The organism is Isoalcanivorax pacificus W11-5, from assembly GCF_000299335.2.
In the GTDB taxonomy this organism is placed as follows: Bacteria; Pseudomonadota; Gammaproteobacteria; order Pseudomonadales; family Alcanivoracaceae; genus Isoalcanivorax; species Isoalcanivorax pacificus.
The window spans coordinates 457,850-573,192 of sequence record NZ_CP004387.1 but is presented as its reverse complement, the minus strand read 5'-3'; the positions used below and the strand labels follow the sequence as shown (position 1 = coordinate 573,192).

At 60.4% G+C, this 115,343-nt stretch carries 100 protein-coding genes, 2 tRNA genes and 2 rRNA genes (2 of these 104 running past the window's edge); 62 read left to right on the top strand and 42 right to left on the bottom strand.

Going from position 1 to position 115,343, the window contains the following annotated elements; translation table 11 throughout:
* The 5 genes from S7S_RS02680 to tyrS all read right to left on the bottom strand — a co-directional run.
* Window positions 1–2,162 (bottom strand): 23S ribosomal RNA (locus tag S7S_RS02680) (it extends 731 nt beyond the left edge of the window).
* A 300-nt stretch (window positions 2,163–2,462) separates the two neighbouring features.
* Window positions 2,463–2,538, bottom strand: a tRNA-Ala gene (locus tag S7S_RS02675).
* Between the two features lie 64 nt (window positions 2,539–2,602).
* A tRNA-Ile gene (locus tag S7S_RS02670) sits at window positions 2,603–2,679 on the bottom strand.
* A 76-nt stretch (window positions 2,680–2,755) separates the two neighbouring features.
* Window positions 2,756–4,298, bottom strand: a 16S ribosomal RNA gene (locus S7S_RS02665).
* Together the 16S and 23S rRNA genes with 2 tRNA genes alongside form the textbook arrangement of a ribosomal RNA operon.
* Window positions 4,299–4,589: 291 nt before the next feature.
* Window positions 4,590–5,792: a tyrosine--tRNA ligase gene (tyrS, locus tag S7S_RS02660; protein ID WP_008739727.1), complete on the bottom strand. Its 1,203-nt coding sequence runs from the start codon at window positions 5,790–5,792 to the stop codon at window positions 4,590–4,592.
* Between the two features lie 360 nt (window positions 5,793–6,152).
* Here tyrS and S7S_RS02655 point away from each other — a divergent pair, with 360 nt between their 5' ends.
* From S7S_RS02655 to S7S_RS02645, 3 genes are read left to right on the top strand one after another with little or no spacing between them, the layout of a single operon-like run.
* Complete coding sequence (locus S7S_RS02655) at window positions 6,153–7,475, top strand: peptidoglycan DD-metalloendopeptidase family protein (RefSeq protein ID WP_008739724.1); 1,323 nt, start codon at window positions 6,153–6,155, stop codon at window positions 7,473–7,475.
* The gene (locus tag S7S_RS02650) at window positions 7,456–8,556 is read left to right on the top strand and encodes an anhydro-N-acetylmuramic acid kinase (protein WP_238582928.1); all 1,101 of its coding nucleotides are present in this window, start codon (window positions 7,456–7,458) and stop codon (window positions 8,554–8,556) included. The genes S7S_RS02655 and S7S_RS02650 overlap by 20 nt, the downstream gene beginning before the upstream one ends.
* Before the next feature lie 8 nt (window positions 8,557–8,564).
* Window positions 8,565–8,810, top strand: coding sequence for a DUF3820 family protein (locus S7S_RS02645; RefSeq protein ID WP_008739717.1), 246 nt, complete (start codon window positions 8,565–8,567; stop codon window positions 8,808–8,810).
* Window positions 8,811–8,815: 5 nt separating this feature from the next.
* Here the strand turns inward: S7S_RS02645 and S7S_RS02640 are convergent, their stop codons facing one another.
* The 5 genes from S7S_RS02640 to argC form a co-directional block, all read right to left on the bottom strand.
* Window positions 8,816–9,787 (bottom strand): NADPH:quinone oxidoreductase family protein, encoded by a 972-nt coding sequence (locus S7S_RS02640; protein WP_008739714.1) that lies wholly within the window; start codon window positions 9,785–9,787, stop codon window positions 8,816–8,818.
* Window positions 9,788–9,869: 82 nt separating this feature from the next.
* Window positions 9,870–10,190, bottom strand: a complete 321-nt coding sequence (gene erpA / locus S7S_RS02635) for an iron-sulfur cluster insertion protein ErpA (protein WP_442858551.1) — start codon at window positions 10,188–10,190, stop codon at window positions 9,870–9,872.
* 75 nt (window positions 10,191–10,265) lie between these two features.
* Entirely contained in the window at window positions 10,266–10,700 is a 435-nt protein-coding gene (locus S7S_RS02630) for a bactofilin family protein (protein ID WP_008739709.1), read from the bottom strand.
* A 13-nt stretch (window positions 10,701–10,713) separates the two neighbouring features.
* Window positions 10,714–11,433, bottom strand: a complete 720-nt coding sequence (locus tag S7S_RS02625; protein WP_035205796.1) for a DUF6776 family protein — start codon at window positions 11,431–11,433, stop codon at window positions 10,714–10,716.
* Between the two features lie 2 nt (window positions 11,434–11,435).
* Window positions 11,436–12,494, bottom strand: coding sequence for an N-acetyl-gamma-glutamyl-phosphate reductase (gene argC / locus S7S_RS02620; protein WP_008739707.1), 1,059 nt, complete (start codon window positions 12,492–12,494; stop codon window positions 11,436–11,438).
* A gap of 119 nt (window positions 12,495–12,613) precedes the next feature.
* Here argC and hemJ point away from each other — a divergent pair, with 119 nt between their 5' ends.
* The 22 genes from hemJ (at window position 12,614) to S7S_RS02510 (ending at window position 43,114) form a co-directional block, all read left to right on the top strand.
* A complete protein-coding gene (gene hemJ / locus S7S_RS02615) occupies window positions 12,614–13,033 on the top strand; it encodes a protoporphyrinogen oxidase HemJ (protein WP_008739706.1) in 420 nt (139 codons plus the stop codon).
* 205 nt (window positions 13,034–13,238) lie between these two features.
* Window positions 13,239–14,000: a bifunctional hydroxymethylpyrimidine kinase/phosphomethylpyrimidine kinase gene (thiD, locus tag S7S_RS02610; protein WP_008739705.1), complete on the top strand. Its 762-nt coding sequence runs from the start codon at window positions 13,239–13,241 to the stop codon at window positions 13,998–14,000.
* Window positions 13,997–14,614, top strand: coding sequence for a thiamine phosphate synthase (gene thiE / locus S7S_RS02605; protein ID WP_008739694.1), 618 nt, complete (start codon window positions 13,997–13,999; stop codon window positions 14,612–14,614). Before thiD ends, thiE begins: the two co-directional genes overlap by 4 nt.
* A 67-nt stretch (window positions 14,615–14,681) precedes the next feature.
* Window positions 14,682–15,968, top strand: a complete 1,287-nt coding sequence (hemL, locus tag S7S_RS02600; RefSeq protein WP_008739689.1) for a glutamate-1-semialdehyde 2,1-aminomutase — start codon at window positions 14,682–14,684, stop codon at window positions 15,966–15,968.
* A gap of 201 nt (window positions 15,969–16,169) precedes the next feature.
* On the top strand, window positions 16,170–16,406 hold the full coding sequence (gene vapB / locus S7S_RS02595) for a type II toxin-antitoxin system VapB family antitoxin (RefSeq protein ID WP_008739688.1): 237 nt from the start codon (window positions 16,170–16,172) through the stop codon (window positions 16,404–16,406).
* An 8-nt stretch (window positions 16,407–16,414) separates the two neighbouring features.
* Window positions 16,415–16,801 (top strand): type II toxin-antitoxin system tRNA(fMet)-specific endonuclease VapC, encoded by a 387-nt coding sequence (gene vapC / locus S7S_RS02590; protein ID WP_274544713.1) that lies wholly within the window; start codon window positions 16,415–16,417, stop codon window positions 16,799–16,801.
* A 399-nt stretch (window positions 16,802–17,200) separates the two neighbouring features.
* Window positions 17,201–18,214: a helix-turn-helix transcriptional regulator gene (locus tag S7S_RS02585; RefSeq protein ID WP_008739686.1), complete on the top strand. Its 1,014-nt coding sequence runs from the start codon at window positions 17,201–17,203 to the stop codon at window positions 18,212–18,214.
* Between the two features lie 219 nt (window positions 18,215–18,433).
* Window positions 18,434–19,144, top strand: coding sequence for a vWA domain-containing protein (locus S7S_RS02580; protein ID WP_041025922.1), 711 nt, complete (start codon window positions 18,434–18,436; stop codon window positions 19,142–19,144).
* Between the two features lie 21 nt (window positions 19,145–19,165).
* Complete coding sequence (locus S7S_RS02575) at window positions 19,166–19,435, top strand: WXG100 family type VII secretion target (RefSeq protein ID WP_008739684.1); 270 nt, start codon at window positions 19,166–19,168, stop codon at window positions 19,433–19,435.
* Window positions 19,436–19,443: 8 nt separating this feature from the next.
* Window positions 19,444–20,772 (top strand): hypothetical protein, encoded by a 1,329-nt coding sequence (locus S7S_RS02570; RefSeq protein ID WP_008739683.1) that lies wholly within the window; start codon window positions 19,444–19,446, stop codon window positions 20,770–20,772.
* Window positions 20,762–21,139 (top strand): hypothetical protein, encoded by a 378-nt coding sequence (locus S7S_RS02565; protein ID WP_008739682.1) that lies wholly within the window; start codon window positions 20,762–20,764, stop codon window positions 21,137–21,139. The genes S7S_RS02570 and S7S_RS02565 overlap by 11 nt, the downstream gene beginning before the upstream one ends.
* A complete protein-coding gene (locus tag S7S_RS02560) occupies window positions 21,132–21,353 on the top strand; it encodes a hypothetical protein (RefSeq protein ID WP_008739681.1) in 222 nt (73 codons plus the stop codon). Before S7S_RS02565 ends, S7S_RS02560 begins: the two co-directional genes overlap by 8 nt.
* Window positions 21,354–21,375: 22 nt before the next feature.
* On the top strand, window positions 21,376–24,048 hold the full coding sequence (locus S7S_RS02555) for an FtsK/SpoIIIE domain-containing protein (protein ID WP_082027611.1): 2,673 nt from the start codon (window positions 21,376–21,378) through the stop codon (window positions 24,046–24,048).
* Window positions 24,045–25,805, top strand: coding sequence for a Card1-like endonuclease domain-containing protein (locus S7S_RS02550; protein ID WP_041025920.1), 1,761 nt, complete (start codon window positions 24,045–24,047; stop codon window positions 25,803–25,805). The genes S7S_RS02555 and S7S_RS02550 overlap by 4 nt, the downstream gene beginning before the upstream one ends.
* Entirely contained in the window at window positions 25,802–26,389 is a 588-nt protein-coding gene (locus S7S_RS02545) for a vWA domain-containing protein (protein WP_008739678.1), read from the top strand. The genes S7S_RS02550 and S7S_RS02545 overlap by 4 nt, the downstream gene beginning before the upstream one ends.
* Window positions 26,382–27,110 carry a PP2C family serine/threonine-protein phosphatase gene (locus S7S_RS02540; RefSeq protein WP_008739677.1) on the top strand — a complete coding sequence of 243 codons (729 nt, stop codon included), beginning with the start codon at window positions 26,382–26,384 and terminating at the stop codon, window positions 27,108–27,110. Before S7S_RS02545 ends, S7S_RS02540 begins: the two co-directional genes overlap by 8 nt.
* The gene (locus tag S7S_RS02535; protein ID WP_008739676.1) at window positions 27,107–28,603 is read left to right on the top strand and encodes a protein kinase family protein; all 1,497 of its coding nucleotides are present in this window, start codon (window positions 27,107–27,109) and stop codon (window positions 28,601–28,603) included. Before S7S_RS02540 ends, S7S_RS02535 begins: the two co-directional genes overlap by 4 nt.
* Window positions 28,600–31,992, top strand: coding sequence for a DEAD/DEAH box helicase (locus tag S7S_RS02530; RefSeq protein ID WP_008739675.1), 3,393 nt, complete (start codon window positions 28,600–28,602; stop codon window positions 31,990–31,992). Before S7S_RS02535 ends, S7S_RS02530 begins: the two co-directional genes overlap by 4 nt.
* Window positions 31,989–34,133 carry a hypothetical protein gene (locus S7S_RS02525; protein ID WP_035205790.1) on the top strand — a complete coding sequence of 715 codons (2,145 nt, stop codon included), beginning with the start codon at window positions 31,989–31,991 and terminating at the stop codon, window positions 34,131–34,133. The genes S7S_RS02530 and S7S_RS02525 overlap by 4 nt, the downstream gene beginning before the upstream one ends.
* A complete protein-coding gene (locus S7S_RS02520; RefSeq protein ID WP_008739672.1) occupies window positions 34,133–36,628 on the top strand; it encodes an ATPase in 2,496 nt (831 codons plus the stop codon). The genes S7S_RS02525 and S7S_RS02520 overlap by 1 nt, the downstream gene beginning before the upstream one ends.
* A gap of 3 nt (window positions 36,629–36,631) precedes the next feature.
* Complete coding sequence (locus tag S7S_RS02515; RefSeq protein WP_202966519.1) at window positions 36,632–40,771, top strand: DUF2357 domain-containing protein; 4,140 nt, start codon at window positions 36,632–36,634, stop codon at window positions 40,769–40,771.
* A 408-nt stretch (window positions 40,772–41,179) separates the two neighbouring features.
* Window positions 41,180–43,114, top strand: coding sequence for a PKD domain-containing protein (locus tag S7S_RS02510; protein WP_008739669.1), 1,935 nt, complete (start codon window positions 41,180–41,182; stop codon window positions 43,112–43,114).
* Between the two features lie 149 nt (window positions 43,115–43,263).
* On the opposite strand, the gene S7S_RS02505 is transcribed toward S7S_RS02510, so the two are convergent.
* Window positions 43,264–43,929, bottom strand: coding sequence for a HEPN domain-containing protein (locus tag S7S_RS02505; protein ID WP_008739668.1), 666 nt, complete (start codon window positions 43,927–43,929; stop codon window positions 43,264–43,266).
* A gap of 192 nt (window positions 43,930–44,121) precedes the next feature.
* Between S7S_RS02505 and S7S_RS20090 the strand changes: the two genes are divergently transcribed.
* Window positions 44,122–44,250, top strand: a complete 129-nt coding sequence (locus S7S_RS20090; RefSeq protein WP_274544712.1) for a hypothetical protein — start codon at window positions 44,122–44,124, stop codon at window positions 44,248–44,250.
* A gap of 368 nt (window positions 44,251–44,618) precedes the next feature.
* Here S7S_RS20090 and S7S_RS02500 read toward each other — a convergent pair whose 3' ends face one another.
* The 6 genes from S7S_RS02500 to mrcB form a co-directional block, all read right to left on the bottom strand.
* Entirely contained in the window at window positions 44,619–45,110 is a 492-nt protein-coding gene (locus S7S_RS02500) for a DUF4143 domain-containing protein (RefSeq protein WP_008739667.1), read from the bottom strand.
* 451 nt (window positions 45,111–45,561) lie between these two features.
* Complete coding sequence (locus S7S_RS18715; RefSeq protein WP_169745544.1) at window positions 45,562–45,924, bottom strand: glutaredoxin family protein; 363 nt, start codon at window positions 45,922–45,924, stop codon at window positions 45,562–45,564.
* Between the two features lie 117 nt (window positions 45,925–46,041).
* Window positions 46,042–46,308 carry a Txe/YoeB family addiction module toxin gene (locus tag S7S_RS02490; protein WP_008739659.1) on the bottom strand — a complete coding sequence of 89 codons (267 nt, stop codon included), beginning with the start codon at window positions 46,306–46,308 and terminating at the stop codon, window positions 46,042–46,044.
* On the bottom strand, window positions 46,301–46,555 hold the full coding sequence (locus S7S_RS02485; RefSeq protein ID WP_008739657.1) for a type II toxin-antitoxin system Phd/YefM family antitoxin: 255 nt from the start codon (window positions 46,553–46,555) through the stop codon (window positions 46,301–46,303). Before S7S_RS02485 ends, S7S_RS02490 begins: the two co-directional genes overlap by 8 nt.
* A gap of 143 nt (window positions 46,556–46,698) precedes the next feature.
* On the bottom strand, window positions 46,699–47,160 hold the full coding sequence (locus S7S_RS02480) for a tetratricopeptide repeat protein (RefSeq protein ID WP_035205787.1): 462 nt from the start codon (window positions 47,158–47,160) through the stop codon (window positions 46,699–46,701).
* Window positions 47,136–49,466 carry a penicillin-binding protein 1B gene (gene mrcB, locus S7S_RS02475; protein WP_238582927.1) on the bottom strand — a complete coding sequence of 777 codons (2,331 nt, stop codon included), beginning with the start codon at window positions 49,464–49,466 and terminating at the stop codon, window positions 47,136–47,138. Before mrcB ends, S7S_RS02480 begins: the two co-directional genes overlap by 25 nt.
* A 44-nt stretch (window positions 49,467–49,510) precedes the next feature.
* On the opposite strand from mrcB, the gene S7S_RS02470 reads away from it, so the two are divergent.
* The 17 genes from S7S_RS02470 (at window position 49,511) to S7S_RS02390 (ending at window position 63,916) form a co-directional block, all read left to right on the top strand.
* Complete coding sequence (locus tag S7S_RS02470) at window positions 49,511–50,515, top strand: adenosine kinase (RefSeq protein WP_008739651.1); 1,005 nt, start codon at window positions 49,511–49,513, stop codon at window positions 50,513–50,515.
* A 2-nt stretch (window positions 50,516–50,517) separates the two neighbouring features.
* Window positions 50,518–50,859 carry a Rieske (2Fe-2S) protein gene (locus S7S_RS02465; protein ID WP_008739649.1) on the top strand — a complete coding sequence of 114 codons (342 nt, stop codon included), beginning with the start codon at window positions 50,518–50,520 and terminating at the stop codon, window positions 50,857–50,859.
* Window positions 50,860–50,926: 67 nt separating this feature from the next.
* The gene (locus tag S7S_RS02460) at window positions 50,927–51,154 is read left to right on the top strand and encodes a type II toxin-antitoxin system Y4mF family antitoxin (protein WP_008739647.1); all 228 of its coding nucleotides are present in this window, start codon (window positions 50,927–50,929) and stop codon (window positions 51,152–51,154) included.
* On the top strand, window positions 51,151–52,200 hold the full coding sequence (locus S7S_RS02455) for a HipA domain-containing protein (RefSeq protein WP_008739644.1): 1,050 nt from the start codon (window positions 51,151–51,153) through the stop codon (window positions 52,198–52,200). The genes S7S_RS02460 and S7S_RS02455 overlap by 4 nt, the downstream gene beginning before the upstream one ends.
* A 93-nt stretch (window positions 52,201–52,293) precedes the next feature.
* Complete coding sequence (ccoN, locus tag S7S_RS02450) at window positions 52,294–53,724, top strand: cytochrome-c oxidase, cbb3-type subunit I (protein WP_008739641.1); 1,431 nt, start codon at window positions 52,294–52,296, stop codon at window positions 53,722–53,724.
* Between the two features lie 4 nt (window positions 53,725–53,728).
* Window positions 53,729–54,376, top strand: coding sequence for a cytochrome-c oxidase, cbb3-type subunit II (ccoO, locus tag S7S_RS02445; protein ID WP_008739639.1), 648 nt, complete (start codon window positions 53,729–53,731; stop codon window positions 54,374–54,376).
* Entirely contained in the window at window positions 54,373–54,522 is a 150-nt protein-coding gene (locus S7S_RS02440; RefSeq protein WP_008739637.1) for a cbb3-type cytochrome oxidase subunit 3, read from the top strand. Before ccoO ends, S7S_RS02440 begins: the two co-directional genes overlap by 4 nt.
* Window positions 54,519–55,436 carry a cytochrome-c oxidase, cbb3-type subunit III gene (gene ccoP / locus S7S_RS02435; protein ID WP_008739635.1) on the top strand — a complete coding sequence of 306 codons (918 nt, stop codon included), beginning with the start codon at window positions 54,519–54,521 and terminating at the stop codon, window positions 55,434–55,436. The genes S7S_RS02440 and ccoP overlap by 4 nt, the downstream gene beginning before the upstream one ends.
* 3 nt (window positions 55,437–55,439) lie before the next feature.
* Window positions 55,440–56,843 (top strand): cytochrome c oxidase accessory protein CcoG, encoded by a 1,404-nt coding sequence (gene ccoG, locus S7S_RS02430; RefSeq protein WP_008739633.1) that lies wholly within the window; start codon window positions 55,440–55,442, stop codon window positions 56,841–56,843.
* Entirely contained in the window at window positions 56,815–57,360 is a 546-nt protein-coding gene (locus tag S7S_RS02425) for a FixH family protein (RefSeq protein WP_008739631.1), read from the top strand. Before ccoG ends, S7S_RS02425 begins: the two co-directional genes overlap by 29 nt.
* Window positions 57,357–59,744: a heavy metal translocating P-type ATPase gene (locus tag S7S_RS02420; protein ID WP_008739627.1), complete on the top strand. Its 2,388-nt coding sequence runs from the start codon at window positions 57,357–57,359 to the stop codon at window positions 59,742–59,744. Before S7S_RS02425 ends, S7S_RS02420 begins: the two co-directional genes overlap by 4 nt.
* Window positions 59,723–59,896, top strand: coding sequence for a cbb3-type cytochrome oxidase assembly protein CcoS (gene ccoS / locus S7S_RS02415; protein WP_008739616.1), 174 nt, complete (start codon window positions 59,723–59,725; stop codon window positions 59,894–59,896). Before S7S_RS02420 ends, ccoS begins: the two co-directional genes overlap by 22 nt.
* Window positions 59,893–60,627, top strand: a complete 735-nt coding sequence (locus tag S7S_RS02410; protein ID WP_008739614.1) for a sulfite exporter TauE/SafE family protein — start codon at window positions 59,893–59,895, stop codon at window positions 60,625–60,627. Before ccoS ends, S7S_RS02410 begins: the two co-directional genes overlap by 4 nt.
* A gap of 51 nt (window positions 60,628–60,678) precedes the next feature.
* Window positions 60,679–61,668 carry a serine/threonine protein kinase gene (locus tag S7S_RS02405; protein ID WP_008739611.1) on the top strand — a complete coding sequence of 330 codons (990 nt, stop codon included), beginning with the start codon at window positions 60,679–60,681 and terminating at the stop codon, window positions 61,666–61,668.
* A gap of 197 nt (window positions 61,669–61,865) precedes the next feature.
* A complete protein-coding gene (locus S7S_RS02400) occupies window positions 61,866–62,387 on the top strand; it encodes a JAB domain-containing protein (RefSeq protein ID WP_008739610.1) in 522 nt (173 codons plus the stop codon).
* 194 nt (window positions 62,388–62,581) lie between these two features.
* On the top strand, window positions 62,582–63,316 hold the full coding sequence (locus tag S7S_RS02395; protein WP_008739607.1) for an SDR family oxidoreductase: 735 nt from the start codon (window positions 62,582–62,584) through the stop codon (window positions 63,314–63,316).
* 15 nt (window positions 63,317–63,331) lie between these two features.
* Window positions 63,332–63,916, top strand: coding sequence for a 2-hydroxychromene-2-carboxylate isomerase (locus S7S_RS02390; RefSeq protein WP_008739605.1), 585 nt, complete (start codon window positions 63,332–63,334; stop codon window positions 63,914–63,916).
* A 262-nt stretch (window positions 63,917–64,178) separates the two neighbouring features.
* Here S7S_RS02390 and S7S_RS02385 read toward each other — a convergent pair whose 3' ends face one another.
* Complete coding sequence (locus S7S_RS02385) at window positions 64,179–65,114, bottom strand: alpha/beta fold hydrolase (protein ID WP_052269198.1); 936 nt, start codon at window positions 65,112–65,114, stop codon at window positions 64,179–64,181.
* Between the two features lie 134 nt (window positions 65,115–65,248).
* Here S7S_RS02385 and S7S_RS19925 point away from each other — a divergent pair, with 134 nt between their 5' ends.
* The 3 genes from S7S_RS19925 to S7S_RS02370 all read left to right on the top strand — a co-directional run bounded on the left by S7S_RS19925 (window position 65,249) and on the right by S7S_RS02370 (window position 68,174).
* Window positions 65,249–65,677: a DUF1294 domain-containing protein gene (locus S7S_RS19925; RefSeq protein ID WP_008739322.1), complete on the top strand. Its 429-nt coding sequence runs from the start codon at window positions 65,249–65,251 to the stop codon at window positions 65,675–65,677.
* Between the two features lie 8 nt (window positions 65,678–65,685).
* A complete protein-coding gene (locus S7S_RS02375) occupies window positions 65,686–66,375 on the top strand; it encodes a pseudouridine synthase (protein ID WP_008739323.1) in 690 nt (229 codons plus the stop codon).
* A gap of 524 nt (window positions 66,376–66,899) precedes the next feature.
* Entirely contained in the window at window positions 66,900–68,174 is a 1,275-nt protein-coding gene (locus S7S_RS02370; protein ID WP_035205677.1) for an OmpP1/FadL family transporter, read from the top strand.
* 63 nt (window positions 68,175–68,237) lie between these two features.
* On the opposite strand, the gene parC is transcribed toward S7S_RS02370, so the two are convergent.
* The 7 genes from parC to thiC form a co-directional block, all read right to left on the bottom strand.
* Window positions 68,238–70,472 carry a DNA topoisomerase IV subunit A gene (parC, locus tag S7S_RS02365; protein WP_035205692.1) on the bottom strand — a complete coding sequence of 745 codons (2,235 nt, stop codon included), beginning with the start codon at window positions 70,470–70,472 and terminating at the stop codon, window positions 68,238–68,240.
* Between the two features lie 89 nt (window positions 70,473–70,561).
* Window positions 70,562–72,448 carry a DNA topoisomerase IV subunit B gene (gene parE / locus S7S_RS02360; RefSeq protein WP_008739327.1) on the bottom strand — a complete coding sequence of 629 codons (1,887 nt, stop codon included), beginning with the start codon at window positions 72,446–72,448 and terminating at the stop codon, window positions 70,562–70,564.
* 49 nt (window positions 72,449–72,497) lie between these two features.
* Window positions 72,498–73,085, bottom strand: coding sequence for a YqiA/YcfP family alpha/beta fold hydrolase (locus S7S_RS02355; protein ID WP_008739328.1), 588 nt, complete (start codon window positions 73,083–73,085; stop codon window positions 72,498–72,500).
* A gap of 98 nt (window positions 73,086–73,183) precedes the next feature.
* On the bottom strand, window positions 73,184–73,996 hold the full coding sequence (gene cpdA / locus S7S_RS02350) for a 3',5'-cyclic-AMP phosphodiesterase (protein WP_008739329.1): 813 nt from the start codon (window positions 73,994–73,996) through the stop codon (window positions 73,184–73,186).
* A 254-nt stretch (window positions 73,997–74,250) separates the two neighbouring features.
* Window positions 74,251–74,757 (bottom strand): DUF1249 domain-containing protein, encoded by a 507-nt coding sequence (locus S7S_RS02345; RefSeq protein WP_008739330.1) that lies wholly within the window; start codon window positions 74,755–74,757, stop codon window positions 74,251–74,253.
* A gap of 34 nt (window positions 74,758–74,791) precedes the next feature.
* Window positions 74,792–75,415 carry an NUDIX domain-containing protein gene (locus S7S_RS02340; protein WP_008739331.1) on the bottom strand — a complete coding sequence of 208 codons (624 nt, stop codon included), beginning with the start codon at window positions 75,413–75,415 and terminating at the stop codon, window positions 74,792–74,794.
* Window positions 75,412–77,292, bottom strand: a complete 1,881-nt coding sequence (thiC, locus tag S7S_RS02335) for a phosphomethylpyrimidine synthase ThiC (protein ID WP_008739332.1) — start codon at window positions 77,290–77,292, stop codon at window positions 75,412–75,414. Before thiC ends, S7S_RS02340 begins: the two co-directional genes overlap by 4 nt.
* A gap of 333 nt (window positions 77,293–77,625) precedes the next feature.
* Here thiC and S7S_RS02330 point away from each other — a divergent pair, with 333 nt between their 5' ends.
* Window positions 77,626–79,011: a TolC family outer membrane protein gene (locus S7S_RS02330; protein ID WP_008739333.1), complete on the top strand. Its 1,386-nt coding sequence runs from the start codon at window positions 77,626–77,628 to the stop codon at window positions 79,009–79,011.
* Between the two features lie 101 nt (window positions 79,012–79,112).
* Here S7S_RS02330 and waaA read toward each other — a convergent pair whose 3' ends face one another.
* Window positions 79,113–80,381 (bottom strand): lipid IV(A) 3-deoxy-D-manno-octulosonic acid transferase, encoded by a 1,269-nt coding sequence (gene waaA / locus S7S_RS02325; RefSeq protein WP_008739334.1) that lies wholly within the window; start codon window positions 80,379–80,381, stop codon window positions 79,113–79,115.
* A 118-nt stretch (window positions 80,382–80,499) separates the two neighbouring features.
* Between waaA and S7S_RS02320 the strand changes: the two genes are divergently transcribed.
* Window positions 80,500–81,720 carry an FAD-dependent oxidoreductase gene (locus S7S_RS02320; protein WP_008739335.1) on the top strand — a complete coding sequence of 407 codons (1,221 nt, stop codon included), beginning with the start codon at window positions 80,500–80,502 and terminating at the stop codon, window positions 81,718–81,720.
* Window positions 81,717–82,508 carry an aldo/keto reductase gene (locus S7S_RS02315; protein ID WP_008739336.1) on the top strand — a complete coding sequence of 264 codons (792 nt, stop codon included), beginning with the start codon at window positions 81,717–81,719 and terminating at the stop codon, window positions 82,506–82,508. Before S7S_RS02320 ends, S7S_RS02315 begins: the two co-directional genes overlap by 4 nt.
* Window positions 82,509–82,603: 95 nt before the next feature.
* Here the strand turns inward: S7S_RS02315 and hldE are convergent, their stop codons facing one another.
* Window positions 82,604–84,037 (bottom strand): bifunctional D-glycero-beta-D-manno-heptose-7-phosphate kinase/D-glycero-beta-D-manno-heptose 1-phosphate adenylyltransferase HldE, encoded by a 1,434-nt coding sequence (hldE, locus tag S7S_RS02310; protein ID WP_008739337.1) that lies wholly within the window; start codon window positions 84,035–84,037, stop codon window positions 82,604–82,606.
* A 123-nt stretch (window positions 84,038–84,160) separates the two neighbouring features.
* Between hldE and lpxL the strand changes: the two genes are divergently transcribed.
* The 4 genes from lpxL to S7S_RS02290 all read left to right on the top strand — a co-directional run bounded on the left by lpxL (window position 84,161) and on the right by S7S_RS02290 (window position 87,880).
* Window positions 84,161–85,108 carry an LpxL/LpxP family Kdo(2)-lipid IV(A) lauroyl/palmitoleoyl acyltransferase gene (gene lpxL, locus S7S_RS02305; protein ID WP_008739338.1) on the top strand — a complete coding sequence of 316 codons (948 nt, stop codon included), beginning with the start codon at window positions 84,161–84,163 and terminating at the stop codon, window positions 85,106–85,108.
* A 17-nt stretch (window positions 85,109–85,125) separates the two neighbouring features.
* Window positions 85,126–86,343 (top strand): O-antigen ligase family protein, encoded by a 1,218-nt coding sequence (locus tag S7S_RS02300; protein ID WP_008739339.1) that lies wholly within the window; start codon window positions 85,126–85,128, stop codon window positions 86,341–86,343.
* Window positions 86,340–87,107: a glycosyltransferase family 32 protein gene (locus S7S_RS02295; RefSeq protein WP_144401569.1), complete on the top strand. Its 768-nt coding sequence runs from the start codon at window positions 86,340–86,342 to the stop codon at window positions 87,105–87,107. Before S7S_RS02300 ends, S7S_RS02295 begins: the two co-directional genes overlap by 4 nt.
* A gap of 305 nt (window positions 87,108–87,412) precedes the next feature.
* The gene (locus S7S_RS02290; protein ID WP_008739341.1) at window positions 87,413–87,880 is read left to right on the top strand and encodes an LpxL/LpxP family acyltransferase; all 468 of its coding nucleotides are present in this window, start codon (window positions 87,413–87,415) and stop codon (window positions 87,878–87,880) included.
* A gap of 69 nt (window positions 87,881–87,949) precedes the next feature.
* On the opposite strand, the gene S7S_RS19065 is transcribed toward S7S_RS02290, so the two are convergent.
* Window positions 87,950–89,065 carry a glycosyltransferase gene (locus S7S_RS19065; RefSeq protein WP_082027607.1) on the bottom strand — a complete coding sequence of 372 codons (1,116 nt, stop codon included), beginning with the start codon at window positions 89,063–89,065 and terminating at the stop codon, window positions 87,950–87,952.
* A gap of 300 nt (window positions 89,066–89,365) precedes the next feature.
* Here S7S_RS19065 and S7S_RS02280 point away from each other — a divergent pair, with 300 nt between their 5' ends.
* A complete protein-coding gene (locus S7S_RS02280; RefSeq protein ID WP_238582926.1) occupies window positions 89,366–90,121 on the top strand; it encodes a lipopolysaccharide kinase InaA family protein in 756 nt (251 codons plus the stop codon).
* On the opposite strand, the gene S7S_RS02275 is transcribed toward S7S_RS02280, so the two are convergent.
* From S7S_RS02275 to tfpB, 10 genes are all read right to left on the bottom strand, one after another.
* Window positions 90,116–90,832: a BUD32 family EKC/KEOPS complex subunit gene (locus S7S_RS02275; protein ID WP_008739344.1), complete on the bottom strand. Its 717-nt coding sequence runs from the start codon at window positions 90,830–90,832 to the stop codon at window positions 90,116–90,118. The two genes, S7S_RS02280 and S7S_RS02275, sit on opposite strands and share 6 nt — an antisense overlap.
* Window positions 90,829–91,971, bottom strand: a complete 1,143-nt coding sequence (locus S7S_RS02270) for a capsular polysaccharide export protein, LipB/KpsS family (protein ID WP_008739346.1) — start codon at window positions 91,969–91,971, stop codon at window positions 90,829–90,831. The genes S7S_RS02275 and S7S_RS02270 overlap by 4 nt, the downstream gene beginning before the upstream one ends.
* A 23-nt stretch (window positions 91,972–91,994) precedes the next feature.
* Entirely contained in the window at window positions 91,995–92,798 is an 804-nt protein-coding gene (locus S7S_RS18705; RefSeq protein ID WP_008739348.1) for a lipopolysaccharide kinase InaA family protein, read from the bottom strand.
* Complete coding sequence (rfaP, locus tag S7S_RS02260) at window positions 92,789–93,610, bottom strand: lipopolysaccharide core heptose(I) kinase RfaP (protein WP_008739376.1); 822 nt, start codon at window positions 93,608–93,610, stop codon at window positions 92,789–92,791. Before rfaP ends, S7S_RS18705 begins: the two co-directional genes overlap by 10 nt.
* A complete protein-coding gene (locus S7S_RS02255) occupies window positions 93,610–94,719 on the bottom strand; it encodes a glycosyltransferase family 4 protein (protein WP_008739382.1) in 1,110 nt (369 codons plus the stop codon). Before S7S_RS02255 ends, rfaP begins: the two co-directional genes overlap by 1 nt.
* Window positions 94,716–95,756 (bottom strand): lipopolysaccharide heptosyltransferase I, encoded by a 1,041-nt coding sequence (waaC, locus tag S7S_RS02250; RefSeq protein ID WP_008739384.1) that lies wholly within the window; start codon window positions 95,754–95,756, stop codon window positions 94,716–94,718. Before waaC ends, S7S_RS02255 begins: the two co-directional genes overlap by 4 nt.
* Window positions 95,757–95,765: 9 nt before the next feature.
* Entirely contained in the window at window positions 95,766–96,803 is a 1,038-nt protein-coding gene (gene waaF / locus S7S_RS02245; RefSeq protein WP_008739386.1) for a lipopolysaccharide heptosyltransferase II, read from the bottom strand.
* A 55-nt stretch (window positions 96,804–96,858) separates the two neighbouring features.
* Entirely contained in the window at window positions 96,859–97,782 is a 924-nt protein-coding gene (locus S7S_RS02240) for a branched-chain amino acid transaminase (RefSeq protein WP_008739389.1), read from the bottom strand.
* A 60-nt stretch (window positions 97,783–97,842) separates the two neighbouring features.
* Entirely contained in the window at window positions 97,843–100,740 is a 2,898-nt protein-coding gene (glnE, locus tag S7S_RS02235; protein WP_008739390.1) for a bifunctional [glutamate--ammonia ligase]-adenylyl-L-tyrosine phosphorylase/[glutamate--ammonia-ligase] adenylyltransferase, read from the bottom strand.
* A 72-nt stretch (window positions 100,741–100,812) separates the two neighbouring features.
* The gene (tfpB, locus tag S7S_RS02230; RefSeq protein ID WP_008739391.1) at window positions 100,813–102,615 is read right to left on the bottom strand and encodes a type IV pilus assembly ATPase TfpB; all 1,803 of its coding nucleotides are present in this window, start codon (window positions 102,613–102,615) and stop codon (window positions 100,813–100,815) included.
* 193 nt (window positions 102,616–102,808) lie between these two features.
* Here tfpB and S7S_RS02225 point away from each other — a divergent pair, with 193 nt between their 5' ends.
* The 8 genes from S7S_RS02225 to hemH all read left to right on the top strand — a co-directional run bounded on the left by S7S_RS02225 (window position 102,809) and on the right by hemH (window position 112,023).
* Complete coding sequence (locus S7S_RS02225) at window positions 102,809–103,489, top strand: TIGR00153 family protein (RefSeq protein WP_008739392.1); 681 nt, start codon at window positions 102,809–102,811, stop codon at window positions 103,487–103,489.
* A gap of 14 nt (window positions 103,490–103,503) precedes the next feature.
* Window positions 103,504–104,769, top strand: coding sequence for an inorganic phosphate transporter (locus S7S_RS02220; RefSeq protein WP_008739393.1), 1,266 nt, complete (start codon window positions 103,504–103,506; stop codon window positions 104,767–104,769).
* A 142-nt stretch (window positions 104,770–104,911) separates the two neighbouring features.
* Window positions 104,912–106,240: an amino-acid N-acetyltransferase gene (gene argA / locus S7S_RS02215; protein WP_008739394.1), complete on the top strand. Its 1,329-nt coding sequence runs from the start codon at window positions 104,912–104,914 to the stop codon at window positions 106,238–106,240.
* Window positions 106,241–106,304: 64 nt separating this feature from the next.
* The gene (ilvD, locus tag S7S_RS02210; protein ID WP_008739395.1) at window positions 106,305–108,155 is read left to right on the top strand and encodes a dihydroxy-acid dehydratase; all 1,851 of its coding nucleotides are present in this window, start codon (window positions 106,305–106,307) and stop codon (window positions 108,153–108,155) included.
* Between the two features lies 1 nt (window position 108,156).
* The gene (locus tag S7S_RS02205; RefSeq protein WP_144401566.1) at window positions 108,157–109,485 is read left to right on the top strand and encodes a DsbA family protein; all 1,329 of its coding nucleotides are present in this window, start codon (window positions 108,157–108,159) and stop codon (window positions 109,483–109,485) included.
* 20 nt (window positions 109,486–109,505) lie between these two features.
* Window positions 109,506–109,889 carry an MAPEG family protein gene (locus S7S_RS02200; protein WP_008739397.1) on the top strand — a complete coding sequence of 128 codons (384 nt, stop codon included), beginning with the start codon at window positions 109,506–109,508 and terminating at the stop codon, window positions 109,887–109,889.
* On the top strand, window positions 109,889–110,905 hold the full coding sequence (locus S7S_RS02195; protein ID WP_041025917.1) for a 2Fe-2S iron-sulfur cluster-binding protein: 1,017 nt from the start codon (window positions 109,889–109,891) through the stop codon (window positions 110,903–110,905). Before S7S_RS02200 ends, S7S_RS02195 begins: the two co-directional genes overlap by 1 nt.
* Before the next feature lie 68 nt (window positions 110,906–110,973).
* The gene (gene hemH / locus S7S_RS02190) at window positions 110,974–112,023 is read left to right on the top strand and encodes a ferrochelatase (protein ID WP_008739399.1); all 1,050 of its coding nucleotides are present in this window, start codon (window positions 110,974–110,976) and stop codon (window positions 112,021–112,023) included.
* A gap of 57 nt (window positions 112,024–112,080) precedes the next feature.
* Here the strand turns inward: hemH and S7S_RS02185 are convergent, their stop codons facing one another.
* The 4 genes in view from S7S_RS02185 to hemC are tightly spaced (at most 32 nt apart) and all read right to left on the bottom strand, a layout consistent with a single transcriptional unit that may run on beyond the window.
* Window positions 112,081–113,331 carry a heme biosynthesis HemY N-terminal domain-containing protein gene (locus S7S_RS02185; protein WP_008739401.1) on the bottom strand — a complete coding sequence of 417 codons (1,251 nt, stop codon included), beginning with the start codon at window positions 113,329–113,331 and terminating at the stop codon, window positions 112,081–112,083.
* The gene (locus S7S_RS02180; protein ID WP_008739415.1) at window positions 113,328–114,356 is read right to left on the bottom strand and encodes a uroporphyrinogen-III C-methyltransferase; all 1,029 of its coding nucleotides are present in this window, start codon (window positions 114,354–114,356) and stop codon (window positions 113,328–113,330) included. Before S7S_RS02180 ends, S7S_RS02185 begins: the two co-directional genes overlap by 4 nt.
* Before the next feature lie 32 nt (window positions 114,357–114,388).
* On the bottom strand, window positions 114,389–115,114 hold the full coding sequence (locus S7S_RS02175; protein WP_008739416.1) for a uroporphyrinogen-III synthase: 726 nt from the start codon (window positions 115,112–115,114) through the stop codon (window positions 114,389–114,391).
* Window positions 115,114–115,343 carry the final stretch of a hydroxymethylbilane synthase gene (gene hemC / locus S7S_RS02170; protein WP_008739417.1) on the bottom strand. Its footprint extends 703 nt past the window's final position, so 230 of the gene's 933 nt are visible here — the last part of the coding sequence; its start codon lies beyond the right edge, outside the window — the gene reads right to left on this strand; the stop codon is at window positions 115,114–115,116. The genes S7S_RS02175 and hemC overlap by 1 nt, the downstream gene beginning before the upstream one ends.

The following is a 115,343-nucleotide window of genomic DNA, read 5'->3' as shown; positions in this document are numbered from 1 at the left end:
TATTTCAAGGTTGACTCCACCGGAACTGGCGTCCCGGCTTCAATGTCTCCCAGCTATCCTACACAAGCAGGCTCAGAGTCCAATGCGAAGCTATAGTAAAGGTTCACGGGGTCTTTCCGTCTAGCCGCGGGTACACAGCATCTTCACTGCGATTTCGATTTCACTGAGTCTCGGGTGGAGACAGCGCCCCCATCATTACGCCATTCGTGCAGGTCGGAACTTACCCGACAAGGAATTTCGCTACCTTAGGACCGTTATAGTTACGGCCGCCGTTTACCGGGGCTTCGATCAAGAGCTTCTCCGAAGATAACCCCATCAATTAACCTTCCGGCACCGGGCAGGCGTCACACCCTATACGTCCACTTTCGTGTTTGCAGAGTGCTGTGTTTTTAATAAACAGTTGCAGGGGCCTTTTCACTGCGGCCGACAGACGCTTACGGGGCAAGCCCTTCACATCCACCGGCGTACCTTCTCCCGAAGTTACGGTACAATTTTGCCTAGTTCCTTCACCCGAGTTCTCTCAAGCGCCTTAGAATACTCATCCCAACCACCTGTGTCGGTTTAGGGTACGGTTCCTCGTAACCTGAAGCTTAGAAGTTTTTCCTGGAAGCATGGTATCAACCACTTCTCGGGCACAAAGGCCCAATAGTCTCAGCTCTCAGCCTTAGGATCCCGGATTTGCCTAAGATCCCAGCCTACTGCCTTTCCCCGGGACAACCAACGCCCGGTAGGCCTAACCTTCTCCGTCCCTCCATCGCAGTTACGAGAAGTACGGGAATATTAACCCGTTTCCCATCAGCTACGCTCTTCAGCCTCGCCTTAGGGGCCGACTCACCCTGCGCCGATTAGCGTTGCGCAGGAAACCTTGGTCTTTCGGCGTGGAGGTTTTTCACCCCCATTGTCGTTACTCACGTCAGCATTCGCACTTCTGATACCTCCAGCATGCTTCTCAACACACCTTCAACGGCTTACAGAACGCTCCCCTACCACGCACACTAAGTGTGCATCCGCAGCTTCGGTATCCAGTTTGAGCCCCGTTACATCTTCCGCGCAGGCCGACTCGACCAGTGAGCTGTTACGCTTTCTTTAAAGGGTGGCTGCTTCTAAGCCAACCTCCTGGCTGTCTAAGCCTTCCCACATCGTTTCCCACTTAACTGGATTTAGGGACCTTAGCTGGCGGTCTGGGTTGTTGCCCTCTTCACGACGAACGTTAGCACCCGCCGTGTGTCTCCCGGATAGTACTCACTGGTATTCGGAGTTTGCATCGGGTTGGTAAGCCGGGATGGCCCCCTAGCCGAAACAGTGCTCTACCCCCAGTGGTATTCGTCCGAGGCGCTACCTAAATAGCTTTCGGGGAGAACCAGCTATCTCCGAGCTTGATTAGCCTTTCACTCCGACCCACAGCTCATCCGAATCTTTTTCAACAGATCCCGGTTCGGTCCTCCAGTGCGTGTTACCGCACCTTCAACCTGGCCATGGGTAGATCGCCCGGTTTCGGGTCTAATCCCAGCAACTAGCGCCCTATTAAGACTCGGTTTCCCTACGGCTCCCCTATTCGGTTAACCTCGCTACTGAAATTAAGTCGCTGACCCATTATACAAAAGGTACGCCGTCACCCACCGAAATGGGCTCCGACTGCTTGTACGTACACGGTTTCAGGTTCTATTTCACTCCCCTCTCCGGGGTTCTTTTCGCCTTTCCCTCACGGTACTGGTTCACTATCGGTCAGCCAGGAGTATTTAGCCTTGGAGGATGGTCCCCCCATATTCAGTCAAGATAACACGTGTCCCGACCTACTCGTTTTCACTTCCCACCACCTTTCGCATACGGGGCTTTCACCCACTATGGCCGGCCTTTCCAGAACCGTTCCGCTAAATGATGAGAAGCTTAAGGGCTAGTCCCCTTTCGCTCGCCGCTACTAAGGGAATCTCGGTTGATTTCTGTTCCTACGGGTACTTAGATGTTTCAGTTCCCCGCGTTCGCCTCTAAGGACCTATGGATTCAGTCCTAAGATACCTGCCTTACAGCAGGTGGGTTGCCCCATTCGGAAATTCCCGGATCAAAGGTTGTTTGCTACCTCCCCGAGACTTATCGCAAGCTACAACGTCCTTCATCGCCTCTGGCTGCCAAGGCATCCACCGTGTACGCTTCGTCACTTGACCATATAACCCAAAACAGTCATCTCGCCCAAACTTCAAGCAGACAACCACCAGGTTACACAGCAGCAACATGTCAGTTTCGCCGAAAGACGCAAGTATCGTATTCAAGACACTCACATCTTTACTTTGACTCGACTTCTCTATCCAAATTTTTAAAGAGCTTGCACCAGACTCGTCATCATGGCGCTTTTCTTACCGGCCTAAAAAAGCCAGAAGCAAATGTCTTTGATACAGCCCAAGGCACTTGGTTCTGACTTTGCTTGCCAAACTTTTCAGTTTGCCAGTACGTAACCAGCCTGCATTTGGTGGAGCCAAGCGGGATCGAACCGCTGACCTCCTGCGTGCAAGGCAGGCGCTCTCCCAGCTGAGCTATGGCCCCATATTTGCAGCATCCAGACTCACTACTGGATCGGCTTCCGAACTGGCTGCCGCAGCAGTAAATCTGGTGGGTCTGGGTGGATTTGAACCACCGACCTCACCCTTATCAGGGGTGCGCTCTAACCAACTGAGCTACAGACCCTAAACTCTCGGCCTGCACTCTTTTTAACCAGACAGACAAACGTGTGGGTCCCTGAACTGTGTTCAGGTTTAGTCGTTAAGGAGGTGATCCAGCCGCAGGTTCCCCTACGGCTACCTTGTTACGACTTCACCCCAGTCATGAACCACACCGTGGTAAGCGCCCTCCCGAAGGTTAGGCTACCTACTTCTGGTGCAATCCACTCCCATGGTGTGACGGGCGGTGTGTACAAGGCCCGGGAACGTATTCACCGCAGCATTCTGATCTGCGATTACTAGCGATTCCGACTTCATGCAGTCGAGTTGCAGACTGCAATCCGGACTACGACCGGTTTTAAGGGATTTGCTCCGCCTCGCGACTTCGCTGCCCTCTGTACCGGCCATTGTAGCACGTGTGTAGCCCTACTCGTAAGGGCCATGATGACTTGACGTCGTCCCCACCTTCCTCCGGTTTGTCACCGGCAGTCTCCCTAGAGTTCCCGGCATAACCCGCTGGCAACTAGGGACAAGGGTTGCGCTCGTTACGGGACTTAACCCAACATCTCACGACACGAGCTGACGACAGCCATGCAGCACCTGTCACTCGGCTCCCGAAGGCACCAAGGCATCTCTGCCAAGTTCCGAGGATGTCAAGAGTAGGTAAGGTTCTTCGCGTTGCATCGAATTAAACCACATGCTCCACCGCTTGTGCGGGCCCCCGTCAATTCATTTGAGTTTTAACCTTGCGGCCGTACTCCCCAGGCGGTCTACTTATCGCGTTAGCTGCGCCACCAACAATACAAGATCGCCGACGGCTAGTAGACATCGTTTACGGCGTGGACTACCAGGGTATCTAATCCTGTTTGCTCCCCACGCTTTCGCACCTCAGCGTCAGTGTCAGTCCAGGAGGCCGCCTTCGCCACTGGTGTTCCTTCCGATCTCTACGCATTTCACCGCTACACCGGAAATTCCACCTCCCTCTACTGCACTCTAGCTAGCCAGTATCGGATGCAGTTCCAAGGTTGAGCCCTGGGCTTTCACATCCGACTTAACTAACCGCCTACGCGCGCTTTACGCCCAGTAATTCCGATTAACGCTCGCACCTTTCGTATTACCGCGGCTGCTGGCACGAAATTAGCCGGTGCTTCTTCTGTAGGTAACGTCAAGTACTCCAGGGTATTAACCCGAAGCCTTCCTCCCTACTGAAAGTGCTTTACAACCCTAGGGCCTTCTTCACACACGCGGCATGGCTGGATCAGGGTTGCCCCCATTGTCCAAGATTCCCCACTGCTGCCTCCCGTAGGAGTTCGGGCCGTGTCTCAGTCCCGATGTGACTGGTCATCCTCTCAGACCAGTTACGGATCGTCGCCTTGGTAGGCCTTTACCCTACCAACTAGCTAATCCGACGCGGGCTCATCCATCTGCGCAAGGTCCGAAGATCCCCTGCTTTCCCCCGTAGGGATTATGCGGTATTAGCTTGGGTTTCCCCAAGTTATCCCCCACAAATGGGTAGATTCCCACGCGTTACTCACCCGTCCGCCGCTCGCCGGCAAAGTAGCAAGCTACTCCCCGCTGCCGCTCGACTTGCATGTGTTAGGCCTGCCGCCAGCGTTCAATCTGAGCCATGATCAAACTCTTCAGTTAAGAAAAGCGTTTAAAGTGCCTACGCACTTAATACATGCTCAGCTAGTTCGCAAATTACACTCATTTGAGCTTGACTTGCTCTGTAGCCGAATTCTTTAAACCCGACACAGAACAGGTCCCACACGTTTGTCTGCCTGATTGTTAAAGAGCGCTTCGCTTCGAGGCAGGGCCTCGTCGAGAGAGCGGCCATTCTACTGATCGGCCGCTCCCTGTCAAACACTTTCTACAGCTTTTTTCAGGGATTTCAGGACAGGCGAAATACTGACCAGCACTGACTGGCGCAGCCCCGCCTCAGACCACCATCACACGGGCAATCTTCTTCTTACCGGCCTGGACCACATACGCCCGCCCACGCCGAAGCACCAGCCCCGGATCAGCCTGGACACCGTCCACATAGACTGCGCCGCGGGCCAGCACATCCTTGGCCGCCTTGCCGTTCTGCACCAGCCCGGCATCCCGCAGGGCATCCAGCAGCCGCAACCCCTCGTCTCCGGCACCGATCTCCATTTCCGGCAGGTTCTCCGGAATGTCGCCCAGAGCGATCTGGTTGCCGGCGGAGCGCGGCGCGGCGGCGGCGGCGGCGGCATCGTGGAAACGGGTGATCAGCTCGTCTGCCAGCATCTTCTTCGCCTCCTGCGGGGTGCCGGCTGCTTCGGCCTGCGCCTTCATTGCCGCCACCTCCTCCAGACTCCGCAGGCTGAGGAGCTCGAAGTAGCGCCAGACCAGTTGGTCCGGTACCGACAGCAATTTGCGGTACATCTCCCCAGGAGCGTCCGTCACGCCAATATAGTTACCCAGAGACTTGGACATCTTCTGCACGCCATCCAGCCCCTCCAGGATCGGCACCGTGATGCAGACCTGCGGCGCCTGGCCATAGTGCTTCTGCAGGGTACGCCCCATCAGCAGGTTGAATTTCTGGTCGGTACCACCGAATTCGACATCTGCCTCCAGCGCCACCGAGTCGTAGCCCTGGATCAGCGGGTACAGAAACTCGTGGATGGCAATGGGCTGGCCGGATTTGTAGCGCTTGTCGAAGTCATCACGCTCGAGCATCCGCGCCACGGTGTACTGCCCCGCCAGGCGGATCATGCCGGAAACCCCCAACTGGTCCATCCATTCGGAGTTGAACCGCACTTCGGTCCTGGCCGGGTCGAGGATCTTGAACACCTGCTCTTTATAGGTCTCGGCGTTGGCCTGCACCTGCTCGCGAGTCAGGGGTGGCCGGGTGGCGCTCTTGCCGCTTGGGTCGCCGATCATGCCGGTGAAGTCCCCGATCAGGAATACCACCTGATGCCCCAGATCCTGAAACTGACGCAACTTGTTGATCAGCACGGTATGGCCAAAGTGCAGGTCCGGCGCGGTGGGGTCAAAGCCGGCCTTGATCCGCAGCGGCCGCCCCGTTTCCAGCTTGCGCCGCAAATCCTCTTCAAGGATGATCTCCTCGGTGCCACGGCGAATGATCGCCAGTGTCTGTTCCAGATCCAGATCGGCCATGCCTACCTCTATACAATGCAGCCGGTTCGTTTACGCAGGCTCTTCGCCTGCCCTGCGGGCCGTCACGGCCCGCGGCACCCTTAAATGATGGAGCGACCTGCTGGTCGCAGAGCCACCCACGGACGCACCTCTGCAGACCTCCCGGAATCGGGCGGGCCGGCAGCTGGGTGTTACCGGAAATACGAGAATGTTGCCCCTAGGCCCGGCAGGGCCTGCAACATCTGGTAAAACGGGCGGCCATTGTAGCACTTGAATGCCCCGGCGAAAGGCGGTTATCTTCTGACCTGAAGATTCCCTGTTCCTCGATTTTTCCGGGGGTTACGTCAACAAGCTAATAAACCGCTGAATATGGGATCCGCTATGACCCGGTTCGTGCAGCTGGCACGTTGTTTCCCCCGGGGCCACCTGCTGGCCTGTTTTGCGCTGATCGCCCTGCTGGGAGCCGCCTCCCTGCTGCCCGAGTCAGACGCCGACACCCCGGACGTTGCCACCCGACCGCTGGCCCTGCCGGCACCAGAACCCCGCGTTGCCGAGAATGCCTCCGACACGTCGACCGTGCCCCCGGCCCCACCGGCCCGCGAGTGGCGAGAGCTGACTGTCAGCAATGGCGACACCCTGTCTGGTCTGCTGCAATCCCAGGGCGTTTCGTCCGGCGATGTGCATCGATTGGTCACCGCTGATGACCGCCTGAAAGCACTGACCCGCATTCGCCCCGGCGATGTGCTGCGCATCGCACTGGACGACCAGGGCAAGCTCGACGCACTGGAGTATAAAGTCAGCCTGATAGAGTCACTGCAGGCAGAACATACCGCTGACGGCTGGCAGGTCACCGAACAGGTGCGCGAGTATGAGCGCCAGATGCGCTATGCCGAAGCCACCATCACGGATTCGCTGTTTCTGTCTGCCCAGCGGGCAGGCATGACCGACAACCTGATCATGCAACTGGTGAATATCTACGCCTGGGATATCGATTTCGTGCTGGATATTCGTCAGGGCGACAGCTTCCGCGTGCTGTTCGAGGAACTGTATCTGGATGGCGAGAAAGTCGGCGTGGGCAATATCACCATGGCTGAATTCCGCAATCGTGATCGTGATCTGGTCGCGTTTCGCTACGAGACGGAAGAAGGAGACATCGATTTCCTCGATCTGAACGGCAATTCTCTGCGCCGCGCCTTCATCCGCACGCCGGTGGAGTTCGCTCGCATCAGTTCACGCTTCAACCCGAACCGCCGGCATCCGATCCTGAACACGCTGCGCGCCCACCGCGGCGTGGACTACGCGGCCCCCACCGGCACACCGATTCGTGCCTCCGGCGATGGGCGCGTGGAATTTGTGGGCGTCAAAGGCGGCTACGGCAATACCGTGGTGATCAAGCACGGCCAGCAGTACAGCACGCTCTACGCGCACATGAGCCGCTTCGCCAGCGGCATGCGCAACGGCACCCGGGTGCGTCAGGGGCAGACCATTGGCTATGTGGGCAAAAGCGGCCTGGCCACCGGCCCGCACCTGCACTATGAGTTTCTGGTCAACGGGGTGCACCGCGATCCGCTTACCGTGCAATTGCCCAAGGCACGGGGCGTGAAGGACGCTGAGCGCCAGCAATTCCTGGTCTACGCCAACCGCTTGCGCAACCAGATGGCCCTGCACGCCGAGGCATTCACACTTGCCCAGAACTTCCATTGACGGCCATTTTATCGGCCTGATGTCCGGCACCAGCGCGGATGCCATTGACGCCGTGCTGGTGCGGGTCGACCGCCACCACTGCCATCTCGAGGCCCGCCACAGCCTGCCTCTGGACGACGCCCTGCACGACACCATTCTGGCACTGAACGACAGCGGCGCGGATGAAATCGACCGCGCTGGCGCGCTGCATGTCCAGCTCGGCGAACGCTTCGCCGACGCCGCCCTCACGCTGCTTGAACACAGCGGCCTGCGCGCCCGCGACATTGTCGCCATTGGCAGTCACGGGCAGACTCTGCGCCACCGCCCTGCCACCGGTTTCAGCCTGCAGGTCGGCAGCGCAGACGTGATCGCCAGCCGCACCGGTATCACCACGATCAGTGATTTTCGCAATCGCGATATTGCGCTTGGCGGGCAAGGCGCTCCGCTGGTGCCCCGCTTTCATCAGGCCATGCTGGCCCAGGGCGGGGAACGGCGCGTCGTACTGAATCTCGGCGGCATGGCCAACGTAACGCTGCTGGACGGCGAGCAACTGGTCGCCGGGTTCGATACCGGGCCTGGCAATGTGCTGCTGGATGCCTGGTGCCGGCAACATACTGGCGCCCGCTTTGACCACGATGGCGCATGGAGCAGACAGGGGCAGTGTCTGCCGGCGCTACTCGAACGCCTGCTGGGCGAACCGTATCTTCAGCGGCCACACCCGAAAAGCACCGGACGCGAGCTGTTCCGGATGGACTGGCTGGCCCGTCAGTTGCAGGGCCATGAAGCTCCGGAAGATGTCCAGGCGACTCTGGCACAGTTCACCGCCCGCACCGTTGCCGATGCCATCAACCCCTTTTCACCCGCCACCGTGCTGGTATGCGGCGGGGGAGTCTTCAACACGCACCTGCTGTCTCTACTGACCCGGCTGTTGCCGGGCACGCGTATCACCAGCACCGGCGAGGCCGGCATTGATCCGATGGCCGTGGAGGCCTGCGCGTTTGCCTGGCTGGCCTGGGCGCACCTGAACCGCGTGCCGGGCAATGCACCGCAAGTCACCGGCGCTCGCCGGGACGCTGTACTCGGCGCCTGTTACCCAGCCTGAAGGCCACCATGACGGATCAACCCGATTTTCTCTCTGACAGCAGCCAGCTCCTTGAAGCCATCAACCAGATCATGCCCTACGGCAAATACACCGGCCGCCGGCTGCTGGAACTGCCCGAACCGTACCTGGTCTGGTACCACGGCGAAGGCTTCCCTAACAGCAAGCTGGGCCGGCAACTGGCACTGATCTACGAGATCAAGCTCAACGGCCTGGAGAGCATGCTCAGGCCGCTGCTGAAAGACAGCCAGATCTAGAAACGCTAGGGCGTCACCACGATCTTGCCACTGGAACGGCGCTCGAAGAGGGCAGCAAACGCCTCGCCTGCCTGCGCCATCGGATAAACATGGTCCGGTGCAGTCTTGAGCTTGCCCGCCAGCGTCCATTCCACCAACTGACTGATCACCGGGGGCACCACTGCCGGATTGCCCATCACCTCGCCGCCCCAGTTCACGCCGATGATCGCGCAACGCTTCAACAGCGGCAGGTTCAGCGGAATCCTGGCGATGCCGGTGACAAACCCCACCACCAGATAACGTCCCCCCGGGGCCAGCAGCCGCAGCGCCGGCTCGGCCAGATCACCGCCCACCGGGTCGTACACCACATCCACGCCCTGCCCGCCCGCTGCCGCCTTCGCTTCCTTGCGCCATGTTTCCTGGGTGTAGTCGATCACCACGTCCGCACCCGCCTTCAGGCATCGCTGGCGCTTTTCCTCGGTGGATGCACAGGCGATCACTCTCGCGCCCATGGCCTTGCCGAGTTCGATGGCGGTTGATCCGGTGGTCCCGGAAGCGCCCAGCACCAGCAGCGTTTCACCGGCTTTCAGGTGCCCGCATTCGCGCAGGCCGTACAAGCCGGTGGCGTAGGCGATGAAGAAATTGGCTGCATCCAGCAACGGCACTTCTTTGGGCAGCGGCACACAGGACTGCGCTGGCAGCGTCACTTTTTCGGCCATGCCACCCAGCAGTGCAAACGCGGCCACGTGATCACCCGGCGCGACGTGCGTCACGCCTTCGCCCACCTCCACCACCACGCCGGCAATGGCGCTGCCCGGGACGAAGGGCAGCGGCGGCTTGATCTGGTACTCACCCTTCACCAGCAGGCCATCGAAGTAACCGACGCCGACGCCGGCCATCTCCAGCATGACTTCGCCCTTGCCGGGTGTGCGTTCGGGAATATCAGAGACTTTCAGGGCGGAAGGGTCGGAAAAGGCTTCCACTTGCAGCGCACGCATAGCCACCTCGTTGTTGTGATGTCTGCGCTGAAGGGTAGCAGCCCGGTGGAGGGGTGCAATGACACAAAGCACCGGGCGCAGGTCAGATCGAGAAGGAGGAGCCGCAGCCGCAGGTGGAGGTCGCGTTGGGATTCTGGACAACGAAACGGGCCCCCATCAGGCCCTGGTCATAATCCACTTCGGAGCCGGTCAGGTACTGGATGCTCATGGCATCCACCAGCAACGTCACGTCACCGTTTTCGACCACGGTGTCGTCTTCCTTCATCTGTTCGTCGAAGGTAAAGCCATAGGAGAACCCCGAGCATCCGCCGCCGGTGATATACACCCGCAGCTTCAGCGCCGGGTTACCTTCCTCATCACGCAGTTCCCGCACCTTGGCGGCCGCGCGGTCAGTGAATGTCATTGCAGCAATATCGGTCATTGGGCCATTAACAGCAGTTCGTCACGGCACAAATGGTCAGATACCCGACCAATATAGTCAAGTATTGGCCTCACTGGCCCCTGCGGGCGCGGCCTCCGCCTTCTTCTCCGGCGCCGGCAGATGCTTGCGCTCGCCCTGGCGCACCAGCTTGCCGTTGACCTGGGCGCCCACCACCATCTCAATCAGGTTGTAGTAGACGTTGCCCTCGATCACGGCCTTTTCAGCCAGTTCCAGGTTACCACTGGCGTGTACATCGCCTTCCACGCGGCCGTTGATGATGATATCCGGCACACGGATTTCACCCTTCACCGTGCCGGACTCCCCGATCACCAGCTTGCCGCCGTCACCGGAGACACTGATGTTCCCTTCGACCTTGCCCTGGATATGCAAACCGCCGGAAAAGGCGATATCCCCGCGGATTTCGGCACTGGGCGCCACCAGCGTGTGGTTGCGGTAGTCTTCGCGTACTGTCTTTTTATCCCGCCCGAGCACTGTCTTTCTCCTGTCACTGCCAGCCAAATTGTTGTTCCACTCGCTGCCCGCCGCGGCCACCGGCCACGGCTTCCACCGTGATGGTGCCCGGCACGATCTCAGGCGGCAGCTCCAGGCGGCCGGAGAGCTCCTGGAAGTAGCGGAACCGGAAACTGGTGTTGTTGGCGTCCGTGCTGATGAGCTCGGCGCCCGGTATCGAAACCGGGCTGCCGGCGCGCTGACCGTCCAGGGTCAGGTTGATATCCCCCGCGATGAAATTGCGGTTATCGCCGATCTGGGTCAACACCAGACGATACTGGTAAACCCCCTCCGTCTCCGTGCGGGTGACGTCGAAGCGCTCGATGCGCAGCCCCTGTTCCCCTTCAGTGGGCGACATCACGTTCTTGTAGAACGCCACCGCTTCTTCCAGCTCGGCAATCTGGTCCCGCAGGCCACGCAATTCCTGGCGCACCTGCTCCTGAGCCTGGTAGGACACCTCACTGTTGGTGCGGTGCAGGGCCAGTTCGTCGCGCGCTTCACGCAGGCTGGCCTCCAGGCTGTTGATCTTCATCCGCTGGCGCTGCTGATCGATGCTCGCGCCCCAGCCGTCGTTGCCGGCGCTGAAGTAGCCGCCCACAAATGCCAGCATCACGGCAAGCGCGGTCACCAACACCCAGCTGATACGCTGCCGGCGTTGCCGGCGCAGGTCCACCGGCATCAGGGTCAGTTCGCTGACGGCCTTGCGTTTTTTCATGCTCACGGTAGCAGCGCCGCCCCTTCCAGCCCGGCGCGCTCCGGCAGCCCGAGCATGATGTTCATATTCTGCACCGCCTGGCCGGAAGCGCCTTTGACGAGGTTATCAATCACGGACAAAACCACGATCACATCGCGGTCGAGCGGCCGGTGCAGAGCAATCCGGCAGTAATTGGCACCCTTTGTATAGCGTGTCTGGGGATGGCTGCCAGCCGGCATCACGTCCACGAACGGCTCATCCGCGTAACGCTCTTCGAACAGCGCCTGGATATTCTTCAGCGACAACGTCGGATCACGCAGCGGGGCATACAGCGTGGCGTGGATACCCCGGATCATCGGCAGCAGGTGCGGCACAAACGTCAGCGACACCGGGTCGTTGGCGATATCCGCGAGGCCCTGCTCAATTTCCGGCAGGTGCCGGTGCCCGGAGGCGCCGTAGGCGCTGAAGTTATCACTGGCTTCCGCCATCAGCATCGGGATCTTTGCCTGCCGCCCGGCACCACTGACGCCGGAGGCGGCGTTGGCGATCAACTGGTTCGGGTCGATCAGGCTGTCTTCCAGCAGCGGCAGGAAGCCAAGCTGGATGGCGGTCGGGTAACAGCCTGGGCAGGCAACAAGCTGCGCCTGCCGGATCTGCTCCCGGTTGCGCTCCGGCAGGCCGTAAACGGCCTGTGCCAGCAGGTCCGGCGCGGTGTGGGTCTCGCCGTACCAGTGCGCCCAGACATCCGCGTCACGCAAGCGGAAATCCGCAGACAGGTCGATCACCCGCACACCCGCCGCCATCAACTCGGGCATCATGCGCATGGCCACATTGTGCGGGGTGGCGAAGAACACCACGTCGCACTCCGCCAGCCGCGCCACATCCGGCACGGTGAACTTCAGGTCAAGGTGGCCACGCAGGCTCGGGAACATGTCCGCCACGGCGGTGCCGTCCTCGCTGCGCGAGGTAATGCAGGCGATCTCCACCTCCGGATGGTTGACCAGCAGGCGCAACAACTCCGCCCCGGTGTAGCCGGTGCCGCCGACGATACCCGCCCGGAATCTCTTCGCCGTACTGCTCATAACCTGTGCTCCGATGATGGATCGTGAAACCCGGCATGATAGAAAGGCATTACCTTACCAGCAACCCGCCGCTGGCGCTGTTATGATGCGCGCCGGGTCAGCGCCAAACGGGAGTTCGCATGCTCTGGGTCAAAGCCTTCCATCTTATTGCCGTAATTACCTGGTTCGCCGGGCTGTTCTACCTGCCGCGTCTGTTCGTCTATCACGCCATGGCGGAAGACAGCGCCAGCCGGGAACGGTTCAAGATCATGGAGCGCAAGCTCTACCGGGGCATCATGACGCCGTCGATGCTTGCCACGCTGGGGCTGGGCATCTGGCTGCTGTACCTGAACCCGGCCTGGCTGAAAATGGGCTGGATGCATGCCAAGCTCACCCTGGTGGTGCTGCTGGTAGGCTACCACCACGTATGCCTGGCCTATATGAAGAAATTTGCCGCCGACGCCAATACAAAGAGCCATGTGTTCTATCGCTGGTTCAATGAAGTGCCGGTGCTGTTCCTGATCGCTATTATCATTCTGGTGGTGGTGAAGCCCTTCTGACCACCCCTTGGTTCCGTAGGGTGGGTAGAGCCAAAGGCGAAACCCACCGAGACCATGTCGCACACTGCTCGCACAAAACCAGCGGAACTACCTACCTCCGAAGCAGGGCAGTTTCGATGATTTTGCGGAAGTGATTAACAAGCATGGACATGGTGGGTTTCGCCTTTGGCTCTACCCACCCTACCGCCCAAGCCCGGAGAACGCTGTGAAACCGAACATTCTTGTGATTGCCGGGCACGACCCGTCTGGGGGCGCCGGGATCCACGCCGACATTGAGGCGATCCACAGCCTGGGCGGCTTCGCCGCCACGCTGATTACCGGGCTGACGATCCAGAACAGCCAGAACGTGCTCGGCTTCGAACTGGTGTCCGAGACGCTGCTGGCCCGCCAGGCTGACGCGCTGCTCGCCGACATGACGTTCTCTGCCGTCAAGATCGGCATGACCGGCAGCCCCGGCGTGATCCGCTTTATCGCCAGCGTGCTGGACCGCCTGCCCGGCGTCCCGGTGGTACTCGACCCGGTGCTGGCCGCCGAAGCCGGCGGCAGCCTCTCCGGCGACACCGTGCCCGAAGCCATGCTGCGCGAACTGATGCCGCGCGCGGCCCTGACCACCCCCAACCTGCCGGAGGCCCAGCGACTTGCCGGCACGGCGGATATCGATGCCTGCGGCCAGCGGCTGCTGGAGGCCGGCTGCCCGGCGGTCCTGATCACCGGCACCCACGACGATACGCCCGAGGTCCGCAACCACCTGTTCACGGCGGACGGCCGCCAGCACTGGGCCTGGCCGCGCCTGGACGGCAGCTTCCACGGCTCCGGCTGCACCCTGGCCAGCGCCTGCGCCACCCTGATAGGCCTGGGCCAGCCGCTGCCCGAGGCGCTGGAAAACGCACAACGCTATGTCCACGCGAGCCTGCGCCGTGCCTGGCAAGCCGGCAAAGGCCAACTGATCCCCGACCGCAGACCATGACCCCGCAACGCGGCCTGTACGCCATCACCGACCCGCACCTGTTGCCGGGCGACCGGCTGCTGCCGGCCTGTGCCGAGGCGCTGGCCGGTGGTGCACGCCTGCTGCAATACCGCGACAAACCCGCCGACGCCGCCACCCGGTTGACACGGGCTCGGGCGCTGCGTGCGCTGACCCGCGATCACGGCGCACTGCTGATCATCAACGACGATCCGCAACTGGCCGCCGACTGCGGCGCCGATGGTGTGCATATCGGCCAGGGTGATGGCGGCATCGCTCGCGCCCGTGCCCTGCTGGGCGCCGATGCCATTGTCGGGGTCACCTGCCACGCCAGCCTTGATATGGCCCGTCAGGCCCAGGCGGACGGAGCCGACTACGTAGCCTTTGGCCGCTTTTTCCCTTCCCGTACCAAGCCACAGGCGCCGCCGGCGGACCTTGCCGTGCTGCGCGCCGCCCGCGCAGCACTGACCCTGCCGCGGGTGGCGATCGGCGGCGTGAACGCGGATAATGCGCCGGCATTGATTGATGCCGGCGCCGATATTCTGGCGGTCATCCACGCGCTGTTCGGCACCACCGATATACGTGCTGCAGCGCGCCAGCTCGCCGAGCTGTTCTGACTGCCCGCTCTGTTTTCTCAACCATTCCAGACCCGCGCGACGCCGGCCTGCCAGCAAGAGGTTACCCATGCCCCGCAGACATTCCGAAGACCTGTTCCGCGACGCCCGTCAGTACATTCCCGGTGGCGTGAATTCCCCGGTCCGCGCCTTCAACGGCGTCGGCGGCACCCCGGTGTTCTTCCACCGTGCCGAAGGCGCCTACCTGTTCGATGAAGACGACAACCGCTACATCGATTACATCGGCTCCTGGGGCCCGATGATCCTGGGCCACGGTGACCCGGAGGTGCTGGCGAAGGTCCACGCTGCCATCGACGCCGGCATGAGCTTCGGCGCCCCGACCGCCATCGAAGTGGCGATGGCACAGAAAGTCTGCGAGCTGGTGCCGTCCATTGAACAGGTGCGCATGGTCAGTTCCGGCACCGAGGCCACCATGAGCGCCATCCGTCTGGCGCGCGGCTTCACCGGCCGCGACCTGATCGTGAAATTCGAGGGCTGCTACCACGGCCATGTCGACAGCCTGCTGGTCAAGGCCGGCTCCGGTGCCCTGACGCTGGGCGTGCCCAGTTCACCGGGCGTGCCGAAGGCCGTCACCGAACACACCCTGACACTGGACTACAACGATCTGTCCAGTGTGGAAGCCTGCTTTCAGGAACACGGCGAGCGCATCGCCTGCGTGATCGTCGAGCCGGTGGCCGGCAACATGAACTGCGTGCCGCCGGTGAACGGCTTCCTGGAAGGGTTGCGGAAATTCTGCGATGACTACGGCAGCCTGCTGATATTCGATGAAGTGATGACCGGCTTCCGTGTGGCACTGGGCGGCGCCCAGGCGCTGTATGGCGTCAAGCCGGACATGACCACCCTTGGCAAAATCATCGGCGGCGGCATGCCGGTGGGCGCCTTCGGCGGCCGCCGCGACATCATGCAGCATCTGGCGCCGGCCGGGCCGGTGTATCAGGCCGGCACACTGTCCGGTAACCCGGTGGCCATGGCCGCCGGCCTCGCCACCCTGGAGAAGATCAGCCAGCCGGATTTCCATGCCACGCTGGAAGCCCGTGCCGCACGCCTGATGGACGGCCTGTCCACCCTGGCCCGCGAACAGGGCGTGGCGATGACCACCAATCAGGTGGGCGCGATGTTCGGCTTTTTCTTTACCGAGCAGACCCGCATCACGCGCTTTGATGAAGTGATGCAGTGCGATCAGGAGCGCTTCAAACGGTTCTTCCACGGCATGCTGGAGCGGGGCGTGTATCTGGCGCCGTCAGCGTTTGAAGCCGGTTTCATTTCCAGTGCGCACGGTGAGGCGGATATCGACTTTACGCTGGCGCAGGCGCGTGAGGTGCTGGCCGCTGGTTGACCTGCAAACTGGGGCCGCCCATACGCCCCCCCCCTCTCCGTTAAGAAGCCCGGCGTATCAGACACAGCGCCTGCCCTCACAGGCCGCTTTCAGGCGGAGAGCGGGCATCAACGATGATGTATATGCTATTGACATATGGAGGACGCCACACCAACAATGTATATGCTCAAAACATATACAAGCTCTTGCAGAGGCCAAACCATGGAACGCGTGCGTATCTTCAAGAACAATCAAAGTCGGGCCATTCGATTGCCCAAGGCACTGGACTTTTCACTGGATGTCCAGGAGGTGGACATTATTCGCGTCGGCAATACGCGCATCATCGTACCGGCCGGACAGGGCTGGGCTACGTGGTTCGACCGGGATGCCCGTGTCACGGATGATTTCATGGCCGAGCGGGAACAGCCGGATGATCAGGAACGGGATGCGCTGGAATGATCCGGTATATGCTGGATACCAACATCGTGATCTACACCCTGAACAACCGTCCTCGCCACGTTCGGGGCCGCTTCATTGCTCACGATGGCCAAATGTGCGTGTCTTCCGTGACGATGATGGAACTCTATTTCGGCGCGGAAAAGTCCAATAACCCTGGCCGCAATATCGCAGAAATCGAACAGTTTGCCGCCCGCCTGGATGTTTTTGACTACGACACCGAAGCGGCCGCGCATACCGGCCAGATCCGCAACGAGCTGAGACTCTCAGGAAAAAACATAGGCCCGTACGACCAGATGATTGCTGGCCACGCCCGTTCCGCCGGGCTCATCGTCATCACCAATAACGTCAGTGAATTCAGCCGCGTATCAGGATTGCGAGTCGAAAACTGGGCCTGATGGCGTCCTTCGGCCACTGCCCGGCGGCTAACTCTCCTACAGCAAACAGGATCAGGTATTGATCGATATGATTTCATTTTGACATCACTGCTTTGGCTATCAATTCCCGCCCAAAAGCCACCGCTCTCTCACCCCGACACACTTCCATCAATGAAGCCCGGCCTCATTCGAAGAAGCTTTTCTGAAATGTTGCCTTTCTCCAGATTTATCCATGTAAGCAACGTGTGGGGCACGCCTCAGGGCGCAAACACGCCCTGCGACACAATCTGTCGCACCACACCGTTATAAATGCGGCAACGCAATGGCCCACCGTGTCATTTTGCGGCTAGAATCGTGACCGGCATCCCAAATCGGGGGAGGAGGGAGCCGGATTTCCTAAAAAAACATGGACAGTAAACGATGTCTGATCCCAAGGATCCGCTTGCCCGGTTGTTAGTGCTTTATTCATTGATCCCGCATTATCCGCAGCGCGTCGCCACCTCGACACTGCACGAGAAATTGCGCGAGCGCGGGTTCAATATCAGCGAACGCACTCTGCAACGGGACCTCGCTGGCAAGCTGTCACCCCATTTCCCGATAGGTTGCGACGACGAGACACCGCCCTACCGCTGGTATCGCATGCCAGGCAGCCCCAAAGACGACCCGCTGATCGCCGAGAACCCGCCCGGCGCGCTGGCATTGTATCTGGTGGAACAGTACCTGACCGGGTTGCTGCCGCAGACCGTATTGGATCAGATGGCGCCACGGTTTCAGGAGGCGAAGCGTTATCTTGAGTCGCTCGGCACCAACAGCCTGGCGCACTGGGCCAAGCGTGTTCGTGCATTGCCACCCGGCAAGACGCTCATTCCCGCCCCGCTGAAGCCGGGCGTCTGGGAGAATGTTTCCATCGCGTTGATGGAGCAGAAAAAGCTGGCGGTGGATTACACCAGCCGGAGCAAAGGGGAGCAGAAAACGCTGACCCTGAATCCATTGGGGTTGGTCAGCCGGCACAGTATCACCTATCTGGTTGCGACCGTAGAGGGTTATAGCGATCTGCGGCACTTTGCTTTGCACCGGATTGGTCAGTGTGATGTGTTGGATGCGTCGTGCGGGGAAACTGCGGGCTTTGATATTGATGCCTATATTGAGTCCGGTGTATTTGGTTGGCACCAGGGTAACGCTGAAACCACAGAGTTGGTGGCGGATGTTAGCCCGCAAGTGGCGTGGCTGCTGAGTGAGACGCCGCTGTCTGGCGATCAGCGACTTGAGGCACAGCCTGATACGGACTGGCAGCGACTGTGTGCGACTGTGCCGAAGGATCAGGAGACGTTGTGGTGGATATTTGGGTTGAACTGTCAGATTAAAGTGCATAAACCAAAGGAGTGGGCTGAGGATCTGAAGTCTAAATCCACAGGAATGGTGATGCTTTACTAATGCGATATACAAGACATCGCGCCTCATCTTTGAATACCAGCAAGCAACGGCCTTTACTAAGTAGGGTTAGCATTCTAAATCATAGGCACCCAGCGCGTCTCCCACAACAGTGCATCCCCTATCACCATATCATCGACAGCTTGCTTCTCTCTCTACCGAAAAAACAGTTATACCTGCACTTATCCAGAATCCAAACGAAAAATAACAGGACGATTATCCATGTTCAACCCTAAAGAATTCACCACCCCGACCGCCAAACCGCTTCCCGTTGTTCTGCTTCTGGATGTCAGCTCCAGTATGTCCGGAGATAAAATCGAGAACCTTAACAAAGCCGTCGAGGATATGCTGGATACCTTTGCGCAGGAAGAAAAGATGGAGACTGAGATTCTTGTTTCCGTCATCACTTTCGGCAACCAAGTGGAACTGCATGTTCCCTACACCAAGGCTTCTCAGGTGCAGTGGCAAGGTCTGCAGGCTAACGGCATGACCCCGATGGGAACCGCCCTCAAGATGGCCAAGGCCATGATTGAGGACAAGGAGACCACTCCGTCCCGTGCCTACCGGCCGACGATCGTTCTTGTTTCAGACGGGCAGCCTAATGACAGCTGGGAAAGGCCGCTGGAGGACTTTATTTCCGAAGGACGCTCTTCCAAATGTGACCGCATGGCAATGGCTATCGGACGTGATGCGGATGAGACGGTTCTGAAGCGTTTTATCGAGGGCACGCCCCATGACCTTTTCTATGCGGAAAACGCCGGGCAGCTGCATGAGTTTTTCCAGCGAGTGACCATGTCGGTGACCATGCGTACTCAGTCCAAGAACCCCAACGTGGTACCGGCCCCGTCGGAGATCAAACTGGACGGTGGCAGTGTCAAGTCGGCCACAGCCGGGAATACAACCGCTCCGTCCGACGATGAAGGTTACTGGTAAACAAAAATTTGGAGGTAAATCATGCCACAGGCAATTGGCGACCCTGATGAACTTGACCGTTTCGCGCAGTCTCTGACGCAGTTCATCGACACGTTGAATGGAGCGGTTAACGTTTTGAATCATAGCTTTGGTGCCCTTGGGGATACCTGGCAGGATGAAAAGCGAGCGAGTTTTGAAGAGGACTATAACGCGCTGGTGCAGCAGCTGTCTCATTTTGAGGCGAACGCATCGGAACAGGTCCCTTATCTTCACGCTCTGGCTTCACGTTTAAGAGATTATTTACAGAGTTAAGGTGGGGAATGGCGTACGTATCCGTTGGACAAGTTGAGAATCTCGAGGAGGCAATTGCCGGACTTCAGTCGGCCTATGACTCCATGGAGAGCGCCTGTCAGGCCCAGATTGCTGCGGCTGAAGCCAAGTTGGCCGAAGCACAGCAGGAGGCCGACAACAGCGCTCAACTGCTGGATGCTGCGATGGAAGCTGAAATGGAGGCCGGGCAGCAGCTGCAACAGGCTAATGAGCAGCTTGCTTCAGCCAATGAGCAGTTGAGTTCCGCTTGTTCATCTCTTTCCGCCTGCGAAGCGAGTGGCAACTATGATGAGGACGGCAACTATGAACCGCCCAACTGTTCATCTGAAGAGGCCGATGTAGCCGCCGCAGAATCTTCGGTCGCCGAAGCGGAATCTGTTGTTGCGGCTTCTGAGGAAGCTTTGGAAGCGGCAAAAGACCATCGCATGCAGATGGAGCAGCGAAATGAAATGGCCCGGCAGTGTCTTGATATGGCAACGCAGCTGGCGGAAACAGTTCAAACGGAGTGTGCAGCCCGGCTTGCCAGTGCTGCGGCTCACCTTGAAACAGGAAAAGCCCGACTGGAAAGCGCCAAGGCAGCTCTCAACGCCTACCTCGATACGCACCCGCAAGCAGCAGAATTTTATTCATGGTTGAAATGGACTCCGGACCCCAATAAACCGGTTACGCCAAAAGAGCTGCATTCACGGCTGAATCTATCCGTTGAACAGCAGCGCTACTATTTTGAATATCTCGCCGATCGTGACCCGGCATTCAGAGCCAAGATTGCCGACTACAGAAGCCAGCTCGAAGCCGCCAACGGTCCTGCTGAAAGGCATGCGGTTCAGCTTAAGATCCGCCGAAATCTGAGCGGCTATTGTGGCGAAAAAATTGTGGAACAGGCGCTGAGTCCCCTCGGACATAAAGCGGACACGCAGGCCCGGACCACATTTGAGGACGGCAGATTCACCAAAACCGACCTGATCATCGAAGATCTCAAAGTGCCGGTTATTCTCGGTCGTGGTGAAGGTATGAGTGCTCCGGCCGGAGGCTCCATCGCCATTGAAGTGAAATGCGGCCGGGCTTCGTATCTCTATTCTCAGAAAGACCACATGGTATTCCAGTCCGGTGGACATCAGGAAGCCAATGCGTCGATGACGGTATGTTCACGCGACATCAAGGATTTAACTCCAGAACAGGAAGAAGAGCTGCGTGAAGCCCTTCGGAGTGCCGGATCGCCATTAATAGGCATGCTCCCGACAAAAGACGAGATCGACAAAGCCTGCTGGGACATGGTGACCGGTTCTAATGCAAATAACGGAGTAACTCATGAAAATTAAAATTGCTCTGATACCAAGTGAACACACCAGCAAGGCCCAGGATCTTTCCTCAAAGCTCCAGAACGCGATGGAGGCAGGTGAGATGAGTTCTGTTGACCAGCTCACAGAAGAACTGATCTCGCTAACAGGTAGCGAGTATTCCCTGTCCTTGTCGGAAGAATACTGGCATAAGCTGATTGAAAAGGTCAGATGCTCTGATGACGATTTCAAGTCCGACTACATTATGGCCAAGCCGCAACTCGAAACGGTTATTGCAGCCGATGTGGCTGAATCGTTTGCGGACGTTACAGGTGTTGTTGAGCAGGCATTAAAGACTGATAGTGTCGTCCTCCAGCTACCGTTTGAAGAGGAGGATACCAATGTTTGATGATCTTTTTAATGTGACTTCACAGCAGATGGGCAAATTTTCCGATACAGTCAGAGACGAGTTTGGCCAGTCTATTGTCTCAGACGTTTTCGAGCCCATTTTGCAGGACATCTCCGGCCTTCAGCAAATGGGAGAATTGTTTCAGACCCGAGCCGCCGAGATTGATCAGCTAACAGGTGAACTGCAATCGATAGGAAGCATGGCTCATGAGTAAGAGTCGGAATAACAGGGAGTCCATGCTTAAACGTCTGTTCGATGCAGTTGGTGCATTGAATCATGCCGTTGCTCAAAGGGCTCAAAAGGTTGACCGCATTGAGAAAGACTACCCGGGCGAAAAACTCAAAACGGAAGCTTACAACACCAGAAAACAGCGGCTTGCCACTGTCAATCAGGAGTTTGAGAAGGAATGGGTTTCGGCCCTGAAACATCTTGATGAACTATGCAAAAAGGTCCGCCAGCGCCAGCCGCATCTGAATGATTTAACAGTCGAAAATATCAACACGGGCACGCGTTTCCCTGACGCCCTGGCATTCGGGCGCATGTATCTTACCTATCAGAACTGGAAAGGTTATATCCCACGGCTGATCCCTTTCCCTTTTAAGAAATCGCTCTGGCTGCCTGACCAGACTACAGGACACCGGTTAATTCACCAGCTGATGCTTCGGCTGATGCACTGCATGCCGGTCGGCAATGTTGAAATTACCGCTGCAGATCCGCTGAGACTGGGCACGTCTCTGGACCCGTTCCTTTCTCTGTTGAAAGTAAAACGGCTCTTTCCCCAGCAGCGATTGCTGACCCGGTCGGACGAACTGGAAAATGCCCTGGCCCGGTTAACGGACTATGTTGAGGATCTGCTTCAGAATAAATTCAAGGGAGAGATCAAGAGCTGGTCTGCCTACAACGAGGCAAACAGCAGCAATCCCATACCATATAAACTGTTGCTCATTTTCGGAGTGCCGGAACAGTTGACGGACAAAAGCCTCTGGTACCTTGGCCGCCTTCTGGAACATGGACCTGCCTGCGGCGTGCTTCCGGTGTTGACCATTGATGAAAGTCGGTTGGAGGACCGCAAGTTTACGGGGCTGCGCACCGCGATAGACAAATATTCCAAGAGAATGGATTCCATTGTTCCGGCAGAGATACTGACCAAGCATGTCTCTGAAATCAGTGTTGTGGAGGAACAGGAGTTCTGGCCCGGACGTTCTGAGCTGACCGACTTTCTGGCATCCATATCGGACCGATATGAACAGAGCGCGAAATTCAGCAAGAGTCTGACTGACCTCTGGTGCAATTCGGACTACTGGGGTCACGACGCTGTTCAGGGTGTACAGGTGCCGATCGGCTGGACTTCGGAAGGCGAGATCGTTCCTTTCTCTATCGGCGGGGTGAATACAGAGCACCATGTTCTTCTGGCGGGGCGTTCAGGCTCCGGAAAATCAAATTTACTCCATGTTCTGATTCATAGCCTCTGCCACACCTATTCACCCTCGGAGTTGAATATCTACCTGCTGGATTACAAGCAGGGTACGGAATTCAGTGTTTATGCTTCCCCTCCGCTTCCTCAGGCAAAACTGGTGGCAACAGAGAGTGACCCTGAATACGGGGTAACTGTTCTGGCGCATTTGACCGAGGAGCTTGAAAAACGGGCTCAGGAGTTCAAAAGCCGGTCTGTCCGCGATTTTTATGAATACAGGGAATCTTCAGCAGCCGAGCTCCCGCGTGTCCTGCTGATTATCGATGAGTTTCAGATCCTGTTTTCTGAGGGGCGGCAAGTGGCCGAACCCGCAGAGAAAATGTTGAACCAGCTGCTGAGGCAAGGACGGGCCTACGGCATACATGTGCTGCTGGCCACCCAGACACTGAAAGGAATCCAGTCTCTTTCAATGGGCCAGCTGATAAGCCAGATCGGCTGCCGGATTGCCCTTGCCTGCAGCGAGGAAGATTCCGCGATGATTCTTGGCAATAGCAACTGGGAGGCTTCCAAATTGAGCAGCCCTCCGGAGGGGATCATTAACAATTCCAACGGGGCAAAATCGGCAAATCAACGGTTTCTGATTCCATTTGCCGATCGTGGGCTGTGCAAGGATCACATTAACAAGATTACTCAGATCGCAGACCAGCGTGGTTACTGCGGCTCAACAAGAATATTCAACGGTTCGCGTCTGCCGGAAATGCCTGCTGCTGATTGGTTCAACTCAAAAAGCCATGAGGCGGTGCAACTGCACCTTGGTGAGCGTTTGAGTTTTGAAGCTGAGCCGCTCTCACTGACACTGGTTAACCGACCGTCATCGAATTTACTGATATCCGGCTATAACGATGCAATCCACGACGGTCTGCTCGCCTCCATCCTTCAAAGCTTGGATGCTCAGAATGGCATCGATGAAATCATCTACTTTAACGGGCGCTCCATTGTATCGGCTGGTGCTTCAAAATATCTCGATGGCTCCGGGAAAAGACCCGTTTCAAAACACGAGTGTGTTACCTCGCTAAACCTTACCGACATCCCCGACGAATTACACAAATCCAAAAGAATCCTGATCATAGACGGCCTGGATTCTACAAAGGAATTCCACTCCGGACCGGCGAGCTTTCGACCGGTGAAGAAAGATGAGCCGCCCTCACCACAAGAGAGCATAAAGAAAATCCTGGAGGATGGCCCCCTGCATGGGACATTTGTGATCGCCTTTGCGGATAACTGGAAGCGCTGCAATTCATCATGCAAAGACCTTCTGAGCTTCTTTGAAATGCGCATCGGATTCTGCATGAATGAAGACGATGCGGGCTCATTTGTCAGTGGAGCAATTGGAAAATTTAAAGGACTCGATACAGACAACCGCGCCGTCTTTGCCGATCGCTTGAAGAATCAGGTCAGTTGGTTCCGTCCGTACGTAAATGGTGAAAAATTATGAATAAATATTTAATGACATGGTACGGAATAACTGATTTCAGGGCCTCAATTGGACTGGAACAGACAACCGGACCCGTTCTGGGAGCTTTGCTGGCGGAAGACTACACCGATGTGGTCATCCTTGGCTTTACGCACCCGGATAAAACCGCAAACAGAAAAGATGGGTTTCAACAAAAAATAGAAAACACTGATGGTTCTGACCCTGCTGCTGCGAGAGAGATTATTGATTTGTTCTCGAACTCAGTTGAGGCACACAACCACTTTACTCAATGGCTGGAAAAGCAGCTTCGGGATGCCGGTAAAAAGGTCAATGTACATTTTCACCCCGTGGGCCTGAAGCATCTCAATGACACAGAAGGCATATATGAGGCTGCGACTCAATCTTTGAATACGGTCGCAGCATCTGAAGGTGAAAAACTGGTTACGCTCTACCTTAGCCCGGGCACTCCCGTTATGGCTTTTGTTTGGGCTTTTGCGGCCCTGAGGCATCCGACTCTCAAAAAACGCCTTATAGCATCTTCTCAACCCGGAAGACCTCCGGAAAGAATCGCACTGCCGAACGAGTGGCTAGAATGGCACGGAAGACAGGTTCGAACAACTGATGCGGAACCTGATCAGTATGATGCCATTTTTCACCTGTTCGGCGAACAACGGGTGCCGAACCTGCTTGGCGTGATCCAGTTTTCAAGCAGGAAACACATCTTTGTGAATTCCGCACAGTTCCCTGCCGATGTCATGAAACAGTTTCTTGGAGAAGCTGAGTACGGTGAAATTGCGGTGGACCCATATGACCCTGAAAATGTCCGAACCACGATTCTGGATCTGATCGCGAAAATGCCTGCCGATGCGAAGATCGGCTTCAACTTAACGGGCGGAACCAAGTTGATGTATGCGGGGGCTCTTGCCGCCTGTCGCAAGGTGAATGCGACGCCATTCTATTTTAACAGCCGGAACAATCAGGTGGTTTATCTCAATGACTTTAAGACCGTTGAGACAAAACTGATTCCATCGGTAGAGACCTTTATCCAGCTCAACGGCAATAATCTGTTTATTTCGAAGGCTGGCCATTGGGCTGATATACCCGACATTGAATCTCCTGACCGGAAAAATCTGACCAATGAGCTCTGGCAGGCGCGTTCCAAAATTTCACGGCTCTATAGAGAGCTGTCTCGTTATAACGACAGCTTTCAGCCATTTGAACTGCATAATGGCGACATCTACGCAAAGCTCTCCAAGGATAAAAGTGCGAAGATAAGTGTCGGCACCAAACACTTTGAGTTCAAAGACTGGCCGGATTTTGCTCAATATCTTTCAGGTGGATGGTTTGAAGAATACACCTTCATGAAGCTTCAACCCCTTGTTGATGTCGGCCTGATCAAGGATATGCGCATTGGCCTTGAGGTCTCATTCAAAGAAGACGTTGCCGACAAGAGTTCATCAAGCTTTAGCGCACAACTGAGCAGCCTGTTTGGGGATACTTATCAGGAGCTTGATATTACTTTCACGGATGGGCGACGTCTCTATGTCATCGAATGCAAGGCGGGCAATGTGAACAGTGAGCATGTCATGAAGCTCCAGAATATTGTCCGTTATTTTGGCGGAATTGAAGGCCGAGCCGTTCTGGCCTCATGTTTCTACCCGAAAAACAAAGTCGTAAGAAAGAAGATTGACGACTCGAAAAACCTCCAGTTGGTATCGGGTAACAATCTGTTCAGGCAGCTGGAAGAAATGATTCAACCTGGAGGGCGTCATCGATGAAAGTACCCCTCTATATCATTGTTGATGTTTCCGGCAGTATGAATGAGATGGGCAAAATCCATCTTCAGCGGAATTTGTGCCGTTATGCGGCTCAGCTGCGGCTCATAGATCAGGAAAAATACTCAGGCTCTGACATCCGCTTTTATCAATGGGCACAGAATGTTTCCGATGTCGCTTTGCAAAGCGACGGGGATATTCCTGCCTTAAATGCTGAGGGCTCCTCGAACCTGTGTGATCTCTCTGATTTCCTCTCCCAGCATCTGAATGATGCCGGAAGCGCGAGGACTCTCATCCTGTCTGACGGAAATTTCCCCAATTCAGACATCGTAAGCTTTCAGAACCAACTGGGCACATTCAGCGACCTGATCATCCGGACAGTTGCCGTCGGCGCTGATGCTGACCTGTTTAAGTTGAAGAAAATTTCCACAAATAACACTGTTTACCTTTCGGAGAACATAGCTTCAGCGATTGACAGCACAATCTTTGGTTCTGATGAGCCGTTGACCGCGCCAGTATCCACAGCCCGGATTCTGGAATCCGCACCGGCTGAAACAGAAGAACCAGAGGAGGATTGGGATGCTTGATCAACTCTGGAATAGCTGGGGTGCCTCAGTAATCGGCCCCCTACATGTTAAAGCCGGGATTCCCAATCAGGATTCTTGGATGGCTCGCCGGTATAAATGGGGAAATGTCGTTGTTGTATCGGACGGACTGGGCAGTAAGGCACATTCAGATCACGGTTCAAAAGCCGCCTGTCTGGCTGTGTTTGAGGCAGCCAAGAGCTACCAGAATACCCCTGATGCCAATATCGTTGATATTTTAAGGCTGATCCATGCCAACTGGCTCGTGAAAATAGCTCCGTACTCTTCAACAGATTGTTCGGCCACATGCCTTTTCGCCATCCAGATCGAAGGGATTATTACTCTTGGCCGCCTTGGTGACGGAATGATTGCCGCCCTTGGAGAAACTGGCGAAAACCACCTTATTCTCAGTGATAACAAACAGGCTTCCTTCTCAAACTACACAAACAGCCTTCAACAGGAGTTTAAGCCAGATCAGTGGGAAACCGCGACGATTGAAAGCACGGCATGCAATGCAGTTGTGCTATGCACGGATGGCATATCCGATGACCTGTTACCTGAAAAGCAGATGACCTTTGCACAGGAACTCTACTCCACTTATGCAGACCTGGAGTCGGAGGAAATAAAGAGGGATCTTAAACGTTGGCTCAATGAATGGCCGGTTCCGGGACACTCCGATGACAAGACGATTGCTTGTCTGTTTAAGAAAGGAGGTTCCCAATGAGTCAAAGATTCAACGAGTATGTGGATGAATATCAGAATGTATACATTCAGGACAAGGTGCTCGGTCAAGGAGGCCAAGGGGTCGTTTTCCGTACCAAGGACCCTGATCTGGCGATCAAGCTTGTTACAGATGAAAGCGGAACTCCGGTCACCGATGAGGAGTCGGTGGAACGGTATTCAAAGCGCTTTAAGCGCGTCCGGCTCCTGCCTCTGCCAGAGAACCTGAATATATCCGTACCGGCAGCTCTGCTTCAAAACAATGCCGGTTATGTGATGCAGCTTTTGAGTGAAATGGTTCCGTTCAGTCATTTCTGGCTCGATGGCAAGTCCGCAGAAAATATTGGTCCAGACGATATCCCGGCATGGCTTTCGGCAATGCCGGAGAACGAAGCTAAAAAGATTGTTCATTATTATAGAACCGGTGGGCTCAGACGCAGGCTTCATGCGCTCTACAAATGCGCATCATTGCTGGCACGCCTTCACGGTAATGGCATGGTCTATGGTGATATCTCTCCCAACAATATCTTTATTTCAGAGGGGCTTGATGATTCATCTGTCTGGCTTATTGATGCCGACAATATTCGATTTGAAATTACCGCAGGCGGAAGTGTTGTTTACACACCCAAATGCGGTGCCCCCGAGCTGGTGCAGGGCAAAGACGGTGGAAGACCTTCAAGCGATTGTCATGCGTTCGCGGTCGTGGCTTTCTACTTGCTTTCGCTGATTCACCCTTTTGTCGGAAAAAAGGTGGATGGAACGGATGAAGGCGACTGGGCTGATGAGGAAAATGATGGCGAGGATGTTGAAGATAAAGCCTATGCCGGACTGTTCCCTTGGGTTGATGACCAAGATGATGATTCCAACTCTTCCGACAGCGGTCTGCCCAGATCCCTTCTCCTGACAGAGAAACTGATTACTTTATTTGAGGGCACATTCGGCTTGGGCAGGACATCCCCTTTGCTGCGACCGACCATCTATCACTGGCCTGAGGCTCTCGCTCAGGCGGCGGATATAACCGTCACATGCCCGGGCTGCTCCATGAACTATTACTACGACTTCATTCACCCGGAAACAGAGGGTCACAATTGCCCTTACTGTAAAACACAAAGGCCGCAGGTGCTCATTCTTGAGTCTTATCGATGGAATGGGCCAGACAAACCCTTAAACTCGCCATCCTGGCAGTATGTACGTGAGATCGCTCAGGGCTCCGAACTGACGATACCGAGGCGAGTTTTTGATGAGTTTGCAATGCTTGATTCGGATACAGCAGAGGTGCTCATCTCTTCAACCGCCAAAGGAATTCTGATTAAAAAATCAGACCATTGCAAAGCCGAATTATCCGTTGCTGCTGCCAGTCACCTGCAAAGTGGTTTTCAAAAGCTTTATTCACAGATGAAAATAGACCAGGTAACGCCGGATGTTCAATTTTGGATGTTTGTACATTTGAATAGTCCTCGGTTGGTCAAATGCATGATCAGCGGAGGTGGCAAATGAGACTGAAAGATATAAATGCTGACATCACCTTTGAATTATGGATGAAACCTGAGCTGGCCGGAGAGACGCCCCAAATGGGTGTTGGATATATCGCACCCAATAATGTCAGACAGGCATACAGATTAAGAATCAATGGCCAGCAGTGGAACGTGCTGATTCGTGATCCCTCGGCCGGAAAAGATCTGAATTTTCATCTGAAAAGAGGCTGTGCGCATCTTGCCGAGGTATTGCAGGTTGCAAAGGACGGTAGTGCGCTTGTAAAAATTGTCTTTTTCAATGGCGAAATCGTTGAAATTGGCGACGTGGAGATCGGCATTGATGAGCGCATAGAATCAACGGCTAAAAGAAATGGCATTCGCTTTAATGGAGCTGAAGAGCTGGGGAGCGTATTAAACGATAAATGCAAAATCAGCGTTGGCGGTGAAGATTTCTTTCTACTTATGAGTGGTCCATCCGCCAAGGCTGACTTTGAAGCGGATAGTCCCGAGGATGAAGACTCGCCTGAGTCGGGGGGCGTTGTGCAGGAGAAATACCGGGAATTCTCTATATATGGTGAGAGGGTTCGCATCCCGGTTGAAAGGCGCAATGTCGATAAATCAAAGGACATCTATTTTGCGACTAAAGCGGTCTTTAAGGATAACCAGAAGAGTGAAGGATCATTGCGTCTGGCAAGGGGTGCTGTCCAGTTTTCTGACTACACCAAGACAGGTCGCATTCGTGCTTTAGCCGCAGGAGCGATGAGTCAGCTTACCAAGGAGACCGGGAGCTACCTGAAACAGTGGGACGAGTACGGTGCAATTGAAGGTGAAATGCTGCTGGCAAGGGCCAAAGCCGTTGGCAGAATAGACTATCATGGCACTGAACAGACAACAAAAGGTGTTAAGTTCTTTGTGTCGTCTATTCCGGACCAACTTACCGAAGGTGATGAGATAGAGATCACCTCCGAGGAGCCTTTATACCTCAAGAATCCTGATCTTACATGGGAAGCCTACAGCAAGGCTCTGGAAGAAGAATTCGCAACCAAAAAGGATCATAAAAAGAACGATGCTGAAATGCCAGCTTCTGTTTATGCCCCGATCCTTAAAATTTCAAGAACCAGCATTGAATTGGATCTGCCGTCAATTCCGTCTGGTCAGATGTTTTTGATTCTGTCCATCAATGGCGACAAGATTCAGATTGAAAGACGAATGCGGGCACGTTCAGCCATTCTGGAAGGACGCTGTGCTAATCCGCTTCTCGGTCTACTGATAGAAGAAGGAGGAACCCTTCCGGAGATACAGCGCGTCACCAAACTGAAGCCTTTAACGTCCTTCGTAAAAGAGAAGATTTTTAAGCATCCACCCACAGACAGGCAGGTGGAAGCCATCGAAGTCGCATTAAACACCCCGGACATCGCTCTTATTCATGGGCCGCCGGGTACAGGAAAAACAACTGTAGTTACAGCAATTCTTGAAAGGCTCAATGAGGAATATGACAAAACCAAGTCTATAAGAGGTCAGATACTTGTCTCCGGTTTTCAGCATGATGCCGTTGAGAATATCGTTGCCAGGCTGAGTGTTAATGCACTTCCGGCAGTTAAGTTCGGCAGAAGGTCCGGTGACTCGGAATTTACGGAAGATGCCGTCACTGAAAAAATTAACAAATGGTGCTCCAATGTCGCCGAGAATATTCGAAACAAAAATCCTCAAATTGCTCAGACTGAGGATCAGGTAAGACTCGCAGAGCTGTTTGTCGCATATTCATTGTGTCCTTCGAAGAACAACACAGTCAGTTTAATGAAACGTATTCTGGATTTGCCCAGAGACGTGATTTCTGAGGATATCACCAGTGAGGCTGAAGAAATCATCAATTCCCTGCAAACGGAACTGAAGCCGAATGATCCTTCCACCTTGCGGCTCGTTCGAGCCCTTCGTGTCAGTGAAGCAGCCTTTGAAGACGACGGTGCCGCAAGAGCTGTCGATTTGCTGGATAAGATCGAAGACGAACCTGCCAATTTAGATTTAAGCGTTCTTGAAAAAGCGGCCCGTTGGCGCAGCGGTAAGCCGCTGAGTTTTCTTCCAGAGCTTAGAGAACTGAAAGAAGCGCTGCTCTATAGATATCTGCCTTCTCCCGATTTCAGAACTGAAAAACCAAGAGAAGATGTTTTGAGATTGGTGGCAGCGGTATCTCAGCTTCTGGAGAAAAAACTCAATTCAACCAATAAACGGGATGCAATTCTGGCTGAGTTTTTACATGAGCTTGAAGACAATCCTGATGGCGTTCGTGAGGCCATAGAGGACTACAACTTTGTGTATGCTGCAACCACTCAACAGGCGGTCGGGAAAGATATCATCCGCTCAAAGAATAAAAACGTCCGATATGATCAGCGAACAGAAATGGTCAAGTACGATACGGTGATCATAGATGAGGCAGCGAGAACCAGCCCGCGAGATCTGCTTATTCCGATGTCTCAGGCGGAAAAAAGAATAATCCTTGTCGGGGACCACAGGCAGTTGCCTCATTTGATTGATGAAGAGGTCGCGAGAGCTTTGGAAGGTGACGATTCATCCGGCCCGCCGGTTGATGTCGATTTTGTGAAGAAAAGTATGTTTGAGTATCTGTTCAACCGCCTGAAAAAACTGGAGGAGAAGGATGACATCAAGCGAACAGTGACGCTGGATGCTCAGTACCGAACACACCCGCTGTTGGGAGATTTTGCCAGCAATAATTTCTATCAGAAATATAACGAGGGTTACCGGTCTCCATTATCTGAGAGCCACTTTGAGCAACGCCTTCAGGGCATAGAAAACAAAGCCGCTATCTGGATTGATGTTCCTAACAGTCAAGGGAAGGAAGCTGTCTTGCCCAGCCGAAGCAGGCAGAGAGTATCTGAAGCCAAGGTTATAGCAGAGCACGTGAACAAGTGGATTGGCTCTGAAGAAGGTTCCGAGCTGAGTTTTGGTGTAATCAGTTTTTATAAGGCGCAGGTATTTGCTGTTTATGAAGCCCTGCAAAAATTCGGAATCACGGAACGGGCACAGGATGGTGCATGGCAGAGATGTCAGGAATACCGCTTTCTTGAAAATGGTGAAGAGCGGCTCCGCATCGGCACTGTTGATGCCTTTCAGGGGATGGAATTCGATATTGTGTTTCTTTCCATGGTGAGGTCTCAGGATATGAACACCTTGCCGCCTCATATACGCAACGAGGAGGATTACAAAAAGAAGCAGCAAAAACTATTCGGCCATCTCATGTCGGAAAACCGCCTATGTGTGAGCATGAGTCGCCAGAAGAAGGTCTTAGCCATTGTGGGAGACGGCGTTCTTGCAAACAGCCAGATAGCTGTGGATGCAGTTCCGGCTCTGAAAAACTTTTATGATTTGTGCCATGAAAAGGGGGTGATCCTATGAGTGCGCCCTCTACAAAAAAATCAGCAAAAGACCATCGTCCTAAAGTAATCAGTTTCCGCACAGGATTGGATGGATTGAACATCGCCGCCAGACAAAGTGTTCTATGGCCATGTCACGCCTTCAACATCTCTATTCCGCAAAAGAAAAAGAGCGGCCTCAATGTGTTTGAAGAAACTGTCTTGAAAATAACCGAGATAGAATCCGGCGACACGGAAAATATTGCGCTGCTCACTTGTCTGGAAAATGAACTGGTGGCCTTCATTCAGAATCGCCTCAACCAGCTAGGCCTTTTAAATGACCGCTATGAGTTGTCTGAGCATGGACAGGAGCTTCTGAACGAGTGGCAGAATAAATCAGACGGAAATCTGGAATACACCGTGGCCACAGTGTTTGTAGATCTGCTGTCCGGGAAGCTTCTTCCCTATGTCAGCACGGAGCAGCTGAGCTATAAAAAAATCTCAAGTATTGGTGACAACGGATTTATTGATTTTCTAATCAATCCAACCAATGAGAAGTCGAGGGTCAGTGCAAGACAGATACGACCATCAAAAGACTCTTTCTGGAAAGCAGTTCCTGATTCCAACGATATCATCAGAGCCATCAGGGAGTTTAAGAAGAAATATAAGCGGCATGCCCTGTTGAACCAAGGTGTCGATCAGTACCCGCCTCCGGTGCCAATGGCTGAAGCCATATCCTTACATGAGAATCCGGAACTGGTTTACTTGCATTGCAATGTCCTTATCCAGATAGGCAATTCTGACCTTTTGGTGACGGATGGATGCGGCTTTGGCTTCTCTGAAAGCTTTGCCAATTACCTTACTTCTCAGGACTGGAAGTGGGTCATAGATTTGAAGAATAAAGGCGTTATCGACCGACTGAGTTCCGACCAAAGCAATGAAGAGGCTGAGGATGAATCTTCAGCGACGGACGGATTGAAGAAATATCCACGGATAGCACGCCCACTTCGACGCGCACAAGAGTATCTGTCAGACGCTGAAAAAATTGAGGTTGATTCATCCAATGATGAGCAGGAATTCGCCCGTTTGACCGGCTTGGCGGTAGTCGCCTTGTATGAAGCCATAGAATGGGCGCTGCGATTTGTTGTATCTGATAACCCTGTGACTCACTGGGAGCGCTTGTTCTCGTCACAATCCTACCGGGAAAATGACAAGATACTGCGCTCGTTTGCCACCAAGATTGGGTTTGATGTTTCGGACAGTGTGAAGGCCCTTCTTCAAGTGAAATCCGGCAAAATCAGAGCCGTTGACCGTGGTGTTTCCGAGATGCAGCCGCTACTGGCTCTGGCAATAGCCGGGGCGATAAATGATCCCAACCATCCGCTGAATCATCTGGCCATTGAAGACTCTGGATGTCTCTCCTTTATAAATGCGCTGAAAGAAGTCAGGGACCCGGTATCCCATGGAAGCTCAACCGATGTTGAACTTTCACCGGAAACCCTTGAGGGCTATCGCGATAGAACCACTCGGCTCATCCAGTCGCTAATACCGGATATAACCGAAGATGCCTATACAGCCAAAACAAAGCAGGAAAGAGATATTGATCAGGTCAGATTGAAGGCCAGGATCGAACTGGACAAGTCATTGGGGCTTGGATTTGTTCAAGCTGTTTCCCCGTCGTTACGGGAAGAGTTGGTCAAAGTAACGATCTTAAGCCAGAGGACGAATCTGGATAACGAGCAGCTTCAGCGCTACATAAATTTGTTGGCGTCCATTATGCAGCTGTCGTTGTTTGAAGTCGCCAAGGACCGGAGATCATCAGTCAAAAATCGAACAAACCTGAGGGATGATGCGATTGAAAAAATCGTTCAATCCGGGTTTTATCCTGCGCCTGATGCCATCCCCGAACAAATCAGCACCGTAAATACCAAACGACTCTATCGTGCTGTTCAGGGCTCAAGCACAACTCTGGGAGCTCACCTTCTTGCGGTTTTCCTATTGGGATCAGAAAGTGAACTGATCGATATGCAAAAATCAGATTCAAAATTCGTTGATTTTGTTGCCAATTTGATCCAACTGCGTGGACACGGCAATAAACAGCAATCTGACTTTTCACGGGACGACATGGAGTCGTTGAAAAACAATGTATTCAAAGCAATCAAGATAATAACGGAGGTCTTCTAATGGGCAACAAGAACAAGCAGAGCGCCCAGTCTTCTGCCGATAATGAACAGGCAGATCAGGCCGATAAAACAATGAATGTCACAGAGGCTGGCCTCCTGAATAAACAGCAGGAACTGAAGGAATTGGAAGACTCTCTGACTCAAAAAGAAACGGTTATTGCCCAAAGGGAACAGGCGTTAAAGGCCGCTAAAGACGCGACAGCCAAAAAAGAAGCGGAGCTGAATGACAAACGCGTTCATCTTGAAGAGATGGAGCTTCAGGCAAAAAACGGCTTTCCGCAACTCTTTGAGGAAAAGTTCGCAGCATTCAAAAAACAATTGGAACAGCGGGAAGCTAAGTGCGTGGGCGAGCTGGAATCTCTTGAAAGCGAAAAGGAAAAATTGCGACAGAGAGAGATGGCGGTACAAAAGGCTGAAATCCAAAGGGACAATGGGTATGCAGATGCCCGGGCAAAGCTTGATGACGAGCTCTTCAATCTTCGGAAAGAACAGGAAAAGGAGCTGGAGTCAAAACGGGCAAACGCTCTGACTGCCATTGAAAAAGAACTTTCGGAGGAGAGGACATCCAGAATAGCAAGCTTGGAGAAAGAGATAGCTGATAGACTGAAAGTTCATGAGGCGGCGATTCAACAGGAAAAGGATGAGCTCGAACAAAAAAGAAAGGCTCTCCTGAAGGATCAGGCTGAGCTTGATGAACTCAAGGATGAGCTTGAGTATCAAAAGCAGCGCCTTCAATCCAGCAAAAACCGCCTTGAGGAACGAGAAGCTAATTTGAACGTTGAGGTGGATGCCAAGGTTGTTGAACGGAAGCAATCTTTCGAGAATGAGAAGTCTGCGCTTAATGATGAAATTGCACGTTTGAGAGAATCTATCAAAACGAGCAGTGCTCTAATTTCAAACTTTGAAGAATTGAAGCATAAGCTCGGTGATGAAGACCCAGCCGATGTTTTACTGAAACTGAAAACCTATGAAGAGGAAATTAAAAAGCTGCGCGATGACCTTGCCACACGCCCAACACAGGAGATGCGGGAAGCTTTTGATCGCTTGAAGTCCGAACAGAGCGAACTGCAGCTGGCCTGTGAGCGACTCTCTGAAGAAAATGAGGCTCTCAGAAGTTCAGCACGCGCACAGTCGGATCTTGAAATGCAGGTAGCGGAACTGACCGATAAAAACAAATCTCTGCTGAGGCGGTTTGAATCAGTGGATGCCGACAATAACCGATTGATGGAGGAACTTAAACGTTTACAGTCCTCGTACGAACGGGCACAGGACCGTGAGGCAAGGATTCGGGACATTGAAACTCCATACATTCAAAAGGAACTGCCCCGTGCGGTGGATAAAGTTGAAGAGCTTCAATGGCTGGACGGGATCAGTAAATCCTGCATCGATTATGGGCTGAGATTCCCACGGCGAATTTTACACGCATTCCACACCGCTCTAAAAACTTCAGAGTGGTCTCCTATGACTGTTCTGGCAGGCGTAAGCGGAACCGGAAAGTCCGAGCTGCCAAGGCTATATTCACATTTTGGCGGCATAAACTTTTTGAGTCTGTCCGTGCAACCGAACTGGGACAGTCAGGAATCCATGCTTGGTTTCTTCAACTCTATCGATAACAAGTTTGATGCCCAGCCTGTTCTGCGTTTATTGGCACAAAGTCAAAAGGCTCAAGCTGAAGGATATCCTCTCGGCCTTGAAGATGTCATGAGTCTGATTTTGATGGATGAAATGAACCTTGCCCATGTCGAACTCTATTTTGCGGAATTCTTGAGCAAGCTTGAGCTGCGGCGCGGTCGCAAAGGCAATGAGGTGCCGAGCCTTGAAGTTAAGCTGGGCGCAGGTATCCAACACTATGATCTGCCCCTGGGGAGAAATGTGCTCTGGGCTGGAACAATGAATCAGGACGAGACAACCAAATCCCTCTCAGACAAGGTCCTTGATCGAGGGATTGTAATCAACTTCCCCCGGCCGACCACCCTTGAAAGACGCCGTCAGCTGAAACCGTTGGGCGATCAAGCTCCTCTGCTGTCTCGTAAACTGTGGGAGAGTTGGTGGTGCAGAGAAAGTAAATTCAACGACGATCAGATTTTGCCATTCAAGGGGTTCATCGAAGACATGAACACCTCGCTGTCCAAGGTTGGCAGAGCTCTGGGGCACAGGGTGTGGCAATCCATCGAATACTACATGTCCAATTATCCTGATGTGCTGGAAGCTCAGAGAAACAACGATGACGCAAGCTTGGTCAAAGCGATGAAAGTCGCATTTGAAGACCAGCTTGTTCAGAAGGTCATGCCTAAGTTGCGCGGCATTGAAACCCGAGGTAAATCCAAATCGGACTGCCTTGATAAAATTCGAACTCAGCTGGTGAATGACGACTATACAATAATCGATGACTTTGATTTGGCTTGTGAGTTTGGTTACGGGCAGTTCATCTGGAACAGCGCCAATTACTTAAAAGATGATGAGGCTGTGAACGGTCAGGAAAATGCGGAGAACTGATAGATGGCGGAACCGCAGAAATATAAGCTAACAGCCAGACAGAAGCGCATGCTGTCCGATTACCATCAACGTCAACATGCGACTGCCCAGACTGTTGAACCATCCATCGGTGCTATTGATTCTGTCGAGTCTATTTACAAGGCGTTAAACGGTCAGGATGAGATAAAGGCCAAGGCTCTTTTGATGCTGATGCTGCGCAGCTGGCTGACGGAAGTATCGAGCTTCGACCCTGTTTCCGGGCCTGCCCTACATACCGGCATTGTCGACTTTTTGGATGCTGTGGCGAAATCGTTGCAGGATGCGTCACCTGAGGGTGAGATAAAAGACCGTATCTATCGAATTGTGTCGCATACGAAGGAAGCTGTTCTGGCAATCATGGAGCATACTCGGGATAAGATATTACGAGAGCATGCCATGCTGCCAATACATGCGGCAAGAGAGGTTGACAGCAACAGTGTTCAATGGCTCAGCCGTCAGCCGGGAAGAACACTCCGCGAGAAGCTTTCCGGTAAACCTTATATGAAGGCTGTCAGGCGGAGATCCAGTGTTGATGCGGCAGAAAACCGACTATTAAGAGCTTTTCTATTCCGGCTGGAGCAGATTCTGATTGAAAGACAGTATGCTTTGTCTGCAGCGACAGAAGAGACCTGTGAGGAACTGCTTGTTTCCCTCCAGCGCTGGCTTAGAACTGAAGATGCCGCTGAAATTGGCAATTGGGGCAATCTTCCGCCCAACAACACGCTTCTTCAGGATAAGCGTTATCGAAAAGTCTGGGATGGTTGGCTCTGGCTCCAAACCATAGACGAGCAGATCACAGGGGACAGCAAAAGAGTCCATAGCGATATCCTCAGCGTTATTTATTGGAATACCCTTTCCTTGCTTAACGATAGTGGTCGTTTTCGAACAGTTCAGCAGCCGGTCGGTCTCGACTATGATAATTTTTCTATAGCTCCAGAATTGCCCGTTCGGGGATATTTGTTTCCTGCGTTCGACTCAAATATCAATGGGAAGATAAAGTTCATAAAGCCCGATAAGTCATTCGGGTTTATCACCTCTGATGATGGAAGAGACCTGTATTTCAAACCAGACAATCTATCCCGAAAATTAGACATCAATTCACTATCCGCTGGAGATGAAGTTTCTTTTGTTATCGGCAGTAACCGACAGGGCAAATGTGCTGACGACATAACCCTTCCAGCAGGAATCATCCCTGTCGATTTCAATTTGACGGGTGATAAATGGAAGATACAAGTCGGTGAGGATAAGTATTTATTACAGATCGTTTCCGGGAATCTTGTTATTGAGCAAGCTCAGGGCGCAAAAAAGAAATTAAAAATAGAGCCAACAACTCTCAAAGAGATACCGAAGACGATACTGTCATTAGTCTCGGATGCCCCGTTTGAATATTCTGCGCCGACAAATAATCAAAGTGGTCCAATACGGATGGATAGCTCTGTTGTTGACCTGTGTTCTATCCGTCCGACCTTCACGAATAATACAGGCTCTCAGGCGCACCTGCCGTTCAGGTTGCTTCAGCAGCACTGGCCTTTAAATATTAATGGAGGGGTGGTAATAGACTGCGGTTACGCAAAATCAATCGCCCTGCATTCCGATATTGAAACGGTCAGCATGAGGAGCCTCTTTTCACATAGCTCAACACTGCCCGATGCCACCAAAAGCAGTGCATCGATGTTTTTTACTAAAAAGTTGAGTGACTATATCAAGGCAGACAAGCTGACCTATCTTGTCCCTGATTGGGGCAATGACTTCGATCTGGAGGGAATAAGAAAAAGCGTCAATTTTTATTTTGATGAATCGACACCGCTTCCCAAAAGCATAGCTGCTATCTTTGCATGGCAATCATCGAAGAAATTTGTACAGGACAGAGTCCGAGAGAATGATTTTGTGCTGGTGGTTGATTCATTTGACGGCGGCATTTCAATAACCCCAGTTCAGGCAATATACCAAAAAGAGCTGGACGAAATATTGCCTGAGACACAAGGAATGAGCTGGGAAAGACATCCTACGGTTATTGTGCCAAACAGAGGCATTCATGCTGCCATGGCCCGCAATCTTGACCGTAATGGCTGCCAGACTTCTGAAGAACTCCTCCATTTGTTCGGCTTCGATGGTTTAGCTAGTGATTCAGGGGAAGTATCCTTTGTGAAAGATGACCACTGGTATCACTTACCAGGTTCTATTCGGGAGGCTCTGACTCAGGATTTAGATCTCAACATATTATCAAACTACTCTATCAGTGACTGCCTGAACTCTACAAACAGGGATTGTCGTGGAGTTGGTGTCTTTATCCTGCCTCTTGAGGATACAATCAGGAAACCTGATGTGCGAATGGATTACAAGTGGCTGGGGTCTGCATGGTCACCAATTAAAGGCTGCCAGACTTTAAACAGATGGCAGGAGGAAGTTGATGACATTGCCCTTTGGCGTGATCATCTTCCAGAGCTGTCGATCCGAATTGTACGTGATGGGCACTTTGAAAATTTCTATTTGGTAAAAGATGCGACAGTAACACCGCAACGTGGCAGAACTGTGAATATACCAGTAGAAGAGTCATTTACTCTTCCAGCCGGACAAACGCATTACAGTTTTCCTCTGCAGCAGGGAGAAGGCAATAAAGAGCTGCAGTTTGTTGCATACCTGAAATCGCCAGCATTCCCTTTGAAGAAGGCCACGGCCTGCAAGCTGAAGATGACCTACACCTATGGAGCGGATGATCCATACGAATTGAAATTCATTCCGTTGGATTCAGCGGAAGCAGGTTTTAAATCTATTCGGGTTGAATGGCGCTCAGCATCAGAGGGTGAGGCAGCCGATCTTGAGAATTTGCCGGTTCCAGATTTTCCAGCCCGTAGAAGCTGGTCCGATTTTCAGCAATTCCCGAAAGAAGACGGCAAAAGCTTCTCTGACCTTCTGGACTGGTGTTGCTCCAAAATTGCAGGCTTGAATGATCTGATCTCGTTCGATTATGAACAGGAATTTAAATCTATCCTGAATAAAAGAAAAGTCGGCTATTTGGAATGGGGAACCACTGACCGTACCGGGAAATACTATTGCCGAGTCAATGTTGATGGAGAGAGTGTGTTTTGCCACAGTTCTCAATTTATTGACGCTGTTGATGAAAATTCCCTATATGAAGGATGCCCGGTTTATCTGGATGTTTTTGCTAATGAAAAAGGTCCTTCCGGGTCAAATATATCATTTTCAGAGAGCTTACCCTCGCGGCTCCAGGAGAAGGCACAGGATACCATCAATCGGAAGCTTTCCAGAACCATGGAGTATGCTGAAAAAGGAATCTTCAGCCTCCGATTTCCAGCATTAACCATCTGGAATCATGGCCACTCCCTTTCAGAGTCAGATGTGCCTGACCATTTTAGAAACGCGATATTCGAAGGTACTCAAAAAATCATATCAATAATTGAGTCAGAAAATATGCCGGACACCCTTAAAGAGGAGCTTTTCTTCTTTCTGTGTTGTCTACATAAGGATGCCCCCGGGATTGTTGGTTCCCGGCTCCTTGATGCTGTGAAGGATAAAAAGCTTTTGCGGAGGTACCACAAGAATATTGCTTTCGCCATCGGTAATGCCGAACTGCCATACCAACAAGAGCTGTTGGAGAATGTCATCGACCCCATTGATAATGAGGGCCTGACCAGATCCATTACCATGGAGGTTTTGTCGATAGCCCTTTGGCGTTCTAAAACGCTGATCAACAAATTGACTGAAGAGGAGCTCGGGGCTTTAACCAGGAACTTATATGGTTGTCTCGAGTTTGACTTCCATAAGATTGTTGCTGACGGCGAAAGCTATCAGATAGCAACCCTTTGTAAGCATTTGGAACTTCTTCTTGCGCTCCTTCGAAGCCGGGGGATTGAGGGTGGAAATTTCAGAATGATTTTAGCCCCCGACAAGGATGTGACCAAAAAGTATGTGACCTTGGTAGACAAGGTTTCAAGGATAGTGATCGATAAAGATATTGAACTTAAATCCCGAATCAGCCTACAAATTGATAAACCGGAAATGTTCCGCAATACACCGGATCTGCTATACGCATTGCGGATGTACCTCACCGGTGACTCGGGAGCGAACACAATCTCGATTTCAGGGGTAAGTCATGGACATTGAGGCACATATTGAAAAAACTTCCTCGTCGATATTTTACCCATGATCAATTTGAGATTGAACGAATCCGAGATGAGGCTTTTTCGCTCAACTAGACATCATGAATAAGTATGGCAGGGAGGTTCCTTGCTCTGAGGCGTTTTCCCAGGCCAGGCCACATTGGGTCTTGGTCAGCTGGCGGAACTGGTGATGCACAGCTGATAGTAGCGACAGCATGACGGCTCGGAAACTGAATGTAGCTAAGCCTTCTACAGCACCTCCGACACCATCTGACGCCCCCACCACCAATACTCCCCTCCCACGAAGCCGCCAACAGCACAACCCAAATCACGACGGATATTGACCAACCTCCACCCTGAAAAGCTGTTTCCGGCATTTATCACCAGCTCGGCACCATAAAAAGAGGCAAGGATGATCTATCACAAACCCACCATCACCCACGGCATTTTTTTTGTAATCCTCTCCATCATATTGTCCGCCTGCGGCGGCGGAGGCAGCAGCGGAGGAGGCACACCGCCCCCTCCGGTCATCGACAACACCGCCCCCACCGCCAACGCTGGCACCACGCAACATGTCAAATCCGGCGACACGGTCACGCTGGACGGCAGCGCCAGCCAGGACGCAGACGGTGACACGCTCACTTACCAGTGGCGCATGGTCTCCGCCCCGTCCATCAGTTGGCCAACGATTGAAAACGACACCACCGTCCGCCCCAGCTTTGTGGCCCATGCAGCAGGTGTGTATGTGGTGGAACTGGTCGTCAGCGATGGCGAACTGGAAAGCGCTGCCGACACCATCAGCGTTCATGCGGAGCTCGCCAACAGTGCGCCGGTCGCCAGGGCCGGCGAGGATCAGTTCGTCAAGGTCGGCACCACTGTGACGCTGGATGGCAGCAGCAGCCGGGATGCGGACGGGGATCTGCTGGTTTATCACTGGGAAATCATTGAGCAGCCTTCGGGCAGCCTCGCGGCACTTTCCAATGCTGCCACGGTGCGCCCCACTTTTCTGGCGGAGGCAGAAGGGGTGTACATCATTCGTCTGGTGGTCAGTGATGGTGAGCTGGACAGTGCGCCCGTCACCATTATGGTGTTGGCCGAGGTGGATAATGTACGCCCCACTGCCGTAGCCGGTGCAGACCAAAACGTGATCGCAGGCGACACGGTTCTGCTGGATGGCAGCGCCAGCCATGATCCGAACGGCGACCTCATCACTTACCGCTGGCGCTTTGTGTCTGTGCCAGCCGGCAGTGCCGCCGCATTTTTCGACGACGCCGCCGTAGCGCCGACTTTTGTGGCCGATCAGGAAGGCACTTATGTGATTGAACTGATTGTCAGCGATGGCGAACTGGACAGTGAGGGAGATCGTGTCACGGTCTCTGCGACGCGCGCCAATGCCGCCCCCGTCGCTGACGCTGGCAGCGACATGAACGTCGCCACCGGCACGCTCGTCATGCTCGATGGCACCTTGAGCTCGGACGCCAATGGTGACGCACTATTGTTCGCCTGGCGCTTTGTCTCCCGCCCGGATGGCAGCGCTGCTGTGTTGGCGGACAGCACCACCGCCTGGCCTGCCTTTACCGCCGATCTGGACGGCACCTATGTGCTGGAACTGGTGGTCAACGACGGTTTGCTGGACAGCCAGCCCACCCGCATCACTGTCACCGCCGAAACGGCCAACAGCGCCCCCGTGGCGGATGCCGGCCACTCCCAGACGCTCTATCTCGGTGACACGACACAACTGGATAGCAGCGGCAGCTACGATCCCGACATGGACCTGCTCACTTATGCCTGGACCTTGCAAAGCCGTCCGGCGGGTAGTGTGGCCGCTCTGGACGATGATCAGGCCGCCAGCCCCGGCTTCACGCCTGATGTGGCCGGTGATTACGTGTTCAGCCTGGCTGTCTCCGATGGCGAGCGCAGCAGTGATCCGGCCAGTGTGGTGGTGACGGCGATACAGCCTGTCCTGACGCTTGAACGGTATACCCCTGCCAGTCCGTTCGACCCGGCAGAATGGTGGCCGGTCAATCTGCCTCATGCTGCCAGCAGCAGCCTCAGCAAGACCGTCACGGGCAGCCACAGCGGAACGGAGCGGCTGGCAGAGTATCGCCTGACGGCGCACGGGCAGGATTTCACCATTGCGACGCTTCAGGCAGCGCCCGCCGGCGATTCCCTTGCACCGCGTTTTGCGGGGCTGGCATCGGGGCAGGTGATCGAGGCCGGCGAGAGTGTCACGTTTGGGCTGGACGTCACTTATGTGACCGTCACCAATCGGCAGGTTTCTTTCACCTTCACCGTGGCTGAAACGGGCGCCACATTCCAGTCCACCTACACGCTGACGTTGAGATAGCCCCACGGCGAGAGGAAGTACACCATGTACTTCCTCTGCCAGGATATGGACGGTGTTTTTTCAAGCCGCCTTGCTGCACAGGTCCGCAACGGGGAACACCTTGTTGTGGCGCTGCGCTGGCCGCCCGGCCACTGCTGAGGTGGATGCCCTCACTCCGCCGCCAGCAGCGTGACGACCGGGAAGCAGGGGTCGCCCCACAGGGTGCGCGGGTTATCCATCATCAGCAGTATGATCACCGGCACCAGCCTGCCCATCAGGTTGGTGCACTCTTCCAGTTGCCGGCGATTGACCTGGCCATTCCAGGTCGCGCCACCGTGCATGATCTGGTTGCGCAGGACATAAATACGCTGCAGCACGATATCCAGCAGCGTGGCCGTATTGCCTTTCGCCAGCGCCCTGTTGGCAGCGTGCTTACCGGCAGTAAAACGCGCCTGCCATTCACTTTCGGATAGCTCACCCCGCTGGCATTCCCAGAAGCTGCGAAATACCCAGGGGGTATCCAGCAATGTGCGTATCGGCCCTGAGAAATCCTTCCAGAGCAGTTGCTCCAGTTGTTTTTCACTGTCCAGACCACACAGCTTCTTCACGAACTGGCGGAACATGGCTTGCTCGGATGACCGATGCCGTTCATCCAGTTCCTGGGCGTACGCCGCGTTGAAGGCAATCCAGAGAAACAGAAACCGTGCATCCACATCCTCGGCCTGCTCGGCGCGATGCAGCCAGCTCAGTGCGCGATGCACCCGTACGCGCAGGTTTTCATGGTGTGTATCGCGCACACCCCGGTGGCGCGCCTTGAGTTCCGTGTAGGTCAACATGCAATCACTCCCTTTCCTAGCGATTGTTTTTACCGGCTTGTCTGTTGCACGGCAAATTTCTCTCACCTGCGACGCAATCTGTCGCGCGGGTCGCCAATACTGTTTGCGTGGCGGGGACAGGGATGCATAAGGCAGGGAATGCCCCTCCCCCGGATGCAACCCCGCCACACCACCACTCGGCAGGAGCAGCACATGGTGAAGAATGTATTGGCAGCCATCGGTTTCTGGGTTGTGTCACGGCACGCCTACACTCATTACCGGGATTACCAGGCACTCAAGGCCCGCGCGGAACCGCGCGATCCCGCGCACGAGGAGGCATGACATGCCCATTCGCCCGCGCCCCTTTACTTATCGTTGCGCCGACTGTGGCTGGTGTACCACGGTGGCGCCGGTCTCCGATGCGTTAAGACCGCATGAGATCTACAACTACTGCCCCAATTGCAAGAACCCCGCGTTGCAACGGGGTACGCCTTCTCGGATGCAGGCCATCATGGCCGAACTACGGCGTGATCTCGGGTATCCTCGCTCTCGCCTATAGCCGTGCTGAAACACTTTCCAGGCTTGATCAGGGTGCCACAGGTGCTTTATCAACAAACATTAAGCCCTGCCGCTGCCCCCGCCCACAACATACTGATCGGCACGGCCATCAATTGCTCATCGAAGTGCACCACACGCTCTCCGGTATAGAACTAAATGCCTCGCCTGAATTGCCGGGGAGTGGTGTCGCGCAGATGGCGCAAGTCTTTAAGGTCTTTGGAGGTAATGGTGGAGGCGGCTTTCACTTCGATACCCACCAGTTCGCTGCGACGGTTCTCCAGCACAAAATCCACTTCCATGCCGGTGAACGCCCGATAGTGCATCAGTTGCGTGCGCATCGCGGCCCAACCCTGGTGCTTGGCCAGTTCCGCGTGCACGAAGGCTTCCACCAGCGCACCGGGCAGCAGGGCAGCTTCACCCTGCCCCTGCAAATGCGCCATCAAAGCGTGATCGGAAAGAAACAGTTTGGGGGATTTTTGCAGCCGCTTGCCAAGGTTCGATGCCCAGGCCGGCACCCACCGCACCAGAAACAGGGTTTCCAGCAAAGTCAGGTAGCGCCTCAAGGTCGTCTGCGTAATGCCGGAGGTCCGCGACAGTTCGGCGCCGTTCAATAAACCTCCGCTGCGGACGGCAAGCAGTTGCATCAGGCGCGGCGGCTCTCAGCGCAAGGGGTGCAATATTACGAGAGCACATGGTGGAATATCCGCCACGTTGTGGCGGATATTCCACCGTATTCTGCTCAGTGTTCCACCGAAGCTCTAACCCGGTGGAACCTGGCCCGACGCCGGCCTCCTATACACCCACACGCCCTGCTTGTCTGGCGACGCGCTACCGAGGCGCACGGAGACACCGCATCCACCATGGGGTGGCCGTCCGGCAACATGGCTTCTGCCTCGATTTCAATCAGCCATTCCGGCAACGACAGGCCTGCAACGATGACCCAGGACGACAGTGGCGGCGCCATCGGGAATCACTGCCGCAATGCACAGGCTGTTGAAAACAGCCTGTGCTGACAGCTCAATCAAGCCGTCAGAAAATAAAGCGACCTATATGCATTTTTTAAGTACATAGGTCGCCTTCCTTTCCGTGCAGCCTTCAGAGCAACCGCTCTCGCAGCCGCCGCTCGTTCCAGCCCTTGATCACCTCTTCACCCCCCAGCACGAAGGTCGGCACGCCTGTGCCGCCCACGCGCTCCCATTCAGCGCGATACGGGCTGCGGCCCTCGACATTGCGTTCGGTGTAGGGAATGTTGTGCTCGGCAAAGAATTTGCGCGCGCGGGCGCAGTAGCCGCAACTGCGGGTGGCGTACATCACGACGGCGGGGCGTTCACGCGGCGCGCCGGGTAGCGCACCGCGAATGATGCCCGCCTCGACCAGCTGCGTCTTGCCGGCGCTGTACAGCGTCGGGCCGTATTGCCAGGCGGCCAGCACGGCAATGACCAGCATGAGCAATCGCATTCCTGTTCCCCCCGATAGATGTCCCCAAATGGCCTTTCTCGGCCCCGATTCAGCCATGTGGCCTGGCAAAATGAGCCTCTTCCGGCACTGGTGCAGCCGGGCGCGTTTACTTTTGCACTACCTTTCATAGTGATAACGACAGGAAATGATTATTAGCTGCTTATTATCAACGGCATAGACCAGGCGATTCGTATCATCAATACGCCGGGACCAAAACCCCGTCAGATTTTCTTTCAGCGGCTCAGGCTTCCCCAACCCCTCAAAAGGGGATCGCTGGGCATCCTGAACAAGCTTATTGATGCGCTTCAGGGTTTTCTTGTCTTGTGTTTGCCAATACAGATAATCCGACCAGGCTGCGCGGGTCCATGAGAGAACCTCAATCATCCGTCAGCCCATGTTGCTCCAGTTTGCCTGTCCGGTACTGCCTGATGGACTCTGAAAGATGCGCCGCATTGGCCGGGCTTTTGAGCAGATGGACCGTTTCCATAAGACCATTGAACTGATCCAGGGACATCACCACCGCGTCTTCCGCATCCCTGCGGGTGATAATCGTGTAGTCAGCATCGCCAACCACTTGATCCAGAACGCTTTTTAGCTTGTTTCTGGCATCAGAAAAGCTGATGACTCGCATGATCCGGGCACCTATACATGTACAGAAAACAGCACAAGAATAACATGTACAAAAAGCTGTGCAAGTCGCGTATTGCAGTAATCCTTTTGAGGACGCCTTGGGCGAGCGGATGTCGCAGGGACGCCGCAAACACCGGCCCCTCCCTACCGGCTGCTGACCGCCTCGCCGCGAAGCCGGTCCGCCTCGGCGCGTGCCGCCGCGCTGCCCTCGGCATTGCCCTGGCGCTGACGCGCTGTCGCCAGCAACTCCCACAGCCCCGCACGCCATTCGGGGTTTTCCGGCGCTTCGCGGAGGGCACGCAGGGCCAGCCCTTCGGCGTCGCGCGGTTTGTCTTCGGCCAGGCGCAGGTCGGCCAGTTCGCGGTAGAGCACGGTCGCCTCATTGGTGCCTGCCATGCCCAGGGCGCGTTCCAGATAACGTCCTGCGGCGCCGGTGTCGCCCCGGCTACGCGCGCTGCGGGCAGATTCCAGCAGGCTGTGCGCGGGCGAACTGTCGGGGATCGCCACCGGGGCGTAATCTTTTTGTGGCGCCAACGGCGTGACGGCGCAGGCGCCCAGCGCCAGCAAGCCGGCCACGGTGATCAATCGAAGATACGACGGAACCATCCTTTGATACCTCCCTGTGAAACGTCTTCGCCGCAATCGCTGGCGGCCTCGGGGATCGAGGTGGTCAGCATCGGGTATCGCAGGGCGCCGTCGCAACCTTCGGCACTGCGACGCTGCCCGTCGGCATCCATCCAGACCCATTCCACACCCGGCGGCACATCCTCGCGCAGGCTGCGCTGTGGCAGGGCCGCCATCAGCGCGCCCCAGACCGGCAGTGCGGCGCTGCTGCCGGCCACACCGGCCGGCTGATTATCGTCGCGCCCCACCCAGACCACTGCCAGGTGATTGCCGCTGAAGCCGGCAAACCAGGCATCACGGTAACCGTCGCTGGTGCCGGTCTTGCCGGCCACCACGATATCCGGCGGCAGCACGCCGAGCATGCTCTGTCCGGTGCCGGCACGCATCACCTGGATCATGGCCCACTGGGTCAGGAAGGCCGGGCCCTGGTCGATCACCGGGTCGGCAGACACCGGGTAGCGGGCCAGGGGCTCGCCGGCAAGATCGAGCACGTCGGTGATGCTGCGCAGTGGCGTACGGAACCCACCCGTCGCCAGCGGCTGGTACATCACCGCCACTTCAAACGGTGACAACGGATGGCTGCCGAGGATGATGCTCGGGTAGGCCGGGATATTGCCCTGCACGCCGAGGCGCTTGAGCGTCAGGATCAGCGGTTGCAGCCCCACGTCCATGCCCAGTTTCGCCATCGCCTGATTGCGCGACTGCGCCAGGGCCTGCACCAGTGGAATGGGCCCACGGGATTGCTTGTCAAAGTTCTGCGGTGCCCAGACATCGCCATGGGCGAGTGGCACCTCGATCGGCTCGTCCTCCACCAGCGTCGCCAGCGAGTAGCGTTTCGGCTGTTCCAGCGCGGTCAGCAGCACCGCCGGCTTGGCCAGCGAGCCGATCGGCCGCACTGCATCCAACGCCCGGTTGAAGCCGGTGCTGCGCGGTACGCGGTCGCCGACTACCGCCAGCACGTCGCCCTGGTCCGGCGCGGTGATCACCACCGCGCCGTTCAGCTTGTTGGCCGCCTTCGGATCACGCTGTTCCAATACCCGTGCCAGCGCGTCTTCCGCCGCCAGCTGCGCCAGGACATCCAGCGTGGCATGAATGTGCAGCCCCTCGCTGGAGAGCACGGCCGGCGGGTAATCCCGGGCCAACTGACGGCGCACCAGGTCGACGAAGGCCGGGAAGGCATACAGCGCAGCGCCGCCACGGGGCACCACTTCCAGCGGGCGGGCACTGTAGGCTTGGTATTCGCTGTCGGTGAGCAGGCCCTGTTCGTGCGACACCTGCAACACGACATTGCGCCGCGCCAGCGCCCGCTCCGGGCGGCGGCGCGGGTCATACAGGCTCGGGCCCTTGAGCATGCCCACCAGCAGGGCGAAGTGGTGAGGCTCCAGCTCTTCCAGGGGCCGGCCAAAATAGAACTGGGCCGCCAGCCCCATGCCATGGATGGCGCGCGAGCCGTCCTGGCCCAGGTAGACCTCGTTCAGGTAGGTCTCGATGATCTGCGGTTTTTCGTAATGCAGCTCCAGCAGCACGGCCATCGGCATTTCCAGCAGCTTGCGCGACAGCGTGCGGTCGCGGGTGAGCCAGAAATTCTTCACCAGTTGCTGGGTCAGGGTGCTGCCGCCCTGGCTCAGGCCGCCGGAGCGCAGATTGGCCACCATGGCGCGGGCCAGGCCACGGAACGACAGGCCGTGGTGTTCGTAGAACTGCCGGTCCTCGGTCGCCAGCAGCATGTCGTGCAGCATCGGCGGCGTGTCGGCCAGCCGCACCAGAATGCGGTCTTCACTGTGGCCCGGATGGATGCTGCCGATCTGCATCGGCTCCAGCCGCGCCACCGGCAACCGGGCGCCGTCACTGCGGGTGAGGGCGCTGATCCGGCCATCGGCCAGCCGCAGGCGGATCTGCCGCGCCGGCTCGCCGCCGTCGCTGTCACGGAAGCTGCGGGTGTGGATCAGATAGGTGCCGCCACTGCGGGAATAGGAACCCGGCGTCGGGGCACCGGATTGCTCACGGTAGCGCAGCAGGGACAGCAGCTGGTCCACATGACGCTGGCTGAGCACCCGTCCGGCATACAGCTCCACCGGACGCGCATACACTCGCGCCGGCAACTGCCACTGATGGCTGTCGAAGCGGCTGCGTACACGGGCATCCAGCCAGGCGAGGCCGGCCAGCATCACGACCAGCGCGACCACGGCCAGCTTCAGGATCAGGCTCTTGGAAATGAACGAACGGCGGGCTTTTTTTGGCATGCGCGGAGTATAGATGAATTCAATGGGCGGTTTGGCAACAGACATCACCAACCGCATAATGGTTCGCTTTCGGCCTGGAGCAGTCCCAGATGACACGGCAATACGACGTTTACGCCATCGGCAACGCGCTGGTGGACACCGAGATCGAAGTCAGCGATGCCTTCCTCGCGCAAATGGAGATCGGCAAGGGCATGATGTCGCTGGTGGACCGGGAGCGTCAGGTCGCACTGATCCAGGCCCTGCGCGACGAAGCCGAGCCCCACAAGCAGACCTGCGGCGGTTCCGCCGCCAACACCACCATCGCCGCCCGCTACTTCGGCAGCAATTGCTACTACACCTGCAAGGTGGCCGATGACGACACCGGCGCCCTGTTCGTACGCGACCTGCTCGCCGCCGGCGTCGACACCAATATGAATGGCACGCGCGAAGCCGGCATGAGCGGCACCTGCCTGGTGATGATCACCCCCGACGCCGAACGCACCATGAACACCTTTCTCGGTATATCGGAAACCGTCGGCGAAGCTGAAATCGACGAGGCCGCGCTGCTCGCCTCCCGTTATGTCTACATCGAAGGCTATCTGGTCACCTCCCCCAGCGCCCGCGCCGCCAGCATCCGCCTGCGCGAAATGGCCCGCCAGCACGGCATCCAGGTGGCGATGACCTTTTCTGATCCGGCCATGGTGCGCTTCTTCCGCGACGGTCTGCTGGAGATGATCGGCGACGGCGTCGACCTGCTGTTCTGCAACGAAGACGAAGCGATGGAATTCACCGGCACCGACAGCCCCGAAGCCGCCCTGGATGCCCTGAAGCAGTACGCCAGACAGATAGCCATGACCCGTGGTGCCGACGGCGCAGTGGCGTTCGACGGCACCGACACCCACTGGATCGACGGTGTACGGGTCAAGCCCGTGGACACCAACGGTGCCGGCGACATGTTCGCCGGCGCGTTCCTGTACGGCATCACCCACGACCTGGACTTTCCCACCGCCGGCCGGCTGGCCTGCACCGCAGCGGCCCGGGTGGTCAGCGACTTCGGCCCGCGCCTGGCACCCGCCGAGCATGCCGAGGTGCGCCGGGACGTGCTGGGGTATTGAACATGAGCGAGCAGCAACGCCTGTGCCCGCTGGCGGATATTCCCGAAGGGGAAGCGCGCGGGTTCGAGTTCGGCCGCAAATCCGTGGTGGCGGTGGTCCGTGACGGGCAACTGCGCACCTATCTGAACTGGTGTCCCCACCTGGGCATTGATCTGAACTTCATGCCGGACGAGTTCCTCGACATGGATCGCCAGTTCCTGATGTGCGCCAACCACGGCGCCCTGTTCGAGATCGAGACCGGCGAATGCCTGTCCGGCCCCTGCCAGGGGGAATCCCTCGTGCCGGTACCGCACGAGATCCGTGACGGCGACATCTGGGTCACCCTGGTCGAACCGCCTCTCTGACCGCCCTCAAGAACAGCCCCGGCCTGCCGATCAAGGTAATACCGATCAGGCATCGCCGAGGGCTGCCATGGACCAGACACTTCACACTCCCGCCGCACTGGGCGCCCGCATCCGGCAGGCGCGCAAGGCCCTGCGGCTGACCCAGACCGAGCTGGCGGAAATCGCCGGCACCGGCCAGCGCTTCATCTCCGAGCTGGAACGTGGCAAGGCCAGCGCCCGGCTGGGGCTGACCATGCATGTGCTGCAGTTGCTCGGCATCGACCTGCAGGCCCGGATGCGGGGTGGCCAGGCATGAGTGACATGCTGCGGGTACGGCACGGCGCGCACACTGTCGGCACCCTGCATGACGACGGGGGACGCTTCAGTTTCTGCTACGACGACACCTGGCGCGCCGGGGGCTGGCCGATTTCCTGTGCGTTGCCGCTGGACACCGCCGGCGACGACGGCCATGCCTTTTTTGCGCAATTATCAACAGAGCCCGGTGCCTCATTGGCCCATCTCGCCGCACAGGGCCACGACCTTTTTGGTGCCCTCACCTGCCACACCACCGCGCCCGCCGAACACCCGCTGACCAGCAATGCGCTGGCCAGCACCCACTCAGTGCGCCTGACGGCACACCCGCACCGCTTTCTCACCGGCGGTGACACACCGGCCACGCACTGGCTGACCTGCACACATGGCGACCAGCCCGTTCGCGCCGCCTACGCGCACGACCTGGCGCGCCAACTGGGCCTGCCGGTGACCGATTCGCAATTGCTGCGCACGGACACCGGCTGGGCACTGCTGAGCCGCCGCACGGACTGCGACGACAACGGCGCACGCCTGCACGCCGAAACGCTGCGGCAGGCACTGGGCCTGTCACCGCATCAGCCCGACACCACGCTCGGCGCCGTCGCCGACCTGCTGCGCCGCCACACCCTGCAACCGGTCATTGATCTGTGTGCGCTGGTGCAGTGGCAAATCTTCAATGCACTGATCGGTAACGATCACAACGCGCTTGAGCACCTGGCCCTGCGCCGTGCCGACGATGGCTGGCGGCTGGCGCCGTTCGCCCACTTCACGGCCACGCCCGGCACCACGCACCTGCCGCTGCCCGTGGGCAGCAACCATGACCCGCATCAGCTCGGCGGCCCCGACTGGCAGGCACTGGCCCACGACACCGGCGTGAACAAAAAACTGGTGCGCCGCCTGTTGCGCGAACAGGCCTCGCACCTGCTCGACCAGCTCGACAGCTGGCACCTGGCCTTCAACCAGCAGCACGATACCGCTGCCGAGACCCAGCCGGTGCGCGAGTTGCTGCGCCGCCAATACCGCAAGGCATTGCGCGACTGGCTGCGATAGTTCCCGTGGCCTGTCCACACTCTTGATCCACATCAACAGGCTTTTTCCCCACGCTGCTACCTTGCAATCGCCTCATTCTGCAAGGACTCCCGCATGCCCGTTTCCACCGCGCCCCCGGCCTACCACTACCGAGCGATTCGCCAGTTCACCATCATGACGGTGGTGTGGGGCATTGTCGGCATGCTGGTCGGTGTCTGGATTGCCGCCCAGCTTGCCTGGCCGGCCCTGAACCTTGACATCCCCTGGCTGAGCTTCGGCCGCCTGCGGCCACTGCACACCAACGCCGTGATCTTTGCCTTCGGCGGTTGCGCCCTGATCGGCACATCCTTTTATGTGGTGCAGCGCACCTGCCACACCACGCTGGCGTTTCCGCGCCTGGCCGGTTTCGTGTTCTGGGGTTATCAACTGGTCATCGTGCTGGCGGCCATCACGCTGCCGCTGGGGTTCACCAGTGCCAAGGAATACGCCGAGCTGGAGTGGCCCATCGACATCCTGCTGGCGGTGGTCTGGGTAGCCTATGCCATCGTCTATTTCGGCACCATCGCCCGGCGCAGGACCAGCCATATCTATGTCGCCAACTGGTTTTACGGCGCCTTCATCATTGCCGTGGCGCTGCTGCACATCGTCAACAGCGCGGCCATTCCGGTGTCGCTGACCAAATCCTATTCGCTCTATTCCGGTGCCATCGATGCCATGGTGCAGTGGTGGTACGGGCACAATGCGGTGGGCTTTTTCCTGACCGCCGGCTTTCTCGGCATGATGTATTACTACGTGCCGATCCAGGCGCAGCGGCCCATTTATTCCTACCGCCTTTCCATTGTGCATTTCTGGGCACTGATCGGCGTTTACATGTGGGCCGGACCGCATCACCTGCACTACTCCTCGCTGCCCGACTGGGTGCAGTCAGTGGGCATGGTGTTCTCCATCGTGCTGCTGGCGCCGAGCTGGGGCGGCATGATCAACGGCGTCATGACCCTCTCCGGTGCCTGGGACAAGTTGCGCACTGATCCGATCATCCGTTTTCTCATCGTTGCCCTGTCGTTCTACGGCATGAGCACCTTTGAAGGGCCGATGATGTCGATCAAGACCGTCAACGCGCTGAGTCACAACACAGACTGGACCATCGGCCATGTGCACTCCGGCGCCCTGGGCTGGGTGGCGATGATTTCCATGGGTGCGCTGTACGTGATGGTGCCGCGCATTTTCAACCGCAGGCAGATGTATTCGATCCGCTGGATCAACCTGCACTTCTGGCTGTCGACCATCGGCACCGTGCTCTACATCGCTGCCATGTGGGTGTCCGGCATCATGCAGGGGCTGATGTGGCGGGCCGTCAACAATGACGGCACGCTCACCTACAACTTCATCCAGGAACTGGCCGAGCGGCAGCCGTTTTATCTGGTGCGGCTGCTCGGCGGCCTGCTGTTCTTTGTCGGCATGCTGCTGATGGCGCTGAACGTTTACCGCACCCTGCGCGAGACCCGCACCGATACCGGTGCCGACAACCAGATGGCCGGGGAGTGACACCATGTCGAGCAAACACGCAGTCATCGAAAAAAATATCGGCCTGATGATCGTGCTGATCCTGGTGGTGGTGAGCTTCGGCGGGCTGGCGGAAATCGTGCCGCTGTTCTGGCAGAAGAGCACCACGGAACCACTTGCCACGTTGCGGCCCTATAACGCGCTGGAAATGGCCGGGCGCGACATCTATATCCGCGAGGGTTGCCATGTATGCCATACACAAATGGTGCGTCCTCTGCGTGCGGAAACCGAGCGCTATGGTGCTTACAGTGTCGCCAGCGAAGATGTCTGGGAGCACCCGTTCCTGTGGGGTTCCAAGCGCACCGGGCCGGACCTGGCCCGCGTTGGCCTGCGCCCGATCACCGAACAATGGCATCGCGAACATCTGCGCGACCCGCGTCATGTGGTGCCGGAATCGAACATGCCCGCCTATCCCTGGCTGCAACGCAATCGCGTCGACTGGCGCACCATGCCGGCCACACTGCGTACCTTCAAGGATATCTTCGGCGTGCCCTATTCCGACGACGACCTGAACGAACAGCTTGAGAAGATCGACGGCGAATGGGCCAACGCCACCGAGGAGGATGCGCTGGTCGCCTACCTGATGTCGCTCGGTCGTGAGCGCACCGAACAGCGCGAGGAGCCTGCCCGATGAGTTACCACGCCGTACTGACCCTGGTGTTCTTTGGCGCCTTCCTGACCATGGCCTGCTGGGTCTACCGCCCGGGCCGCAAACAGCATTACCAGTCACTGGCACAACAGGCCGTCGACGATGACGCGGCACGGGGAGCGCAACGATGAGCACGTTCTGGAGCCTGTATGTCATCGCCATCGTGGTCTTCAATCTGGTCGGCTGTGCGGTCCTGCTACTGGCCAATTCACGGCTGAGCGCGGAAGAAGCCCGCCGCGATACCACCGGCCACGTTTTCGACGGCATTGAAGAACGCAACCAGCCGTTGCCACGCTGGTGGCTGTTCCTGTTCGTCGGCACGCTGCTGTTTTCCGCTGCCTATCTGGTGTTGTACCCGGGGCTCGGCAATTTCGCCGGCACACTGAGCTGGACCAGCGAAGGCCAGTGGCAGCAGGAGGTGGACCTCGCCACCAGCGAGAGCGAGCCATTGTTCCGCGAATACGCGAAAGTGCCGATGGAAGAACTGATCCGCTATCCGGAGGCGCTCGCCGTCGGCGGGCGCCTGTTCGCCAACCACTGCGCCATCTGCCATGGCTCCGATGCACGCGGCGCGCGCGGCTACCCGAACCTGACCGACAACGACTGGCTCTATGGCGGCAGCCCGGTGGCGATCAAGGAAAGCATCGCCAAGGGCCGGCGCGGGACCATGCCCCCGATGATGGCGCTAATCGGCAACACCGACCGCGACGTGCGAGACATGGCGATCTATGTGCAGAGCCTCAGCAACCCCGCCATGCGCGACAACACGGGTTACGCCGATGCCATCAGCCGCGCCCGGCCGAAGTTCGCCATGTGCGCCGCCTGCCATGGCAATGATGCAACCGGCAATCCGCTGTTCGGCGCGCCCAACCTGACCGATCGTATCTGGCTGCACAGCCCGCGCCTGGCGGACATCGAAACCCTGATCCGCGAAGGCCGCAACAGCCACATGCCTGCACACGACCACATCCTGTCGCCAGAACAGATTCATGTCCTGGCCAGTTACGTCTACAGCCTGTCGCAGCCGGCCTCGCCGGAGGAGTAACGCATGACGCAGCGGGAGCGCATTCCCGTGCAGCAAGTGCCGGCCGCCACCGGCACCGCCCTGTACGCCCGGCGTGAACCGATTCAGGTGCGCCATGTCACTGGCCTGTACCAGAGGCTGCGCGATATCGGCATGGGTGGCAGCCTCGGGCTGTACTTTCTACTGCCCTGGGTGCAGTACGACGGTCGCCAGGCGGTGCTGTTCGACCTGCCCCAGCGCCGCTTCGATATTTTCGGGCTGTCCTTCTGGCCGCAGGATTTTCTGTTCCTGGCCTGGGCACTGATGCTGGCCGCCTTCGCGCTGTTCTTTTTCACCGTGCTGGCCGGCCGTGTCTACTGCGGCTACGTGTGCCCGCAGACCACCTGGACACGATTGTTTTCCGCCATCGAACGCTGGAGCGAAGGTGACCGCCACCAGCGCCAGAAACTGGCCGCCGCCCCCTGGTCGCTGAACAAACTGTGGCGGCGTGCTGCCAAGCACAGCGGCTGGCTGGCCGTGGCGGTCGCCACCGGCCTCACCTTCGTCGGTTATTTCACGCCCGTGCGCGAACTGGTGCCGGCGTTCTTCGCCGGGCACGTCGGTGGCTGGGCGCTGTTCTGGATCGGCTTTTTCACCATTGCCACCTACGGCAACGCCGGCTTCATGCGCGAGCAGGTGTGCCTGTACATGTGCCCTTACGCGCGTTTCCAGAGCGTGATGTTCGATGCCGACACGCTGATCGTTTCCTATGACGCTGGGCGCGGCGAACCGCGACGGCGCGGCGTACGCAAAGACAACGGCACCACATCCGCCGGCGACTGCATCGACTGCAACCTGTGTGTGCAGGTCTGCCCGACCGGCATCGATATCCGCGATGGCCTGCAATACGCCTGCATCACCTGCGCTGCCTGCATTGATGCCTGTGACGACGTGATGCAGCGCGTCAGCAGGCCGACCGGGCTGATCCGCTACACCACCGGGCACGCGCTGGCCGGTGCACGGCAGACTCTGCTGCGCCCGCGCCTGATCGGCTACGGCATCGTGCTCGTTGTGCTGTCAGTGCTGTTCGTGTGGCAACTGGTTGATCGCGTCCCGCTGCAACTGGATGTACTGCGCGACCGTCATCAACTCTATCGCGTCACCAGCGACGGTTTTGTCGAAAACAGTTATCGCCTGGAAGTGCTCAACAAGAGCCAGACCCCGCAACGCTATCGCCTGACACTGGAAGGCCCGGACGTGCTGACAATGATCGCCGCGCCAATCGAATTTGCCATGCCCGGCGGCACACATCGCGCCTTGCCAGTGACCGTGCGCTTTGACCCGTATCAGGACCCGCCCGCCAGCCACAGCATCTGGTTCCGCGTGCAGTCTCTGGACGACCCGACCCTGGAGGTCCGGCATGAATCCCGTTTCATTACGCCGCAGTGAGGCACGGCCAGTCGAGGCACGGCCAGTCGAGGCGCCCTGGTATCGCCATCCTCTGGTCTGGCTGGTAATCCTGTTACCCGCCAGTTCCGTAGTCGCGGGCCTGTCGACCCTGGCGGTGGCGCTGAAAAACGCCGACGACACCGTCGCCGACAACTGGTACCGCGAGGGGCGCACCATCAACCGCACCATGGCCGACGAACAACAGGCGCGCCGGCTTGGCCTGAGCGTGGCGCTGGATTTCAGCACACTGCCCCACGCCACACTGCACAGCGACATTGCCCTGCCCTGGCCTCAGACGCTGAAGGTCTCGCTGCGCCATCCGACCGTGGCCGCCCGCGATCAGCAGATCACCCTGCACCATCAGGGCCAGGGCGAATATCTGGGCCAACAGGCACTGACACCGGAATCAGACATGATCGTCACCGTCACACCCGCCGACGGCTTCTGGCGCCTGCAACAGCGCGCACGGCTGGATGACCACCGTACGCTGATCCACAGTGCACCGGAGCAGCCATGACCATGGCCTGCTGGCATTGCGGCGCCGACATCCTGTCCGGCGCCCCGTTTCGCGCCCGCACTCCGGAGGGCGAGCGCGACACCTGTTGTGCCGGCTGCACCGCTGCCGTCGAAATGATTCACCAGATGGGCCTGGAAGATTACTACCGGCTGCGCACCGACACCGCGCCCCTGGCGGGCAGCGAAGACCAGGCACGCACGCTGGCGCTGTTCAGCCTGCCGGCACTGGTCGCGCCGCACATCGAACCCGCCGGTGACGACACCCGGCGACTGCGACTGCAACTTGGCGGTCTGCACTGCGCGGCCTGCTGCTGGCTGATCGAAAAAGTATTGCTGGCGATACCCGGCGTGCAGGACGCACGGGTCAATCTCGCCACGATGCAACTCACACTGACCTTTGCCGCCGACACCGCCCACCTTCCCCGCCAGGCTGCCGAACGGCTGCTCAATCTGGGTTATCAGGTGTCGCTGCCCGGCGACCCGCACCGCGACCGGCAGCTTGCACGCGAACACCGGCAGATGCTCGGCCGGCTGATCCTCGCCGGCGTCGGCGCCATGCAGGCGATGATGTACGCCGCCGTGCTGTACCTGGATGTTTTCGATGGCAGCGACGCGGTGTTCCAGACCCTGTTTCGCACCACCAGCCTGCTGATTGCCACGCCGGTGGTGTTCTATGCCGGCTGGCCGTTTTTCCAGGGTGCCTGGCGCGGCCTGCGCCACGGCCAGCTCACCATGGACCTGCCGGTAGCGCTGGCGCTGGCACTGGCCTGGGGCGGCTCGGTGGTGAACATGGCACTCGGTGGCAGCCATGTGTATTTCGAATCCGCCGCCATGTTCGTGTTCTTCCTGCTCATCAGCCGCACGCTGGAACAGCGCCAGCAGCACCGCATCCAGCGCGCCTGGCAGCAACTGCAGGACACCCTGCCGCGCGTCGTGCAGCGGCTGGAGAATGATCAGCGCGTGTGGATCAGCGTGCGCGAAGTCCAGCCCGGTGACCTGCTGTGGCTGGCCCAGGGTGACACCGTGCCCGTGGACGGCACCGTGCATGCCGGCCAGGGCGACATCTCCGAAGCCGCGCTCACGGGCGAAGCACGGCCCCTGACACGCCACCAAGGCGACACACTCAGCGCCGGCGCCAACGTCCTGGAAGGCCAGTTTTCCCTGCGCGCCACCGGCACCGCCGACACCAGCCTGGTGGCGCGCATTGCTGAACAGGTGGCGCGCGCCGCCGGTGAGCGGGTGACCGTCGTGCGCGACTGGCAGCGTGTCGCCCCCCTGTTTATTTCCGGCACGCTGATCCTGGCGGCGGCCACGCTGATGCTGCACTGGTCCAGCGGGCCCGCCATCGCCTTTGAACACATGCTCGCGCTGCTGGTGATCACCTGCCCCTGCGCTCTGGCGCTCGCGGTGCCGATGACCGTCTCCGCCACGCTGGCCGCCGGCCTGCGCGAAGGCATCCTGATCGCCTCGCCAACACAGTTGCTGGCCGTAAACAACGTACGCGGCGTGCTGTTCGATAAAACCGGCACGCTGACGCAGGGCCGTTTCCAGTTGCACGAATACCGGGATGTCGCCGTCAGTGCGCAACCGGAAACCCTCACCGAGCGGCTGGCCATCGCCGCCGCGCTCGAACGCCGGCACCCGCACCCGCTCGCCCGCGCCTTCGATACCCTGGCGGCAGACAATGCCATGACCGAGCTGCGCGTCACCCGCGACGGCGCCGAAGGCCGCCGGCTGGGGCACCACTGGCGCATCAGCGGCGACCCGGCGCGCGCGCGCAGCGACAGCACCTGCCTGCTGCTGAGCCGGGACGGCGCGCCGAGCCTGCGTCTGTGGCTGTGCGACACCGCGCGCCCGGAAGCCCCCCGCGTGCTGGCCGCATTGCGCGCACGCGGGCTGCGCCTGCGGCTGGCCAGTGGCGACGCCCAGGCCAGCGTCGATGCCCTGGCACAACAGCTTGGCCTGCCCGAGGCGCGCGGCCAGCTCAGCCCGGACGACAAGGCCCGCTGGCTGCACCAGCTCAGTCTCGACGAAGGCCCGCAGATGATGGTCGGCGACGGCATCAACGACGCCCCCGCCCTGCTGCACGCCGCCGTCGCCGTGGCACCCGCCAATGCCACCAGCCTGGCTCGCCACGCCGCCGGCCTGTACCTGCTCGGCGACAGTCTGGATGAACTGCCGGCCCTGCCGGCTCTGGCGGCGCACAGCCGCCGGCTGATCCTGCAGAACCTCGGCTGGGCGCTGGGGTACAACCTGATCGCCGTACCGCTGGCGATGGCAGGCCTGGTGGCGCCCTGGGCTGCTGCCCTGGGCATGGCCGGCTCGTCACTGCTGGTGACCCTCAACGCCAACCGGATGAACCGATGGAAAGTATCTTCCTGCTGATTCCCGTGGGCCTGCTGTTTCTGGGCCTGGCGCTGTGGCTGCTGTTCCGTGCCCTGAGCGATGGCCAGTTCGATGATCTCGACCGCCCCGCCTGGCAAGTCGTGTTCGATGACCGCGACGAACAGCGCCGCCACAAGGACCCACAGCCATGACCGCAACACTGCTCGCCACGCTCTCCGCCACCGCCCTGCTGGCCCTCGCCGGCGGCCTGCACTGCGCTGCCATGTGCGGCGGGCTGGCCGCCACCTTCACTTTTGCCATTCCCGACACACAGCGGCGCGGCGCGCGCCTGTGGTACTGGCAGGGCCTGCTCGGCGCCGGCCGGGTGCTGACCTACAGCCTGCTCGGCGCCCTGGCCGGCGCTCTGGGCGGTTCCCTGCTGGCACGGCTCGGCGGCGGCAGCCACCTGCATTGGCCGGCGTTGTTGTCCGGTGTACTGATGATCCTGCTGGCCGCGCACCTGCTCGGCCTGAGCGCACCGATGCGGGCGCTGGAACGCATCGGTGCCAGAGTGTGGCGGCGGCTGTCGCCGCTGACGCGGCCACTGCTGCCACTGGATCACCCCCTGAAGGCACTGGCGCTTGGTGCCTTGTGGGGTTTCCTGCCCTGCGGCCTGCTGTATTCCGCCCTGCTGCTGGCCGCCGCGACCGGCAGCGCCCCCGGCGGCGCCCTGGCCATGGCGGTATTCGGGCTGGTGACCCTGGCCCCGGTGGCCAGTACCGGCGTGTTCGCCGGCCAGATCAGCCGCCTCAGGCAGAAGCCGGTGAAACACCTCGCTGCGGCCATGAGCCTTGGCGTGGCGATGCTGTTCTTCTGGCAGGGCCTTGCCGCACCGCACACTGCCCCACCCGCGCTGCCGGGCATGGAACACCACCATCATTGAAGGCCTATCAGGTATCATCGGCGCCTCGCTTTCTGCCCCGCAGGTGACACCATGGATCAGCCCGTTTCCCACCCGTTCGATGCCCTCTCACCGGACGTGCTGCTGGATGCGGTGGAAAGCCTCGGCTACGTCACCGATGGCCGCCTGCTGGCCCTGAACAGCTATGAAAACCGCGTCTGGCAGGTCGGGCTGGAGGACCAGACCCCGATCATCGCCAAGTTCTACCGCCCGCAGCGCTGGAGCGAGGCGCAGATTCTTGAAGAACACGCCTTCAGCTTCGAGCTGGTGGAACACGAGATGCCCGTGGTGGCGCCGCTGCGCAACGAGGCCGGCGACAGCCTGTTCCGGCATGGCGATTTCCGGTTTGCGCTGTATCCGCGCAAGGGCGGCCACGCGCCAGAGCTGGCCAATCCTGACCATCTGCTGATCCTCGGCCGCTTTCTCGGCCGGCTGCACAACATCGGCGCCATCCGCCCGTTCGAACACCGCCCGACGCTGACCAGCCAGGAATTCGGCCACGAGGCCGTGGCGTACGTGAGCGAGCATTTCGTGCCGAGCGACCTGAAGACCTCGTTCGATTCCCTCGCCCGCGACCTGCTGCAGGCCGTTGATGCGGTCATTGCCAGCGTCGGGCCGGTGCAGCGGCTGCGCGTGCACGGCGACTGCCATGTCGGCAATGTGCTCTGGCGAGACAATGCCCCGCATTTCATCGACCTGGACGACGCCCGCATGGCGCCGGCGGTGCAGGATATCTGGATGCTGCTCTCCGGCGAGCGCGACCAGCAGGCCCGGCAACTGGCGGAAATCCTCGAAGGCTATGAAGAATTCCGCGACTTCCAGAACATCGAACTGCGCCTGATCGACGCCCTGCGCACCCTGCGCATGCTGCATTTCAGCGCCTGGATCGCGCGCCGCTGGGACGACCCGGCGTTCCCGAAAGCCTTTCCCTGGTTCGACAGCCCACGCTACTGGGGCGAGCAGATCCTGACGCTGCGCAACCAGATGGCGGAACTGAACGAGCATCCCTTGCCGCGTCTGTAGCGGCATCATCGCCTCCGCCAAAGGGCAATCTTGGCGTTTTTGCATCAAATTTATGTTGAGATATTTTGCTCTCTGCGCAAAATAGACCCTGCGGCACGGCGTCACCCGGGACATGCTTCTGACGATAACAACAACCACCCGGACGTGATGATCAGGGAAGCCGGCCGCCGGCAATGAACTGTCAGGGAGTCAAAACCATGCATGCACCACCGTTTCGGCGAAACGAGCTTGGTCTGGTACAGACCACCCGTCCGGTCACGCCGGATGAACTGATCCATTACGCGGGCGACCTGCTGTGCGCTGACCTGCGCCAGCGCCGCAGCCTGAAAGACCCGGTCGAAGCGCGGGAATTCCTGCGCTTGCGCGTCGCCAACCAGACCCGCGAGGTGTTCGGTGTGGCGTTCCTCGACAACCGGCACCGATTACTGCACTTCGAGATCATGTTCCAGGGCACCATCAGTTCCACCACCGTGCACCCGCGCGAAATTGCCCGGCGTGCGCTGGAGTTGAATGCAGCGGCAGTGATCCTCACCCACAACCATCCCTCCAACGATCCAGAGCCCAGCATGATGGACTACGAGATCACCCGACGTATCAGCGACACCCTCGCCCTGGTGGATGTGCGCATCGTCGATCATCTGGTCATGTGCCGCGACAGCTCGGTCAGCCTGTCCGACCGGGGCTGGCGCGACGACGGCCTGCACAAACCGCCACGCTGAGCTTTTCTTTCCGCAAAAATGGCGTTTTCGCCATAACCGCTCTTGCGCATCACCCGGCCAGGTTCCTCTCCAGTCCCCAGTGGCCGGCGTGATGCGCCCTTCCGCCACCCTTTGCGTTCCGGGGCAGGTCAGGCTTGACAGGTTCTTTTTAGGAACTGACTATCAGGACACTCGCCACAAGACCGGGGAACTCCATGACAGACTCCGCACGCGAAGCCATTCTGGTGGTCGGTGCCGGTGACGCTACCGGCGCCGCCATCGCCCGCCGCTTTGCCCGCGAAGGCTACATCGCCTGCGTGGCCCGGCGCAGCGCCGACAAGCTCACCCCGCTGGTGAACCGCATCGAGGCAGACGGCGGCCAAGCGCGGGCGTTCGCCTGCGATGCGCGCCGCGAAGAAGACATCCAGGCCCTGTTCGCGACCATCGAACAGGATGTCGGCCCACTGGCGGCCGTGATCTTCAATATCGGCGCCAACGTCTGGTTCCCGATCACCGAAACCACCGAGCGGGTCTACCGCAAGGTCTGGGAAATGGCCGCGCTGGCCGGCTTCCTCACCGGCCGCGAAGCAGCGCGGGTGATGCTGCCACGGCAACGCGGCACCATTATTTTTACCGGCGCCACCGCCTCCCTGCGCGGGCGCGCCCATTTCGCCGCCTTTTCCGGCGCCAAGTTCGCATTGCGCGCGCTGGCCCAGAGCATGGCGCGCGAACTCGGCCCGCAGGGCATCCATGTGGCGCACCCGATCATCGACGGCGCCATCGACACCGCCTTCATCCGCGACACCTTTCCCGACCTGTACAACAAGAAAGCGCAGGACGGCATCCTCAACCCCGAGCATATCGCCGACACCTACTGGCAGATTCACTGCCAGCCTCGTGATTGCTGGGTACACGAACTCGACCTGCGACCCTGGCAGGAAACTTTCTGATACGGAGCCTCAGGCATGAGCAAACAGGTGGAATTCTTCTTTGATTTCGGCAGCCCCACCGCCTATCTGGCCTGGACGCAGCTCCCGCGCATTGCCCGGGAGGCCGGCGCGGAGATTGTCTGGCGGCCGGCCCTGCTCGGCGGCATCTTCAAGGCCACCGGCAATCAGTCGCCGGTGATGATCCCGGCCAAGGGCCGTTACATGACACAGGACCTGGCGCGCTTTGCGCGGCGCTATGGCGTGCCGCTGGCGTTCAATCCGAATTTCCCGATCAACACGCTGCCCTTGATGCGTGGTGCCGCAGGCTATCTCGGCACGCCGGAGTTCGAGACGTATATGAAAGCCGTTTACGAGGCCATGTGGGTGACGCAGAAAAACATGGGCCAGCCCGAAGTGATCGCCAGCGTGCTGGCAGAAGCCGGGCTGGATGTGGCGGATTTCCAGCAGCGCATCGGGGATGAACAGTTCAAGGCACGGCTCAGGGACTTTACCGACGACGCGGTGGCGCGCGGCGCGTTTGGCGCGCCGACGTTTTTTGTCGAAGGGGAAATGTTCTTCGGGCAGGACCGCCTCGACTTTGTCGCCGAGGCGCTGCGCTAGGGAACCTCTGAATAACTCCCCGGTGGTTCTGGCTTTCCGGGCGGCACCTGATCAAGGCGCGACTTCGAAGGCATAGCGGGCTACGTCGAGAAGTCGCAACGCGGAGCAGGTGCCGCCCGGACAGCCCCGCAGGGCGGGCGCTACAGCACGCATTAGCCGCGTTGCGTCGCTTGGCAAGGGCGATGCCATTGCCGGCGCGCCGCGCCTTGCTACTGCATGCTGTAGCGCCCGCAGAACCACCGGGGAGTTATTCAGAGGTTCCCTAGGCCCGCCGCGCAGTCTCCTCGATCAACTGCGCAATACGCGGCAGCAGCGACTCCGGCATGTCATGGCCCATGTTCGGGATCATGACCAGTTTCGCCCCCGGAATGTGTCGTGCCGAGGCACGACCGCCGGCGGGGCGGATCAGCGGATCGACACTGCCGTGGATCACCGTCACAGGGCAGCGAATCTTCTTCACATAGCGGGTCAGGTCGCCGGTGGCCAGGATCGCCATGAACTGCTGGCGGATACCGCGCGGGTGCAGGCCCCGCTCCCAGCTCTCGCCGAACATCTGCTCCATCAGCGCATCGCCCTGCGGCAGCCGGCCGCCGATGGTACGCATCATCTGCCGCCCGAACTCGATGTACTGCTCACGGTTTTCGATACGCACGCGCGGCGCCACCAGCCCTTTCAGCGCGGCCGGTTTCGGCGGCGGCAGCCAGCGGCTGTTGGTGCCGGACATGATCGAGGTCAGGCTGAGCACCCGCTCCGGCCGCGTGGCCGCCATCAGCTGGCCGATCATGCCGCCCATGGACGCGCCGATCAGGTGTGCCCTGTCGATACCCAGGGCATCCAGCAGGGCGCAGGTGTCGTCCACCATATCGTGCAACGTGTACGGCACGGTCAGTTTCAGGCCCAGCATGGAGCGGGCAATAGCCGCCAGCGGTGAATGCCGGATCGGCGCGCGCAGGTGCGTGGACAGGCCGACATCCCGGTTATCGAACCGGATCACCCGGAAGCCCTGCGCCGCAAGCTGGTCCAATAGTGGCGCCGGCCAGAACACCATCTGGGCCGACAGCCCCATGATGAACAGCAGCGGCGTACCGTCGACCGGCCCGCGCTCGTCATAAAAGAGTTCGATACCCTGCGGCGTAGTGATGCGGCCGCTGCGTGGAGGGGTGGCCAACTGGGCCACGGCAGTTTCTGCAGTCGTCATGGGCGAAAACAGTATGAGAATGCACTCATCGCGGCAAGACGGACCAGCACGATTGGCCCAACTGGCCGCCGTGCATTGCTCACTCGATCGAACCGGGGCAGCATGACGCCCAACTCCCAATGCACGGATACCGGATGAACCAGACCCGCCGCGAACCACCCCTGTGGCCCGCCGTCACCAGCGTGACGCTGCTTTCACTGCTGGTGCTGGCGGCACTGGGCAGTGCATGGACACTGCACTTTTCACCGCGACTGGATCGCGGCCTGCTGATCGCCATGCTGTATGGCGCCAGCAGCCTGTTGTGCTTTCTGCTCTACGCCCGCGACAAACATGCCGCCCGCCAGGGCGGCTGGCGCACACCGGAAAAACACCTGCAACTGCTCGCCCTGCTCGGCGGCTGGCCCGGTGCCCTGCTGGCGCAAAAACTGCTGCGGCACAAATCGCGCAAGGCCTCCTTCCAGCGCCTGTTCTGGGGCATGGTGGCCCTGAACCTGCTTGGCGCGCTGTTACTGCTTTTTCCTGAAGGCCGCGCAGTCGTGGTTTCCCTGCTGCGCTCGCTATAATGCCCCCCATGCGCCTTGATTATTTTCTCGCCCACGCCACCGGCCTCAGCCGCAAACAGGTGAAACAGCTCATCAGCAGCGGCGCCGTGACCGTCGAAGGCATCGCCCGGCCAAAATCCGGCCACCTGCTGCGAGGCGAATCCGTGCGCCTGCACGGCGAGCTCGTGCGCCTGCCCGGCGAGCGATATCTGATGCTGCACAAACCCGCCGGCGTGGTCTGCTCCACGGATGATCCACAGCATGCCTCCGTCCTCACGCTGCTGCCGCCGGATCAACGTCGCGACCTGCGCATCGTCGGCCGCCTGGATATCGACACCACCGGCCTGCTGCTGCTCACCACCGACGGCCAGTGGTCACACCGCATTACCTCGCCGCGCACCCATTGCCCGAAGCGCTATCGTGCCACGCTCGCGGCGCCGCTGAACGAACACGCACTGCAGCAACTGCGCGACGGTGTCGTACTGCACGACGACCCGACACCGACACGCCCTGCACTGGCCGAAATGATCGACGACACCGTTTTGCTGCTCACCCTCACCGAAGGGCGCTACCACCAGGTCAAGCGCATGCTGGCAGCGGTGGGCAATCGTGTCGTTGCACTGCATCGGGAAGCAATCGGGCCACTGACACTGGAGGCCGATCTGTCACCGGCGATGTTCCGCGCGCTCACGGACAGCGAAGTGGCAGCACTTGCGTAAAGCACACCCTGTTTTCTTTGAGTTGAAAATACGTTCCTCACATGTCGACGCTCTGCCCTTCACTTTTTTCTGTCGCCTTTGCACAACCGTATAGATAAAAGTTCACTTGGTAAAAAGTGTAAATTTGCACTTTCCCCCTATGACCGACACGTCATGCCGCATAGTAGAGTGACACTCAGTGCATGCTGCAGGCCGCATCGGCAGTGACCGATTAGTCCGCGCAAATTACGCGGAGATTTTTCAGCAATGGACGCTGACATACGGTTTCAGAAAGGTACAATTGCCGCGTTTCACCAGCACTGCTCGGGCCAGGGTGGAACACTCGCCGCATGCCTCCGCCACAACGGATTTCTGCCCCGTTGTACGCGGACCAGCACGTCACAGTACGGCATCACGACTCTGCGGAGTTCGGGCCACGCTGCCACGGAAGAAGACCGGTACAGGATGTCCCCTGTATTTCGCATTGCGTCAGAAAACCCACATCGCGGGCTCTCCCGCTCTCGGAAGCTATCAGGACAATACCGATGACAAGAATTTTCTCGCTACCCACGGTTACAGCGATCTCCGCCGCCATCGCCACCGCGCTCAGCGCACCGGCCATGGCCGGTGGCCTGTCGCTCAACGAACAAAGCGCCAGCGGCATGGGTACCGCCTACGCCGGCCGCGCGTCTTCCGCGCTGGATGCCAGCACCGTGTTTGGCAACCCGGCCGGCATGTCGCGGCTCACGGCGCAGGCCAGCGGCGGTTTCGCCTTTATTGACGCCAATATCGACATTAAGGATGCGAGTGGCGCCGCGACAGGCACCAACAAGGGCGACATGGTCCCGTTCAAGACCATTCCGTTCGGTTACTACGTCAACCCGCTGAATGATGACTGGCACTTCGGTATCGGACTTTACGCGCCGTTCGGTGGCGATGCCGACTACGAAAGTACTTTCCAGGGCCGCTACAAGGGCACCACCACCCAAATTCAGGTGGTGACCGTGCAACCGACGCTGAGCTACCGCATCAATGATCGCGTCTCCGTCGGCGCGGGCCCGACCATCAGCCGCATCGATGGCACGCTCGGCTTCAACCTCGATACCACCCTGCTCGGCGGCGGTGATGCGGAAGTGGAAAGTTCCGGCCACGACTACGGCGTCGGCTACAACATCGGCGTTATCGCCGACGTGACCGACAACACCACGGTTGGCCTGACCTATCGCTCCAAAACCGATTTCGAGCTGCGCGGCGAAACCAAGGCGCGGGATCTGCCCCCGGCAGGTGCTGGCCTGGGTCTGATCAACGGCGACTATCGCGGAAAGCTGGATTTCACGGCACCGGAAACGGCTGAATTTTCTGTCACCCATCGCCTGACAGATCAGTGGACCCTGCACGGTGGTGCCGTGTGGACCCGCTGGGATCGCCTGGACCGCATCGTGATCAACAACAGTGGCGCTGTGGGCGCGCTGGAGCAGTTGAATGAAGAAGTGCAGTGGCGCAACACCTGGGCTTATGCAGTGGGTGCCGCCTACCAGGTCAATCCGAACTGGGTACTGCGCGCCGGTGTCGCACTGGATGAAGCGCCGGCCACCAACGAGTTCCGCAGCGTGCGCACGCCGTACGGTAACCGCAAGGTGGTATCGCTGGGCGCAGGCTGGTCGCCGACACGGCACCTGACCGTCGATGTGGCCTACGCCTACCTGCGCGAGAGCGAGGCGGACGTCAATCAGCCGACGGAAAACCTGCGGCCTGGCTATGCGGCCACTTATGAAACGGAAGCACACGGCGTCTCTGCCCAGTTCACCTACAAATACTGAGCTGTCGCCAAAAAAAACGCGGGCTTCGTGCCCGCGTTTTTTATGCCCCGACAATCTGCCGTTTTACTTCTTCTCGATCGCCATACTGTCAACGTTCTGGAACCCGCGCGGCAGCTTCGCGCCACGGCGACCACGCTCCCCGAAGTAATGCTCCAGATCAGATGATTTCAGGTTAAGGTGACGGCGGCCGGCATGGATGGTCAGCGTATCTTCCGGCGACAGCACCTGGACCGCCTGCACAAACTCCACCCGGTCCTGTACCCGCGCCGAGGGAATCGACATCATCTTGTTGCCTTTGCCACGCGGCATTTCCGGCAACTCTTTTGCCGGGAACACCAGCAGCCGCCCTTCGTTGGACAGCACGGCGATCAGCGCCTGTTCCATGTCAGTCACCGCCTGCGGATGCAGGACACGGCTGCCTTTCGGCACGGTCAGCACGGTCTTGCCACCCTTTTTGTTTGCCTGCAGGTCCCCCAGACGGGCGATAAAGCCGTACCCTGCATCCGTCGCCAGCAGCCAGGCTTCCTTGTCCTGCCCCATCAGGGCGGCAACGAAGTGTGCGCCGCTGGGCGGGCTAAGGCGGCCGGACAGAGGCTCCCCCTGCCCCCGCGCAGAGGGCAGCGTGTGGGACGGCAGTGAATAACTGCGCCCGGTGCTGTCGAGGAAACAGGCAGGCTGGTTGGATTTGCCCAGCGCGGCGGACAGGAAGCTGTCCCCGGTCTTGTAGCTCAGCGAGGTCGGGTCCACGTCATGGCCCTTGGCGGCACGCACCCAGCCTTTTTCCGACAGCACGACGGTGATGGCGTCTGCCGTCATCAGTTCGGTTTCATCCAGCGCCCTGGCTTCTTCGCGCCGCACCAGCGGTGAACGGCGGTCGTCGCCAAATTTCTCGGCGTCTTCTTTCAGTTCCCTGGCCACCAGGTTCTTCATCTTCGCCATGGAACCCAGGGTTTCGTTCAGCCAGTCACGCTCTTTCGACAGCTCGTCCTGCTCGCCACGGATCTTCATTTCCTCAAGCTTGGCAAGATGACGCAGCTTCAACTCGAGAATGGCTTCAGCCTGACGGTCACTGATGCCGAAGCGCTCCATCAGTACCGGCTTGGGCTCGTCTTCAAAGCGGATGATGCGGATCACTTCGTCGATATTCAGGAACGCCACCAGCAGGCCTTCGAGAATATGCAGCCGGTCCTCGACCTTTTCCAGCCGGAATTGCAGGCGACGGCGCACGGTGATCATGCGGAACTGGAGCCATTCGTTGAGAATGGTATCCAGCGACTTCACCCGTGGGCGGCCGTCGATGCCGATCATGTTCAGGTTGACGCGGTAGTTCTTTTCCAGATCGGTGGTGGCAAACAAGTGGCCCATCAGTTGCTCGACATCGATCCGGTTCGAGCGCGGCGTAATGATCAGGCGGGTCGGGTTCTCGTGATCCGACTCATCGCGCAGGTCGCTCACCATCGGCAGCTTTTTCTTCTGCATCTGGTCGGCGATCTGCTCCAGCACCTTGGCGCCGGACACCTGGTACGGCAGCGCGGTGATAACGATGTCGCCTTCCTCGCGCTCCCATACAGCACGCTGTTTGATGCTGCCTTTCCCTTCCGCATACATGCGGATGATGTCGTTGCGCGGGGTAATGATTTCCGCCTCGGTGGGGAAATCCGGCCCCTGGATGAATTCCATCAGGTCATCCAGCGAGGCGCCCGGGTCTTTCAGCAGATGAATACAGGCGCTGGTCACTTCGCGCAGGTTGTGCGGCGGAATATCCGTGCTCATGCCCACCGCGATGCCGGTGGTGCCGTTAAGCAGCACGTTCGGCAAACGCGCCGGCAGCAGCTTCGGCTCATCCAGCGTACCGTCGAAGTTCGGCACCCATTCCACCGTGCCCTGGCCCAGCTCGGACAGCAGCACCTCGGCATAGGGCGCCAGCCGGGATTCGGTATAGCGCATGGCCGCGAAGGATTTCGGATCGTCCGGCGAGCCCCAGTTGCCCTGGCCATCCACCAGCGGATAGCGGTAGCTGAACGGCTGCGCCATCAGCACCATGGCTTCGTAGCAGGCCGAGTCGCCGTGCGGGTGGTATTTACCCAGTACATCACCGACGGTACGCGCGGACTTCTTGTACTTGGCGGTGTTCTTCAGCCCCAGCTCGCTCATCGCATAGACGATGCGGCGCTGCACCGGCTTCAGGCCATCGCCGATGTGCGGGAGCGCGCGGTCGAGAATCACGTACATGGAATAATCCAGGTACGCCTTCTCGGTATAGTCGCGCATGGAAATCTTTTCGAAATCGTCAGCCATCTTGGTCACTCTCAGACGCCTTCACGGCATCACTTTTCGGCAGTTTCTTTAAAGCGTCGGACGTCGGACGTCGGACGTCCGACGCTTTTTCAAATCTCGGCCAGATTACCCTTGGTTTCCAGCCAATCCTTGCGGTCGCCCGCGCGTTTCTTCGACAGCAGCATGTCCATGATCTGGTGTGTGTCGTCATCGCCCGTGATCGACAGTTGCACCAGCCGGCGGGTATCCGGGGCCATGGTGGTCTCGCGCAGTTGCAGCGGGTTCATTTCACCCAGGCCCTTGAAGCGGGTAACCTGCACCTTGCCTTTCTTTTTCTCCGCCGCGATGCGGTCCAGAATGCCCTGCTTCTCTTCGTTATCGAGCGCGTAGTAGACGTCCTTGCCGATATCGATCCGGAACAGCGGCGGCATCGCCACGAACACATGCCCTTCGCGCACCAGTGACGGGAAATGCTGCACGAACAGCGCGCACAGCAGCGTCGCGATATGCAGGCCATCGGAGTCCGCATCCGCGAGGATGCAGACCTTGCCGTACCGCAGGCCGGACAGATCATCCAGACCCGGCTCGATGCCCAGCGCCACAGCAATGTCGTGGATTTCCTGCGAGCCCAGCACTTCGGTGGACTCCACTTCCCAGGAATTCAGGATCTTGCCGCGCAACGGCATGATCGCCTGGAACTCACGGCTGCGCGCCTGCTTGGCGGAGCCGCCGGCAGAATCCCCTTCCACCAGGAAGATTTCCGTCCGCGCCGGATCATCGCTGGCGCAGTCCGCCAGCTTGCCGGGCAATGCCGGGCCGCTGGTGATTTTCTTGCGCGCGACTTTCTTCGCCGCGCGCAGCCGTTTCTGTGCGTTATTGATACACAGCTCGGCCAGCTGACCGGCTTCGTCCGTGTGCTGGTTCAGCCACAGACTGAAGGCATCCTTGACCACACCGGAGACGAACGCTGCCGTGGCACGTGAACTCAGGCGTTCCTTGGTCTGGCCGGCGAACTGAGGGTCCTGCATCTTGACGCTGAGCACGTAGCTGGCACGGTCCCAGATATCTTCCGGAGAAAGCTTCACGCCACGCGGCAACAGGTTGCGGAATTCGCAGTATTCGCGCATGGCGTCCAGCAGCCCGGCGCGCAGGCCGTTAACGTGCGTGCCGCCCTGCGCGGTGGGAATCAGGTTCACATAGGATTCAGTGACCAGCTCGCCACCTTCCGGCATCCACACCACGGCCCAGTCCACCACTTCGGTGTTGCCGTGCATGGCGCCGGTGAAGGGTGCCGACGGGATTTTCTCCCAGCCCCGCGTCGCATCGTCCAGGTATTCCACCAGGCCGTCGGCGTATTGCCAGGTTTCTGTCTCGCCGCTGTTTTCATCTTCCAGGATGACTTCCAGGCCGGGACACAAGACCGCCTTGGCGCGCAACAGGTGGCGCAGCCGTGGCACGGAAATTTTGGGCGAGTCGAAGTACTTTTCGTCCGGCCAGAAACGCAGTTGCGTGCCGGTGTTGCGCTTGCCGACAGTGTCGATCACTTCCAGGTCGGAGGTCTTGTGGCCGTCGGCGAAGGTCATGCGGTGTACCTGGCCATCGCGGCGCACCTGCACTTCCAGTTTTTTCGACAGCGCGTTCACCACCGACACACCCACACCGTGCAGGCCGCCGGAGAACTGGTAGTTGTTGTTGGAGAACTTGCCACCGGAGTGCAGCGTGGTGAGGATCACCTCGATGCCGGGCATCTTCATCTGCGGATGCATGTCCACCGGCATGCCGCGGCCATCATCCTCGACTGACACCGAGCCATCCTTGTACAGCACGACGCGCACGCGGCGCGCATGGCCGGCCAGTGCTTCGTCAACACTGTTGTCGATCACTTCCTGGGCAAGGTGGTTCGGGCGGGAGGTATCGGTGTACATGCCCGGGCGCTTGCGCACCGGGTCGAGGCCGCTGAGGACCTCGATATTCTCGGCAGTGTAGTTATTGCTCATTGCTGTCCTTCGTGAAACTGTCCTTCGTGACGAGGCGAGGCCACGCCACTCACAGGCTGATGCCGCAGAAACGCAACACTAGCGGAATAAAGGCATCGAAGTCATCAAAGCCGTGGCTGCCACCCAGGCCACGGTACAGGTGGCAGTCGGCATACAGCTCCCAGGCATCGCGCCAGTCCAGGGTATCGTCGCCGGTCTGCAACAGCACCAGCAGTTGTTCAGGCCGGGCGATATCCCCGGCATCGTAATGGCGCAGCTGGCTGACCCATTCGGCGTCGAAGTGATAACGCTCGCCAGTATGGTAGTGCGCCACCTCACCCACATGCGCCTGCAGCAGATCCCACGGCCGCACGGCCGGGTTGATGAGCACTGCGCGCAGGTCGTGGTGCGCCGCCAGCCAGGTGGCATAGAAGCCGCCCAGGGAGGAGCCCAGCAACGCCACCGGGCCGGCTCCGGCCAGCGTACTCTCCAGTACAGCCATGGCCCGGCGCGGCTCCGGCGGCAACGCCGGCACATGCAGCCGCGCCGCCGCGCCGCGCTCACTGAACCAGCGCACCAGCTGTTGCGCCTTCCAGGAATCCGGCGAGCTGTTGAAGCCGTGGATATACACCAGTGAGGTCTGATCGGAAGTCATCATGCCCAGGCCAGTCAGGGAATCGACCGATGGTACCACGCCCCCGGGGCGGGCCGCAGGACGGGTAGAGCGAATGCGGAACCCGGCCTGCGCGGTGCGCCTCAGTACCCCTTGACGGAAAGATCCACCTCGAACTCGACCCCTTCCACGCGCGAGACCGCCGTCTCAATGCGCCCGTCGGCGTGCAGGTCGAACCATCGGTAACCCGGCGCGGTATCATCCACGGCGAAATCATCGCTGCCCGGCTTGAACTGCACGCAGGTGGAAGGCACCGCAAACAGCTTCACCCCGTGGCGCTCGCCGCTGAACTCCTGATGCACATGCCCCCAGATCACGGCACGCACGTTCGGATGGCGGTCGATGACCTCGAAGAACCGCCCTGCACTGGCCACCACCTGGGTATCCAGCCAGGCACAGCCCATCGGCACCGGATGGTGGTGCAGGCAGATCATGACATGCTCGGTACGCGCCCCGGCCAGCGCCCGCTCCAGGAAGGCGAGGTCGTCTTCATACAGTTCGCCCGGCACTTCGCCAGGGATGGTGGAATCCAGCAGCACGAAGGTCCAGGCCCCGAACTCGGCCACGCAGGGGCTGACCTGGGAGCGATCCGCCTGCAGCGCGGCAAGCATGGGCGCGGGTTTGTCGTGATTGCCTTCCAGCCAGTAGGTTGGCGTGTTGAAGCCGGCCAGGGCGCGCTGCAGACGCTCGTAGGACGCCTGCGAGGCGTCCTGGGACAGGTCGCCGGTCGCCAGTATCAGATCGATACGGGGCTGCTCGGCGCGAATGAGTTCAAGCACCCGGTCCAGGCTGAATTGCGTTTCCAGCCCGAGCAACTTCCCTGATTCCTCCGCGAACAGGTGGCAGTCGGATAACTGCACCACGCGCAGAGGATGATGATAGGCCAACTGGCTCAAGTCCCCGCTCCCTCCCGGCGTTTTCGTTCTGGCAATGTCACTGCTGGCTGCGTGTGCCTGTTGTTCTCCGGCGCAGTGAAACCCGCGCCAGTCGCACGCTCCCCCCCGGAAGCGTCGCAGGACGACCAGTAGGCTGCGTGGTCGCAGCCCGAAGCATCACTTATAAACCAAAGACCGCGCTGATTTCTAGCGAAGGGCGCACACTGCCATGAAGTGAATTGGCGCACGCAGAAACTGCGTGCCCGCGCGCATTTTCACGCACCGGAAGGTTGTCCCGCCCAGGCGCTGCGGGCCACGCCGCCATGTTCCACCAGATGACGCAGCCATTCGGCCAGGAAGCGGTTCCATTGCAGCTTTTCGTCGCGCTGGTGCATGTCGGTGTTGGGATAGTCGTGGCGGGCCTGTACACGGCGGTAGGGACGTGCGGCGGTGACCTCGGCGCTGCGTGCATCGTGGTACAGGCGCACGGTCAGGGCCGGGCCCGGCAACAGGCTGTGCAGGGTTTCCTGCTCCAGCTCCAGCATGGTGGTGTAGCGGCAGCGCTCCAGCACGCGCAGCACCAGCCGCCTGGAGGCCTGGTTGCCGTGCGGCAGCGACAGATGCGCCTGGTCGTCATCGCCCAGCAGGCGCATCAGACGCATCAACTGGCCATAGTTGGCTTCGCACTGGGTCATCATCTCGCGCAGGTCGACGCGGTATCGCTGTCGCTGCGCCAGGTCGTCCCGGTCACCACGGTCGACTGGGGGTCTGACCGTGCTCACACTGTTCTCCGCATGGGCAGGGGCTCCGTTCGGGTCAGCGGGCATACTGCCCCCGCAGCCGCTGATGATGCAACATCAGCCAGTGCAGCGCGACCAGGCACGGGGCGTTGTCGAGCTGGCCGGCATCGATCAGCGCGGGGACCTCCGCCATCGGCACGGTGAGCACGCGGATATCCTCGCCTTCGTCCGGCTGGCCGTGAACGCCACCGGCCCCGCTCAGGTCTGTCACCGCAAAGAACAGGCTCAGCCGTTCGTTGCTGCCGCCGGGGCTGGCCAGGTAGCCCGGCAACCTGATCAGCTCACCCAGGCTGATGCCCGCCTCTTCCTGCGCCTCGCGGCGCACCAGATCCTCCAGCGATTCATCGTCCTTGTCCTTGATGCCGGCAATCAGTTCCAGGCACCAGGGCGAGTCACGAAAGTCCAGCGCGCCGACGCGGAACTGTTCCACCAGCAGGATTTCATCGCGCACCGGATCCCACGGCAAGACCGCCACCGCTTCGGTACGCACAAACAGTTCGCGGGTCAGTTCACGGCTCCAGCCGCCATTGAATAACCGATGGCGCAGACGCAGACGATCCAGACGGAAAAAGCCCTCGTAAGGGCTTTCCCGTTCAATGATGTCGACGTCGCTTCGGCTGAACGACGGGCGCTGCGTCACGATTTGGCCTCATGGTAGAGCTGCGACCCCGTCTCGCGGAATTCTGCTGCTTTCTGCTGCATGCCGGCCTCGCTGTCCTGTGCCGCCGCCGTCTCTTGCGCAGCGGCATAGTCCCGCACTTCCTGGGTGATTTTCATGGAGCAGAACTTCGGCCCGCACATGGAACAGAAGTGTGCCACCTTGTGCGCCTGCTTCGGCATGGTTTCATCATGGAAGGCCCGTGCACGGTCCGGATCCAGTGACAGGTTGAACTGGTCTTCCCAACGGAACTCGAAGCGCGCCTTCGACAAGGCGTTGTCGCGCAATTGCGCGCCCGGGTGCCCCTTGGCCAGGTCGGACGCATGGGCGGCAATCTTGTAGGCGATAATGCCTTCTTTCACGTCGTCACGGTTGGGCAGGCCCAGGTGTTCTTTCGGCGTGACATAGCAGAGCATGGCGGTGCCGTACCAGCCGATCATGGCCGCGCCGATGGCGCTGGAGAGATGATCGTAGCCCGGGGAAATATCGGTGATCAGCGGCCCCAGGGTGTAGAACGGCGCTTCATCGCACCATTTGAGCTGCTCTTCCATGTTCGCCTTGATCATGTGCATCGGCACATGGCCCGGGCCTTCGATCATCACCTGCACGTCGTGTTTCCAGGCAATCTTGGTCAGTTCCCCGAGCGTGCGCAGTTCGCTGAACTGCGCTTCGTCGTTGGCGTCAGCAATACAGCCGGGGCGCAGGCCATCGCCGAGACTGAAGGTCACATCGTAGGCCTTCATGATCTCGCAGATGTCTTCGAAATGGGTGTAGAGAAAATTCTCTTTATGGTGCGCCAGGCACCATTTGGCCAGGATTGAGCCACCGCGGGACACGATGCCGGTAATCCGCTTCGCCGTCATCGGCACATAGCGCAACAGCACACCGGCGTGGATGGTGAAATAGTCCACGCCCTGCTCGGCCTGCTCGATCAGGGTGTCTCGGAAGATTTCCCAAGTCAGGTCCTCGGCCACGCCACCCACTTTCTCCAGCGCCTGATAGATCGGCACGGTGCCGATCGGCACCGGCGAGTTGCGCAGGATCCATTCGCGGGTTTCATGAATGTTGGCGCCAGTGGACAGATCCATCACCGTGTCACCGCCCCAGCGGGTGGCCCACGTCAGCTTCGCCACTTCTTCCTCAATGGAGGACGTCACTGCCGAGTTGCCGATATTGGCGTTGATCTTGGTCAGGAAATTACGGCCGATGATCATCGGCTCGATTTCCGGATGGTTGATGTTGGCCGGGATCACCGCGCGGCCACGGGCGACTTCGTCGCGCACGAATTCCGGCGTGATCTCAGCCGGAATGGCGGCGCCGAACGACTGGCCCGGATGCTGCTCCACCGGCAGCCCGGCGGCACGGGCGGCGGCCAGGTTCTGGTTTTCACGCAGGGCAATGAATTCCATTTCCGGCGTAATGATGCCGCGACGGGCATAGTGCATCTGCGATACGTTGGCACCGGCGCGGGCCTTCTGTGGCGTACGGGCGTGCGGAAAACGCAGCCCGGCAGTGGCGATATCGCGCTCACGACGGCGACCGTATTCCGAACTCAGCCCCCCCAACTGCTCCGTGTCGCCCCGCTCGGCAATCCAGGCCGCACGCAGCGGCGGCAGCCCCTGGCGGATATCAATCTTCGCCTCTGCGTCCGTATAGGGGCCGGAGGTGTCGTACACCGCCAGCGGCGGGTTCGGTTCCCGGCTGCCATCGGCCAGCAGCGTCGGGTGCTGGCTGATCTCCCGCATCGGCACGCGCAGGTCCGGGCGGCTGCCGGTGACGTAGATCTTGCGCGAGCCGGAAATCGGCTGGCAGGCCTCTTCGATGGCATGGGAGGAAGCGCTGAGGTAATCGTCCGGCACGGGAGGTCTCCAGTAGTATTCAGCCAGGCCACCGCAGGCAGCCAGGCATCAGGATCGGAATCAGGGCGGGAATCAGCGCCGGCCTCGGCGAGCCCCGGACGCCTGAAAACGCCACTATACGTCAGCGCTACAAAGGCACTCAACCTGACGCAACCCATTGAAACACCTGTACTGCAAGGGCGTCACACCCCATACGGGCAGCACGGCTTGCACAGCCGGCCAGGAAATGACCTGATGGTCCGTCATAACGCAGTAAGGGACACGCCGAAATAATGCAAAAGACCGTGACTTACCAGTACCATTGAGCCTCCGCGAATAACGGGAACCACCATCATGCGCACCAAACGTATCACTTATGCCGCAGCAGCTCTGCTACTGGCGGCAACCGGCGTTGCCCAGGCGGCCACCCTGGCCGATGTCCTTGAATCCGCCTGGCAAGCTGACTCCCAGTGGAGCGGTGCTCTGCGCACCTGGGAAGCCGAACAGGAGAATGTCGTACAGGGCCGTGCCGGCCTGCTGCCAAGCGTCAATGCCAGCTACAGCTGGCTGGACAACGACGTGGAGGTCACCTCCAGCCCCGGCGGCGAAACCGATTTCGAAACACAGACGCTGACCCTCAGCCTGGTTCAGCCGCTGTTCCGGCCGGGTGCCTGGTACGCCTACAAGCAGGCCGACGCCGCCACTTCGGTTGCCGCCGCCAACTTCCAGCAGGCGCGCCAGGATTTCCTGCAACGGGTCGCCACGCAATATTTCGGCGTGCTGCAGAGCTGGGAAAACCTGGTCTCGATTCGCGCAGAAGAGCGCGCCATCGGCCGTCAGCTTGAGCAGACCCGCGAGCGTTTCGACGTGGGCCTGGTGGCCATCACCGACGTGCACGAAGCCGAAGCCGCTTTCGACCTGACCAAGGTTGAGCGCATTCTGGCCGAAGCCGATTTCGATATCGCCCGCGACCGCCTGGAAGCCCTCACCGGCCGCACCTGGGAAAGCCTGGCCGCGCTGCAGGAAGAACTGCCGCTGACCGGCCCGGAACCGGCCAACCCGCAGCAGTGGGTAGAACTGGCCCGGCAGCAGAACCCGACGATCCTGGCCGCGCTGTACCAGAGCGAATCCTCACGCCATTTCGCCAGCCAGCAGGCCTGGGCGCATGGCCCGACGGTGGACCTGGTTGCCCAGCACCAGCGCTACAAGAACGACGCCAGTGGCCCGACCAGCACACTGAACCTGCCGGACACCCGTACCAACGCCTACGGCATTGAAGTGAACCTGCCGCTGTTCCAGGGCGGTGGCGTTAACAGCCGTCGCAAGCAGGCCGCGCTGCAACACGAAGCCAGCCAGGACCTGTACCAGCAGACCTGGCGCGATGTCGGCCAGCAGACGCTAGGCACCTACCGGGTGGTCAGCGCCAACGCCCTGCGCATTCGCGCCCGCGCCCAGGCGATCCGCTCTGCGGATTCCGCCCTGGAAGCGACCCAGGCCGGCTATGAAGTGGGCACCCGGAACATCGTCGACGTGCTGAACGCACAACGCACGCTGTTCGCCGCGCGCCGCGACTATGCCAATGCCCGTTATGAATACATCCTCGACAGCCTCGGCCTGAAAGCCCTGGCCGGCGTGCTGACCGAAGATGATCTGGTGCAGGTGAACAACTGGCTGGCACCGGCCGACCTGGTGGAACTGGACCTGGTATCGGCGGGCACTGACGACGCACTCGACGAATAAGTACTACAGCCATAAAACAAAGGGGCGCCGTGTGCGCCCCTTTTGTTTTATGCGATGAACGAACGCGGCGGGAAGCCCACCCGCCCATTCTCCGGCATGTTTCAGTGTTGCCCCGGCCACACCTCGCCAAGCCGCGCCAGCACCCGTTCCAGCGCACCACCATGGGCCGCCACCACCGCGCGTGCTGCCTCGCCCTGCTGTGCGCGTTTTACGCTGTCATCCAGCAGCAGCAACACCGCCTCTGCCAGTGACGACGCATCCACCACCGTCACCAGCGCGGCCTGCTCTTCCAGCAGTTCCGCCACACGCTCAAAGTTAAATCGGTGCGGCCCACTGATCACGGGCCGCCCCCAGGCGGCGGGCTCCAGCAGATTATGGCCACCCAATGGCACCAGCGAACCGCCCACAAAGGCCACATCGCTGGCGCCGAACAACATCAGCAATTCGCCCATGGTGTCGCCAAGATAGACCGCAGCATCGGCCGTCACCCGTTCACCACTGCTGCGCCGCACCAGCGGCATGCCCGCGCGAACGACCTGTTCCGCCACCTCGTTGAAACGCTCCGGATGGCGCGGCACCAGCACCAGCAACGCGTCCGGCTGCGCGGCACGCACCGTCGCGTGCGCGGCCAGCACCTGTTCTTCTTCGCCCGGATGCGTGCTGGCAGCAATCCATACCGGCCGTGCACCGCATCCTGCACGCAACACGGCAGCGTTTTCGCGCAGCGTGTCATCCAGCACCAGATCGAATTTCACGCTACCGGTGACATGCACCCGTTCGGGCGGCGCGCCGAGTTGCCGGAAGCGATCCGCCTCGGCGTCGGTCTGTACCATCAGTCCCGCGAAACGCTGCAGCATCGGGCGCACCAGCGCACTGAATTTCTGGTAGCCGCGAAAGCTGCGCGCGGACAACCGACCATTCACCAGCCACACCGGCACTGCGCGGCGCGCCGCCGTCGCGATCATGTTCGGCCACAGTTCGGTTTCGAGAATCAGCACCAGCGCCGGGTTGAAGACACGAAAAAAGCGCGCCATGGCGTCCGGCGTATCCCAGGGACAGTAGACGTGCAGCACGCGGTCGCCGAACAATTTGCGCACCTGCTCCGAGCCGGTCGGCGTGGTGGTGGTGACCAACAGCGGCGTGTCCGGATAACGTGCCAGCAGTTCACGGATCATCGGCGCGGCGGCCAGGGTTTCGCCCACGGACACGGCGTGAATCCAGACCGTGTGGCCCGGCTGGCGCGGCAGCCCCAACGCCAGCCGTTCGCGCCAGCGGCCCCGATAGGCCGGTGCACGGCGGCCGCGCCACCACAGGCGGATGAACAGCGCCGGCATCAGGGCGTACCAGAGTCCACTGTAAAGCGTGCGCATGAGGTCGATCCGTCTCCGGCGTGTCGGCAAGGCCGCTATGCTACCATAGCGCCCGCAACCCACGGCCCGCCGCACGGGCCGGATGTTCAGCCGGTGAGACAGGAAAGGATCACTCTGCATGACCGACGCCCCGCAGCACACCAGCACCCCCGTGGACATCGCCATTTTCGGTGGCGGCATCGCCGGTCTGTGGCTGGCCAATCTGCTGACTCAACGCGGCTACTCCTGTGTGCTGCTGGAACGCGACACGCTCGGCGGCCAGCAGACGCTGCTCAGCCAGGGCATCCTGCACGGCGGCCTGAAGTACGCCCTTGGCGGCGCGCTCTCACACGAATCCGAAGCCATCGCCGGCATGCCGGACCGCTGGCGCGCATCGCTGGCCGGCGAAGGTGACCTGGACCTGCGTGGCGTCAGGGTGCTTTCCGATACACAGCATCTGTGGTCCGCCGGATCACTGGCCTCGCGCTTCACCACGTTTTTTGCCAGCCGCATGCTGCGCGGCCGCATCCAGAAACTGAAATTCAATCAGTACCCGTCTGCGCTGCACGACAAGGCGTTTCGCGGCAATGTCTATCGGCTGGACGACCTGGTGCTGGATACCGAGAGCCTGGTGCGCGAACTGGCCGCCCCCATCCAGGACCGCTGCCTGCACATTGACCCGGAAAGCACCACACTGCACTGGTGCGCCGACGGCCTGGCGCGTATTGACCTGCCCGGCCTCTCGCTGACTCCGACCCGCACTCTCCTCGCTGCAGGCAACGGCAACGCGGCGCTGCTGGCCGAAGCAGGCGAGCATGATCTGGCCACCGATATCCGCGCGCAGGCCCGGCCGCTGCAGATGGTGCTGGTGCAGCACCGCATGCCGCACCGTTTGTACGCCCACTGCATCGGCGCCAGCAACAAGCCGCGCCTGACCGTAACCACCCATGAGCAACCGGACGGCGCCCTGGTCTGGTACCTCGGCGGCGATCTGGCCGAGCGCGGCGTGGAGATGACGGAAGACGCCCTGATCCGCGCCGCGCGCGCCGAGCTGGCCGACCTGTTTCCCTGGCTGGATTTCAGCGACGCCGAACTGGCCACCGTGCGCATCGACCGCGCCGAGCCGCACCAGACAGCGCTGGTAAAACCGGACAACGCCTACGCAGAAGCGCGCGGCCGCCTGCTCGTCACCTGGCCCACCAAACTTACCCTGACCCCTGATCTGGGGGACCGGGTTCTGGCACTGCTGGCCCGCGACCAGGCCACACCGGCACATCCCCAGCCGACACTGCCGGCGTCGCTGCCGCGCGCGCAACCCGGCAGGCCCGTCTGGTACCGCCTGTTCGGACACGAAGCATGAGCGATTTCCTGCGCCCGCTGGGCGACACCGGCATCACTGTCTCGGCACTTGGCCTGGGCACCGTCAAACTGGGCCGCGACCAGGGTGTGAAATATCCGCACGGCTTCACTATCCCCGACGACGCGGCCACACGCGCCCTGCTGGACGAGGCCCGTGACCTGGGCATCAATCTGATCGACACTGCGCCAGCCTATGGCACCAGCGAGGCACGGCTGGGACAGCTGCTCTCGCAACGACAGGACTGGGTGATCGTGTCCAAGGTGGGCGAGGAATTCGACAACGGCCAGAGCCACTTCGATTTTTCCCCCGAGCATGTGCGTGCCAGCGTAGAGCGCAGCCTCACGCGACTGCGTACGGACTATATTGATGTGGTACTGGTGCACTCCGACGGCAACGACCTGGCCATCATCGAACAGGCCGGCACGCTGGAGATGCTCGCTGAACTGAAAAGGAAAGGGCTGATCCGCGCCACCGGCATGTCGACCAAGACCGTCGAGGGCGGGCTGGCCACACTGGCCCGCGCGGACATTGCCATGGTCACCTATCAGCTGGGCTATGACGAAGAACTGCCGGTGATTGAACACGCGGCAGCGCACAACAAGGGCATCCTGATCAAGAAAGCGTTCGCCAGCGGGCACCTGTCACACGCGATCACTGACCCGGTGCAGGCCAGCCTGAATCATATCCTCGGCACACCGGGCGTGAGCAGCATCATCGCGGGCACCATCAACCCGGTGCACCTGCGGGAGAATGTGGCCAAGGCACGTATAGCGCTGGGTGCCCACTGAAAGCACGGTGTTTTGTTTTAAGCGTCAGACGTCCGACGTCTGACGTCTGACGCTTAAAAACAAGGCCCCAAAAACCGCAGCGCCGCAGCGCGCTTTCACTGGTCCCTTTCCCGAATACGTTCGACAATCTTGGTCGTGCTGACATCGTCGATAAAATCCAGCACGCGCACCTCACCGCCGTAGCCGGTGACGATATCGGCGCCCACCACCTGATCGACGCTGTAATCCCCGCCTTTCACCAGCACGTCCGGGTGCAGCGCCTGCAGCAGTGGTTCGGGGGTGTCGGTGTGAAACGGCACGACCCAGTCCACCGCTTCCAGCGCCGCCAGCACGGCCATGCGCCGCTCCAGCGGATTGATCGGGCGCCCCGGGCCTTTCAGGCGGCGAATGGAGTCGTCGCCGTTGACCGCTACAATCAGGCGGTCTCCCTGGCGGCGCGCCGTGTCCAGATAGCCCACATGCCCGGCATGAATAATGTCGAAGCAACCATTGGTGAACACGATGCGCTCGCCCTGGGCGCGTGCATCCTCAATCGCCACCTTGAGCTGTTCCGGCGTCATCACACCACGGCCGATCCCGCCTTCCTGGTGCACGGTGCGTCGCAATTCCGGTGCGCTGACCACTGCCGTGCCCAGCTTGCCGACCACAATGCCCGCCGCAATATTGGACAACGCAACGGCATCTTCCAGTGGGCTGCCGGCGGCAAGCGCCACTGCCAGGACAGAAATCACGGTATCGCCGGCACCGGTCACATCGAACACTTCCCGCGCCCGCGCCGGTAGATGCAGCGCCGACTGGTCGCGACGCAGCAGCGTCATGCCTTTTTCGCTGCGCGTCACCAGCAACGCGTCCAGCGACAGGCTCTCCATCAGTTGCTGGCCCTTGCTGACCAGCTCCTCCTCGAAACGCACCACGCCCGCCACGGCCTCGAATTCCGCCAGGTTTGGCGTCAGCAGCGTTGCGCCACGATAACGGGAGAAATCGGTGCCTTTCGGGTCCACCAGCACCGGCACACCGGCGTCGCGCGCCGCCTGGATCAGCGCCTGGCAATCGCGCAGGGCGCCTTTCTGGTAATCGGACAGGATCAGGGCGCCGCAGCCACGCAAGCCACTGCTCACCTGGGCGGTGAACGGTGCGGCATCCAGGTCATGGAAAGGCTCTTCAAAGTCCAGCCGCAGCAGCTGCTGCTGGCGGCTGATCACGCGCAGCTTGGTAATCGTTGGCTGCCCCGGCGCGGTCTGGAAATCACAGCGGATGCCCGCCGCCGCCAGTCGCTCACGCAGAATCGCTTCCGCCTCGTCCCCGCCGGTCACCCCCACCAGCGCAGCGTCGGCGCCCAGGGCAGCAATATTCAGCGCCACGTTGGCCGCGCCGCCAGGACGGTCCTCCATTTCAGTGACCCGCACCACCGGCACCGGCGCCTCGGGCGAGATACGGCTCGTCGGGCCGTGCCAGTAACGGTCGAGCATCACGTCGCCCGCGACCAGCACACGGGCATTGGCAAATACGGGAATCTGCAAACTCTGCATAAAGGGTCCTGCAAGCAGGGCGGCCCACCGGCCGCCGGATGGCGCGCAGTTTACCACAGGGCCGCTGGCAGGCACCGGATGGGGCCAGTAAACTGACGCGCTTTAAACGCCGGAGCCCGATCCGTGGGAAAACGTCGCAAACGCACCGCCCCGCTATATCACCCGGTCTGGTGGCCGACCTGGGTGCTGGTAGGGCTGGTCTGGTTACTGGGGCAATTGCCCTGGGGCCTGCTGCTGGCGCTTGGGCGCGGCCTGGGCTGGCTGGCCTGGCGGCTGCGCACGGAACGGCGCCGGGTGGTAGAGACCAACCTGGCACTCTGCTTCCCCGACATGCCCGAGGCAGAGCGCGCCGCCCTGACCCGTGCCACCCTGCTCTCCACCGGTGAAGCCATGACCGAAATTGCCGGCGCCTATACCAGCCTGCATTTCAATGCCCGCGCCCGGCTTGAACTGCAGGGCTTCGAGCACGTCGAAGCCGCCCGGGCCAGCGGACGGGGCATCCTGCTCGTGGGCATGCACTTCAATACCATCGATATCGGCGCGCGCCTGCTCGGCGAGGGCGCCGGTGTGCGCTTCAGCGTGGTCTACCGTCCGAATGACAACGCCGTGCTCGACTGGCTGATCCGCCACGGTCGCAGCCAGTACACCGAACATTATTTCGACCGCTCCGACATGCGCGGCGTAGTCCGTCACCTGCGTAACGGCGGCATGTGCTGGTATGCCCCCGATCAGGATTACGGCACCCAGCAGGCCGTGTTCGCCACTTTCTTCGGCGTACCCGCCTCCACCATTACCGGCACCGCACGGATCGCCCGCATGAGCCGGGCGACAGTGATCCCGATCAGTCACTACCGGCTGCCCGGCGGCCACTACCGGATCACGTTTGATCCTCCCCTGGCAGACTTTCCGTCGGGGGATGATGTGGCGGATGCGACCAGGGTGAACCAGGCGGTGGAAACCGCCGTGCTGCGGGCTCCGGAGCAGTATTTGTGGGTGCATCGGCGGTTCAAGCATCAGGCGGATGGGCGTAGAATATATCGCTCCCGTCGCAAAACGCCTTTTAAGCAATAACATCAAGGACGACTTCAATGTTCGCAAAAAGCGTGCAGCCTGCTCGCTGCCAAGGCTTTCTTTTGATTGGCGTCTGCATATATTTCGGGCTGCTGCCTTTCCTGAACAGTTCCGGCAAAGCAATTGCCCTGTTTGAGACTCTGTGCCTTCTGCCCCTGGTAGCATGGCTCTTTATTGCGAGAAAGACCGCTTTCATCCAGTTCCTGATTTCTCCGTTAACCCTGTGCTTCACCCTCTACGTTCTCTATAGCGCAATCAGCCAAATGTGGGGCCCTGACCTTATTCATTACGACACCCGCGAGTTCATCAGGTTCAGCATTTATTCTTTTATAGGCTTCCTTGCTATCGCCGCGGTCATTGGCGAAGCCAGTGAAGAGCAGTTAAAAAAAGCGGCAGTGTTTGTCATAGGCATCTCCACACTGGCGGCTCTTTGGGCTTTATCAGACCGCTATATCGTTTTTGCCTACCCACTGACCGCGAGATTGCATTTCACGGGTCGGATAGAAAGCGCCATTCATGGGCTGTATTTCTTTGCGCCGGCCACTCTGCTCAGCATCATACTGATTGTTCGCAGAGCCAGTTTGCTGCCCATACTACCGCTGGCCATTTTCGCCCTCTGCTTTTTCATGTCGCAAAGCAGAGGCCCCATGCTGGCACTGTTCGTCGCCGCTGCCCTGATCGTATCCCTTCATACATTCAGAAACGGCCTCAGCAAGCCACTGCTGTTCACCACTGCCTGCCTGGCTTTGCTTGTCGCCGTGAGCGCCATTATCTGGGGAGGCAACCGGGGCACTTCGCTACGCCCCGAGCTCTGGGCTCTTGCCTTCGAAGGATTCCTGCGCCATCCGATTATTGGAAATGGCAACGACATGATGAATGTCCTGATCCCCAACAGGGGCCTGGGGCTGCACGCCCATAACATATGGATGTCCCATCTGTATTGGGGCGGCCTGCTCGGCGTGATGCTGTTCGCCTTGCCACAAATCATGGCCATTCGCAATCTGCTCAAGGCACGCCACCACATTCTGAATGAATTGACGCTGGCACTCTTTATATACAGCCTGATCGCGCTCCTGACTTACGGTAATGTGGTAGTAGCCCCGCCTGGGGGTATATGGTTTGCATTTATAGTGCCCATGGGTATGGCTGGCGGGGTGCTCTACAAAGCAATTGCCGCCCGGGCAGCGGCACGCTGCGACAGCAACCATAAAACCGCAGGGAAGAGTGACTTGTGAGCGCACACCGCATTCCTAAACTGGCGCATTACATATGGATAGGCAACGCACCAATGCCAGCGCTGGTGCGACGTTGCATCGCCTCATTCGAGCGACATTTGCCTGACTACCAGCTTGTACTCTGGGGCAACGAGCAATGCGAAAGCATCATCTCTCAGTACCCCTTTGCCAGGCAGGCGTTTGACGCCGGCATCTATGCGTTTGCCAGCGATGTTGTCCGACTTCATATCCTCAAGGATCAGGGCGGCATCTATCTCGATAGCGATCTGGAACTTTTTGGCACGCTGACGCCCTTTCTGAAACACAGCTTTTTTTCCGGATTTCAGGACCCTTCGAATGTTGCCACAGCCATTATGGGTTCGGAAAAAAATGGAGAGATTGTCTCGACACTGCTTGAACAGTATGCCACACGGCATTTTTTGAACACGAAGGGCGACCCGGATCTCACCACAATTACCCGACACCTGACGTCACTGCTTGTCCGGAAAGGGTTATGCCTTGAAGATCGCGACCAGGTATTCTCGGATAACGTGGGCATTTACCGCAGAGAGGTATTTTGCCCTTACCACCCCAGGCACGGCGGCACCCAGACTCAGAACACTGTCTCCATACACCATTACAATGGAAGCTGGACCAAACACCGGAAAAGCCTGAAGCAGCGCCAGAGGAAGGGCCGGCAAACGCGCCGGATGGCTTTTCTGTTGATCAGCCTCGTGGCCCTGCTGGCCATCGCATGGCTGCTCATGGGCACCTCCGGCAACTAGAGACGAACACCAGGCGCTTCATCTCCAACGCCTCCCCGGCAGGCTTCCACTCGGGGGCAATCCCCCTTATTACAATTCGGACGAACCGGACAATGCCGAAAGCCGCCGTGCAGACGCCAGGACACCATGTGCAGACAGAGCTTTGTTTCACTTCTGCTGGGACTGGCACACCGTCAGCAGTATGCCTCACAAGCGGCAGCACCCCGCCCCTCCCGTTGCCCCGTGCTCTCACGGCTTGAACTGCATGGTTTCGAACATGTCGAGGCGGCCCGCGCCGCCGGGCGCGGGGCGTCCTGCTGGTCGACATGCACTTCAATACCATTGGCATCGGCACCCGCCTGCTCAGCGAAGGCGCCTGCTTCAGTGTAGTCTACCGTCCGAATGACAGCACCGTGCTTGAGCTGATCCGCTACCTGCGTAACGGGGACATGTGCTGGTACACACTGGACCAGGACTACGGCACCCAGCAGGCCGTGTTCGCCCCCTTCTTCGGCGTACCCGCTTTCACCGTTACAACCACCACACGGATCGCTCGCATAAGCCGAGCGACAATAACCCCGATCAGTCACTATCGCTTGCTAGGTGGTCGTTACCGGATCACGTTCGATCCGCCTCTGGCGGACTTTCTGTCGGGAGATGACCCGGCTGATGCGACGCGCGGCAATCAGGCTGTGGGAACTGCGGTGTTGCTGGCGCCGGAGCAGTATTTGTGGATGCATCAGCGGTTCAAGCATCAGGCAGATGGAAGCATGCCCTATCCTTCCGAAAGCTGATGAGAACTCCTCAATATAATGCACAGAATTGAAGCCACCACAGTCGTTGCTCGCGACCAAAACAACACTTTACTTCAATTCCAAATAACGCCTCATGGACGCCTGGATATCCAGAACTTCTTTTAGGTTTACAGAAACCGGTTTGACATATAGCGAATACTCGATCTTCTCTCTCAACTCCTCATAGTTACCTGGCTTAAAAAAACAATGCGTATCGCCCTCCAATAATTCAGCAAGCCCTCCTACTCCTGTACAAATTACCGGCACACCAATACAAGCAGCCTCAAGAACAGCCAGACCGAACCCTTCACTCCACGAGGCACTCACAAATAACTTCGCCTTGGCCACTATAGGAAGGGGGTTACGCAAGTAGCCCAAAAACAACACTCTCTCTTGAACACCTAGAGAGTGAGCCAAATCGACAAGGAACGCATTCTCACCTCCCCCCCCAACAATGACCAGTTTCAAGTCCGTATCTCTTATGCCAGAAAAAGCCTTGATCAGAACATCAAAACCCTTAACCCCCTCCAGCCGCCCCACGGAAACAATATACCTTCCCTCAATCACATCCGCAGCCTCGGAAGCACGAACCCGCAATGCATCAACATCTATGCCGTTATGAATTACTTCTATCGCCTTTTTCTTTTCACCGAAAATATTATGAAAATCTTTTCTAACGGACTCCGAAACAGCCACCATTCTAGCTCTTTTAAAAAAAGCATCGGCGATCACCTTCTGCACCAGCCTCACCACATAGTTACCCCCCGAGAGCATCTTTCCTGGCATCTCATGGAGCACCGATATTGCTGACACCGATGGCATACCGCCAACCTTGATTATTGTTTTAAACCCATGAAGTATCACAACATCACCAGAAGAATATCCAACATCTTCCAAACAGCAACTCAAAATATCCATATTCTTTTTAACAAGAAAAACATTTCCCATATTCCTAATAAAAGGCCTAAATATGGCATAAAGAACCCTAAACAATATTGAAGCTTTTGAGTCCTTCATCGACAGAGAAACCACACGGCACCCCGGATTCAGATCCCCCGTACCGTGCAAAGCAATAATGCAAGGCTTAAACCCCATGGAATTAAGCGCTTTTGCTTGATCCATAATGACAGTGGCCAACCCGCCCACTGCAAAACTATTAGTAACCAAAAAAACTTTTTCCATCATCTCAACCGTTTATCAATCAAAGAAATCGCGCCGACTAGAGCACTAAGTTTTCACCACACTTCCAACATATTACAGATCCAGCATCCTCGGGAGATACAAACCAGACCATTTTCACGCCTCAACCGCGCAATTCGATTCAAGGAGTTGTTACATTACGACGAAGAAATACTGTATTATCCTTTCGGAATACCATTTTATTCATGACTTTAATGTGACAGATTGATGCCGTATCCTATCCATTTCACCCACTTAGACACATCCGATCGAGGAACAATCCTGCTCGACAAGTTGGAAGCGCTCTTGGGCGACCGCGCTGGCTGGAAGGTGGTAAAGGACAACGCGCGCAACCTGATCTGCTATCACCCGGCGGACCGCCTTTATTTCAAGAGTTTCGACCACAGCAGCGCCGGCGAAACACTGAAGCGCGCCCTGCGCGGCAGCCGCGCCCGCCGCACCCTGCTCGGCACCCGCCTGCTGCAGGAAGCCGGCTGCCTGGCGCCCGATGTGGTCGCCTGCGGCACCTTGCTGCACCAGGATTTCGTGGTCATGGAGGACCTGGACGGGCCGCAATTGCTGAACGCACTGCACAGCTATCTGCAGGAGCCCGAACGGCGCGCCTGGCGTCGGCAGCTGTATCGGGCACTGGGGCAGACCATCGGCACCCTGCACGCGGCACGTATTGCCCACGGTGACCTGCGGCCAAACAACGTCATTATCCATCCCGGCAAGGACGGTTACCGGCTGGGGCTGATCGACAATGAACGCACCCGTCGGCCGGTGCGATTCCGGCGCGAGCAATTGCGCAATCTCAAGCAGATCATGCTGCTGGACGAGCGCTATATCACTGCCGCCGAGCGCCGCACGTTCTTTGCCGCCTACTTCAGCCGTTTTCCGCAGGGACATCGGTTGCAGCGCAGTCGTGCGGCCCGGCGCGCCATACAGCGTACGGTTATCGATGAAGTGCGGGCGCATTTCAGCCGGCGCGCGCCGGTCAGCGGGACGCCGATCCCGGCAGAAGGCTGGCAGGCGCTGGCCGGGCTCCAGCCAGCGTCATGATGCGTCGACCACCCGCTGTATATCCGCCAGCACCACATCACTGATCCCCGCCCCTTCGCCATAGCCAGCCCAGAATGCCTGCATGCCGGCGTCATCCAGCACCAGGCCACTGCGACGGTTGCGGAACCAGGCCCGCTGTAATGAACGTGTCGCGCGGCGGGCACGCCAGCCGGCACGCCCCAGCGGTTTTTCCCGGTCCAACAGCACCAGTTGTCCTGCGTCATCCACCAGCACATCCTTGGCACGCAGCGCGTCATACCCGCCGACCTGATGCAGGGCGCCAGCCAGGGCACCGTAGGCATGCGCCAGCAACAGGCGCGCGGAGGCATCGGCGTGGTTGAGGCGATGTTCCAGGCTGTCCGCATCCAGCGCGGCGCTGAGCAGCACACCGGCCACGGGCCGTCCCCAGCGCCAGGCCGTGCCTGCCGCCAGCACCTCGATCACGGCAAAACCATGCGTTTTCAGCTGCTGCAGATTGCGGGCTTCCAGTTCCGGCAGGGAACACCAATACCCCCCGCGCAGGAAGCGGGCCATCAGCCGCGCAAGAGGTTCCGCTGGCGCCTGTTTTCGGAAGAACAGCTGGCCTTCCTGATGCAGGCGTATCACCTGCACCGCCCCCGGCTTGCCGGAAATGACGTCGCCTGGCGCCTGCAGCAGCCGCGCCACCTGTTCGTCCCCGAGCGCCCCCGGCACGCTCAGGCGCCAGTTCATGGCAGCTCTCCGCGCAGGATGTCATCCAGGCGCTGGCGCATGCGTACCGGGTGCTGGTCATTCCAGTGCTTGATGCGCCCCGGCACCAGATAGCGTTCGTGCAGCCAGGCAACGAAATGCCGTACCAGCCCGGGATCAAACGGCGCCTGCCCCGGTGCGCTGACCACTTCGCGCAGTTGCGCCACGTTGTCGGCATGGGAGACCAGGCCGTCGATGTTGTAGAAGGCGTTGCCGAGCGTCAGTACCGGACGGCCGAGCAGCAACGCTTCGATGCCCACGGTGGAGTTGATGGTGATTACCAACGCGGCGTGTTCGATCAATGCCTGTGTGTCGTTGGCATTGGCAAACAGGATGCGCGGATGACGGTCATGCAGCGCCCGGTAGTCACGTTTCGAGGTCGGGTGTTCTTTCACCACGAACACATGATCCGGCGGCAGCGCCTCGACACTTTGCAGCAGGGCGTCATAGAGCGCTTCCATGTCGCGCAGCCAGGGGGAGTGGATCAGTATCTGGGTGTCGTCGTAGACCTGGAACGGCACGAACACATAGTGCGCTGGCAACGTGATGGGGTCGCCCACCGGTTTGCGCGGCGGGCGCCGCACCAGCTTGTCGGTGACAGGCTCGCCACTCGGCTGGTAGGCCCGGTAAAACGCCGGATCGCGAGGCACCTCGCTGTCGAAGTTCACACCGCGTGCGTCCAGTGCCATGGTGTCGGGCAGGCAGCCCAGCTCAAGGAACATCGTCTGGATGCCCTGCTCCTTGATCCAGGCGGTGACCACACGCTGTTTGTAGTGCGCGCCATTGAGCATGAACAGCGCGTCCGGCCGCGCCTGACGCACATCGCGCATGGCGCCGGCCAGGCAGAACGCCGCACGCAGCATCAGGCCGAAGCGGAACAGCACCCCGCCGCTGCCCGCATTGACGCGCCCCTTGTCGACGCGAAAGCGCAACCAGCTGGCCCACTGCGCGCGCCGTTGCCACAGCCAGCGCAGCGCAGGCGCCAACGGCGCACGGCCCGGATGCTTGGCCTGCAGGATCACGCCCTCGACGGCCATCGCCCCGGCCAGCCGGGTGAAGTAGGCGGCCTGGTTGCGGCTCATGGCCAGGAACAGGATGCGGGGCGTATCAGGGGCTGCCATGCTTTGGTCCTCAAGCGTGGCTGTCACAGGGACGAGCCGTATTTCTGTCGATGCCGGGTGGCCAGCTTGTTGTAGGACGGCGTGATCGCACGCCAGACCCGCGCCGCCTCGACACCACGCTGGCGAGCGTAGTCCGCCACCAGCCTGTCGATGGCCGCTTCAGGCACACCGAATTCCCGCGCACTGATCAGGAAACGCGCCAGGTCACGGCCGTAACCCGGCCAGCGCGCGACACGCGGGCGCGACATGCCATCCAGATCGGTCAGCACCAGTTGCCCGCCGGCCCCCAGCATCAGGTTCGGCCATTTCATGTCGCCATGCACGAAGCCGCCGCCGTGCAGCCGCGCGAACAGCATCGCCGCCTGCGCGAATACCGCCGCCACGCCACCCAGGCTCTGCCACTGGTCCGTTTCCCAGGCTTCGCGCAGATTGCGCGCCGGTATCAGCGCCTGGCATACGAACCAGGAACGGGCGCCGCCAGCGTCGCGCTGGGTGACGGCCGCTGCCGGGACCGGCACCGGTACGTCCAGCTCGGCCAGCATCAGGGACAGCCGCAGCATGCGCACGCCGCGATGCATGCCGCACAATGCCAGCAAGCGATGCAGCTGTCCGCGCGGGGTGTACTGCTTGACGAACCAGAGCCGGCCATCGCGGTCACGCAGCAGGCGTGCATCCACTTTGCCGGAGTGCTTGAGGTGCTTATCGGCATCGGCGAACCACTGGCCAGGCGCCTGCCCGGCCAGCAGGGCCTGGACCGGCGCCTGCTGCAACAGGTGGATGCGTACGCCGGGCGACACATCACGCGCGGCGGGCAAGGTCACAGCCACGGCGGTGGCTCCCGTTTCATGTCTTTGCGATAGAGTTTTTCGGCACGTTGTTTGACCGCCAGCCAGAAGGCCCGGTCGCGGCCAAGGGCGGTCTTCAGCGGCACGCCGGCATAGGCGCGCAGGCAACGCAGCCAGTCACGGCGCGACAGGCCAATGTCCATTGCCGAATAAGCCAGCCCGGCGACGTCCTTGACCTGCCAGCGGCGCGGCACACGGTCGCGTATCTGCGCGCGGTGCAGGTCGATCAGGTGGCAACGCACGTCGCTGTCGATCGTGGCCTGCGCCAGCGTGTCCGGGTACAGCAGGAAATGGCACAGATAGCAGTCGCGATGATTGATGCCGGCTTCGTGCATGGTGCGCACCATGCCGGTGACCACGCGCATCAGGCGGCGGCGCTCGTGCAATGCCGGCGGCCGGGTTGGCCAGTCGCGGCAATAGTCTTCCAGGCTGACGCTGTCAGCCAGATCATCGGTGATCAGGAAGCTTTCCCTGCGCGCAGGGTTGATGCCCCGCTCACCGAACGCCGCCGGCGTCAGGGTGTCCACGCCCAGCGCCGCCAGACGCAGCGAGGCTTCGTATTCGTTGCGGGCACCCAGCACTGGCGCGCGCGCCTGGAGCAGATTCTTGAGCACCTCGCCCCAGCCGATGCCGGCATGGTACTTCAGAAAATAGCGGCGCCCGCCGAGACTGAAGCGCAGTGTGCGGCGGCCTTCCTTGTGGCGAAAGGTCTCACCGGTCAGCGCGGCGGCTTCCGCAAACGCGTCTTTGCCGGCCCAGGCCTGTTGAAAGTCCTCGCGCAGATACAGCGCCATCAGCTCCGTTCCTCCAGCAGGTCGACCACGGTGTCCGGCAGGCGATACAGATCCTGCTCCCGGCCGTAGCGTACACCCGCCGCCGACCAGCTCCCCGGCACGGTGGCGAGCATGCGCGCGAACGCCGCGTTCAGCGCGGACTGTTCGAACGGCGAGGCGATCACTTCGCCCGCGCCCGCCTCCAGCACGTAGCGGGCATAGCCGCAGGTGTCGGTGGTCAATACCGGCAGGCCGGCCACCGTGGCTTCCAGCAGCACCATGCCGGCGGACTCCCGGTACGCAGGGTGCAGCAGCAGGTCTGCGGCCTGCAGCAACGCGGACACATCGTCGCGGGCGCCTTCGGCACGCACGCGACCACGGATACGCTCGCGATCGGCGGCCGGCAATGCTGCCAGGTACGGTGCGGGATCATCGTTGCCCACGATCAGAAGCCGGGTTCGCGCCAAAGTGTCGTCCGGCAGGCTGGCCAGCGCCGCGAGTGCCCGGTCCAGGCCCTTGACGCGGAAACCGGAGCCCAGAAACAGCACGCCTTGTTCGTCATCGCGCAGGCCCAGCGCGGCGCGGGTCAGCGCCCGTATCCGGTCAGCGTTATCGGGGCGGCGGCGGTCCGGTTCAATGCCCGGTGGCAGCACGGTGAAGCGCTCCGCCGGCAAGTCATAGTGCTGCTGGTATTGCTGGCGCTGGTGATCGTTGAGGAACAGGAAGAAGGCGTCCCGCACCACCTGCTGCTCCAGCGACAGAAAGGTGCGATAGCGCGGCAGCCAGCGAACCAGCGCGGGCTTGCCGGCCAGATGCTCGGCAAAGCAACTGTCTGCGGCGAAGTAGACATCCAGCCCCGGCAGCCGGTTGAAGCCGAGCACGACATCGGCCGGCTCATGCGCCAGGGCGTCGGTGAGCGCCCGCGCGAAGCTGGCCATGCGGGCGTGGTTGCCAGCGCCTTTGACAGGCAGCTGGCGCACCACCAGGCCCGGCAGGGTGTCACCGTCCCAGTCAGTGACATAACAGGTCACCTGGTGCCCGCGCGCCAGTGCCGCCCGGGCGATGCGCAGGCAATCACGCTGCAGGCCGCCGTAGGGGAAGTAGTGATAGAGACAGAACGCGAACTTCATCCTGCGGCCTCCACGCTGGCATCCAGCAATGCCAGCCAGACGGTTTCCGGCGGCAGGCTGCTGAAACAGGGCGGCGTCACGTCCTGGCCCAGCTCGCCGCGATAGGTGCAGCGCTCCTGCACACAGGGCGCGCAGGGAAACCGTGCGGACAGTGAGCGGGCCCGCAGGCCGAGCACGCCGGTCAGGGCGGGATCGGTCGGGCCATACAGCCCCACCCCGGTCATGCCGGCAGCGGCCGCCAGATGCGCCAGGCCCGTGTCCACGGCGACAAAGGCATCCCAGCGCAGAAAGGCATCGGTCAGCGCGGACAGCGACATGGCCGGCAGCACCTCGCAACCGGCCAGACCCTCAGCAATGCGTTCGGCACGTTCGCGCTCGACATCGTTGCCCCAGGGCAAATGCACCTGATGCCCGGCACGGCAGGCACGCTCGGCCAGCAGGCGCCAGAAATCTTCCGGATAGTGTTTGGTCGGCCAGGTGGTGCCGTGGCAGAACACGATCTCCGCCGGCTGTGTCAGCGGGCACGGTGCAGCCGGACGTGGCAGGCCGTAATCCGGCGCGCTCGTCGGCAGGTCATAGCCAAGCGCCCTGGCAAACAGTTCGCGCACACGGGCAATGGCGTGCTGCCCGCGCGCCACAGGCAACGGGTGGTCCAGCACCCGCGCAGAGAGGCCCTCACGGGCAGAATTCCGGTCCAGGCCAAAGCGCGGTGGCTGCGCAAGCCGGGTTACGAAGGCGCTTTTCACCAGCCCCTGCGCATCGATCACCGCGTCATAGCCGGGTGCGCTCACCTGTTCGCGGAACGCGCGCCATTCCCCCGTGCGGCGGGCACGCCAGGGATGCTTGCGCCAGCGGCGCAGGGCGCAGGGGATGACCTTGTCCACGGCGGGGTGCCGCGCGGCAATATCGGCGAAGGCTTCTTCCACCACCCAGTCAAAGCGGATACCCGGCAGCGCGCGTGCCGCGTCGGTCAGTGCCGGCAGAGTGTGGATGACGTCGCCCATGGACGAGGTCTTGATCAGCAGCACGCGCGTCATGGCGTCGCCTTATGCCCGCACACGGCCCAGCGCCGCGATCACCTGATCCGGGCCGAGCTGGCGCAGGCAGTTGAGGTGCCCCAGCGGGCACTCGCGTTTGAAACAGGGACTGCAGTCCAGCCCCAGCCGCACCGTTTCCACCTGGCCGTGCAGTGGCGGGGTGAAATCCGGCGAGGTGGAGCCGTACACCGCCACCAGCGGCCGGTGCAACGCGGCGGCGATGTGCATCAGCCCCGAGTCGTTGCTGATCACGGCGTTGGCCAGCGCCAGCAGGTCCACCGCTTCCGGCAGCGCGGTTTCGCCCGCCAGTAGATGCAGGCGCCAGCGAAGTTTTTCCGGGATGGCGTCACGGATCAGCTCGGCCACTTCGCGGTCTTTCGGCGAACCGAAAATCCACACCTGCCAGCCCTGTTCGAGCTGGTGGCGCGCCACCTCGGCGTAATACTGCTCCGGCCAGCGCTTGGACGGGCCGAACTCGGCCCCCGGACACAGCGCAAGAATCGGCAGCGCCTGGTTCAGCCCCATGTTCTGCAGGGTGCGGTCCGCGTTGCTGGTATCCACCCGCAGGTGCGGCGGTGCGATATCCGCCAGCGCCGGCACCGGCGCCCCGGCCGGATGCGCCAGCGCGACAAAGCGCTGCACCATCAGCGGGTAACGCTGCTTGTCCAGGGTGCGCACATCATTGAGCAGGCCGTAGCGCATCTCACCGCGCCAGCCGGTGCGCACCGGGATGCGCGCCCAGAACGGCAACAGGGCGGACTTGAAGGAGTTCGGCAGCACGATGGCCTGGTCGTATTCGCCGGCCAGGCCGCGCCCGAGTTCGCGCCGCTCACGCAGGCGCAGGTCGCCGTGCCCGAAGGGCAGGCTCAGTGCCTGACGCACTTCCGGCATGCGCGCCAGCAGCGCCCGGCACCAGTCCGGCGCGAGCACGTCGATCAGGCAATCGGGATGCTGCGCACGCAGCGCGGAGAACAGGGTCTGCGCCATCACCATGTCACCAACCCAGGACGGGCCGATAACGAGGATGCGGCGGGGGGCTTCTGACATCGGGTGCTCCGTCGGGCCGCTCCCCGGCGTCAGCAGGCGCCGGGGAGCGGGAGCATCATTTGGCCAGTGTCAGCCACTCGGCGTACTGCGGCACCTTGCCGCGTACCAGATCGAAATAGATCGCCTGCAGCTTCTCGGTCACCGGGCCACGACGACCTTCGCCGATGATACGGCCATCCAGTTCACGGATCGGGGTGATCTCGGCGGCGGTGCCGGTGAAGAAGGCCTCGTCGGCGATGTACACCTCGTCGCGGGTGATGCGTTTTTCACGGACTTCATAGCCCTGGTCAGCCGCCAGCGTGAACAGCGTCTTGCGGGTGATGCCGTCCAGGCAGGAGGTCAGGTCCGGGGTATAGATCACACCGTCGCGAACAATGAAGATGTTCTCGCCGCTGCCCTCGGCCACATAGCCTTCCGGGTCCAGCAGCAGCGCTTCGTCGGCACCGCCGGACAGGGCTTCGCTCAGCGACAGCATCGAGTTGATGTAATTGCCGTTCGCCTTCGCCTTGCACATGGCGATATTGACGTGGTGGCGCGTATAGGAGCTGGTGCGCACCTTGATGCCCAGCTCCAGTGCTTCCGGCGACATGTAGGCCGGCCATTCCCAGGCCGCCACGACCAGATGCACCTGCAGGTTCGAGGCGCGCAGGCCCATGCCTTCGCTGCCGTAGAACGCCATCGGGCGCAGGTAGGCGTGCGGCAGCTTGTTCTCCCGCACCACATCAACCTGGGCCTGGTTCACCTGCTCTTTGGTGAACGGGATTTTCATCTGCATGATATGCGCGCTGCGGAACAGACGATCGGTGTGTTCCTGCAACCGGAAAATGGCCGGGCCGTCTGCCGTTTCGTAGGCGCGCACGCCCTCGAACACGCCCATGCCATAGTGCAGGGTGTGTGTCAGCACATGTACCCTGGCTTCGCGCCAGGGCACCATTTCACCGTCCAGCCAGATAAAACCATCACGATCAGCCATCGACATGGCGTTTGTTCTCCCAAGGAAAAATTGAGACCCAGAACCGTCGCCCGGCAAGGGAGCCGGTCACTCTGTTTGTGCACCACCCTGTGCAGCACCCTGAAACCACTTGCTCCAGATAGCCCGCACGCCTTCGCGCAGCTCGGCGTAGCCGGCGGCGTCCACTTCCGATTTCTCGTTGCGAAGTGCCAATCGATGAGCCGCGGAACGGTAGGCGAGATACGCCTCCCGCAGAAGGCCGGCATCTTGGGCCGGCATCAGTTCCAGTACTGCCAGTGTTTCCAGTAGCCGCACATTATCGGTGAACCGGGTCAGTTCGCCATGCTGTGAAGCCCATCTCAGGACCCCGTATTGCACCATAAATTCGATATCAACGATACCACCCGGGTCCTGCTTGAGACTGAACTGGCCGCTCTTGGCGCTGCTGCCGAGGTGCTCGACCATGCGCTCGCGCATGGCCAGCACATCCGTGCGCAAGGCGGCCTCATTACGGCCCCGGCAGAGGATATCGTGGCGAATGGCGGCGAAGCGCTGCCCGGCCCGCTGGCAACCGGCCACCACCCGGGCACGCACCAGCGCCTGATGCTCCCAGGTCCAGGCCTTTTCGCGCTGGTATTTCTCGAACGCCACCATGGAGCTGACCAGCAGGCCGGCGGCCCCGGACGGCCGCAGCCGCGCGTCCACCTCGTACAGCTGGCCGCTCATGGTGCGCGTGGTAAGGATATGGATGATGCGCTGGCCCAGGCGGGCGAAGAACTGTTCGTTGCTGACCGGCTTGTCGCCGTCGGTCATGCCGTCGGCGGCCGCGTCATGCAGGAACACCAGATCCAGATCGGAGTTGTAGCCCAGCTCGATGCCGCCAAGCTTGCCGTAACCGACGATGATGAAATCCGGTGTGCACGGCTGGCCGTCATCCCGGTGCGGGCGCCCATGCCGTTCCACCAGTGGCGTCCAGGCCAGTTGCACTACCTGGTGCAGGATCGCCTCGGCCAGCCAGGTCAGGTAGTCACTGACGCGCATCAGCGGCAGCACCTCGGTCACTTCCGAGGCGGCCACGCGCAACAGGTGCGCCTGCTTGAAATGCCGCAGCACTTCCATCTGCTGTTCGAGATCGTCTTCCGCCACGCGCAGCAGTTGCTGGCGCAGCTCGTCGTCCAGTTCGCTGCGCTGGGGCGGCGAATACAGGGTGCGGGCGTCGAGCAGTTCGTCCAGCAGCACCGGGTGGCGGGTCAGCTGCTCGGCGATCCACGGGCTGGCCCCGGACAGCTTCACCAGTTGCGTCAGCGCGTGCGGGTTTTCCACCAGCAAGGCGATGTATGCGGAGCGGCGCAGCACGGCTTCCAGAAATGCCAGCACGCGCTGGGTGGTAATCGGGCCGCCCTGTTGATAGCCGAGGTTTTCCAGCAGGCGCGGCATCAGCCGGTCGAGGCGCTCGCGGGCGATGCGCTGCATGTTGGCGACGGCACGGCTTTCACGGAAGGCATCAAGCTGCGCCAGAATCGGTGCCGGCTCGTCAATGCCCAGCCCGCCCAGCAGGCCGGCAGCGGTTTCCTCGTCCACCAGGCCGAGCCAGACATCCAGCAGCTCGCGGTCGGCGCCTTCGACCTCCTGATGGTCCGTTTCCGGGTCGGCGATCACCTGGCTGAAATGGAAACGCACCCGGTCACGATGCCGGGACAACGCCCGTTCGCAACTGCGACGATCCCGGTACCCCATCGCCAGCGCCAGCCGCAGCCAGTCATCGTCGCTTTCCGGCAGCCGCTGGGTCTGCCGATCGGCCACGGCCTGCAGGCGGTGCTCCATATTGCGCAGGAACAGATACGCCTCGCGCAACTCTTCCGCCACATCATCCGGCAGCAGCTCCTGCTCCACCAGTTGCGGCAGCACGCGCAGCAGATTCGAGACACGCAGCGCCGGCAACTGGCCGCCGCGAATCAGCTGGAACGCCTGCACGATAAATTCCACTTCACGGATACCGCCGGGGCCAAGTTTCACATCGGCCTGGATACCCTTGCGGCGCACTTCGCGCTCGATCAGCGCCTTCATTTCGCGCAGTGATTCGAACGCGCCGTAATCGATGTAACGGCGGTACACGAACGGCTTCAGGCGCTTGACCATACGCTCACCGGCGGCAAGGTCACCCGCCACCGGGCGGATCTTGATCAGCGCGTACCGCTCCCATTCGCGGCCCTGCTCCTCGTAATACCCTTCCATGGCATCGAAGCCCACCGCCAGCGCACCGGCGCCGCCCCAGGGGCGCAGCCGCATGTCGACGCGGAACACAAAGCCGTCGGCGGTATTCTGGTCCAGCGCCTTGATCAGCTGCTGGCCGAGCCGCACGAAAAACTGGTGGTAGGACATCTCACGACGATGGCCTTCAATTTCGCCTTCATGTTCGTAGGCAAAGATCAGGTCGATATCCGAGGACAGGTTCAGTTCGCGCGCACCCAGCTTGCCCATGGCGAACACCACCATGCGCACCGGCGTGCCGCCGGGGCTCAACGGCGTCCCTTCGCGTTCGCACAGCGCGACGTAGAGTTTTTCCAGCGCGGCATTGATCAGCGTGTCCGCCAGCAACGACAGGTCGGCCACGGTGCTGTGGTAATCCCCCAGCCCGCTGAGGTCGCGCCAGATGATGCGCACCATGTGCCGGTGGCGCAGCTGCCGCAGGGCGGCGAACAGCGCCGCGTCATCGGCGGCGTCACGCAATGCGGCAGCCACTTCCTCGCGCAGGCTGCTGGCGTCCAGCCGCTGCGCCAGGTTGCCCGAATGCACCAGCCATTCCGCCAGCATGGGGGTGCGGATCATGCGCTCGGCCACATAGTCCGAGCCGGCCCAGACCTTCGGCAGCGTGGCGGCCAGCGACGGCGGCAACTCGCCGCCGGCTTCGACAAAACGCGTCCAGTGCCGGCGCAGGGCGTCGGCCAGGGTCTCTGGCAGGGATGTGAAATCGGGGATTGTCATGCGGCGCTATTGTCTGCGGGTGCGGCGCGGAATGCCAGAGGGCGTGCCTCGGGCTACGCGCTGCGAGCGGGATCAGCCGAGCAGGACATCCTGCATGGGCGTGACGCGCAGGACTTCCTCGACGGTGGTGAGGCCCAGGGCGACTTTGCGGGCGCCGCTGATGCGCAGGGGCTTCATGCCGCTCTTGAGCGCTTCGCGGGTGATGGTTTCCAGGTCGCCGCCACGGCTGATCACGCCCTTGAGGCTGCTGGTCAGCGGCATCGTCTCGTACACGCCCATGCGGCCCAGGTAGCCGGTGCCACGGCATTCCAGGCAGCCCACCGGGCGGTACACCTGCGCCGGCATCTTCAGCTTGAACGGCCGGCACAGCTCTTCCCAGGCGGCCGGTTCCACCGGCATGGCCTCTTTGCAGTGCGGGCACAGGGTGCGCACCAGCCGCTGCGCCATGACGCCGTTGACGGTGGCGGTGACCAGATACGGCGGCACACCCAGGTCGATCAGGCGGGTCACGGAGCTGGGCGCATCGTTGGTGTGCAGCGTGGAGAGCACCAGATGGCCGGTCAGCGCCGCCTGGATCGCCATGTCGGCGGTGGGCAGGTCGCGGATCTCGCCAATCATGATGATGTCCGGGTCCTGCCGCAGCAGCGCCTTCACGCCCTGGGCGAAGCCGACATCGATATTGGCCTGCACCTGCATCTGGTTGAAACTCGGCTCCACCATCTCGATCGGGTCCTCGATGGTGCAGACGTTCACCTCCGGCGTGGACAGTTGCTTGAGGGTGGAATACAGGGTGGTGGTCTTGCCCGAGCCGGTGGGGCCGGTGACAAACACGATGCCGTTGTTGTTGCCGGTCATGCGCTGCCAGATCTCGTAGTCCTCTTTCGAGAACCCGAGCTGGTCGAAGCTGCGCACCAGCACGTCCGGGTCGAAGATCCGCATCACCATCTTTTCGCCGAAGGCGGTGGGCAGGGTGGAAATACGCAGTTCCACTTCGGCGCCGTCCGGCGTCTTGGTCTTCAGGCGGCCGTCCTGCGGCTTGCGCTTCTCGGCCACGTTCAGGCGGGTGAGGATCTTCAAGCGGCTGGTGACGGCGGCCATGATCGCCGCCGGCAATTCGTACACGTCATGCAGCACGCCATCGATGCGGAAGCGCATGCGCCCGGTATCGCGGCGCGGCTCCAGGTGAATGTCGCTGGCGCGCTGGGCGAAGGCGTATTGCAGTATCCAGTCGACGATATTGACGATGTGCTGGTCGTCGGCGTCCGGCGTGCCGCCCTGCCCCAGTTCCAGCAGCTGCTCGAAGTTGGTCACCGTGCCCAGGTTCTGGCCGCTGACGTCGCGGGCGCCGGCAATCGAGCGGGACAGGTTGTAGAACTCGATGCGGTAGCGGCGCAGTTGTTCGGGGTTGGCGAACACCACTTCCAGTTCACGCTCGCGCAGCACCTGGGCCAGATGCTCTTCCCAGGCCCGCTGGAACGGCTGGTCGCAGGCCACGGTGACGCGATCGCGGCCCACTTCCACGGCGAGGATGCCGTGCCGCTCGGCAAAGGCGTAGGACATCAGCGCGGTGATCGGGTCCACTTTCGCCTTCAGCGGGTCGATGTGGAACACCGGCAAACCGGCCCGATCCGCCAGCCAGTGGCTCAGCCAGTCGATGTCCAGCACCCGCCCTTTTTGCTGCTGGTCCTCCAGCCGGTACTTGGCAACGATCTGCAGCGGGTGCCAGTTGAGTTCTTTCTTTTCGCGCGGGGTGGTGGAGATGACGTTGTAGTCGCCCTGGGTGACATGCCCGGCCTCGAGCAGTTCGCGCATGACCCAGCGCACATCGATTTCCAGGCCGGCCAGGGCCTGCGGGCTGCGAACATTGGCTGTCACGGGCGTTCTCTCCTCCGATGATCCCTGCTGTCGCCCCAGACGGACTGCGACATTCTTCTTATCCGGCAACTGTACCCGGCCTCAGGCTGCCCGTCATCGCCCCCGCAGGGAGTGATGTCACAAAGGTGAAATATCCGGTGGCTGCCCCTATACTCGCGCCCGCACCCCTCCCTATGTGACGGAGAGCCACATCATGTCCCTGGGCAGCTCTATAGCCGGCCTGTTCGGCCGTTCACCCATCAAGCCTCTACAGAAACACTACGAGACCGTGCAGCAGTGCGTGAGCGAGCTGGATGCCTTCTTTCAGGCCGCCATCGACAACGACTGGGAGCGCGGCAATGCATTGCAGCAACAGATCACCCGGCTGGAAAACGAAGCCGACGAGATGAAGAAGCAGTTCCGGCTCAACCTGCCGAACAGCCTGTTCCTGCCGATGCCGCGTACCGACCTGCTGGAGCTGATCAGCATCCAGGACCGGGTCGCCAACAAGGCCAAGGACATCGCCGGCCTGATGCTCGGCCGCCGCATGACCCTGCCCGCCCCGCTGGCCCCGCAGATGCTGGCCTACGTACAGCGCGCCATCGACACCTCCGCGCAGGCCCTGAAGGCCATCAACGAGCTGGACGAGCTGCTGGAAACCGGCTTCGGCGGCCCGGAAGTGCGCATGATCGAGGACATGATCGAAGAGCTGGACAACCTCGAGCGTGAGACCGACCGCCAGCAGATCGAGATCCGCGCCATTCTCTATGGCCTGGAAAAAGACTGGCCGCCGGTGGATGTGATCTTCCTCTACAAGATCATTGAGTGGGTCGGCGACCTGGCCGACCGCGCGCATAAAGTCGGTGGCCAGTTGCACCGCCTCGTGGCCAGTTAGGAGCGTCGTGCAGCATGGATATCATCATCGCCAACAGCACCACCATTCTCGTCCTGGCCTGCGCCTTCGGCTTTCTGATGGCCTGGGGCATCGGCGCCAACGACGTCGCCAACGCCATGGGCACCTCGGTCGGCAGCCGTGCGCTGACCGTGAAGCAGGCGATCATCATCGCGATCATCTTTGAAGCCGCCGGCGCCTACCTGGCCGGGGGTGAAGTGACCCAGACCATCCGCTCCGGCATCGTCGACAGCGAGGTCATGGCGGACACCCCCCACCTGCTGGTGTACGGCATGATGGCCTCGTTGCTGGCCGCCGGCATCTGGCTGGTAGTGGCGTCCGCCTTCGGCTGGCCGGTGTCCACCACGCATTCGATCGTCGGTGCCATCGTCGGCTTCGCGGCGGTCGGCATCGGCATGGACGTGGTGCACTGGGACAAGATGGGCAACATCGTCGCCAGCTGGGTGATCTCGCCGCTGTTTGCCGGGGTCATTTCCTACGCCCTGTTCCGCAGCGTGCAGAAGCTGATCCTCAACACCGATGACCCGTATGCCCAGGCCAAGCGCTATGTGCCGGTCTACATGTTCATGACCGGCTTCATGGTCGCCATGGTGACGTTCACCAAGGGGCTCAAGCACGTCGGGCTGCACATGAGCACGCCGGCCAGCGTGCTGTCGGCGGTCATTGCCGGCCTGGTAGTGGCCGCGGTCGGTGCGACCCTGCTGTCCCGCATCAAGCCCGATGCGCAGGCGGCAAAACAGTTCCGCTTCGCCAATGTGGAGAAGCTGTTCGCGGTACTGATGATCTTCACCGCCTGTGCCATGGCCTTTGCCCACGGCTCCAATGACGTGGCCAACGCGGTCGGCCCGCTGGCCGCGATCTACTCGGTCGTGTCCACTGGCGGTGATGTGGCGGCCCAGGCGGCGGTGCCAAACTGGGTGCTGTTGCTCGGCGCGGTGGGGATCGTGTTCGGCCTGGCCATCCTCGGCGCCCGGGTCATGAGCACGGTCGGCAGCAAGATCACCGAGCTGACCCCGAGCCGTGGCTTCGCCGCCGAACTGGGCGCGGCCTCCACCGTGGTGATCGCCTCCGGTATCGGCCTGCCGATCTCCACCACCCACACGCTGGTGGGGGCGGTGCTCGGGGTCGGCATGGCGCGCGGCATCAGCGCACTGAACCTGCGCGTGATCAGCACCATCTTCACCTCCTGGATCGTGACCCTGCCGGCCGGCGCCGGCCTGTCGATCCTGTTCTTCTACATGCTTACCGGCATCTTTGGCTGATTTGAGTGGCGCGTCGGACGTCTGACGTCGGACGTCTGACGCGAAAAGCTCAAGCCCCCCTGGCGCCCGGCGCCGCATTACAGCCCCGGCCCCGCTGATCTATACTTGCCTGTCGCACACTCAACGCAGCAGGTTCTATCCCATGGATCAGCCCGCCCGGGACGCCACGCAGGACTACGTCGCCTGGTTCCGCAATTCCTCGCCCTATATCAATGCGCACCGGGGCCGCACCTTCGTGGTGATGATTTCCGGTGAGGCGGTGCAGGAGCCGGGGTTCCACCACATCATCCATGACCTGGCGCTGCTCAACAGCCTGGGCATCCGGCTGATCCTGGTGCACGGCGCCCGCCCGCAGATCAGCGCGCGACTGTCGGCGCAGAACATCTATACCCGCTTCGAGCGTCACACCCGCATCACCGATGCCGCTGCGCTGGAGGCCGCGCTGGACGCAGTCGGCGCCGTGCGGCTGCGTATCGAGGGGCTGTTCTCCATGGGGCTGGCCAACTCGCCGATGCACAACGCGAGCATCCAGGTGGTGTCCGGCAACTTCGTCATCGCCAAGCCGGTCGGCGTGCGCGACGGTTTCGACTACCAGCACACCGGCGAGGTACGCCGGGTGCAGGTGGACGCCATCCGCCGCCAGCTGGATGACGGCAACATTGTGCTGCTCTCGCCCATCGGCTGCTCGCCCACCGGCGAGTTGTTCAACATGAACTCCGAGGAAGTGGCCTCGACCACCGCCATCGCCATGAAGGCCGACAAGATCATCTACCTCGGCGAAGACACCGGCGTGGTGGATGCCGATGGCCGGCTGGTGCGCGAAATCTCGCCGCAGGAGGCCGGGCAACTGCTGGCCCGCGAGATCATCCAGAACCCGACCACCGAGCGGCAACTCACCGCCGCCTGCCACGCCGCCAGCAACGGCGTGGCGCGCGCGCACCTGGTCAATTTCCGCGAGGACGGTGCACTGCTGCGCGAGCTGTTCACCCGCGACGGCTGCGGCACGCTGGTGACCCGGGAAAACTACGAGAACGTGCGCGGCGCCTATATCGAAGACGTCGGTGGCATCCTCGAACTGATCGAGCCCCTGGAAGCCGCCGGGGCCCTGGTGCGCCGCTCGCGCGAGCGGCTGGAAGCCGAGATCAAGCGCTTTACCATCACCGAGCGCGATGGCATGGTGATCGGGTGCGCGGCCCTGTATCCGTTCAACGACGGCCAGTCCGGCGAGATCGCCTGCGTTGCCGTGCACCCGGACTACCGCAACGCCGACCGCGGCCGCAAGCTGCTGGAGCATCTCGAGAAGCGCGCCCGCAGCCAGGGCATCCACACGCTGTATGTGCTGTCCACCCTGACCGCGCACTGGTTCCAGGAACAGGGCTTCGCGCCGATTCCGGTGGACGAACTGCCGGGCGAGCGCAAGAGCCTGTACAACTACCAGCGCAACTCGAAAGTATTTCGCAAACAGCTTTGACGTCGCGGCCCTGCCGCCACGACACCGACCTGAGCAAACTGAACCACTGACACTGAGAACCGACATGCCAGACTATCGCTCCAAGACATCCACCCACGGCCGCAACATGGCCGGCGCACGCGCGCTGTGGCGCGCCACCGGCATGAAGGACGGCGACTTCGGCAAACCGATCATCGCCATCGCCAACTCCTTCACCCAGTTCGTGCCCGGCCACGTGCACCTGAAGGACATGGGCCAGCTGGTCGCCCGCGAAGTGGAGCGGGCCGGCGGCGTGGCAAAAGAATTCAACACCATCGCCGTGGACGACGGCATCGCCATGGGCCACGACGGCATGCTGTATTCGCTGCCCAGCCGCGACATCATCGCCGACTCGGTGGAGTACATGGTCAACGCCCACTGCGCCGATGCGCTGGTGTGCATCTCCAACTGCGACAAGATCACCCCGGGCATGCTGATGGCCGCCATGCGGCTGAACATTCCGGTGGTGTTCGTTTCCGGCGGTCCGATGGAAGCCGGCAAGACCAAGCTGAGCGACACCAAACTCGATCTGGTCGACGCCATGGTGATCGCCGCCGATGACAGCGTGGACGACGAGACCGTGGCCGAATACGAGCGCAGCGCCTGCCCCACCTGCGGCTCCTGTTCCGGCATGTTCACCGCCAACTCGATGAACTGCCTGACCGAAGCGCTGGGCCTGTCCCTGCCGGGCAACGGTTCACTGCTGGCTACCCACGCCGACCGCGAGCAACTGTTCCTGGAAGCCGGCCGCACCGTGGTGAAACTGGCCGAGCGTTATTACCGCGACAACGACGAGCGCGCCCTGCCGCGCAACATCGCCACGTTTGAGGCGTTTGAGAACGCCATGTCCCTGGACATCGCCATGGGCGGTTCCACCAACACCGTGCTGCATTTGCTGGCGGCGGCCATGGAAGGCAGCGTGGACTTCACCATGAGCGACATTGATCGCCTGTCGCGCAAAGTGCCCTGCCTGTCGAAAGTGGCGCCGGCGACACAGAAATATCATATGGAAGACGTACACCGCGCCGGCGGCGTGATGGGCATTCTCGGCGAACTGGATCGTGCCGGCCTGCTGCACCGGGACATCCCCACCGTGCACTCGCCCACCATGGGCGAGGCGCTGGAACGCTTCGACATCATGCGCACCAGCGACGAAGCGGTGAAAAAAATGTTCACCGCTGGCCCGGCGGGCATCCCGACGCAGACCGCGTTCAGCCAGGACACCCGCTGGCCGTCACTGGACACCGACCGTGCCGAAGGCTGCATCCGTGACCTGGAACATGCCTACAGCCGGGACGGCGGCCTGGCCGTGCTGTACGGCAACATCGCCGAGCGCGGCTGCATCGTGAAAACCGCCGGCGTGGACGACTCCATTCTGGTGTTCACCGGCCGTGCGCGCGTGTTCGAAAGCCAGGACTCCGCCGTGAAAGCAATTCTGGCCGACCAGATCGTCGCCGGCGATGTGGTGGTGATCCGCTACGAAGGCCCGAAAGGCGGCCCGGGCATGCAGGAAATGCTCTACCCGACCAGCTACCTGAAATCGAAAGGCCTGGGCAAAGCCTGTGCGCTGCTTACCGATGGCCGTTTTTCCGGCGGCACCAGCGGCCTGTCCATCGGCCACGCGTCACCGGAAGCCGCCGAGGGCGGCGCCATTGCACTGGTGCAGGAAGGCGACACGATTCATATCGACATTCCGCAGCGCACCATCGAACTGCAGGTCAGCACCGAAGAACTGGCGCACCGCCGCGCACAGATGGAAGCCCGTGGCGGCCTGGCCTGGAAGCCGAAGGAAATGCGCACCCGGCGCGTCTCCACTGCACTGAAAGCCTACGCGGCGCTGACCACCAGCGCCGACCGTGGCGCGGTACGCGATCTCTCTCAGATCGGCGCTGACTGACATGAAAGCAATCCTCATGCCCTGGCTGGCAGCCTTGCTCACCAGCCAGGGCCTGCGGGATCTGAACCGCCGCCGCGCCGAGTTGCGCCGGCGTCTCACCCGCCAGCCGCATATCATGGATGTCTGGCTGCGCGTCGACGATCCGTACTCCTGGCTGTTGATACAGGTGTTGCCCGCCTTCGCCGCGCATTTCGGCGTGCAGGTGCGGCCTCATGTGATGCTGTATCTGGATGCGCAGATGACCCCGCATCCGGAACTGCTCGGCCCGCTCGCCGCCCGGGACGCACAGACGTTGGCGGCGCTGCATGGACTGGTATTTCCCGACGCCCTTGCCCTGCCCGATCATGAGCGCAGCCTGCTCGCCAGCGCCATCCTGCTGCGCCACGAACAGGACCCGGCGTTCTTCAGTATTGCTGCGGAAGTCTTCAGCGCTCTCTGGCATGGCCACGACCTGACGCCGCTGGTCCAGGCCCATGCCCCGCTGCCGCTGGACCAGACCCGGCTGGCAATGGAAGCACGCCGCGACAGCTACCTGCGAGAGGGCCATTATCTGTCCGCCATGCTGCGCTACGGCGGCGAATGGTACTGGGGCATCGACCGGCTCGATCACCTCGCCGAGCGCTTGCAGGGGCTCGGACTGGGCGAGCGCAGCGCCTGGCCCACGCCCTATGGCCGTGCCAAATATCTGTCGCTGCCGACGCCGGCATCCGACGCCAGCGGCCGCACGCTGACGCTGTTCTACTCCTTCCGCAGCCCGTATTCCTGGGTGGCGCTGTCACGCGTGTTCGCACTCACCGATCACTACCGCCTGACGCTGGATATCCGCCCGGTGTTGCCGATGGTGATGCGTGGCCTCGCGGTGCCCAGCGCGAAACGTTTTTATATTCTGCGCGACGCCGCCCGCGAAGCTGCACTGCACAAGGTCCCGTTCGGCCGCGTGTGCGACCCGGTCGGCACCGGCGTGGAACGCTGCATGGCACTGTGGCCGTTTGCCGAAAAAGAAGGCCGCCTGCGCGAGTGGCTGGCCGCTGCTGGCGAAGGCATCTGGAGCCAGGGCATCAACGCCGCCAGCGACAATGGCCTGCATGCGTTGTGCGTGGCCGCCGGGCTGGACTGGCACCGCGCGAAACGCTGGCTCAACGACGACGGCTGGCGCGAACGCGCCGAGGCCAATCGGGCCGAAATGCTCGCCGCCGGCAGTTGGGGCGTGCCAACCTTGCGCATTGATGGCACCCTCTGCTGGGGCCAGGATCGCTTCGCCTTGCTGGAGCAGGCCCTTCAGGAAAACGGGGCACCCACGTCCTCGCCTGAATATCACAACAACGCCTGATCACACGGAGAGATTCGATCATGACCACTGCCTATTGGTGCATGCTTGTCGCCATTTTCCTGCCCTATGTGTTTACCGGACTGGCCAAGTTCCGCGGTGACTTCGGCCCGAAACAGAATCACAACCCGCGCGAATTCCTGGAAGGGCTGCAAGGTTCGCGCAAGCGCGCGCACTGGGCGCAGCAGAACAGTTTTGAAGTGACGCCGGCGTTTCTCGCCGCCGTGCTGGTGGCACAGATGGTCGGCACCCTCCCGCAAGCCACGCTGGACTGCCTGGCCATCGCCTGGGTAGCCAGCCGCCTGCTGTTCGGCATCTGCTATATCGCCGACTGGGCCACGCTGCGTTCACTGGTGTGGTTCGCCGGCATGGGCCTGATCGCCGCGATGTTCATCATGAGTGCCTGATGCCCGACACCTTTCGCATCATCGTCACCGGCAAGGGGCAGTACCTCGCCAACGCCGGAGACACCCTGCTCGAAGCCGGCCAGCGCGCCGGCTTCGGCTTTCCCAGCGCCTGCCGCAATGGCAATTGCCTGCGCTGCCAGGGCACCCTGCTGCACGGCAGCCTGACCCAGCGCATCGGTAACCTGGCAAGCAATACCCGCACGGTGTATGCGGGCGATGCCGACGCGGCGCGGGTGCTATACTGCGTCGCCCACGCCCTTGAGGACTGCGAGATCACCGTGCCCGACATCACCGCTCCGGGAGAGCTGCCGGTTTCCGACGTCAGTTGCCAGATCACCGCCATTGATACCCTGAACCACGACGTCAGCCGTGTCATGCTGCGCCTGCCGGCCGGCCGCAAACTGCGCTGGCACGCCGGGCAGTATCTGATGCTGGCCCTGCCCGCCGGCGACAGTGCCTTTTCCATTGCCAACGCCCCCGGCGGCCGCGACATCGAACTGCATGTGCGCCATAACGCCGAAAACCCGCCGTCGCTGGACGTGATCGAGGCACTGCGCCAGGACAGCCTGGTGCGCGCACGGCTGCCGTTCGGCGAACGCTTTATTGGCGAGACACTGCCGGACAGGCCGGTCTGGTTCATCTGCGGCTCCACCGGCTTCGCACCGGCCAAGGCAATGATCGAGCACCTGCTGGCCAGCGGTTTTCAACACCCCATCCATCTGTACTGGGGCGCCCGCACCGAAGCCGATCTCTATCTGCCTGCCCTGCCATTGCAATGGGCCGCCGCGCACAATCTGCGCTATGTGCCGGTACTGTCAGAAAGCGCTGACACCGCCTACCGCAGCGGACTGGTACACGAAGCCGTGCTGGCCGACCTGGGCGACCCGGCCGCAGCGGAATTTCATATTGGCGGTTCACCGCCGATGGCCTGGGCGGTGTTCGATGCGCTGGCCGGGGCCGGTGTACCCGCCGACAACATGCATTCCGACGTGTTCGACTACGCCCCGCGCGGCTGACGGTTCACGCCGGCTTGCCGCAGCAGGGATAATCATCGCCAGCCCTTGTTCACCGGAGACACAGCCCCATGGCCTATCGCGGCAGTGCCGACCTGCTTACCGGCGACAGCGGACGCATCGGCGTCCTGATCACCAATCTCGGCACACCGGACGCGCCGACCACGCCGGCATTGCGCCGCTACCTGCGCGAGTTCCTGTCCGACCCGCGGGTGGTGGAAGTGCCACGACTGATCTGGTGGCTGGTGCTGAATCTGGTGATCCTGGTGATTCGCCCACCGCGTTCCGCAAAAGCCTACGCCAGCGTCTGGACCGAGCGTGGCTCGCCGCTGATGTTTCATACCGAAGACCAGTGCAGCGCGTTACGCGAGGCGTTACACGCCCGCTTCGGCAATGAGCTGGTGGTGGAGTTCGCCATGCGCTATGGCACGCCCTCGATCAGCAGCACGCTCGACACCATGCAGCGCGCGGGCGTCACGCAGCTGATCGTGCTGCCGCTGTATCCCCAGTATTCCGGCTCCACCGGTGGCTCGACGCTGGATGCGGTCAACGCCGACCTGTGCCGCCGGCGCTGGGTGCCGAGCCTGCATTTCATCAGCGACTATCACGATTTTGATCCGTATATCGAGGCGATGGCGGAGCGCATACGCACCCACTGGGCCGAGCATGGCCGTGCAGATCGCCTGCTGCTGTCCTACCACGGTATCCCCAAACGCTACGTCACCCAGGGCGACCCGTATCAGCAACAGTGCCTGGCCACCTCTGCCAAACTGAGGGCCGCACTGGGGCTCGCGGAGGAGGAGTGCCTGACCACCTTTCAGTCCCGTTTCGGCCGCGAGGAATGGCTCAAGCCGTACACCGACCACACCCTGAAAGCCCTGCCGGGTGAGGGCGTGCGTTCGGTGCAGGTATTCTGCCCCGGCTTTTCGGCGGATTGCCTGGAGACGATCGAGGAAATCGGTGAGGAAAACCGTGAGTACTTCATGGAAAGCGGTGGCGAGCGTTATGAGTATATTGCGGCGTTGAATGCTACGTCGGCGCATATTGAGGCGCTGGCGGATTTGGTGGGGCCAGTGGTTGCGGGGTGGGTCGGACGTTGGACGTCGGACGTCGGACGCTGAAAACCGGAACGTCCGACCTCCACGACTCGTCGTGTGTTTCTTCTTTTGCGTCCGACGTCAGACGTCCGACGTCCGACCACGCTCCGGCAGCGGCAAACTCGGCAACTGCTGCCGCTGCACGCCAAGTTGCCGGTGCAACATGTCACGCGCACGCGGCTCATCGCCCAGCGCATCGTACAGGCGCGCCAGTTCTGCCATCGCCGTGCCGCTGCCGCTCTGCGCAGCGGTTTCAAAGAAACTGCGCGCCTTGCCCCACAGTTTTGCTTTCAGCGCCACCCGCCCGGCGGTAAGCAGCAACACCTGATTGCCGGGACGCTCCTGCAGCCAGCGCTCCAGCCGTGTCAGCAACTGTTCCGGTGGTACGTCATTGATGGCCTCCAGCACCGCCGGCAGGCCGTCGTCCCAGCGCTTGTCCAACTCGCCGGTGACGATTTTCAGTGCGCCGGCGCCGTCTTCCAGTTGTGCCAGATAACCCGCGTACTGCGCGCGCAGCTGGGGTTCATGGCGCAGCTCGGCGGGCATTTTCTTCCATAGCCTGTGCAGGGACTCCCGACGCTGCGCAGCGTCGGTAAAGCCGGGCTGTGTGGCGGCCTGACGCATGCGCGCATGCCAGGCGCGGCGTTCGCGCAGATCGAGGTTGGCGTCCAGGCTCAACCGGCGCAGCGTCGGGATCAGTTCGCAGACCGCCGCCCAGTCGCCCGCGCGGCTATACGCTTCGGCCAGCAGTTGCAGCAGCACCGGGCTGTCGCCATGGCGTGGTCGTTCGGCGTCGAGCAGTTCGCGGGCACGGGTCGGGTTGTTGTCGGTCAGTGCAAAGCGCGCCGCCAGCAGCGCGGCCGGCAAACGGCCACGGGGAAAGTCCGAGGCATTGCGCAGCCAGTAACGCTCGGCATCGCCATCGCCCCGCTGGCGCGCCGCCACGGCGGCGGCCAGCAGCGCCGGCAACGGCCAGTCGGTCTGGTTCGCGGCGGCACGCAACTGTTCTTCGGCCTCGCGCCAGTGACCGGCAGCCAGCGCCAGCAAGCCATTCTGCAAACGCAGCGATCCGGCGCGGCGACGGCGCCAGTGGCTCCAGCTCGCCGGGGTCAGCAGTTGCCACAGGGGCCCTGCCAGCACGGTCAGCAGTACCAGCGCAAAGGCGCCGGCCAGCAACACCAGCACCAGAAACGCCAGTGAAGTTTCCAGCTCTGTGCGGCCCCGCACGATCAGCACATAACCCGGCTCACGCAGCAGGAAGTTGCCCAGCCATAACGCCAGGGCCAGCGCAGCGGCAAAAATGACGAACAGGACCAGCAGCCGCCGCTTCATTGTTGCGCCTCCCCGGCACGCGCCTGTTTCAGGGCCGCCAGTCCGTCACCGATATCGGGCAGTGCGCGTGTGACCGGTACGGCGCGCAGTTCGGCCAGCGCCTCACGGAAAGCGATTACTGCCGGATCACTGTCCGCAAACCACTCGGCCAGCAGCGTATCGGCGCGCTCCAGTGCCGCGTCGTACAGGGGAGCACGGCCCTGCATCAGTGCCAGCCGTGCTTCCTGCAGCACGCTTTCCAGATTCAGGCGCAGCAACTGCCGGCTGTCTGCCTCCAGCGGCAACGGCACTGCGCCCTGGTGGCGGCGCACCTGCACCGGCAGGCGTGACAGCAGGCGTTCCCAGAATGACGGCGGCGTGGCAGACGGCGCGACAGGTTGCGCCTGTTCGGCTGCCGGTACGGCAGTGCGCTCACGGCGCGGCAATACCAGCTCCGGCACCTGTTGCTGCAGGCCGTCCAGCCGCAGCATCACCGCCACCAGATCAACATGGTCGGCAGCGGCCAGTTTCTCGATATCCGCTGCCAGCGCAGCGCGCAGGCGGACCGTCTCCGGCGCCTCACTGCGTGCCAGCACCTCGTCGGCGGCGCGCAACAGCCGGCGGGCCGCCTCCGGGTCGCCGGTCAGCAACAGTTGCTGCTCGGCCAGGCTGGCCAGGGAAATCGCTTCGTTGATCAGCCAGTGCTGTTCACCTGATACCGGCGCGGCCTGCTCGCGGGCCGCCAGCTCGGCCTCCATCTGTGCCATGCGCTCCGTGGCAGCGCGGTGCTCGGCCGCCATGTCGCCGGCCAGTTGCTCGTGGCCGTGCTGCAGCGCGGCCACCGCTGCACGCCAGTCGCCCTGGTGGCGCTGCAGCCCCTGCCACCACTGCCAGGCAAAGAAGGCGCAGGCCAGGATCAACAGAAGCAGCAGCAATGGTCCCAGCCAGCCGCGCTTGCGGCGCTGTGGCGTGCGCGGTGGTGGTCGTTTCGGCGGCACTGCCTGGGGCGCGGGCGTATCGCCCTTGGCCGGGGCAGCCGGTGCCACAGGGGGCGTGTCTGAGGGAGGGGTGGGAGGTGTTACCGGTTTTTCATCAGGTGTTGTGTCAGACATGCCACCATATCCTCGTCGTGCGGGCTCGCCGCCACTGTCAGGTTTCCGTACCCCGCCGCGCGGATAGCGGCGCCGATGCGTGCGCTGCCCGCCACCAGCAACATCTGTTGTGGCGGACGGTGCTGCTGCAAACAGTGCCAGCTTTCCACGCTGGTCACCAGTGCCACATCCACTGGCGGTGCCGGCCACTGAAACGCCGGATTGCAGACGCGGCGATACAGCGCCACTTGGTCCACCCGTGCGCCACGGGTCGCCAGTGTCTCGGCGAACAGGGGGCGGCCACCTTCACCGCGCAGTACCAGCACCTGTTTTTCATCCAGGGACTGCAGCGCGGGCAGCGCCAGCACGGCTTCGGAATTGAAACCGCTCTGCGGCACTTCGGCAGGCAGACCGGCGTCGATCAATACGGCGGCGGTGGCTTCACCGACCGCGATCCAGTGCACCCCGACGGGCCACTGCGGCCAGTAATCGGCCAGCGCCTCGACCGCCCGCCGCACAGCGTTGGTGCTGACCAGGAATACCGCGTGATACTGATCCAGGTTCATCAGGTAGCCGCGCTCACGCGCGTCCAGCACGCGCGGCTCGATGCACAGGGTGCTCTGGTGCAGCGGAATAAACCCGGCCCCGGCGAGCAACGCCATCACCGGGGCTTCCTGCCCGGCCGGCCGGGTCACCAGCACGCGCAGGCTCATCAGGCGCGCCCGTAGATCTCGCCGAGAATACGGTCGGCGCCCTGCGCCAGCAGCGCATCGGCGACACGGATGCCGAGGGCCTCGGCGTCGGTGCGCGGGCCCCGGGCCTCGGCGCGCAGCACCTCGCTGCCGTCTTCGCTGGCCACCAGGCCGCGCAACCAGACCGTGTCGCCCTGCAGTTCGGCATAGCCGCCGATCGGCACCTGGCAGCCGCCTTCCAGGCGCCGGT

Coding starts and splice junctions, on each gene's coding strand:
- tyrS (WP_008739727.1), bottom strand. CDS start 5,792: ATGGCCGATCTGGATCTGGAACAGACACTGGCGATCATTCGCCGTGGC.
- S7S_RS02655 (WP_008739724.1), top strand. CDS start 6,153: ATGACCCGGTTCGTGCAGCTGGCACGTTGTTTCCCCCGGGGCCACCTG.
- S7S_RS02645 (WP_008739717.1), top strand. CDS start 8,565: ATGACGGATCAACCCGATTTTCTCTCTGACAGCAGCCAGCTCCTTGAA.
- S7S_RS02640 (WP_008739714.1), bottom strand. CDS start 9,787: ATGCGTGCGCTGCAAGTGGAAGCCTTTTCCGACCCTTCCGCCCTGAAA.
- erpA (WP_442858551.1), bottom strand. CDS start 10,190: ATGACATTCACTGACCGCGCGGCCGCCAAGGTGCGGGAACTGCGTGAT.
- S7S_RS02625 (WP_035205796.1), bottom strand. CDS start 11,433: ATGAAAAAACGCAAGGCCGTCAGCGAACTGACCCTGATGCCGGTGGAC.
- argC (WP_008739707.1), bottom strand. CDS start 12,494: ATGAGCAGTACGGCGAAGAGATTCCGGGCGGGTATCGTCGGCGGCACC.
- hemJ (WP_008739706.1), top strand. CDS start 12,614: ATGCTCTGGGTCAAAGCCTTCCATCTTATTGCCGTAATTACCTGGTTC.
- thiE (WP_008739694.1), top strand. CDS start 13,997: ATGACCCCGCAACGCGGCCTGTACGCCATCACCGACCCGCACCTGTTG.
- hemL (WP_008739689.1), top strand. CDS start 14,682: ATGCCCCGCAGACATTCCGAAGACCTGTTCCGCGACGCCCGTCAGTAC.
- vapB (WP_008739688.1), top strand. CDS start 16,170: ATGGAACGCGTGCGTATCTTCAAGAACAATCAAAGTCGGGCCATTCGA.
- vapC (WP_274544713.1), top strand. CDS start 16,415: ATGCTGGATACCAACATCGTGATCTACACCCTGAACAACCGTCCTCGC.
- S7S_RS02585 (WP_008739686.1), top strand. CDS start 17,201: ATGTCTGATCCCAAGGATCCGCTTGCCCGGTTGTTAGTGCTTTATTCA.
- S7S_RS02580 (WP_041025922.1), top strand. CDS start 18,434: ATGTTCAACCCTAAAGAATTCACCACCCCGACCGCCAAACCGCTTCCC.
- S7S_RS02575 (WP_008739684.1), top strand. CDS start 19,166: ATGCCACAGGCAATTGGCGACCCTGATGAACTTGACCGTTTCGCGCAG.
- S7S_RS02570 (WP_008739683.1), top strand. CDS start 19,444: ATGGCGTACGTATCCGTTGGACAAGTTGAGAATCTCGAGGAGGCAATT.
- S7S_RS02565 (WP_008739682.1), top strand. CDS start 20,762: ATGAAAATTAAAATTGCTCTGATACCAAGTGAACACACCAGCAAGGCC.
- S7S_RS02560 (WP_008739681.1), top strand. CDS start 21,132: ATGTTTGATGATCTTTTTAATGTGACTTCACAGCAGATGGGCAAATTT.
- S7S_RS02555 (WP_082027611.1), top strand. CDS start 21,376: ATGCTTAAACGTCTGTTCGATGCAGTTGGTGCATTGAATCATGCCGTT.
- S7S_RS02550 (WP_041025920.1), top strand. CDS start 24,045: ATGAATAAATATTTAATGACATGGTACGGAATAACTGATTTCAGGGCC.
- S7S_RS02545 (WP_008739678.1), top strand. CDS start 25,802: ATGAAAGTACCCCTCTATATCATTGTTGATGTTTCCGGCAGTATGAAT.
- S7S_RS02540 (WP_008739677.1), top strand. CDS start 26,382: ATGCTTGATCAACTCTGGAATAGCTGGGGTGCCTCAGTAATCGGCCCC.
- S7S_RS02535 (WP_008739676.1), top strand. CDS start 27,107: ATGAGTCAAAGATTCAACGAGTATGTGGATGAATATCAGAATGTATAC.
- S7S_RS02530 (WP_008739675.1), top strand. CDS start 28,600: ATGAGACTGAAAGATATAAATGCTGACATCACCTTTGAATTATGGATG.
- S7S_RS02525 (WP_035205790.1), top strand. CDS start 31,989: ATGAGTGCGCCCTCTACAAAAAAATCAGCAAAAGACCATCGTCCTAAA.
- S7S_RS02520 (WP_008739672.1), top strand. CDS start 34,133: ATGGGCAACAAGAACAAGCAGAGCGCCCAGTCTTCTGCCGATAATGAA.
- S7S_RS02515 (WP_202966519.1), top strand. CDS start 36,632: ATGGCGGAACCGCAGAAATATAAGCTAACAGCCAGACAGAAGCGCATG.
- S7S_RS02510 (WP_008739669.1), top strand. CDS start 41,180: ATGATCTATCACAAACCCACCATCACCCACGGCATTTTTTTTGTAATC.
- S7S_RS02505 (WP_008739668.1), bottom strand. CDS start 43,929: ATGTTGACCTACACGGAACTCAAGGCGCGCCACCGGGGTGTGCGCGAT.
- S7S_RS20090 (WP_274544712.1), top strand. CDS start 44,122: ATGGTGAAGAATGTATTGGCAGCCATCGGTTTCTGGGTTGTGTCACGG.
- S7S_RS02500 (WP_008739667.1), bottom strand. CDS start 45,110: ATGCAACTGCTTGCCGTCCGCAGCGGAGGTTTATTGAACGGCGCCGAA.
- S7S_RS18715 (WP_169745544.1), bottom strand. CDS start 45,924: ATGCGATTGCTCATGCTGGTCATTGCCGTGCTGGCCGCCTGGCAATAC.
- S7S_RS02490 (WP_008739659.1), bottom strand. CDS start 46,308: ATGATTGAGGTTCTCTCATGGACCCGCGCAGCCTGGTCGGATTATCTG.
- S7S_RS02485 (WP_008739657.1), bottom strand. CDS start 46,555: ATGCGAGTCATCAGCTTTTCTGATGCCAGAAACAAGCTAAAAAGCGTT.
- S7S_RS02480 (WP_035205787.1), bottom strand. CDS start 47,160: ATGGTTCCGTCGTATCTTCGATTGATCACCGTGGCCGGCTTGCTGGCG.
- mrcB (WP_238582927.1), bottom strand. CDS start 49,466: ATGTCTGTTGCCAAACCGCCCATTGAATTCATCTATACTCCGCGCATG.
- S7S_RS02470 (WP_008739651.1), top strand. CDS start 49,511: ATGACACGGCAATACGACGTTTACGCCATCGGCAACGCGCTGGTGGAC.
- S7S_RS02465 (WP_008739649.1), top strand. CDS start 50,518: ATGAGCGAGCAGCAACGCCTGTGCCCGCTGGCGGATATTCCCGAAGGG.
- S7S_RS02460 (WP_008739647.1), top strand. CDS start 50,927: ATGGACCAGACACTTCACACTCCCGCCGCACTGGGCGCCCGCATCCGG.
- S7S_RS02455 (WP_008739644.1), top strand. CDS start 51,151: ATGAGTGACATGCTGCGGGTACGGCACGGCGCGCACACTGTCGGCACC.
- ccoN (WP_008739641.1), top strand. CDS start 52,294: ATGCCCGTTTCCACCGCGCCCCCGGCCTACCACTACCGAGCGATTCGC.
- ccoO (WP_008739639.1), top strand. CDS start 53,729: ATGTCGAGCAAACACGCAGTCATCGAAAAAAATATCGGCCTGATGATC.
- S7S_RS02440 (WP_008739637.1), top strand. CDS start 54,373: ATGAGTTACCACGCCGTACTGACCCTGGTGTTCTTTGGCGCCTTCCTG.
- ccoP (WP_008739635.1), top strand. CDS start 54,519: ATGAGCACGTTCTGGAGCCTGTATGTCATCGCCATCGTGGTCTTCAAT.
- ccoG (WP_008739633.1), top strand. CDS start 55,440: ATGACGCAGCGGGAGCGCATTCCCGTGCAGCAAGTGCCGGCCGCCACC.
- S7S_RS02425 (WP_008739631.1), top strand. CDS start 56,815: ATGAATCCCGTTTCATTACGCCGCAGTGAGGCACGGCCAGTCGAGGCA.
- S7S_RS02420 (WP_008739627.1), top strand. CDS start 57,357: ATGACCATGGCCTGCTGGCATTGCGGCGCCGACATCCTGTCCGGCGCC.
- ccoS (WP_008739616.1), top strand. CDS start 59,723: ATGGAAAGTATCTTCCTGCTGATTCCCGTGGGCCTGCTGTTTCTGGGC.
- S7S_RS02410 (WP_008739614.1), top strand. CDS start 59,893: ATGACCGCAACACTGCTCGCCACGCTCTCCGCCACCGCCCTGCTGGCC.
- S7S_RS02405 (WP_008739611.1), top strand. CDS start 60,679: ATGGATCAGCCCGTTTCCCACCCGTTCGATGCCCTCTCACCGGACGTG.
- S7S_RS02400 (WP_008739610.1), top strand. CDS start 61,866: ATGCATGCACCACCGTTTCGGCGAAACGAGCTTGGTCTGGTACAGACC.
- S7S_RS02395 (WP_008739607.1), top strand. CDS start 62,582: ATGACAGACTCCGCACGCGAAGCCATTCTGGTGGTCGGTGCCGGTGAC.
- S7S_RS02390 (WP_008739605.1), top strand. CDS start 63,332: ATGAGCAAACAGGTGGAATTCTTCTTTGATTTCGGCAGCCCCACCGCC.
- S7S_RS02385 (WP_052269198.1), bottom strand. CDS start 65,114: ATGACGACTGCAGAAACTGCCGTGGCCCAGTTGGCCACCCCTCCACGC.
- S7S_RS19925 (WP_008739322.1), top strand. CDS start 65,249: ATGAACCAGACCCGCCGCGAACCACCCCTGTGGCCCGCCGTCACCAGC.
- S7S_RS02375 (WP_008739323.1), top strand. CDS start 65,686: ATGCGCCTTGATTATTTTCTCGCCCACGCCACCGGCCTCAGCCGCAAA.
- S7S_RS02370 (WP_035205677.1), top strand. CDS start 66,900: ATGACAAGAATTTTCTCGCTACCCACGGTTACAGCGATCTCCGCCGCC.
- parC (WP_035205692.1), bottom strand. CDS start 70,472: ATGGCTGACGATTTCGAAAAGATTTCCATGCGCGACTATACCGAGAAG.
- parE (WP_008739327.1), bottom strand. CDS start 72,448: ATGAGCAATAACTACACTGCCGAGAATATCGAGGTCCTCAGCGGCCTC.
- S7S_RS02355 (WP_008739328.1), bottom strand. CDS start 73,085: ATGATGACTTCCGATCAGACCTCACTGGTGTATATCCACGGCTTCAAC.
- S7S_RS02330 (WP_008739333.1), top strand. CDS start 77,626: ATGCGCACCAAACGTATCACTTATGCCGCAGCAGCTCTGCTACTGGCG.
- waaA (WP_008739334.1), bottom strand. CDS start 80,381: ATGCGCACGCTTTACAGTGGACTCTGGTACGCCCTGATGCCGGCGCTG.
- S7S_RS02320 (WP_008739335.1), top strand. CDS start 80,500: ATGACCGACGCCCCGCAGCACACCAGCACCCCCGTGGACATCGCCATT.
- S7S_RS02315 (WP_008739336.1), top strand. CDS start 81,717: ATGAGCGATTTCCTGCGCCCGCTGGGCGACACCGGCATCACTGTCTCG.
- hldE (WP_008739337.1), bottom strand. CDS start 84,037: ATGCAGAGTTTGCAGATTCCCGTATTTGCCAATGCCCGTGTGCTGGTC.
- S7S_RS02300 (WP_008739339.1), top strand. CDS start 85,126: ATGTTCGCAAAAAGCGTGCAGCCTGCTCGCTGCCAAGGCTTTCTTTTG.
- S7S_RS02290 (WP_008739341.1), top strand. CDS start 87,413: ATGCACTTCAATACCATTGGCATCGGCACCCGCCTGCTCAGCGAAGGC.
- S7S_RS19065 (WP_082027607.1), bottom strand. CDS start 89,065: ATGATGGAAAAAGTTTTTTTGGTTACTAATAGTTTTGCAGTGGGCGGG.
- S7S_RS02275 (WP_008739344.1), bottom strand. CDS start 90,832: ATGAACTGGCGCCTGAGCGTGCCGGGGGCGCTCGGGGACGAACAGGTG.
- S7S_RS02270 (WP_008739346.1), bottom strand. CDS start 91,971: ATGGCAGCCCCTGATACGCCCCGCATCCTGTTCCTGGCCATGAGCCGC.
- rfaP (WP_008739376.1), bottom strand. CDS start 93,610: ATGGCGCTGTATCTGCGCGAGGACTTTCAACAGGCCTGGGCCGGCAAA.
- S7S_RS02255 (WP_008739382.1), bottom strand. CDS start 94,719: ATGAAGTTCGCGTTCTGTCTCTATCACTACTTCCCCTACGGCGGCCTG.
- waaC (WP_008739384.1), bottom strand. CDS start 95,756: ATGACGCGCGTGCTGCTGATCAAGACCTCGTCCATGGGCGACGTCATC.
- waaF (WP_008739386.1), bottom strand. CDS start 96,803: ATGTCAGAAGCCCCCCGCCGCATCCTCGTTATCGGCCCGTCCTGGGTT.
- S7S_RS02240 (WP_008739389.1), bottom strand. CDS start 97,782: ATGTCGATGGCTGATCGTGATGGTTTTATCTGGCTGGACGGTGAAATG.
- glnE (WP_008739390.1), bottom strand. CDS start 100,740: ATGACAATCCCCGATTTCACATCCCTGCCAGAGACCCTGGCCGACGCC.
- S7S_RS02225 (WP_008739392.1), top strand. CDS start 102,809: ATGTCCCTGGGCAGCTCTATAGCCGGCCTGTTCGGCCGTTCACCCATC.
- S7S_RS02220 (WP_008739393.1), top strand. CDS start 103,504: ATGGATATCATCATCGCCAACAGCACCACCATTCTCGTCCTGGCCTGC.
- argA (WP_008739394.1), top strand. CDS start 104,912: ATGGATCAGCCCGCCCGGGACGCCACGCAGGACTACGTCGCCTGGTTC.
- ilvD (WP_008739395.1), top strand. CDS start 106,305: ATGCCAGACTATCGCTCCAAGACATCCACCCACGGCCGCAACATGGCC.
- S7S_RS02205 (WP_144401566.1), top strand. CDS start 108,157: ATGAAAGCAATCCTCATGCCCTGGCTGGCAGCCTTGCTCACCAGCCAG.
- S7S_RS02200 (WP_008739397.1), top strand. CDS start 109,506: ATGACCACTGCCTATTGGTGCATGCTTGTCGCCATTTTCCTGCCCTAT.
- S7S_RS02195 (WP_041025917.1), top strand. CDS start 109,889: ATGCCCGACACCTTTCGCATCATCGTCACCGGCAAGGGGCAGTACCTC.
- hemH (WP_008739399.1), top strand. CDS start 110,974: ATGGCCTATCGCGGCAGTGCCGACCTGCTTACCGGCGACAGCGGACGC.
- S7S_RS02185 (WP_008739401.1), bottom strand. CDS start 113,331: ATGAAGCGGCGGCTGCTGGTCCTGTTCGTCATTTTTGCCGCTGCGCTG.
- S7S_RS02175 (WP_008739416.1), bottom strand. CDS start 115,114: ATGAGCCTGCGCGTGCTGGTGACCCGGCCGGCCGGGCAGGAAGCCCCG.